Source organism: Campylobacter taeniopygiae (genome assembly GCF_005406225.1).
Lineage (GTDB): Bacteria > Campylobacterota > Campylobacteria > Campylobacterales > Campylobacteraceae > Campylobacter_D > Campylobacter_D taeniopygiae.
The window spans coordinates 1-94,907 of the sequence record NZ_NXLY01000008.1; the positions used below are offsets into that span (position 1 = coordinate 1).

Genomic DNA, 94,907 nt, shown 5'->3' on the forward strand with positions numbered 1-94,907 from the left:
TTTTTGTGCGAGCAAGGTATTTACAAAAAGTTCTTTTATACCAAGTCTTTCGATCTCATCTGCTTTTTTATTTTCTCTTTTATCTACTAAAGCATCAAGTCCATGTGCTAAGTATTCTTTTTGCCAAGCAAAGAGTTTGTTTTGTGTGAGTTTAAACTCATAAATTTTCTTAGCATTGATATAGCTTATAAAATCATTAGCACTTATCTTGCCTTTAGCATGAAGCCACTCTTTAACCACAGCAGCTTTTTGCAAAGCTAAATTTTGCTTTTTAGAACTTGCTTTTGCAAATTCGCTTAAGCTATCTTTGTTTATTTGTATTTGATTTTCACTAAGTTTAATCTCGTTAGTATTTTGTACTTGTAAAGCATTAGAATTTTTAAGCAAAGCATCATCATTTAATGGCTTGCTTAAAACTTCTTTGCTTAGCTTTGTGTTATTTTCTACAATTGTTTTATTTAAAGAATAGTGCGTTAAATCCTTGTTAGAACTTTTATTGTTTAAAAACTCATGGCTTATATCTTCTATATTAAAACCTTGTTCTACTAGCTGTGCTTCTTCTTTGCTTAAAGGCTTAGACCAGATTTGGAGGGTTTTACCACCACGTCCTTTGCCTTGAGTGTATCTATACGAAAATATTTTCGTATCAATGTGCAAAATTTTTTCATTATTTTCAATAGCTTTTTTTGATTTCTTTTGTAGATTTCTTAAACCAATAGAATAATAATTTTCGCAAAATATATTAGCATTTACCCACATTCAAGCCACCTTAAACCCATCTTTTTCTAGCATAATTCTAAGCTCTTTAGCTCTACCTCTTATACCCTTAATCCTACCATTAGACAAATCATAAAGTATAACCATATCTTTATGATTTAGACCCTTAGCCTTAGCCCAAGTCATAAGCTTTACGCCTTTAGCACTCATAGTTTTTATAAGTTTATTTTTCATTTTCTTCCTTGTATGTTATAATTAATAAAAAGGTTGTTTATGAGAAAAGCCATCATATATAGTTTAAAAATAAAAGATACTATTAAAAATATTTTAAAAAGCTTCCAAGAAGAAGATTTAGAGGCTATAGATAATCTTTTTGAGACCCTTTTAAAACAAGAATACGATTTAACCTTTAAACATAGCTCTTTACAGCAAGCACGAGCTTTCATAAAAAAAACACATAAACAAAGATGTGAGTTTTTATCACAACTATCTTCCGAAGAAAAAACTAAATTAGCCTTTGTTGTATTATTCACTTTAACACACTCCTATATAGTATATCACAATAGTTCTGACTTGTTATTTTCTAATGCTTCTGTCCCATATACAAGGTTTGTCTGCGAGGTATTTGATAACCTTTATATGGTTCAAGAGTATGAGATTTTAAAGCACTCTTATAAGTTTTTTTTCTCAGTATCGTGTTTTAGGAAACATTTACTAACATTTTCAGCTATTTCTTTACTTTTTTGATTTGCCAAAAATCCTTCTAGCTTCTCAAGAGAAAGCTTAATAAGTTCATCTTTACCACTAAAATTTTCACTCTCAAATAGATGTTTTACACCATTTAAAAGATTGCTTGCTTGCTTAAAATTCATTTTACGCCTTTTAATTTTATTTTTGCTTTTTTGTGTTACCATTACCAAAAAAGTTATGTAATTATACGAAATTATTTTCGTATTGTCAAGGATATTTTATGGAAATTGGAAAAAAAATTCGTATAGCAAGAGAAGAGCAAGGGTATTCGCAAGAGCAATTAGCCAACAAGTTGGGCATCACAGCAAGAACTTTACAAAACTATGAGTATGGCAAGAGTGATGTTGGTGTTATTTTAATTACTAGAATAGCTAATATCTTGAAAATCAATAGTGACTATTTTTTTAAAGATAATAGTTCGTTAGTTGTTCGTAAGTCATCAAATGAAAATGTTCGTAAGTCGTTCGTAAGTGATGAAAAAGTATTCGTTAATCAAACAAACCTTAAAGAAACAGAGGAAGAGAGTTTTTATTATATCCCTAAGCTTAATATTAGTGCTTCTGCTGGAGGTGGGAATGAATTAGAAGGATTAGAATGTTATGAGAGCGGAGAGCTTATGGCTATAGACAAAGCCTTTTTCAAAACAATTCCAAGTGCTAGTATAAAAGCTATTCGCGTGGATGGGTATTCTATGACACCTATGCTTTTTCCTGATAGTTGGGTGATTTTTGAAGAAAGTGCCGACTTTAAAGGCGATGGATTGTATGTATTAAATTATAATGGTCAGCTTATGGTAAAGCTTTTGCAATTAAATCCTTTTGAAAATATCCTAGAAATAATCAGCGTAAATAAAGAATATAAAAGCTACAGCATAAAACTAGATGAATCACAAACTCCTCTTTTTATAAAAGGTAAAGTTTTAAGGTCTGTAATATGATTTTAAAAGCTTTGTAAAGTATTTGTAAAAAGAATGTAAAAAATATGTAAAGCTTTTGTAAAAATATGTAAAGTGCTATGTAAAAATTTGTAAAGAATAAATCCTCACTTTGATTTCTAAAAAAATCTAATCAAAATACTATAAAATAATACTTTAATTAGATTTTATCTCACTTTACTTTTTTACATAACTTTATAAGATGCCTATGAGTTAATGAGTTTAAAAGCTTCAAAGGTAGCAGTGGGTAGCGAAGGACTTTTAGCTTTACCTTTTTTTACTGGAGAAAGGGCACCTCATTGGAATAGTGAATTAAAGGGTATGTTTTTTGGTTTAGGTTTAAATCATAGTAGATCTCATATGATAAGAGCTGTTATGGAAGGAATTTGCTATGGGCTAAAAAGTATTTATAACCCTCTTTCAAGCTTTAAAGAGCCTACTAGCATAAAAGTGAGTGGAAGTTTTACTAAATCTAGCGTTTGGATTCAAATTTTAGCAGATATTTTAAATAGAGATATAATACTACCTAAAAATAGCGAAGGTGCTGCTTATGGAGCAGCTATTTTAGGTTTTATATCATTAGGTTTGATAGATAATTTAGATGATTTAGAAGAATTAGAAGGTGAGAGAATTTTTCACGCACAGAGTGAAAATTTTGATCTTTATAACAGAATTTTTAAAATTTATGAAAATTTATATTCAAAATTACAAGATGAATTTGCACAGATTTACGAAATAGGAGAAAATAAAATATGAATTTAATTTTTATAGATTTGCTAATACTTATAATCGGAATAATATTTTTATTTTTAGTTATAGTAAAATTTAAACTTAATAGTTTTTTATCTCTACTTCTAATTTCAATTTTTATAGGCTTAGCTCTAGGCATGGATATACAAAAGATATCAGATACTATTACAAAAGGTCTAGGGGAGACTTTAGGTGGACTTGCTATTATACTTAGCATAGGATCTATGCTTGGAAAATTAATGGCTGATAGCGGTGCAGCTAGAAAAATAGCAATAAGTGTTATAAATAGTTTTGGAGCACAAAATATAAGATGGAGTGTTTGTATAGCTAGTTTTTTAGTAGGTTTCGCACTTTTTTATGAGGTAGGTTTTATACTTTTAATACCTATTGTTTTTACTATAGCAAATGAACTTAAAATAAATCCTTTGGAAGCCGGAATACCTATGGTTGCAGCTTTATCTGTAACACACGGCTTTTTACCTCCTCATCCAGGACCTGTTATGATAGCGGATACTTTAAAGGCTGATTTGGGATTAACCTTGTTTTATGGTTGCATTGTGGCAACTCCTGTTTTTATAGTTGCAGGACCTATTTTTTATAGTTTTGTAAGAAATATAAAAGGGAGAGAGGTAACTTCTTTTGAGAATCAAGATTTAGACAATTTACCTTCATTTTTTACCAGTGTTATAAGTGCATTAATACCAGTTATTTTAATGCTTTTGGCTACTTTTTTAAAGTTTTTTTCGAATGAATCATTTCATCAAAATTCTATTTATAAAGTGATTGAATTTCTTGGTAGCCCTAATATAGCTCTTTTGTTAGCTATTTTAGTAGCTATTTATATATTGGGTTTAAAAAGAGGAAGGACTATGTCTCAAATTGGTAAGAGTTTAGAAGGAGGAGTAAAAAGCATAGCTATGATTTTGCTTGTCATTGCAGGAGGAGGTGTTTTGAAGCAAATTCTAATAGATAGCGGTTTAAGTTCCCATATATCAGATTTTATCAATAAATCTAGTTTCTCTCCTCTAATAGCTGCTTGGCTGATAGCATCATTACTTAGGATAGCTTTAGGTTCAGCTTCGGTTGCAGCGATAACAACAGCAAGTATAGTTCTTCCGCTTACCACGGTAAGTGGAGTTAATCTGGAGTTAATGGTTTTATCTATAGGTGCTGGCAGTGTTATTTTATCGTTACCGAATGACCCAGGTTTTTGGATGTTTAAGGAATTTTTTAATTTGAGTATAAAACAAACCTTGCTAACTTGGAGCTTGCTTGAGACAATCATAGCTGTTTTTGGACTTATAATGGTGCTTATTTTAAATTTATTTGTTTAGTTATTATTTGATTATGAGAATGGGTGGAGAACCAGCTATTGCAGAACCTGTTCTCTTAGGTGTTACAAGAGCTGCGATTGGAAGTGATAGTGTGATTTCTGCAGCATCTTTCCAAGAAACAACTAAAGTCTTAACCGAAGCTAGTATAGCAGGTAAATTTGATTATCTAGAAGACTTAAAAGAAAATGTTATTTTAGGTAGAATGATTCCTGTAGGAACTGGTCTTTATAGCGAAGAAAAATTTAAATTAAAAGAAAATTAATTAAAATAGCCTTTTTTGGCTATTTTAATAGATGCTCTCCAAATCTGAAAAAAATAAATTAATTTCTTTTTCTATTTTGTTTTTCTCTTCGATTAATATTTTTTTATTTTTTTCTCTAAATTCTTTATTTGAATAAAAAATAGGATAAGATATACTTATTGCAGCAATGATTTTATGATTGTGTTCTATATTTATAGCCATGCATTCAATTTGAGGATTCATTTCCCCACTTTCCAACGCCACTTTTTCTTTTTTAATTTTTTTTATTTGTTCATATAATTCATCTATATTTTTTAAGGTATTTTGAGTTATTTTTTCAAAATTTTTAGGATAAAGCATTGTTAATTCATTTTTTGTTTTATTTGATAATAAAGCTTTACCTAGAGAAGTTGCATAAGCGGGATATGAAGTTCCTATAAAAGATTTTAGTTGTATTTGATCATTAGCATCTAACTTTTCTAAGTAAAGAACGTTATTTTCCTTTAAAATACCCATTTGACAAGTTAAATTTGTTAAATCTCTAATATTTTTCATATGTTTTTTAATAAGTTCAAAGATGCTATTTTTATATTTCATATTACAGCTTAACTCTAAAATTTTAAAATCTAAAGAATAACTTTTATTGCTTAAATTGCATTTTATATATTTTTGTTTTTGTAAAGTTTGCAAAATAGGCGAGAGTGTTCCCGCTGGAATATTTAATTTTTTAGCTATTAGACTTAATGTAAGCTGTTCTTTTGAGTTGGCAATTAATTCTAAAATTTTTATAACTCTAAGAGTAGGTTGATGCATAAAATTATCCTTTTAACGATTGCATTTTATTTATAAATTTTATCACATTTTTTACTTTTGGTAACACAAAACATTTTTTTTGATTTATTTTACAATTTGTATTTCCAAGACAAAAGCCTATTTTAAGAGATAAATATAAAATAATTATGTTTTTTATCCCTTGATTTTTTTTAAATAATTTTGTTATATTTTTTGTATATAAATAAATTTTTGTATATACAAAAAATATAAGGAGATAAAATGGGAATTTTAAAAGGGACATTACCAGCTTTGCTTACGCCTTATTCTAGTGATGGAATGATTAATGAAAAAGAATTTATTCGCTATTGTGAATTTGGGATTGATAAAGGTTTAGATGGATTATTTTGTAATGGTAGTGCAGGTGACTCTCAAGCCTTAAGTATTGAGGCACAGGTTCAATTAATGAAACTTAGCAAAGATGCTTCTAAGGGTAGAGTACCTATTATTACGGGTATTACTTCAAGTGTTTATAAAAATACCATTGTTTTATCAGAGGAAGCTTATAGGTTAGGACTTGATGCGCTTTTGCTCGCTATGCCTTATTATTACAAATTTGATGAAGAGACTCTTTTTGAATATATCAAAGATTTAGCCTTAAAAGTCAAACTTCCTTTGTATATTTATAATATTCCGCTTTTTGCACCCGCTTTAAGTTTAAACCTTATAGAAAAAATTTCAAAACTTAACAATATAGCAGGTATTAAAGATAGTAGTGGAGATGCTTTGCTTTTAAATCACATTCTGGATATGGTGCCCAAAAATTTCGATGTTTTTGTAGGAAGAGAAGAAATTTATGCAGAAGCCTTATTTTTAGGAGCTAAAGGTTCTATGACAAGTATCGGAGGAATTTTTCCAGAACTTATGAGTGAAATTTATAAAACAATGAATGACAAAAAATATGAAAGAGCATTGTTAATACAAAAGAGTCTTTTAAAGGTTATAAGATTTGGGATGAGTATCTCTTTTCCTATGGGATTTGCTTTATTGTTAAAGGCTAGAGGATTTGAATTTTCAAATGCAACCATACACCCTTTATCATCTTCAACTAAAGAAAAATTAGATATGTGTTTTGATAAAGCTAAAGAATTGATTAAAACTTTGGAAAAAGAAACAGATATAAGGCTATAAAAGGTTTGATATGAAAATAAAAAGTTTTCTTGAAAAAACACCAGGTGGAATGATGCTTATACCTATGCTTATTGGTGCTATTATTCATACTTTTTGGCCAGATACTTTAGCTTATTTTGGTCCTTTTACTAATGCTTTAGGAACTGGATCTACGGTAATTATAGCAGTTTGGTTTGTTGGTATTGGAGCGAGTATAAAATTAAAAGCTACTCCAAAAGTACTTAAAAAATCTGGAGTTTTATTGGCAACTAAAATGTTTGCAGCGTATATAGCTTGTATGATTGTTCAAAGATTAATCCCACAAGGTATGATCACTGAAGGTTTATTTATAGGTTTTAGTGCTTTAGCTGTTGTGGCAGCTATGGATATGACTAATGCAGGATTATATACGGCTTTAACTAAACAATACGGAACAACAGAAGAAGCTGGTGCAAGTTTGCTTTTGATGATAGAAAGTGGTCCTTTATTTACTATGGTAGTTTTAGGTACAACAGGGCTTGCTAGCTTTCCTATACAAAATTTTATAGGCTTGGTTTTACCATTTTTATTAGGGTTTATTTTAGGAAATTTGGATGAAGATTTTAGGGTATTTTTGACTAAATTAAATGAGCCTATGATCATATTTTTAGGCTTTTCTTTAGGAAGTACCATTAACCTTCATTCTATTTATGAAGCTGGAATAGCTGGGATTATTTTAGCTTTTTCTGTCATTATTTTTACGGGTTTTTTTCTGATTTTATCAGACATATTTTTAGCTAAAGGAAATGGAACAGCCGGAATTGCTGCATCTAGTACAGCAGGTGCAGCAGGTGCAACTCCTATGCTTATAGCACAACTTTATCCCGAACTTAAAGAACAAGCAAAATACGCAACAGTGCTTGTGAGCACTTGTGTAGTAATCACTGCTTTTATAGTGCCAATTTTAACTTCATATTATGCTAAATGGGCCAAAACACATATAAGGAGATAAATTTATGAAAAGCTTTATTATAGTGAGTGAAAAAGATAATGTAGCCACTGCTTTACGCAATTTTAAAAAAGGAGAAGAGGTGGCAAATGTAAGACTTAAGAATGATATTGCTAGTGGGCACAAATTTGCACTTAAAGATATCAAAGCTAATGAAGCGGTTGTTAAGTATGCAGAGATTATTGCAAGTGCAAATTGTGATATTAAGGCTGGAGAATGGGTGCATATTCATAATATATCTGGTATCCGAGGACGTGGCGATAAGGAGTAAAGCAATGAAAATTATGGGTTATAGAAGAGAAGATGGTAAATTAGGATTGAGGAATAAAGTTATGATTATACCTAGTGTGCATTGTGCTAATAAAGTGTGTGAAAATATAGCTAAACAATGTCAAGGATCAGTTTATATTAATCATCAGCATGGTTGTTCTCAGCTTGAATTTGATGCTTTGCAAACTAGAGACGTTTTAATAGGTCATGGTACAAATGCTAATGTTTTTGGAGTTTTAATTGTTGGACTTGGTTGTGAAGTGATACAAGCTAAAGTAGTGGCTGAAAAAATTAAACAAACAACTCCTTATAAAAAGGTTGAATATTTAGTAATACAAGAATGTGGCGGTAGTAAAAATACGATAGACAAAGGTGTAAAAATAGTTAATGATATGCTTAAAGCTGCTTTAAATTTACAAAAAAGTGAAGGCGATTTTAGTGATTTAATTTTGGGAACAGAATGTGGAGGAAGCGATAGTTATAGCGGGCTTAGTGCTAATCCTGCTTTAGGTAGTTTAAGCGATTTTATCATTGATCAAGGTGGTGCTGTAATTTTAGCCGAGACAACCGAGCTTATAGGATGTGAAGCTATATTGGCAAAAAGAGCTAAAAATGATGAAATAGCAAAAAAAGTATATGAGAAAATCTTGGGTTATGAAAATTTAGTTAAATCTTTTCATGCTGATATTCGTGGAGCAAATCCAAGTCCAGGAAATATAGCAGGTGGGCTAAGCACTATAGAAGAAAAATCTTTAGGTTGTGTTTATAAAGCAGGAACTCGAACTTTAATGGATGTGATTGATTATGCAAAACCTGTAGTTTCTAAGGGGCTTACTTTTATGAATACTCCTGGAAATGATATTGAGCAATTAAGCGCTATGGTAGCTGGAGGAGCAAATATTTGTGTATTTACTACGGGTCGTGGAACACCTACAGGTTCTGCTATTACTCCTACGATCAAAATGAGTTCAAATACTTTTTGCTATAACAATATGAATGACGCTATTGATATTAATGCAGGGGATATTATAGATGGTAAAAAAACTAAAGAAGAGGTGCGAGATGAATTGATAAATTTAATCATACGGATTTCAAATGGAGAATTAGTAAAGGCAGAAATTAATGAACAAAATGATTTTTCTGTTTGGAGACTTGCTACAACTTGCTAATAAATATTATTTTGGCATGGTTTTTGATTAATAATAAGGAGAAGAAAATGGATTTAAAAATTAAAAATAAAGTTTGCATTATAACAGGGGGTGCTAAAGGCATCGGTTATGCAATTGCTAAATTATGGGCCAAAGAGGGTGGAATTTCTGTCGTTTTTTCAAGATCTATGCCAAAAGAACACGATGAGGAATTAAAAAATTTATGTAAAAGTTATGAATTTTTTGAAATTGACTTAAAAAATTATGATCAAATTCAAGAGCTTGTAAAGAAGGTTGCTGCAAAATATAATGGAATTTACGCTCTTGTAAATAACGCAGGAGCAAATGATAACTTACATATTGAGAATACAAGTGTTCAAGATTTAATCAAATCTTATGAAAACAATCTTTTTCACTATTATGCAATGGCTAAAGAGTGTTTGCCTTATATTAAAAAAGAGCAAGGAAGTATTTTAAATATAGTTAGTAAAACAGGTATTACGGGTCAAGGTAGAACTAGTGCTTATGCATCAGCTAAGGCTGCACAAATTGGATTCACTAGAGAATGGGCTTGTGCCTTTGCTAAGGATAATGTTAGAGTAAATGCTATTGCTCCTGCTGAAGTGATGACTCCACTTTATGAAAAATGGTTACAAAATTTCCCTAATCCCGAAGCACAATATAAAAAAATTGCAAAAGCTATTCCCTTAGGACACCGTTTCACTACCGTAGAAGAAATTGCAAATACAGCTGTTTTTACCCTAAGTCCATTAGCTTCACATACTACGGGACAGATTTTAATTCCAGATGGAGGTTATATTCATTTAGATAGAGCTTTAAATTGGGATGAAGACTAAGAGATAAGGATATCAAATGACTGATTCAAAAAATATTAAAATCGCAATCATTTTGGTAACTTCACTTTTCTTTTTATGGGGTGTAAGTTATGGACTTATAGATGTGATGAATAAAAATTTTCAAAATCACCTTCATATCACTCAGCATGAGAGTGGGTTTTTACAATTGGCTTATTTTGGAGCTTATTTTATTATCGCTTTACCTGCAGGCTATATAGCTAATAAATATTCTTACAAGGTAGGAATTATGTTTGGTTTGGCATTGTATGCTATAGGATCTTTGATGATTATACCTGCGACTAATTTAGCTTCTTTCCATTTGTTTTTATTTGCATTTTTTATCTTAGCTTGCGGTATAGGATCTTTAGAAGCTAGTGCAAATCCCTATATGGTAAAACTTGGAGATGAAAAAAATGCAAGTTTTAGAATCAATGCTGCTCAAAGTTTTAATGGTTTTGGACAATTTTTAGGACCTATTATCGGTGGAGCTTTATTTTTATCTATCACTAAGCAAGGACAAAGTGCCAGCAAAGAACAAATTGAAACCGCATTAGTGGAAAATATGGGAAATGTTCAGCTTGTGTATGTTGGAATTGCTGCTATTGTGATTTTAATCTTAATCGCTTTTGCCTTAAATAAAATTCCTGAAGGTTCGGCTGTAAATAGTGATTATAAACAAAAAGATTATTCTAAATCTATAGAGGTTTTTAAACATAGACATTTTAATTTAGGGCTTTTAGCACAATTTTTATATATAGCAAATCAAGTTGCTGCTGGAGCATTTTTTATCAATTATGTAGTTGAACATAATGAAAATTTAAAGGATGAGCAAGGTGCTTATTATTTTTCTATAGCCTTAGTGGCATTTATGGTAGGACGTATCGTCTCTACACCTTTAATGAAAAAAATTAAAGGAGAAAATATTTTAGGTATATATTCTTTAATAAATACCATTTTATGTATAGGACTTTATTTTGTCCATGGCTTTTTAAGTATAGTTTTACTTATAGCTGTATTTTTTTTCATGTCTATTTCTTTTCCAACGATTTTTGCTATAGCGACAAAAAATTTACCTTTTAATCAAGTAAAATTAGGCGGATCTTTGCTTGTAATGAGTGTAGTTGGAGGAGCGATTATGCCTAGCATTGTGGGTTTAATTAATGATCATTATAATACAAGTATGGGATATTTGGCAATGGCGCCTTTATTTTTATATGTTGCTTGGTACGGATTTTTTGGTTCTAAAATAAAGGTTTAAAATGCAAAAGATTTTTGATACTCATTTACATCTTTGGAATTTGCAAGAATGTCCTATTTCTTGGGTTAATTCATACAAAGAATTGAATCAAAATTTTGATTTTAATCAAGCAATAAAAGAATATAAAGATTTTGAGTTTCTCGGTGCTATGTATGTTGAGACAAATAGTGATAATAAGGATAAAGAAGCTTTATTTGCTTTAAAATTAAAAAAGCTTTATGGGTTAAAACTTTGCTTAGCAGATTTGAAACATAAAGAAGAAATTTGTGCTTTTAGAGAGGTTATGCACACGAGTTTTAAAGGTGCTAAAAGATTATTTGAAGCTGATTTTAAAGAGTTTATGAAAATTTTAGAAAAAGCACAAATAGTTTTTGAAGCTTGTTTAAAAAATAGCGAATTAACATTTTTAGAGAAATTTTTAAGTGAAAATTCGAATTTAAAAGTGGTTTTAGATCATATGGGGAGTCCTGATATTAATTGTTTTGATGGTTATAAAAAAGATTTACAAAGATTAAAAAAATTTTCAAATTTCTATATCAAGCTTTCATCGCCAGATCATTTTTCGATGCAAACTTCTCAAGAATTTATTTTTGAGCTTTTCTCATTTTTGAAAGAAAATTTTAGTGAAGATAGATTTTTATTTGGCAGCAACTACCCAGTATCAAAATTAAGTCCAAATAAATGGGCAAATTTGATTTTAAAAAGTGAAGTTTTTGAAAATTTAGATGCAATTTTTTATCAAAATGCTTTAAAAATTTATAAAGGAGGTTAAATGCAAAGGTATGGTCAAATCATAAAAATTAAAAAGGAGAAAATTCAAGAATATAAAGATCTCCATAAAAATCCTTACAAAGGAGTTTGTGAAATGATTAAGGAGTGCAATATACAAAATTATTCCATTTATCTTTTTGGAGAGTATTTGTTTGCATATTTTGAGTATATAGGAGCTGATTTTGAAGCGGATATGGCTAAAATGGCAAGGGATGAAAATACACAAAAATGGTGGAAAGTAACAGATCCTTGCCAAATATCTTTAGGCTATGCGGGACAAAAATGGCTTAACATGGAAGAAGTGTTTCATTTGGATTAAAAAGGAGAGATAATGACAACTTATTATAATTTTATTAACGGGGAATTTATTCCTCATGAGGGTGAATTTTTTGAAGTTTTAAATCCAGCAACTAAAGAAGTAATTTCAAAAGTTGCTAGTGCAAGTTTAGAAGATACTCAAAGAGCGATTGAAGAAGCTAAAAAAGCTCAAAAGTCTTGGGAGGCGAAACCAGCTATACAAAGAGCAAATCATTTAAAAGAATTGGCGAATTTGATACGAAAAAATGCCGATTTTTTAACCCATATCTTAATGCAAGAACAGGGAAAAACTAAAGATTTGGCTAGTATAGAAATTCATTTCACAGCCGATTATATAGATTATACAGCTGAATGGGCTAGAAGATATGAAGGTGAAATCATACAAAGCGATAGAGCTAATGAACATATATATCTGTACAAAAGTGCTATTGGGGTTGTTGGTGGAATTTTACCTTGGAATTTCCCATTTTTTCTAATAGCGAGAAAAATGGCTCCAGCCTTATTAACGGGAAATACTATTGTTATAAAACCAAGCAGTGAAACTCCAAACAATGCTTTTGAATTTGCAAAGCTTGTTTCACAAAGTTCTTTACCTAAAGGAGTGTTTAATTTGGTGGCTGGAAAGGGTGGTATAGTAGGACACGAATTATCAAGCAATAAAGATATAGGTATGGTAAGTCTTACAGGAAGCGTTGAGGCTGGAGTTAGGGTTATGGAAGCGGCGGCAAAAAATATTATAAAAGTTTCTTTAGAGCTTGGAGGAAAAGCACCTGCTATAGTATGCAAGGATGCAGATATTGATTTGGCTGTAGAGGCAATAAAAGCAAGTAGAATTTGTAACAATGGTCAAGTTTGCAATTGTGCTGAAAGAGCCTATATCCATAAAGATGTATATGATGAATTTGTAGATAAATTTGTAAAAGCTATGAGTAAGGTGAGTGTAGGAAATACACTCAAAGGAAATTTTGATATGGGTCCACTTGTCAATCAAGCGGGCGTGGATAATGCATTGGGAATGCTTGAACGTGCAAAAGCTAAAGGTGCCACCTTAGAGTGTGGTGGAAAAATAACTGATACAAGTGGATATTATTTTCCAGCTACTGTACTTACAAATGTTAAGCACAAGGATGAGATTATGCAAAAAGAAATTTTTGCTCCTATTTTACCTATTGCAAAATTTGACACATTGGATGAAGCGATTGATATGGCAAATGATTGTGAATATGGGCTTACAAGTTCTATTTATACCCAAAATTTAGATATAGCAATGAGGGCAAGCAGAGAAATTAAATTCGGAGAAACTTATATCAATCGTGAAAATTTTGAAGCAATGCAGGGTTTTCATGCAGGATTTAGAAAAAGTGGAATAGGAGGGGCTGATGGCAAGCATGGTCTTGAAGAGTATTTAGCTACTCATGTAGTTTATTTACAATATAATACAGAAAAACAATAATTTATTTTTTTTACCTTAATCTAATTGTATATTTTTGGATTAAGGTTTTTTGAAATTGACAAATTTTGATTTATAGCTACAACTTTATTTTATTTGACACTAAAACAGAGAAAATACCTTAACAAACAAAATAAAAGATAATTTTAATAAAAACTAAGCAAATTTTAGATACTATTCAAGGTTTATTACATTATTTAAAGAAAGGAATTATTGTGCCAACCATAAATCAATTGGTTAGAAAAGAGCGTAAAAAAGTTTTAGAAAAATCTAAATCTCCAGCGCTTAAAAATTGTCCACAAAGAAGGGGAGTTTGCACTAGGGTTTATACAACAACTCCTAAAAAGCCAAACTCAGCGTTAAGAAAAGTTGCCAAAGTAAGACTTACTAGTGGCTTTGAAGTGATTAGCTATATCGGCGGTGAAGGTCACAATCTTCAAGAACATAGTATTGTTTTAGTGCGTGGTGGTAGGGTTAAAGACTTACCAGGTGTGAAATATCACATTGTACGTGGTGCGCTTGATACAGCAGGTGTTGCAAAAAGAACAGTTTCTCGTTCTAAATATGGTGCTAAGCGTCCTAAAGCAGGTGCTGCTAAGTAAAATTAAAGACAGACAAATCCGTTTGATTTGATTTTGTTTGAGTAAAATTAAAAATTTGAAGGAATAATAATGAGAAGAAGAAAAGCTCCGGTAAGAGAAGTTTTACCTGATCCGATTTATGGTAATAAAGTAATCACAAAATTTATTAATTCTTTAATGTATGATGGAAAAAAGAGTGTTGCAACAACTATAATGTATGGTGCTTTAGAAGCTATTGATAAAAAAGGTGGCGAAAAGAAAGGAATCGATATTTTTAATGAAGCTATTGAAAATATCAAACCTCTTTTAGAAGTTAAATCTCGTCGCGTAGGTGGTGCTACTTATCAAGTTCCAGTTGAAGTAAGACCTGCTAGACAGCAAGCTTTAGCTATTCGTTGGATCATTTCTTTTGCAAGAAAAAGAAGTGAAAGAACAATGATAGAAAAACTTGCAGGAGAGCTTTTAGATGCTGCTAACAGCAAAGGCGCTTCCTTTAAGAAAAAAGAAGATACTTATAAAATGGCTGAAGCAAATAAAGCATTTGCTCACTATCGTTGGTAAGAAAGGAATAAGATGTCAAGAACTACTCCTTTAAAAAAAGTTAGAAATATAGGGATTGCAGCACATATCGATGCTGGAAAAACAACAACAAGTGAAAGAATTCTTTTCTTCACTGGGATGAGTCATAAAATCGGCGAAGTGCATGATGGTGCTGCGACTATGGACTGGATGGAGCAAGAGAAAGAAAGAGGTATTACAATTACTTCTGCTGCGACAACTTGTTTTTGGAAAGATCATCAAATCAATCTTATTGACACTCCAGGCCACGTGGATTTTACCATTGAAGTTGAAAGATCGATGCGTGTTTTAGATGGCGCTGTAGCTGTTTTTTGTTCAGTTGGCGGGGTTCAACCTCAATCAGAAACTGTGTGGAGACAAGCAAATAAGTATGGGGTTCCAAGAATTGTTTTTGTTAATAAAATGGACAGAATCGGTGCTAATTTCTACAATGTAGAAGATCAAATTCGCAACCGTTTAAAAGCAAATCCAGTTCCACTTCAAATTCCAATTGGTGCTGAAGATAATTTTAAAGGTGTTATCGACCTTGTAACAATGAAAGCTTTGGTTTGGGAAGATGACACAAAACCAACAGATTATGTTGAAAAAGAAATTCCAGCAGAATTAAAAGAAAAAGCTGAAGAATATCGCACTAAGATGATAGAGGCAGTTTCTGAAACTTCTGATGAATTGATGGAAAAATATCTTGGCGGAGAAGAATTAACTCTTGAAGAAATCAAATCAGGAATTAAAGCTGGATGTTTAAGTCTTGCCATCGTTCCTATGCTTTGCGGAACGGCTTTTAAAAACAAAGGTGTTCAGCCTTTACTTGATGCGGTTGTAGCTTATTTACCAGCTCCTGATGAGGTAGCAAATATCAGAGGTGAATATGAAGATGGTACAGAAGTTTCTGTAAAATCAACTGATGATGGTGAATTTGCAGGACTTGCTTTTAAAATTATGACCGATCCATTTGTAGGACAACTTACTTTCGTGCGTGTTTATCGTGGTAGCTTAGAAAGTGGTTCTTATGCTTATAACTCTACAAAAGATAAAAAAGAAAGAATCGGTCGTTTATTAAAGATGCACTCAAATAAAAGAGAAGAAATTAAAGTTCTTTACGCAGGAGAGATTGGTGCTGTTGTAGGACTTAAAGACACTTTAACAGGCGATACTTTAGCTAGCGAAAAAGATAAAGTTATTCTAGAGAGAATGGATTTTCCAGATCCTGTTATTTCTGTTGCCGTTGAGCCAAAAACCAAAGCAGATCAAGAAAAAATGTCTATAGCTTTAAATAAACTTGCACAAGAAGATCCAAGCTTTAGAGTTTCTACTGACGAAGAAAGTGGTCAAACTATTATTTCAGGTATGGGTGAGCTTCACTTAGAAATTATCGTTGATCGTATGCTTCGTGAATTTAAAGTTGAAGCTGAAGTAGGCCAACCTCAAGTTGCTTATAGGGAGACAATTAGAAAAACAGTTGAACAAGAATATAAATACGCTAAACAATCAGGTGGTCGTGGTCAATATGGACATGTATTTTTACGTCTTGAACCACTTGAGCCAGGAAGTGGATATGAATTTGTTAATGATATCAAAGGCGGGGTGATTCCTAAAGAATATATTCCAGCTGTAGATAAAGGTATTCAAGAAGCTTTACAAAATGGTGTTTTAGCGGGATATCCTGTTGAGGATGTAAAAGTGACTGTTTATGATGGAAGTTACCACGAAGTGGATTCATCTGAAATGGCATTTAAACTTGCTGCTTCTATGGGTTTTAAAGAAGGAGCTAGAAAAGCAGGAGCTGTTATTTTAGAACCTATGATGAAGGTTGAAGTTGAAACTCCAGAAGAATATATGGGTGATGTAATAGGCGATTTAAATAAGCGTCGTGGTCAAGTAAATTCTATGGATGAAAGAGGCGGAAATAAAATCATCACAGCATTTTGTCCTTTAGCTGAAATGTTTGGCTACTCAACAGATCTTAGAAGTCAGACTCAAGGTCGTGCAACTTATTCTATGGAATTTGATCATTATGATGAAGTTCCAAAAAATGTTTCTGAAGAAATTATCAAAAAGAGAAATGGTTAAAAATTAAAGCGGAAGTTTTTCTTCCGCTTTTTTGTCCTCGTAGCTCAGCTGGATAGAGCGCAAAATTCCTAATTTTGAGGCCGTGAGTTCGAATCTCGCCGTGGACACCATTTTAAATAAATCTATTATTTTCTTTCTTTAGCTTTTAATCAAATTTTTAGTAGAAGTTTTAATTAGGTATGATTGGTTGCGAAGGGGAGATTTGAACTCCCGACCTTCGGGTTATGAGCCCGACGAGCTAACCACTGCTCTACTTCGCGATAAGATATTTTTGGATGGGGTAAAGGGATTCGAACCCCTGAAATGACAGGACCAAAACCTGTTGCCTTACCGCTTGGCGATACCCCAATTTAAATAAGTATTTTGTGTAATATTTTTAAGAGAGGAAATTATATTAAAATTTAATTTATTTGTCAAGCAAATAAAGCTATAATTTTTATAAAATTATAAAAATTGAGGAATAATAAATGAAATTTGTAAGCATTGAGCAAGCTATTGAGGACTTAAAACAAGGCAAAATGCTTGTAATGGTTGATGCAGAAGATAGAGAAAATGAAGGAGATTTGATTTTTCCTGCCCAATTTAGCACAAAAGAAAAGGTTAATTTTATGATCAAAGAGGCTAGGGGTGTTGTTTGTGTAGCACTTGGAGAGAAAATCGCTAAAAAATTTAACCTTCCTTTAATGGTGCCACAAAATACCTCCAATCACGAAACTGCTTTTACAATTACAGTGGATGCTAAAGAGGCTAAAACGGGTGTAAGTGCTTATGAACGTGATATGACTATAAAAATTTTTGCAGATGATGAGGCAAAAGCAGAAGATTTTGTTCGACCTGGTCATATTAATCCTTTAATTGCTAAAAGTGGAGGAGTGTTAGAAAGGACAGGGCATACAGAAGGGACTGTGGATCTTTGTCGTTTAGCGGGATTAAAAGAAGCTTGTGTGATTTGTGAAATTGTTAAAGATGATGGAGATATGGCTCGCAGAGAAGATTTAGAAAAATTTTGCGAAAAACATAATCTTAATATGATTGCGGTTTCTGATATTATAGAATACAGATTAAAACATGAAAGCCTTATTACCTTAAAAGAAAAAAGTGATAGCTTTTTAGCGGGTTTTAAAGCTGAAAAATTTGTTTTTACTGATCATAATCATATGCAACATATTGTATTTTCTTTTGGAGAAATTCAAAAATGCACCAATGTGAAATTTCATATCAGCGGAAGCGATTTTGAGCTTTTAACGTCGGATAAATTTTCAAAACTTTTAGAACAGATTAAATTTTTACATGAAAATAGTGGAGTGATTGTTTTCATGCAAGGAGAAAAATCAAGTGCAACTCAATTTAAAAATTATGGTATAGGGGCGCAAATTTTAAGATATTTTAAAATAGAAGAGATTAAGCTTTTATCTCAAAGTTGCGATAAGGACTATATAGGCTTAGAGGGTTTTGGGCTAAATCTTAAAGTCTGTAATTTTAATTAGAAAGGATAAAAATGACACTCAAAGAGCAAATTTTAAATGATATTAAAGAAGCGATGAAGCAAAAAAATGATTTCAAACGTGATGTTTTAAGGACTTTAAATGCGGCTTTAAAGCAATTTGAGATCGATCAAAGAATCACTCTTGATGATGAAAAAATATTTAAGATCATAATTGGCGAGATAAAAAAGAGAAAAGATGCGGTAGAACTTTATATTAAGGGCGGAAGAGAAGATTTGGCTCAAAAAGAAAATGATGAAATTGCCATTCTTGAAATTTATCTACCAAAACAATTAAGCGATGAAGAATTAAAATCAGCATTAAAAAAAATAATAGAAAAATTAGGGGTAAGTTCTTTAAAGGAGCAAGGGCTTGTTATGAAAGAAGCTAAGGAAGAATTTGGGGCAAGGGTTGATGGAAAAAGATTAAATGAAGTATTAAGAGAAATTTTAAATTAATTTTTTTTAAGATTGTGTAAAAAGTTAGTATTTAGAAAGATTATCGTGCTATGATTGTAACAAATATTTTTTTAGATGATTGTATTTTTTAGAGGAATAAAATGAAATTAAAAGAAATAGCGGAATTTTTAAGTTTGGAATATTATGATGAAGATATTGAAATCACTGCTTTAAATTCTCTATTAAGGGCAAATTTTACAGAGCTAACGTATTGCGATGGAGAAAAAAATGCTAAAGATATTCCTAATACTGGAGCTGCTGCGATATTGGTAACTAAAGAATATGAAAATTTGGTTCCAAAAGATACGAAAGTATTGATCACTCAAAACCCACATTTAAGTTTCGCTTTTTTAAGTAAGCTTTTTGCAAAACCTTTGTTTGAGCAAGTTAAAGAAAAAAAGCAAAATATTGCCAAGAGTGCTAAAATTATGCCTAATGTTTATATAGGTAATAATGTTGATATTGGAGAAAATGTAGTCATTATGGCTGGTGCTTATATCGGGGATAATGTCAGCATAGGAGATGAGAGTATCATCCATCCTAATGTAGTGATTTATAATGATACTAAAATTGGAAAAAAATGTCATCTTTTAGCAAATTGCGTTATAGGAAGTGATGGCTTTGGTTATGCGCACAATAAAAATGGAGAGCATTATAAAATTTATCATAATGGTAATGTTGTTTTGGAAGATTTTGTAGAAATTGGAGCTTGTACGACAATTGATAGAGCTGTATTTGATAGTACAATTATTAAAGCAGGAACTAAAGTAGATAATCTTGTTCAAATAGGGCATAATTGTGATATTGGACAAAATTGTATCATTGTGGCACAAACAGGTATTTCAGGTTCAAGTCAATTAGGAAGAAATGTGATTATGGGTGGTCAAAGTGCTACAAGTGGGCATTTAAAAATAGGAGATTTTAGTACAATAGCCGCACGAGGTGGAGTAAGCAAAAACCTTGAAGGAGGTAGAGTTTATGGAGGTTTCCCTATCATGCTTCAAAAAGATTGGCTTAAGCTTCAAGCTAAAATTGCTATAAAATTTAAAGAATGATTATAAAATAAGCATAGCATCGCCATAAGAGTAAAATCGATATTTTTCTTTTATGGCTAACTCATAAAGTTTTAAGCATTGTTCTCTGCCTATAAAAGATGAAACAAGCATAATAAGAGTTGATTTAGGCAAGTGAAAATTAGTTAAAAGATAATTTTGTCTTATAGGCGGATTATTTGGGTGCAAAAATAAATCACAAAATCCATTTTCTTTATGCGTTCTTGCGTAATATTCTATACTTCTTGTTACCGTGGTTCCAATACCTAAAATAGGTTTTTTTGAGTCAATAATTTTGCAAGCTTGTTTTGGGATACTAAAAAATTCGCTATGCATTTTATGTTCTTGTATGTTTTCGCATTCTACATTTTTAAAAGTGCCTGCGCCTACATGCAAAGTCAGATGATAAATTTCATGCTTTTTATTTAGATCATTAATCATATCTTCGCTAAAATGCAAACTTGCCGTAGGAGCAGCCACCGCACCTAAATTTTTAGCAAATATGCTTTGATAATCCTTAATATCATCGACATTATCTGCTCTTTTGATATAAGGAGGTAAGGGAATATGTCCTATTTTATCAAGAAGTTCATAAAGTTCATTTGTGTTTAAGATTTTATCATTTTGATAAAAACAAACTTTACGCATTCCATCTTCTAGAATTTCAATAACTTCTGCTGTTAAGTTTTTTTCAAAATGCAAAATTTCATTGATTTTTACACGTCCTTTAATTTGAACTATAAAGCTTGGTTTTTTTGAATTTAAAAAAGGTTGATGTAAAAAAAGTTCTATTTTGCCACCGCTTGATTTTTTTCCATAAATTCTTGCTTTAATAACCTTTGTATCGTTAAAAAATATCGCACAATCGGGTAAAATATCTTTTAGATTAGCAAAAGTGGTATGGAAAATTTTTTGATTTTTTCTTTCATAAACCAAAAGTTTAGCATTTTCTTTAGGGATTATTGGATAATTTGCTATAAGCTCTTGTGGTAAATGATAATCATAAGATGAGAGAAATAAATCTTGATCGATCACTCTGCATCTTCTTTAGAGGCTGGATTGACTTTTTGAACAATTAAAATAGAGAGTCCATAAAGTCCGCAAAGAGGCCCTGCCATTAAAAATTGAGATAAGAAATCAGGTGGTGTCATGAAAGCAGAAAAAATAAAAATAACTAAAACAGCGATGCGAAAATGACGCTTCAAAAAAGAATCATCAATTAAACCTATTTTTGCAAAGAAAAATGCAATAACAGGCATTTCAAAAGCCAAACCAAAAGCTATAATAACCTTAATGAAAAAATCGACATAAGTTCCTAAAGTAATGACAGGATTAAAACCTTCATTAACACTAAAATTGATTAAAAATTTAAAAGCCAAAGGCACAACAATAAAATAACAAAAACAAGCTCCTAAGGCAAACATAACGCTTGCAAAACTTACAAAAGGGATTACAAGACGTTTTTCATTGTCGTAAAGTCCTGGAGAGACAAATTTCCAAAATTGCCAAAAAATAATAGGGATGCCAAAAACAAAGGCAGCAAAAAAACTTACTTTAATGGTGGTAAAGAGTCCTTCTTGCATTTCAATAACATTGATGTGTTTTGAAAATTCAGGTAAAACTTCTACAAGAGGAGCTTTTAAAATTTCTAAAATATAATTACGAAAGCCAAAGCATATTAAGAATAATACAATAACAGCAACAACACTGATAAAAAGACGCTTTCTAAGTTCGATTAAATGGGGTCTTAATTCTTCAAACATCTTGTTTTTCCACTTTTTCATCTAATGAGGTAAGTTTAGGTTTTTCATTTGGAGTTAAATTTTGTCCGCTAAGGTTTTGAGATGTATTGTTTTCTCTGCTATCAAAAGTTAAATCCACTTTAGTTTTTTCTAAAATATCTTTTTTAAGATCATCAAATTCTTCAAAGCTGAGTTTTTTTCTTATATTTTGATTGGTTGAAGAAAATTCATCTTTGTATTTTTTAGCTTCTTCTTTAAGTTCATTGATACGAATTTCTTTTTCTATGCTTGATTTTGCATCATCTATATTTTTCTTTAAAGCCTTTAAAATTTTAGCTACTTGTACAATAGCTTCTGGAAGTTTATCAGGCCCTAAAACTAAAATCGCTACCACTAAAATAATTATAATTTCACCAAAACTCATTTATAACTTCTTTGATTTTAAGGAATAAAGAATAATTTTACATTAATTTTAATTACTTTAAAATTAATTGTGTTAAAATATTTTAGAAATTAATAAAGGACTATTTGTTGTGATTATTTTAAGACCTTTTGAGCTTAAAGATTTATATTATCTGCATGATTTATTAAGCAATGAAAAAGTTAATAAATATCTACCTTGGTTTGTTTTTCAGACTGTAGAACAAACTCGTAATCATTTAGAGCAATTTTATCTTAAAGCAAGTGATCAGAAATCAAAATATCGTTTCGCAATATGTTCTCAAGAAAATGACGAAATGTTAGGCTATATTCATTTAAATCTTGAAAACAAAGCAAATGATTTAGGTTATGCTTTGAGAGAAAAATTTCATAATCAAGGTATTATAACCTCTGCGTGTAAAATGTTTTTAGAATATCTAAAAAAAGAGGGTGAAATTGACTACATAACGGCAACACATGATGTAAATAATATTGCTAGTGGTAGAGTAATGCAAAAAATAGGCATGACTTACCAATATAGCTATTATGAGTTTTGGACTCCTAAAAACATAGAAGTGGTTTTTAGAATGTATCAATTTAATTTTAAAGAAGGACAAAAAATTTACGAGGTTTATAAAGAGAAACATAAACATTTCTATGAAAATTTAAAAGTATAAAGCAAGTTCGTCGCTGATTAAAAAATTAAGATTGTAATAAATCCCTTTTTTCAATTCAAGTTTTTTTTCTTTTACGAGCAAATTAGCTTTTTCTTTTTGTTTTAAATTTAATTTTTTTTCTTGGATGCCTACTATGCTTCTAAGTCCTAAAAATAGATGTTCTAAATTTAAATCTTGCGGACTTAGTTTTTCTATATTTCTAAAAGTAGGATCTTTTATATAGGATTTTAAATTTTTAGCCGTATAAAAACGTTGATTTTTATAAAATCCTACTGCACTTAAGCCACATCCTATATAATCTTTACCTTTCCAATATCCAAGATTGTGTTTGCATATTGAGTTTTTATTTTTGGAGAAATTACTGATTTCATATTGAAAAAAGCCAAGTTTTGTTATTTCTTGGATAAAAAATTTCATTAGATTAGGAGCATTTTTTTTAAAATTTTCTTTTTTAGCAAAAGCAGTTTTTGATTCTATAGTTAGATTATAAGCACTTAAATGAGTGATTAAGGGTTTGATTTTTTCTAAATTTAAAAGTTCAAATTCAAGCATTTTTTTATTATCCATTTTAGTATCATAAATCAAATCTAAATTGATATTAGCAAATCCTACTTTATGTGAGTTCTCTAAAGCTTTAAAAATCATTTCTTGATTGTGAATTCTTCCAAGAAATTTTAATTTTTCAGAATGAAAACTTTGTGCTCCAAAAGAAATGCGATTAATCCCTATATTTTTCATAGCTTTAAGCCAATTTAAAGTCGCTGAATTTGGATTAGCCTCGCATGAAATTTCCGCATTTTTAGCTAAATAAGGATGTAAAATTTCAAAGATATATTCATAATTGTTTGCATCAATACAACTTGGCGTTCCACCACCTATAAAAAGCGTTTTTATTTGATTGCGATGGATGTTAAATTTTTTAAGATGAAAATCAATGTCATTGCTTAGAGCTTTAAAATAAGATTTTTCATAATTTTCTTTTTTTAAACTCGTAAAAGCACAGTAATGACATTTGCTTTCGCAAAAAGGAATATGAATATAAAAATGCATAAATAACCCAAATAATTTTAATTAAAATTTGCTAATTTTAATCAAATTTTGATTTGATTTAAGTTAAAATAATTTCTTAAGATGGTTAAGGAAGAAAAGTGGAAAAAGAAAAAAAATATAGACCAAATGTCGCGGCTATTGTTTTATCAAGTTCCTATCCTTTGGAATGTAAAATTTTTATAGCCAAAAGAAGCGATATGGATAATGTTTGGCAATTTCCACAGGGTGGTATTGATGAGGGCGAAGAAATAAAAAATGCTTTATTAAGAGAGCTTAAAGAGGAAATTGGCACTGATGAGGTTGAAATCATCGCTGAATACCCAGAATGGCTAAGCTATGATTTTCCCGAAAGAGTTGCCCAAAAAATGTATCCTTATGATGGACAAATTCAAAAATATTTTTTGGTGCGCCTAAAGGATAATTCCAAGATCAATATACAAACAAAACATCCCGAATTTAGTGCTTATCAATTTGTTGAGGTGAAACAAGTTTTTGAGATAATTCATCATTTTAAAAAAAATATTTATGTCAAGGTGATAAAGTATTTTGAAGAGAAAGGTTATATCTGATGCTTATAGTTCAAAAATATGGTGGAACGAGTGTTGGTAGCTTAGAACGTATTGAAGCGGTTGCAAATCGTGTTATAGAGAGTGCAAAACAAGGACATCAAATAGTCGTTGTGGTTTCTGCTATGAGTGGAGTTACTAATACTCTCATAGAGCAAGCACAATATTTTAGTCCAAATCCTAATGGTAAAGATATGGATATGCTTTTAAGTAGCGGAGAGCGTGTTACGAGTGCTTTACTTTCTATCGCTTTAAATGAAAAAGGATTTAATGCTATTTCTTTTTCAGGAAGAAAAGCAGGTATTATCACAGATAGTGTTTTTACGAAAGCTAGGATTTCTTATATTGATTCTAGAGCTATAAAAGAAGCCTTAAATGAAGGAAAAATTGTCGTTATTGCTGGATTTCAAGGTGTAGATGAAGAAGGCAATGTGACGACTTTAGGACGTGGTGGAAGTGATTTGAGTGCTGTTGCTGTGGCGGGAGCTTTAAATGCGGATTTGTGTGAAATTTATACCGATGTTGATGGAGTATATACAACTGATCCACGTATAGAACCCAAGGCTAAAAAGCTTGATAAAATTTCTTATGAAGAAATGCTTGAGCTTGCAAGTTTAGGGGCTAAAGTGTTGCAAAATCGTTCAGTTGAGCTTGCTAAAAAATTAAATGTAAATTTAGTCACAAGAAGTAGTTTTAATAATAATCAAGGAACAAATATAACAAAAGAGGATGGAATGGAAAAAGCTTTAGTTAGTGGTATTGCTTTGGATAAAAATCAAGCAAGAGTAACTTTAAGAAATGTAGAAGATAAGCCAGGAATTGCGGCTGAAATTTTTTCCGTTTTAGCGGATGAAAATATCAATGTGGATATGATTATTCAAAATGTGGGAGTAGATGGAGCGACTAATTTAGGTTTTACTGTGCCTCAAAATGAATTAGAATTAGCCAAAAATGCTATGAAGAAAATTTTACATGCAGATACTATAGTAGAAAGTGATAGTGCTGTGGTAAAAGTGTCTATAGTGGGTGTTGGGATGAAGTCTCATTCTGGTGTGGCAAGTCGAGCTTTTAAAGCTTTGGCAGATGAAAATATCAATATAGGTATGATTTCTACCAGTGAAATAAAAATTTCTATGATAGTGCATGAAAAATACGGAGAACTTGCTGTAAGGGCACTTCATGAATGTTATGAGCTTGATAAATGAGTGATTTTTTAAGTTTCACGCTTGAAAATATACGCAATGGCGGAACTTTTATGGCGTGGATGGAGTCTCGTCGTTTAGAATGGGCGCCTTTGATGCAAGTTAAGCTTAAATATTTGCTTGAAGGGCGTACTTTTGTATTGATGTGTGATGAGCAAAGATCTTGGTATGAGGAATATTTTTTAAAAAATATCAATGCAAAAGCAAATCGTCCTATGCTACCTTTTGTTTCTTTAAATTCTTTATGCAAAAAAAAGATACAAAAAGTAGAAGAAATTGCCTTGCTTAATGATTTACTTGATATCACTTTTCCTAATGGTTATGTGTATTTTTATATAGGTTCTACTATGGATGAAAAAGCTTTAATCGCTAAATCTAAAAATGATAGTTTATTATGGCTTTTTGATGAACAATTGCAAAATAGCTTTTTTCTTAACTCTAAAGATAAAGATCTTGATGTTAAGCTTATCAGTCTTTATAAACTTTTGGATTTAAGTTTAGATGCGATTTTGTTTTCTAAAGTTAGTTTGGGATAATTTTTTGTGTTTGCGAGTAAGATTTTAATCAGTGAAGATTTTGAGCGTATCAAAGAAGAAATGATTGAAAAATATGGATATAATCGTTTAAGATTTATTCCTAAAACTCCTGCAAATGATTTTTTACTTGATGATGCAAGATTGGTTGAAAAAGAAAGTTATATAGCAGAAGTTGATGAAAAAATTATTGTTCTAATGGCACATAATTTTAGAATAGAAGCACAAAATTTTTTATTAAAGCTCCTTGAGGAGCCTCCTAAAAATATTAAATTTCTTATAGTTGTCCCTTCTAAAAATTTACTTTTGCCCACGATAAAATCGCGTCTTATATGTGAAAAGCGTGATGTAAAAAAAACAAAGAATCATTTAAATTTAGATTTGGATAAAATGGATTTGAAAATAATGTTTGAATTTTTACAAGAAAATGAAAATTTAGACAAAAATGAACTTATGGAAAAAATCACTCTTTTAGCAGAACAAATGGTCAAAATAAAAGATTTTAATGCACAAGAACTTGAATTTTTTTATGAAGCTTATGAGTTAGCAAAGCTTAATGCTAAAAGTTCTTTGATTTTAACCACTCTTTTGCTTAATTTTTATACAAAGAAATAAAATGAAATTTTATAAAATCAATCCTGATACAGATTTTAAGATAATTTGTTCTTTTATTAACCCTCATCAATTTGGGCAAAAAATCATGAGTCAAAAGACACAAATTCATTTTGTTTTGATTAAAAATTTAAACACGGCAGCTGCAAATATTTTAAAACAAGATGCTTTAAGAGTAGGAGCTGAATTAATAACCCACAAAGAGGTTATTACAGCAAAAATAACTTATTCTAATGCCCTTTTAATGGCCACAAAAGAACAAATTCAAAAATTAATATCAAAAGAAAAACTGCAAGATTTCGGACTTAAAAAATTAGCTCTTTTTTTGGAAAAAGACTTTTTAAAGCCTAAAAAAGTAGAACTCATGGCGGTTATGAATATCAATGAAGATAGCTTTCATGCTAATAGTCGCGTCAGTGAAGATGAATTTGAAAAAAAACTCAATGAAATTTTAGCTTTAAGTCCTGATTATATAGATATTGGTGCGGTGAGTTCAAGACCTGGGAGTTATTATTGTGGCAAAGAGGAAGAATTTAAAAGGCTTAAAAATATTCTTGATTTAATTCATGCAAAAAAATATTATGAAAAAAGTATTTTTAGCTTGGATAGCTTTGATGAGTATTGTTTAAAATATGCTTTAGATAGAGGTTTTAAATTGATCAATGATATCACGGGCTTAAAAAATGAAAATTTAGCCAAGCTTGCAAGTGAATATAAGGCAAAATATTGTTTGATGCATATACAAAAAGATCCAAGTATTATGCAGGATAATCCTTATTATGAAGATGTGCTTGATGAAATCAGTTTGTTTTTTGAGGAAAAACTTGAAATTTTGGATAAATACGGAGTAAAAGAAAGTATTTTGGATGTAGGTATTTGTTTTGGAAAAAGTGCGGAGCATAATATGATTTTGATCAAGCATTTGGAGCATTTTTTGCAATTTAAAAAGCCTTTGCTTATAGGGGCAAGTCGAAAAAGTATGATAAATGCTTATTTTCCAAGTGAGATTAAGGATCGTTTGGCAGGGACTTTGTATTTACATTTAAAAGCTTTTGAAAATGGAGCAAGTATTATAAGAGTACATGATCTGTATGAACACCAACAGCTTTTTGCCTTGGCAAATGCTATGAGAAATATAGGAGTTTAAGATGACTAAAGAAGAATATTTAAGAAAAGTAGCCTTGGCTAATGAGTGGATGAGGGCATATTATGAAAAAGATGAGCCTTTGGCAAGTGATGAGGAATACGATGCTTTGATTAGAGAATTAAGAGCCTTTGAAAGTCAAAATGAAAATGACATTTCACCTAATTCACCAACGCAAAAAATAGCTCCTACTATACAGAGTGAGTTTAAAAAAATCACTCATTTAAGTCGCATGTGGTCTATGGAAGATGTTTTTGATGAGGAGGAATTAAGAGCTTGGGCAAAACGTGCAAAGTGTGAAAATAATTTTTTTATAGAGCCAAAATTTGATGGAGCGAGTTTAAATTTGCTTTATGAAAATGGTAAATTAATCAGTGGTGCTACAAGAGGTGATGGCGAGGTAGGCGAGGATATTACATTAAATGTTTTTGAGATTGATAATATTCCAAAAACCATTTCTTATAAAGAAAAAATCGAGATCCGTGGCGAAGTTGTGATTTTAAAAGATGATTTTGAAAAAATCAATGAAAAAAGAGCGCAGTTAAATCAAAGTTTATTTGCTAATCCAAGAAATGCAGCCAGCGGAAGCCTAAGACAACTTGATACAAGAATTACTAAAGAAAGGAATTTAAAATTTTATCCTTGGGGAGTTGGAGAAAATTCTTTAAATTTTAAAAAACATAGTGAAGTAATGAATTTTATCAGAGAGCTCGGTTTTTTAAAAGATGATTTTGTAAAACTTTGTAAAGACTTAGATGAGGTTTTATTATCCTATAAGGAGCTTTTATCTTTAAGAGATCAAAAACCTATGATGATGGATGGTATGGTAGTTAGAGTTGATGATCTAGCACTTTGTAAAGAGCTTGGTTATACGGTTAAATTTCCAAAATTCATGGCGGCTTTTAAATTTCCAGCGCTTGAAAAAACAACGCGTTTAATTGGGGTGAATTTACAAGTGGGAAGAAGTGGAGTGATCACTCCTGTTGCTGTTTTAGAACCTGTAAATTTAGATGGGGTTGTGGTAAAATCTGCTACTTTGCATAATTTTGATGAAATTGAAAGATTGGATGTAAAAATCAATGATTTTGTTAGTGTTATAAGAAGTGGAGATGTGATACCTAAAATCACTAAAGTGTTTAAGGAAAGACGCGATGGTTTAGAATTTGATATCTTGCGTCCTAAGTTTTGTCCTACCTGTCAAGGTGAGCTTTTAGATGAAGGAACACTTATAAAATGTCAAAATATAGATTGCACCGATAGGCTTTTAAATTCGATCATACATTTTGTTTCTAAAAAGTGTTTAAATATAGATGGGCTTGGTGAAAATATAGTTGAGCTTTTATATAAAAATAAAAAAATTAATACAATTGAGAGTATTTTTTCTTTAAAATATGAAGATTTTAAAGGTTTAGAAGGCTTTAAGGAAAAGAAAATCAATAATATTTTAAATGCTATAGAAAATGCAAGAGAGTGTGAATTATTTCGTTTCATCACAGCTTTAGGAATTGAGCATATTGGAGAGGTAGCAGCTAAAAAGCTAAGTTCGAGTTTTGGTCTAGATTGGTATAAGCAAAATTTTGAATCTTATGCGAATTTAGAGGGTTTTGGTGAGCAAATGGCGGCTAGTTTATGTGAATTTACTCGTGTGAATGAAAGCCGAATTTGTGAGTTTTATCATATTTTAAAATTAAAAGTGGAGCGTTTAGAGATTAAAAGTGAGAGTTCTATTTTAGGAAAAACTTTTGTAATTACTGGAACACTTTCTAGGCCAAGAGATCATTTTAAGACCTTAATAGAAAAATTAGGTGGAAAGGTCAGTGGTTCAGTTTCTAAAAAAACAGATTTTGTGCTTTTTGGAGAAGAAGCAGGTTCTAAACTAAACAAAGCAAAAGAACTTGGTGTTAAATGTATCAATGAAAGTGATTTTCAAGAGTTGATAAAATGATCGCTTTATTGGCTTTATTTGCTTTTATTTTAACATGGCAGTTTTTTAGCTATGCTTTTATTTTTTTAATTTTTATTTTTTATGCCTTTTTAAAGGAATTTTTTGGTTTTTTAAATTTTAGAAAAAGCATCATAAAAGAGGCAGTATTGATTAAAAATAGTTTAGCTTATAAAATCACTTCTAGAAATTTATACATTTATATTGTGAGTTTTTTTGTAGCTTTATTTGCTATTTTTTCTTTATCTTTAAATTTATTAGCCTCTCAAAGACAAGATTATATTTTTTTATTTATAATCTTACCTTTATTGTTGGTTTTTTTCAAAAAAAAACTTTATTTTCAGCTAGTCAATAATGCTTATACTGATTTTATTATCATCCTTATGTCGAGTTTTTTTACGGCACTTTTTTATAGCATTTTTGATCTTTTTTTTAATGTTAAAACTATATTTAATTTATATGATTTTCATCAAAATATAGTTTATTATAAAAATTCAAGTTCCTTATTTTTTGACTTAATTTCTCAATTTTTAGCAATTATAAATGCTTTGAAAGAATACTTTTTATCCTATTTTGGAATTTTTTGGTTTAGAATTTTTAACTTTGTTTTTAATTTTTTTAATTTTTTTGTATTTTCTTTTTTTGTTGCTTATCTTTATAATTTTGCTTTTAAAAGAAACAAAATTTATATTTTTGCCAGTTCTTTTATAATTTTAATTGCTTTATTTCTTTCCAAAGAAAGTAAAAACCAAAACATAAAACCTTACCATAAAGAAATTTTAACGATGATGGATAATTTTTCTTTACTAAGGGAACAAAATTTAAGTACTTTAAAAGAAGATAAAATCAAATGGGATAAAAATTTAAAACAAATCAGGGAAATTTTAAATAAAAATGCTTTTGAAATTGGCATATGGTGGTTTTCCAAAGAAAAAGAAGATTTGCAAAAATCTCTCAATGAAAGCTTAAAATGAGATACGATCTTTTTGTAGCAAAGCGATTAAATATCAGTAGAAATAAAGCTTTAGAGCTTATAGAAAATGAAGAAATTTTGCTCAATTTTAAAAAATTTAAACCCTCTTTTGATGTTAAAAATTTACTTAATCAAGAATTAACTCAAGAAGAAATTTTATTTTCCAAAGAATTGAAATTAGAACTTTTAAATAAAACTTATGTTTCAAGGGCTGCTTTTAAATTAAAGAGTTTTTTAGAGGATAAAGATATAAATATATCAAATAAAATTTGTTTAGATGTAGGTTCTAGCACGGGTGGATTTGTGCAAATTTTATTAGAAAAACAAGCTTTAAAAATCGTTGCTTTGGATGTGGGAGATAATCAACTTCATCCAAGTTTGCGAGATAATGCTAAAATAAAAATCGTTGAAAATACGGATCTAAGAGTATTTAAAAGTGAAGAAAAATTTGAAATTATCACTTGTGATGTGAGTTTTATTTCTTTACATCACTTGATATTTTATATTGATCAGTTAGCCTTAAAGGATATAATCTTACTTTTTAAGCCCCAGTTTGAGGTTGGAAAAAATGCAAAAAGAAATAAAAAAGGTGTTGTTAAAGATGAAAAAGAAATTCAAAAAGCAAGAAAAGAATTTGAAAAAGCTTGTATTCGTTTGGGGTGGATTTTAAAAATTTGTGAAGAGTCTAAGATAAAAGGAAAAGAGGGCAATGTTGAATATTTTTACCACTATAGCAAAAAATAAAATCAAATCTTTAGCCATCGGTTCTTTTGATGGTTTGCACTTAGGACATCAAAAGCTTATTAATTTATTGGACGACTTTGGTGCGATTTTAATCGTGGATAAATTTCAAGGTAGAAAACTTTGCACCCATAAAGAAAAGCAAATTCTATCAAATAAACAAATCATAGAACTTGATTTTGAAAGTATTAAAAATTTAGACGGAAAAGAATTTTTAGATTTTTTAAAAAAAGAATTTGTTTCTTTAAAATGCATTATTGTCGGTTATGATTTTTGTTTCGGTAAAAATAAAGCTTATAAAGCCAAAGATATAGAAAATCTAAGTGGGATAAAAACGATCATAGTGGATGAGTTTTGTATCAATGGAATGAGTGTGCATACAAGCTTGATTAAGGAATTTTTAGCCAAAGGTGAAATTGAAAAAGCAAATCTTCTTTTAGGAAGAAATTATTCTATAAAAGGCAAACATGTTAAAGGGCAGGGGCTTGGATCAAAAGAGCTTTATGCAACTTTAAATTTACAATGCGATGATTATGTTTTACCCAAAGAAGGTGTTTATGCCACTTTAACCCAAATAAAAGATGCAATTTATAAAAGTGTGAGTTTTTTAGGATTGCGTTCTAGTGATGGAAAATTTGCCATAGAAAGCCATATTTTAGAAAAATTTGATCAAGATATAAATTGCAAAGATATGATAGAAATTCAATTTATATCTTTTTTAAGAGAAAATCACAAATTTGAAGATTTGACACAATTAAAAAAGCAAATTTCTCAAGATATACAATTAGCTCAAGATCGTTTAAAGGATTTGAAATGAAAGATGAAATTTTTAAAGAAAGCCCAAAAAAACAGTTTGAATTTGATAAAAATGTAGCCAGTGTTTTTGATGATATGATTAATCGTTCTGTGCCTTTTTATAAAGAAAATTTAGAACTTTGTGCTAAGTTGATCGCTAAGATTGCAAATGATGGTGCTAAAGTTTGCGATTTGGGTTGTTCTAGTGCTAATTTTTTGATTTTTTTAGCTAGTTTAAGAAAGGATTTTAGCTTTTTTGGAGTGGATAATTCTTTACCTATGCTTGAAATAGCAAAATCAAAAGCCAATGCATACGGCTTAAATATAGAATTTATTGAAGGTAATTTATGCGAATTTGATTTTTTTAGTAGCGATGTTTTTATTGCAAATTATACTTTACAATTTATAAGACCTCCAAAGAGGCAAGAGCTTGTAAATCAAATTCATAAAAACCTAAATGAAAATGGTATTTTTATTATGAGTGAAAAAATACTTTTTGAGGATGCATTCTTGTCTAAAAATGTGATTGAAATTTATGCTGATTATAAGCAAAGTCAAGGATATTCTAAATTTGAGATAGCTGCTAAAAGAGAAGCTTTAGAGAATGTTTTAATCCCTTATAGCGAAAAAGAAAATATTTCTATGCTTAAAAATGCCGGATTTAAAAAAATAGAAAGTATTTTTAAATGGGCAAATTTTGAAAGCTTTATAGCTTTTAAATAAAATTTAATTTTTCAAGCTTTCATTATCCTCCCAATCTTCTTTAGGAATAGCCACACTAAAAGCATTGACACAATCTTGACTGATGATGGATTTAAGCCTACATTCATCACTTCTTTCTTTGGCTTCTTGCGGATGAGTTTTATAGTATTCCACACTTTTTGTTTGCTCACAAGCGATAAATATCATACCTATAGTTAATAAAAACAGCATTTGAGTAAAAAATTTCATTAAATTATCCTTTTTAATTATTATAACAATAAAATTTTAACTATATTTAATGATTAATTTCTTTTTCATTATAGGAAAATACAGGCAAAGCCCATCGATATTTAATGGCTAAAAGTCTTAGAATAACTCCTATAAATAAAGTAACTAAAGTGCAAAGAAGAGTGTGAATTTGTAGCCACATTGTCAAAAGATAGTAAAGCGCACCCGTTATAATAGCAATGCCAGCATAAATTTCTTTTTGAAACACAAGTGGAATTCTCATACAAAAAATATCTCTTAAAATTCCACCAAAGACACCTGTAATTGCAGCTGCTACAATTGCAATAATAAAACCATAGTTTAATTTCATGGCAATTTGTGCTCCAAGAATGCTAAAAACAACAAGTCCTATGGCATCGAGTGTTAAAAATAAAGCTTCCAATCTTGTTACTATGCTAGGAATTCTAGTTGCAGCAAGAGCAAAAAAACAAACTAAGAGTATATATTCTGGATGTTTTACCCAAGTGAGTGGATAATGCCCTAAAAGAACATCGCGTATGCTTCCGCCACCTATAGCAGTAACCAAGGCTATAAACATAACCCCAAAAAGATCCATTTTGTGTTTTCCTGCTGCTAGGGCTCCTGTCATTCCTTCTGCTGAAATTCCTATAATATAAAGCACAGTTATGGTTAATTCACTCAGATCCATCTTTATCCTTTAAAATTGATCACAAGAGACTTTATAATGATTGATTTTTTCATCATCCACTTCATGATTTGGCACTTGGTAGCATTCTTTGAATTTTGGAGTTCGGATGATTTTAATATAAAAACTAGGTATTGCAATATTGTTTTTTATGCGTTTTGGATTTTTGTTATAAAGAACAAGATTTAAAACCTCCACGCTTTGAAATTTTAAAGCTAACTTTCTTTCTCTTTGCTCAATTTCGTTCCAAACCTTAGCATTGATTTGCTCATTTTGCGGAGTCATATTGCTCATTAAAAAAACGGAATTTTGAGCAGCTTTACTAAAACGAAATGAAGCATTTGAAGCTGTATGCCCACGAGTATATCCACTGTGTTTATAATCACTCCAAGTGGTGCGATATTTTTTAGGAATATTGGTATCATCTTCAAAACGTGGTCGTTTTTTAATTTGTTTCATTTTTAAATTGGAGGCTTCAACTTTGTAAGCAACTGCCTTTGTGCCCTTTAAAGAGTAATCATAGCAATTGATATAAAAAAATTTATTTAAAACTTGAGAACAATTAAAAGAATTAAAATAGGAAGAAAACTCTTTGTTTGGCATGTAAGATTCAAGGGCAAATGCGTTAAGAAAGCATAAAAATATTAAAATGAGTTTTTTCATTAAATTTCCTTATCTTTACTTGTGCAAAGATGATTTAAAAAGCATTCTTTGCATAGAGGTTTTTTTGCTTTACAGGTGTATCTTCCAAAAAGCACCATGGCTTGATGAAGATAATTAAGATTGTCTTTGAAAATACGCGTTAAATCTTCTTCTGTGGCCTCTGGAGTTTTTGCCTTACTAAGATTTAGGCGATGAGAAACTCTAAAAACGTGAGTATCTACAGCCATAAAATTAGCTCCGCACCATTCGATTAAAACAACGTGGGCAGTTTTTTGTCCCACTCCTGCTAAAGATTTTAAATCTTTTTCGTTTAAAGGAATTTCTCCGTCAAAATTTTCACAAACAGCCTTTGCCATTTTAATAAGATTTTGCGCCTTATTATTAAAAAAAGAACAGCTTTGGATATAACTTTTTAAACTTGCTAGATTGGCATTTGCTAAACTTTGGATATCCGGATAAGCTTTAAAAAGATCCGGAGTGATTAAATTCACTCTTTTATCGGTGCATTGAGCAGAAAGCATCACGCAAACTATAAGTTCATAAAGGTTTTTAAATTTCAATTCTGTTACAGGTTTGTCAAAATTTTTTAAAAAAAGTTCTTTGATTTGTAAATTTCTTTTCATTTTTTTATTTTAGTTAATTTGCTTTAAACCAAGTTGAGATATAATAGATTTATCTTATATTTTATATTAAAAAGGAAACTCGATGAAAAAAATTTCTCTAGTCGCGGCAACTTTGATTTTTGGTGTAGCTTTAAGTGCAAATGCAGCTACAGTAGCTACTGTAAATGGTAAAAATATTAGCGATACTGAGGTAAATGATTTTTTTGCTCCTATGCTTAGAGGTCAAGATTTTAAAACTTTACCAGAAAATCAAAAAAAGGCACTTACGCAACAATATATCATTCAAGATTTAGTTTTGCAAGATGCTAAAAAACAAAATTTAGAAAAAGATCCACTCTATACAAAAGAGCTTGATCGTGCAAAAGAAAGTATCTTAGTTAATGTATATCAAGAAAAAATTTTAAATTCTATTAAAGTAGATCCAGCTAAGGCTAAAGCTTTTTATGATCAAAATAAAGATAAATATGTAAAACCTGCTTCAGTTCAGGCAAGACATATTTTAGTTTCTAGCGAAAAAGAAGCTAAAGAAATTATCAATGAGCTTAAAAAATTAAAAGGTAAAGCTTTAGAAGATAAATTCAGTCAAATTGCTAAAGAAAAATCTATAGATCCAGGTTCAAAAAATCAAGGTGGAGAGCTTGGCTGGTTTGATCAATCAACTATGGTAAAACCTTTTACAGATGCAGCTTTTGCACTTAAAAATGGTACAATTACAACCACTCCAGTAAAAACAAATTTTGGATATCATATTATCTTAAAAGAAAATTCACATCCAAGAGAGCAAATCAAATTTGAAGATGTAAAACAAGGTATTGAAAACGGGCTTAAATTTGAAGAATTTAAGAAGGTAATGAATCAAAAAGGTCAAGAACTTTTAAATAACGCTAAAGTTGAGTATAAATAAAATGGGTGTTTTAGATATTGTTAAACCAGGGGTTATAAGCGGTAACGAGCTTAATAAAGTTTATGAGTATGCTAAAGCAGAGGGATTTGCAATCCCTGCTGTGAATGTTGTTGGAACAAATTCTATTAATGCGGTTTTAGAAGTTGCTAAAAAAGTCAATTCTCCCGTAATTATTCAGTTTTCCAACGGGGGTGCCAAATTTTACGCCGGCAAAAATTGTTCTAATGGGGATGTTTTGGGTGCTGTTAGTGGGGCTCAACATGTTCATTTGCTTTCTAAGGCTTATGGAATTCCAGTTATTTTACATACCGATCATGCCGCTAGAAAGCTTTTGCCTTGGATAGATGGCTTGATCGCAGCAAATGAAGAATTTAAGAAAAATCACGGACAAGCGTTATTTAGTTCTCATATGCTTGATCTTAGCGAAGAAAGTTTAGAAGAGAATTTAAAAACTTGTGAAGAGTATTTGAAAAAACTTGATACTTTGGGGATTTGTCTTGAATTAGAACTTGGTTGCACAGGTGGTGAAGAAGATGGCGTTGATAATACGGGTATTGACAATGCTAGACTCTATACTCAGCCTGAAGATGTAGCTCTTGCTTATGAAAGACTTGGAAAAATCAGTGATAAATTTTCAATCGCAGCAAGTTTTGGCAATGTGCATGGAGTCTATAAACCTGGCAATGTAAGCTTACAGCCTGAAATTCTCAAAAATTCTCAAAAATTCATAAAAGAAAAATTTGGACTAAGTAGTGATAAGCCAATTAATTTTGTTTTCCATGGTGGAAGCGGAAGTGAATTAAAAGATATTAAAGATGCGGTAAGCTATGGTGTGATTAAAATGAATATCGACACAGATACTCAGTGGGCTTTTTGGGATGGAGTTCGCGAGTATGAAGCTAAAAATCATGCTTATTTACAAGGCCAAATTGGAAATCCAGAAGGCGATGATAAACCAAATAAAAAATACTACGATCCACGCGTATGGTTAAGATCGGGCGAGGAAAGTATGATTAAGCGTTTAGAAATTGCTTTTGAGAATTTAAATTGTATTAATAAAAACTAAGCTTCGTGCTTAGTTTTTATTTTAGTTTAAAGATTGTTTTTTAAATAATTTTTAAAGTAAAATTTTATTATTGATTAGGGATTGTTTATATGGAAGTAAAATCGGATGAAATTGCGGAACTTATTTTGCCTGAAAGTAAAGAAAGAAAAGGATATTTTGTTTATTTAAAGATTATTTTTATTCCTGCTTTGCTTTATTTTTTGATTTTGCTGGGTTATTTTCATGTTATAAATTTTGAAGTTGAATTACATACAGTTGTTATGACAGGGATTATTTTCTTTGTAGCGCTTATTTTTGCACGTCATAATTCTGAATACGCCTATAGTATTTTTGAACAACAAAAAGATGAATTTAAACAAGCTTTAAAACGACATATTATGAAACATTTTCTTGCCATAGGAAAAGACACAAAATCAAATGCTAATTTTGATGATTTTGCTTATAGTTATATTAGAGAAACTAGAAATGAAAACTTTGCAAGTATAGGTTCAGCAATTTTTCCTATGATGGGAATTTTAGGAACTTTTATCAGTATTGCAATTTCCATGCCAGATTTTAGTTCTAGCAATACAGCGGCTTTAGAGCAAGAAATTGCAAATTTATTAAGCGGAGTAGGAACTGCTTTTTATGTTTCAATTTATGGTATTTTTTTAGCTCTTTGGTGGATTTTTTTTGAAAAATTTGGCAAGAGCAAAATCGAGCGTTTGTTAAATCGTCAAAAAAATTCTACAAGTGGATTTTTTTGGACTAAAGAGGAACTTGATCAAAGATATTTGAGTGAAAGTTTGCAGCATTTTGAAAAGATCGGTGCTATTTTTAAACAAGTGAGTAATCAGGATTTTTTTGCAGAGCTTGATCATGCTATCGATAGAAAATTTAAAATTTTTCAAGATATGATCAATGTTGAAGAAAAAGCCATAAGATTAAGTGGTGAACATATTAAACAGACTATGGGAGAATTAAGTAGAGCACAAAGAGATCAAAGAGATCTCGGTAAATTATATAGTGAAATGCTTAATGGTATTGGCATACTTAATCAAAATCTTAAAGAAGTTAATATGCGTATGTCAGAACAATATAATCGTTTATTGGATATTAGCAATGAAAAAATTCAACATTTTGATAAAACTTTAGGTGTTTTTACAGAGGAAGTAGAGCGTTTCAGTCATAATTTTAAACTTTATGAGCAAGAAATGCTTCAAAGTCAAGAGAAGATTTTTGAAGGATTTAAAACAAGTCTTTTTGAGGGAATGCATAAATTTAAAGAAGTGTATGAAGAAGAAAAAAATATTGATGAAAAAATTAAAATGATGGGAGAATTTAAGAAAGAAATTCAAGATCTCAATGAAGAAACCAATGAAGTGATGAAAAAAATTGGTAAAGAAGTAGAAGAAAAAGAAGTTAATATTGAAGAAAATAAAAATACAGAGCAATTAGATCTTGCTAAAGAAGATGAGCAAGAAAAAGAATCGGATCTAGAAAAAACAAGTGAAGAAAAAAATCATGAAAAATGATTTTAAAGAAGATAATAATTTTTGGATAGCCTATGCTGATTTAATGGCAGGCTTACTTTTTGTTTTTATTTTGCTAATAGGTGCTATTGTGGTTAAATATGTTTTAACTCAAAGTGATCTAAGAGAGATTAAAGATAGTCTGACCAAACAAGAAGCACGGTTGGAGGAAAATAAACAAGAATTAAAAAATAAAGAAGCAATTGTTTTTAAATTGAGTTCTGATTTAAACAATGCTTCAAGTGCTTTAGATCTTGCAAATTTACAAAAAGCAGAACTTGAAGCAAATATAACTAACTATAAACAATTAAGTCAAGACTTAAATTCAACTCTTGACAATAAAGACAAGCAAATTCTTATTTTGCTTGGACAGCTTGAAAAAAAAGATGAAGAATTATCCAATTTGCAAGAAGAATTTAAACAAGCTAAGGAAAAAATTCAAAATTTAGGACTTATGCGTGAGAATTTGAGCAAAGAATTGCAAAAAAAGCTTGATAGTAATATTACGATCAATGATAAAACAGGAGCAATTTCTTTACCTGCTGAGGTTTTGTTTGATAAGGATTCTTATGTTTTAAAAAATGAAGCAAAGGCAAGATTGAGAAAAATTTTAAGTGAATATTTTGATGCGATTATGAATGATCCAAAAATTTTATCTAATATTGAAAATATTATTATCGAAGGGCATACAGATAGTGATGGTTCTTATATTTATAATTTAGATTTATCTCAAAAACGAGCTTATGAAGTGATGAATTTTATTTATAGTTTCTATAAAGATCCAAGATTGCAAAAACTTTTGATGGCAAGTGGGCGTTCTTTTTCTGATCCTATTATGATCAATGGAGTAGAAGATAAAGACAAAAGTCGCCGTATAGAAATCAAATTTAGTATTAAAAATGATAATGCCTTAAAAGATGTAGAAAATTTTTTTGAATTCCATTAAAATTTCATGAGATGCTAAAATCTACCATTGATAAAATTTGTTTTAAAGGTTTTGAATTTTATGTAAAGCGTGATGATTTATTAGGTGAAATCAATGGTAATAAGGCTAGAAAACTTGCTTTTTATTCTTCTAAAACCTATACCAAACATCAGCGTTTTATTAGTTATGGTGGCATTCAGAGTAATGCAATGGCTGCACTTAGTTTTTTTTGTTTTCAAAGAAATATAAAATTTATTTTTATCTGTAAAAAAATTCCATCCTATCTTAAAGAAAATCCATGCGGCAACTATGCTTTAGCTTTAAAAAATAAGACTGAAATCATAGAAACTGATGATAATCTAAAAGAATATGCCCTATCTTTGTGTAATAAAGATGATATTTTTATAGAACAAGGTGTGGCTAATTTAAATGCAGAACAAGGCTATAAAGAATTAGCAAGTGAAATTAAAGAACAAAGTTTGGAATTGAATTTAGAATTTGATATTTTTTTACCATCTGGCACAGGAACTTCTGCCGCTTTTTTGGCCAAACATTCTCAATTTAAAGTTTTTACTTGTGCATGTGTTGGTGATGAGGATTATTTAAAAAAACAAATTTTAGAGCTAATGCAAGATTATGATTTTAAAAATTTACAAATTTTGCAAAAAAATCAAAAATACCATTTTGGAAAACCTTATAAAGAAATTTACCAACTTTATAAAGAATTAAAACAAGAATGTTCTATAGAATTTGACTTGCTTTATGATATGATAGGCTTAAGCGTTGCGTTAAAAAGAAAATGGGAAAAGCCTTTGCTTTATATACATCAAGGAGGCATTTTGGGCAATGCTTCCATGCTGCAAAGATATGCTTTTAAGGGTTTTAAATAGTTTTTATTTTCTTAGATATACTAAGAGGTTTTTACAAGCTAGAGAAATGATTTTATATGTTTCATCAAAATTTCCACTATACCAGGGATCAGGAACTTCATCATAACCCAAATCAGAAGCAAAATCAGTCATTTTTAAAAGTTTATTTTGAGTATTATTAAATTTTTTTAAAACATTGTTAAAATTAGAATTATCCATAGTGATTAAAAAATCACTTTCGTCACAGAGTTTTTGCGTGAGTTTTTTACTCTTGAAATTTGGATGCTCGATATTAAGACTTTGAAGTTTGGTTTTTGTACCAAAATGCATCCCTTCACCATCGTGTTCTCCTGAAGTGCCTGCACTGGTAATGAAAAAAAGTTCTTCTAAGTTATTTTTTTTGATTAAATCTTTCATGACAAATTCAGCCATAGGAGAGCGACATATATTTCCTAAACATATAAAGGTTATTTTTTTCACATTTTTTCCTTGTGTTTTAATCAAAAATTATAAAAAGTATCATACAATAAAACTATGGAAAAATTCAATAAAACTTTGTGGATATGTTGGTTTGGAGTTTTTACTACAAGCATGGGGCTAAGTCAAATTGCTCCTATTTTGCCTTTATATATAAAAGAATTAGGGCATATTAATCCCAATGATATTGCATTTTATTCAGGACTTGCTTTTGGCGTAACTCCGCTTGGAATGGCTATTTTTTCACCTCTTTGGACTTTTTTAGGTGCAAAATATGGTTATAAAAATATGTTGCTTCGTGCGAGTTTAGGGATGTCAATTTTAACCTTATGGCTTAGCTTTGCTCATAGTGCTACAGAAGTAGTTTTAATACGTGCTTTAACAGGAATTGTTTCTGGTTTTACATCCGCATGTGTTGTTTTTATAGCAGTGATTGCACCTAAAGAAAAAGTAGCTTACGCTTTAGGCACTCTTTCTACTGCTTCGGTTAGCGGTAGTTTGATAGGACCTTTGTTTGGTGGGTTTGTCGCTGAGTTTTTAAGCATCAGCACTGTTTTTGATCTGATAGCATTTTTGATCGCTTGTTCTTTTGTGACAATTTATTTTTTCATCCATGAGGATAAGAAAAACAAAGAAATTCAGCAATACACTCATAAGAAAAAAGAAAATAAAACTCTTATTGTTATCCTTTTTATCACAACTTTTATCATTCAGTTTGGAACTTTTGGGGTTATGCCTATTTTAAGTATTTTTGTAGAAAAAATTCACCAAGGGGGTAATTTAGCTCTTTGGGCTGGAATTGTTGTGGCTTCAAGTGGTGTGAGTAATTTGTTTTTTGCACCGAGAATTGGTAGTTTTGCAGATAAAATAAATCCGGTTAAGATAATTTTTTCTTCTTTGATATTTTGTGGAATTTGTTTTTATTTGCAGTCTTTAGCCACAAATGTTTATATGTTGATTTTTATAAGATTATTAATAGGGGTAGCACTTGGCGGTCTTTTGCCTTGTGTGAATGCTCTGCTTAAAAAAAGCGTGAGTGCAAAAAATTTGAGTGTTATTTTCGGCCTTAATCAAACATTTCAATTTTTAGGCAATTTTTGCGGAGCCTTTGGAGGGGGAGTAATAACAGCTTATTTTAAAATAGAAATGGTTTTTATTCTCATGTGTTTTATTTTTATACTCAATGCTTTAATTTTTTTATTGTTTAGAAAGCATATTTAATTTTTTAAAATTTCTTTGATTTTTTCATATTCAGCTATAAGCTGTTCAAGGGAAAAATTTAAATTTGCAGGGGAAGTGGATGGTAAAGCAATAGCATCTAATTTGGGATAGAATTTTTTAAAAAAATGATAAGCACTTTTTCCTGTAGTAAAGATGTGTTCTATTTGGGCATGATTAAAAATAATATTTAAATCATTAGCCTTAGCATAACTTATGGTTTTATCATCAGAATTTTTTATTTTACAACTTTGAAGTATATCCCAAAGGGCTATTTTATGATTTTTTAAAAATATTTTTTGTTCTTTTATGCTTGATAATTTTACCGAGAATAAAATTTCAAAAATAGGCCAAAATCTATTTCTTGGATGTTGATAGTAAAAGCCATCTTTTCTAGATTGGATTGAAGGAAAGGATCCTAGGATTAAAATTTTAGAATTTTTATCAAAAAAAGGTTTTAAAGGATGAGTGAGAAAATCACTCATTCGCATAAATCCACAGAAATTTTGCCATTTTTAATTTCACTTACTTTTACTTTTAAAATATCTTGTTCTTTGATATTTAAATGTTTTATTTTAGAATGATGAAGCAAACCATCTATATCGTCTTTAAGTTCTACAAAGGCTCCAAATTGAGTGATTTTTTTAACCATTCCTTCAAATTCTTGGCCGATTTCAAATTCTGATATTTTCTTTTCTTTTAGTGATTTTTTATGAGTTTTATGAGACGTTGTGATATTTAGAATATAATTTTTAGCAGCCATAATTTGTTCATTATCACAGCCTGAAATTTTTACCTCACCTTTATCTCGGTCAAGATCAATGGATACATTAAATTTCTCTATAATTTCTTTGATGGTTTTGCCACCTTGACCTATAATATCTACAATTTTAGATGGCTCAATATTAAACAGTTCTATTTTTGGTAAAATTTCTTCATTAACAACAATTTCTTTTGCCGCTTTTTCCATAATATCTAAAATATGGAGTCTTCCTTCTTTGGCTTGATAAAGAGCAATTTTTAATTTTTCTTGATCTATTCCACCAAGCTTAATATCCATTTGTAAAGCAGTGATACCATTTTTATTTCCAGCAACTTTAAAATCCATATCCCCATCGTGATCTTCAAGCCCCATGATATCGGTTAAAACTGCAAATTGATCGTTTTCAAAAATCAAGCCCATTGCAACTCCAGCAATCAGATCTAAGCTAGGAACTCCTGCAGCACGCAAGGCTAAAGAACCTCCACAGACTGTAGCCATAGAGCTTGATCCATTGCTTTCTAAAATTTCACTGACTAAGCGGATAACATAAGGATAATCTTGTGGCACACTTGGATATAGAGCTCTTTTTCCTAAATTTCCATGTCCTAATTCTCTTCTGCTTGGTGCTTTAATAGGACTAGCTTCGCCCACTGAAAAACCTGGAAAATTATAATTTACCATAAAACGTTCGCTTACAGGATTTTTTTCATTGAGTAAATCTATCATTTGGGCGTCATTATCTCCGCCTAAAGTTGCTACAACTAAAGCTTGAGTTTGACCCCGTGTAAAAAGACAAGATCCATGGGCGTTAGGGAGTATATTTGTTTCTATACTAATAGGTCTTACTTCTTTTAAGCCTCTGCCATCAGCTCTTTTTCCCTCATTTAGAATTTGAGAGCGTATGATATTGCGTTTGACTTTATTTAAAGTACTAAGCACGCTTTCTTCGTCCCAATCTTTGGCGATATCTAATTTCATAATTTCTTTAGCAATTTTATTTAATTCGCTGGCTCTTTCACTTTTCGCCATTTGATTGATAGCTTGTTTGATATCATTATAAAAATTATTTTCTAAAAAGGTGAAAATTTCTGGATATTCGATTTCATCTTTTAATTCTATAGGATTATTTTTTTTGTGTTTCATGAAAGTTTTTTCATAAATACTTGATCCTTCTAAGATGGCTTTTTGAGCCAAATTTAAAGCTTCTAAAGTTTCATCTTCACTTAGCTCATTCATAACTTGAGTATTTTCTGGTACAATTTGAATAGGTGGTTGATTATCTGGAAATTTGATTTCTATCATTGCAAATTCATCACTTGGTAAAGCTCTCATTTCTATCATTAAAAGTTCATCTTTTACTCCAGAAACATAAAGATCTAAAGTACTTTTTTTTAGTTCTTCATGGTTAGGATTTAAGATAAAGTTACCATCTATGCGTCCTATACGAACCCCACAAACTGGAGCTTTTATAGGAATATCACTCAAATAAAGTGCCGCACTAGCAGCATTTAAACTCATTATTTGTAAGTCTGTTTGGGGATCTACTGAAAGAACCATAACAACAATTTGAGTCGGATAGGCATATCCTTTTGGAAAAAGTGGGCGCAAAGATCTGTCTATGATTCTAGCTGTAAGAGTTTCAGCATCAGTTGGCTTAGTTTCTCTTTTGACATAACCTCCTGGAATTTTACCTGCGGCATAAGCTTTTTCTATATATTGAACGGTTAAGGGTAAAAAATCCTCTTCAACTAGTTTTTCTTCTCTTGCAACTGTTGCTAATATAACACTTTTTCCTTGTCTCATTAAAACAGCACCGGAGGCTTGTTTTGCCACTTTATCTATATCAAAGATTTCTATATTTTTATTCACTTGAATTTCGTATTGCATTGTTTGTCCTTTTTTTCCAGATAATAAATGGGTTAAATTTTTAAAAATATTCAGCAAGTATCTTTCCTTTAAATTTTATTTTCAGTTTCAGCTAGTGAAAAATCATATTTAATTCCACCTATTGGGTAAAAATTAAATACAAAATAAACTCCGCTTTGATTTTTTGCAGTAATTCCAGCACTTGTAAGCTGTGGATCAATTCTTTCTCTATACATCAAAGAATAATTCCAACATTTTCTTTGGAAAGTATATCCAAATTCCCACATATTTGCATGTGCTCTTTGAGTGTCAAGCCAAATTCCTCCAAATAAATTGTAATTTGGTGTTATGATATAATTTGCGTGAGTTCCTATGAAATTATATTTACCATATTCGTTATTTTGATAAGCATGAGAAAAATTCCAATTAAAATCAAAATTGGTGCTAAATTCGATTTGATTGATCACATTGGTAAATCTTTGCTCTTTATAAGAATAAAATGTTTCATTGCTTAAATTGATATAATCATTATAGTAATAAGTTATTAAATTTTTTAATTGATCAAAGTGGTGTTGTTTGCTTAAGTATTCGAGATTGAATTTATGTTTTAATTTTTTTTGACCCAAATCATTGTAGAAATATTGAACTGTATAAAAATTGATTTGATCGTCTTTTTGAGTGGTGGATTCTTCAAGATAATTTTCGCTAATATTTCCAGATTTTGCTCCAAGCAGTGAATATTCTAAGCCAAAATTTAAAGTATGAAAAAAATATCCATAATTTTTTGAAAGATCTGTATAAAAATTAAAGCTATGGGTATTTTGAAAATAGTGTTCATGATCTTTTCTAGGATCATGGGTGTAATTAACAAAAGAGGCAAAAAGATGCTCTGTAAAAGTGAAATGAAGTAAGTCATTAAAAAAAGCATTATGGTATGAAATTGGCAATTCTAAATTAATTTGATTAGCATAAGGACCTACTTGGCGATAAAAATTATGAAAGCTTGCGTCAAAAGAATAACGCAAACGCTCATCAAATAAATTATTTAAAAATCGGTGATACTGAAAGCTTGGATATTCTTGCAAGGTTGATTTATTGTTTAATTTAGAGGTATCAATATAGTATTTTCCATAAGCTCCATAATAATTGTTTTCATCAGCTAAAAAATAATTGATCCTAGAGGTGACTAATGAATTAAGATCGTAAGTATCTTTTGAGCTAAGATTAAAATAATCTATATCATTAATATAAATTCCATCAATCCATAGCCCTTCTTGAAAATTATCCCCCAATAAAGATTTAACTAAATCATCCCTAGTATATTTTAGTTCAATACCAGCATGAGTTTTATTTTTTAAATTTTCTTTGTGATAATAAGAAGATTTTTCTCTAAAACCTCCAAAATTAAGTTCTCCCATGGAATAAGGCGAATCTACAAATCTTAAAGTAGAGTAAAGTCCAAAACCTCTATTGGTTCTAATTTGAGGGTTAAATTGTAAGTCCCAATTTTCATCTGTTGCTATATAAATAGGTTGTTCATAGTATAAACCCTCGCCTCTTTTTAGAACAATTTTAGGGATTAAAAGTCCGCTTTGTCTATGTGTATCAGCACTAAATCCAAAATAAGGTAAATAAAATATAGGTATATCTTTAACGTATAATCTTGCATTATATAGATGAACAAAATTATTTTTTCTATTTAACCAGCCTTTGGAAAATCGAATTTCCCAATCTGGATCTTCAACATTACAACTAGAAACTGAAGAAATTTTGCTTTCAAAAACTTTATCATTTAAATAACTTTGTTTGCTTTGAAACCAAACTTCTAAATTGTTATTGGAAAAGAAAAAATTGTCAAAATGTGCTTCATTGGAGTTTAAATTTATTTTTGCATAATTTGAATGCGATCGTTCATTTTGTCCTCTTAAAATATTAACATCACCAAAAAGCTCTATATCTCCACTTTTTTCGTTATATATTGCTTTATTTGCAGTGATGAAATAAAAATCTGAAAAGATAACTACATCATTTTTTGCTGTGAGTATATCTCCTTCTTTCTTTGCATTTAGCGCATAAATATCAACTTGTGCTGCATTTAAAGCAATATTTGTAAAACATAAAAATAAAAATTTACGCCACATTGACCACTACTGTTTTTGCTGCATAATCTTCCCATGTTTTACGCAAATCATTGCCTAAAGCCCATGCAAATCCTAAAAAAAATGCACTATTGCTAAGCTCGCTAACACTAGCTCTTATGCAACTTTGAATTAAGTTGGGTTTATCTAAAAGATCTTCATCCAAAATGATTATTTTACATATCATTTTTCCTAAACTTGCACCGTATAAATAGGTAAAAATGATTTGATATATCAAGTGAATTAAAATAAAGCTAAAGCTGAAATTACGTGATACTTCAATCATTTCCATTAAATCTTTTGCTTGAGATAAAGGAGTATAAAAGATGATATAAATAATAAAAGAAAGGATAAAATTATCTATAAAATAAGCTAAAACTCTTTTTTTAAAACTAGCAATACTTAAATTTTCACGTTCTAAACGAGTGGCTAAATCTTCTTTCATTGGATAACCTGATAAGCAATATCTTTTCTAAATTGTTTTCCTTTAAATTCAACATTTTCACAAAGCTCATAAGCCTTTTTTTGTGCTTCTTTTATATCTTTTCCTACACCAACGCAGACTAAAACACGCCCTCCATCGGCCATTAATTTATCATTATCTAAGCTAACTCCGGCATAAGAAATATGGGTATTTTCTGGAATATTTTTTATAGAGATTTCTGTTTTTTCGGAACTTTTGTATGGGTAATTTTCACTAGCACAAACAACTCCGACGGCGTATTCTTTTTTTATATTGATTTTTGTATTTTTTAAACGTTTTTGGGTTGTAGCTAAAATTAATTCCAAAGGATTTTCAATTAAAGGCATTAAAACTTCGCATTCTGGATCGCCAAAACGCACATTAAATTCTAAAACATAAGGTTCTTGATTGACAACCATAATTCCTATAAATAAAACCCCACTAAATTCACTACCTTCTTTTTTCATTCCAGCTAAAGTAGGAATAATGATATCTTTTTTGATTTTTTCAAGCAAATCTTCACTGGCTAAAGAACTAGGTGCATAAGCTCCCATTCCACCGGTGTTTGGACCTTTATCTTGATCAAGAAGTTTTTTATGATCTTGAGCTGCAGGTAATAAAACAAAATCATCCCCATCACAGACTGCAAAAATACTAAGTTCAAATCCATCTAAAAATTCTTCTATTACTATGAATTTTCCAGCATCTCCAAAACTTTCCCCACTAAGCATTTTAGAAGCTGAGTCAATAGCTTCTTCATGAGTTTGTGCGATAATCACTCCTTTTCCAGCACACAACCCATCTGCTTTTACAACTATAGGTGGTGTTAAGGTTGAAATAAATTCTTTGGCTTTTTCTAAATTATTGGTGTTTAAAAATTTAGCCGTTTTAATTTGATATTTTTGAAGAAAATTTTTCATAAAGGATTTTGATGTTTCAAGCATAGCAGCAGCTTTGCTTGGTCCAAATATAGCAAGATTATGTTGTTTAAAAATATCTACAATCCCTTGGGCTAAAAAATTTTCACTTCCTACTATACAAAGATCAATTTCATTTTCTTTTGCGTAATTTGCTAATTCTAAAGGTTTTTCAAGATTGATATTTGTGCCAAGACTTTTGGTTGCACCATTTCCAGGGGAGAAGAAAAAATCTAAATTTTGATCTATATTTTTTAAAGCTAAAGCGATAGAATATTCTCTAGCACCGCTGCCTAAAATCATTATTTTCATTTATTCTCCTTTAATAAAACCCAAACAGCCGCTATTAAAGTTGACCCCAAAAAGTCAAAAGAAAACCGTTAGGCGATTTTTAAAGGCTGCAACTTCTCACTTCTTTCGAAATTCAAACGACGCCACAGACACGGTAAACCGCACACTCACAGTAATTAAAAATGTGTTGGATCACTAAAAATTCGCGTACCGTTTAGGCACGAAATTATAGCTTAATTTAGCTTAAACTTACGTTTTAAATAAGCTTAAATTTGGTTTTTCCTGTTTTATCAAAATGTTTTCCTTGTAATATAATATCTGCCACACTTTCCCAAACGTGCTTTTCGTCAATATAAACAATATCAAAAGTATTATCACGCATTAAGGATTGATAATTAACTTTTTTAGGAGCATATTTTACGATATAATAAGGATTTTGAGCAAAATTTTCAATTTTTAATTTGCAAAGCAAATCCAAATCTGAAGTGACAACTAAAAATTTTCTCCTTTGTTCCTTTGCGATTTTTTGAATATAAATTAAAAGTTTTTGATCGAATGGATTAAGAGCTGATTTATTTAACCTGCTTAAATAATGTTCTGCAAAAGAAAGAGAACAAAAAGAATTTTCTATATTAGTCATTGAAAAATAAGAATTTTTTACCCCTGAAGATTTTATTGATAAATGCCAAATTTTAATATCCATAATCGTAGCACATAGATTAAGCCCTGTAACTATTTTTTTAAAAAGTTTTTCACGAGAAAGTTTAAAAGCATTTTCAAAAATATTATAATTTTTTTTATAAAAGTCTTCCTGAAGAGCTTGTAATCTTTTAAGTGAGGTTTTATAGCCTTCTGATTCTTTTTGCAGGTTTTCTAATCTTTCTTGACGTGCTTTAATTTTTTCTTGATCAGGATTGGCTGCTTTGGATTTAAGATTAATTTCAGATTGTAAGGTTTTCATTTGAGCTTCAATGGATGCGAGTCTATTTTTTTTAGTGTCTATAGTTGCTATAAGAGCTTGATAATGACACTGTAAAGATAAAAAAGTTTCGTTAAAAATTTTAGTTATATTAGGCTTACGATCTGTAGCCATTTGTTTATAAGAATTTTCTAGGTGCATCATAATGCTTTTTAAGGCATTAAATTGAGTTTGATCAATAGAGTTGTCCATAAAAATAAGGGTATCATAAGCCTTAAATAAAAATCTTTTAATGATTACATAATCTAAAATACACGGAATATCTTTTTCATCTTCTAAATTTGCTTGTAAAGTTTCTACGGATAAAATTTCGTGAGCAAAATATTTTTGTATAGCTTGAGGAATGGTAAAAGATAAAGGAATTTTCTCAATAGAATCAAAATCTATGGTTCTATAAAGTTCTGTAATATAAGCACTTCTTCTTGAATTTTGCAAATCTTCCAATTCATCATCATCATTTGTTTTCCAAAAATCATTTTCTGTAATAAAATCTCCTTCTTTAAATTCTTGAAATTTAGAAGGTCTTATACTTGTAATTGTTTTATTAACAGGAGCAGGTGCTCCATTTGCATTTTTATTTTCAGCTGAAAGAGTTCTAAACTCCACAAACATTCCAACTGTAGGCATACTTTTCTTATCATTCCAAATTTGACGATTAAAATCAAAAAAGGTATTTGCTGAATTTGTAACAGTCCCTCGTCCTGTAGAGTCCATATAGATAGCTATCTTTCCGTGCATATTTCATCCTTGAAATGTTTTAAAAGGATATTTTAACTTTATTTTTATAAAATTTTAATAATAGATTTAAGATTTTTATTATTAAAATTCACATTAATTTCACATATTTTTTTATAATTATTATTTTTTTTAGGATATTTTATTTTTTTAAAGGATAATTATGTTTTTTTATTATTATTTAAAAAATCCTAAACAAGTGGGAGCTTTGTGTCCTAGTTCTAAAAAATTAAGAAAAGCAATCACTCAAAATATAGGTTTAGAAAGTGTTAAAAATATAGTTGAAATAGGACCAGGAACAGGAGCATTTACAGAAGCCATACTTCAAAGAAAACATAAGGATGCTAAATTTTTTGCGATAGAAATTAATGATCAAATGGCACAAAAACTTTCTAAAAAATATGAAAATTTAGATTTGCAAATTGGAAATGCCGAGAATTTAGAGTATTTTTTATATCAAAGATCTATGTCAAATGTAGATGTTGTAGTTTCTGGAATTCCTTGGGCTTTGTTAAAAAATCATGAACAAGAAAAGCTTTTAAACGCAATTTATAAAAATTTATCCAAAGGTGGATATTTTACCACTTTTGCTTATATAATTCCAAGCCCTTCGAGTAGGGCTTTTCGTTTAAAAATATTTGAACTTTTTAGTGAAGTTAAAATTTCAAAAATAGTGTGGCAAAATATCCCACCGGCCATAGTGTATTATTGTAAGAAATAATTACTCCCATTCTATTGTTGCGGGTGGCTTGCTTGATATATCATAAACTACGCGATTGATTCCTTTTACTTCATTGATAATACGACGACTGATATTTTCTAAAATTTCATAAGGTAGATGTGAAAAAGTTGCGGTCATTCCATCACTTGCATCTACAATACGCACACAAATAGTATTGTCATAAGTGCGATTATCTCCCATAACGCCGACACTTTTTACATTTAAGAGCACACAAAATGCTTGCCATGTTTTATCATACCAACCAGTACTTTTTAATTCTTCAAGTAAAATAACATCTGCTTGTCTAAGTAGATTTAAACTAGGGCGATTAACTTCACCCATAATGCGTATGGCAAGGCCAGGTCCAGGAAAAGGATGACGATAGACAACTTCTTTACTTAAACCTAGTTCCAAACCTAAGGTTCTTACTTCATCTTTAAAAATTTCTTTCAAAGGTTCGATAAGTTTTAGATTCATTTTTTCAGGTAAGCCTCCGACGTTGTGATGACTTTTAATAGTCTTGCTAGCGCCGATGACTGAACTTTCAATGATATCGGTATAAAGAGTGCCTTGAGCGAGATATTTAACATCGCTATGTTTTTTTGCTTCTTGTTCAAAAACTTCTATAAAGGTGTTTCCTATGATTTTTCTTTTTTGTTCAGGATCGATTACTCCGGCTAAACGACTTAGAAAAATTTCACTCGCATCAATGCTTATAAGATCTGTTTTTAGTGTGTTTTTAAACATAAATTCTACTTGTTCACGTTCGTTAGCACGCAATAAGCCATTATCTACAAAAACAACGATGACTTGTTTTTTAATCGCACTTGATAAAAGTGCTGCCACAACACTACTATCAACCCCACCACTTACAGCACATAAAACTTTATCATTTCCAACTTCTTCGCGAATTTTTTCTGTTTGAGTTTTAGCAAAAGAGCCCATATTCCAAACACTTTCGCAATTACAAGCGTATTTGGCAAAATTTTTCAAAATGTTTTTACCAAATTCGCTGTGCTGAACTTCTGGGTGAAATTGTAAAGCAAAGAATTTCTTTTCTTCATTAGCAAAGACGCAAAAAGGACTATTTTCACTCGTTGCTAAAACTTCAAAGCCTTGAGGTAAATTTTCTACTTTATCAGAATGACTCATCCATACGGTTTGTTTTTTAGGTAAATTTTTAAATAATGCACTATCTTTTTGAATTTCTATGGTTGCTTTTCCATATTCTTTGTGTCCTGCTGGAGCAACACTAGCGCTAAAATGATGTGCCATTAGTTGCATACCATAACAAATTCCAAGAATAGGTAAGCCCAAATCAAAAACACCTTTGTCGCAAAAATAAGCATCGGTTGCATAAACACTTGCTGGACCACCGCTTAATATAATGCCTTTAGGTTCTTTTGCTTTAATATCAGCTAAGCTTACATTAAAGGGTAAAATTTCCGCATAAACCCCTTGTTCTCTTAATCTTCTAGCGATTAATTGTGTGTATTGAGAGCCAAAATCTAAAACTAAAATATCTGCTTTTTTCATTATATCACCACCTATTGAGTTGTTCATATTTTTTAATGCTTTTTATAGAGCCATTTTGTTCATAAGTCGTGTATTGTGGATCGCCTTTATATCCACAAGAGCACAAAAAAATTAAGAAAAAAAATGATAAAATTATTTTATGGTAAAAATTCAAAATCAAAAAACGATTAGAAATGTTAGTGCTATTGTTAATGATTTGATGAGTAAATCTCATTATAAACCTTTAAAAACCTTGTTTTTTTGTAAAGATTTTTTAAATTCTTTACCACCCGCAAAGCAACGTTTAATAGCTAGGATTTATATAAAAAATGATATTTTAAATATCATTACTTCGCATCCTGCAGGCTTTCAAGAATTAAATCATGATAATAGCAAAATTTATATTAAAATTCTCATAAAAAAATACGCCCAAGTGTATCCTTTAAGTGGTTTTTCAAACATAAAAGATATCAGAGTGATGACGCAAAAATATAGCTTTAGTGTTAAAAATGAAGAAAATATCAAAAAAAATCCATACATAGAATTAAGTTTGGGCTGTTTTAAAAATACTTTAGAAAATAAAGTGTTAGCAAATAAATTTGAAGAATTAAGGCAAATTATAAAAAATGCTTGAAAAATCATCTAAAAATATTTTAGAAAAAGAATTGCAAACCTTACCTCAAAAACCAGGTGTTTATCAGTATTTTGATCAAAATGGAAAACTTTTGTATGTGGGCAAGGCGAAGAATTTAAAAAATAGGGTTAGGAGTTATTTTACCTTTCGTCCTAAATTGTGTGCAAATAGTAAAAATTCTTTAAGAATACAAAAAATGATAGAAGAGGCAGTTCATTTAGAATTTATCACAACCAATTCAGAAGCTGATGCTTTAATTTTGGAAAATTCTTTTATCAAGCAATTGCATCCAAAATACAATATACTTTTAAGAGATGATAAAACTTACCCTTATATCTATGTTGATTTTAATGAAGATTTTCCACGTTTTCAAAGCACAAGAAAACTTATAAAAAAAACTAAAATTAGATATTTTGGACCCTTTTTTAAAGGAGTTAAAGAGCTTTTAAACGCCCTTTATTTGTATTATCCTTTGAAACAAAAAGCAAATTGTAAAAATCCTTGTATTTTTTATCAAATTCATCGTTGTTTAGCACCTTGTGATAATGGAGTTACTCAAGAAGAATATAAAAAAATCCTAGATAACGCTATTAATGCGCTTTTAAATCCTAGTATTTTAATTAAAAATTTAGAAAAACAAATGCTTAGTCTAGCTCAAAATGAAAATTATGAAGAAGCAGCTAAGGTAAGAGATCAAATCACTACTATTAAAGATTTGGAGGTAAAAATTCAAATTGATATTGCTAAATTGGAGGATTTTGAGATTTTTGCGGTTGCTTTTAGAGATTCTATGCTTTCAACGATTCGTTTTGTGGTGCAAAATGGAAAGATTATCAGTGTAAATTCTAAAACAACCCTTTTAAAAAATGCTTTAAGTTTTGAAAAAAATGAAATTTATAAACAACTTATTTTAGAGAATTTTAATACCGATACGCCTTTAATAGCTAATACTATTTATACTTATGAAGAATTTGATGATAGAGAGCTTTTAGAGGAAATTTTAAGCAAACGCTTTGAGAAAAAAATCAGTATCAAGATGCCAAAAATAGGGGAAAAAAGAAAAATTTGTGATCTTGCTTTTGAAAATGCACTTTTAAATATAGAAAAAGAACAAAAAAATAGCAATTTTAAAATACAAAAAGAGATTCAAGAGTATTTTGAACTTGAAAATTTTCCAAATCATATTGAAATTTTTGATAATTCTCATTTACAAGGGATTGCAAATGTTGGAGCTATGGTGGTTTATAAATTTGGATCATGGGATAAAAACTCATATAGAAAATTTCATCTTGAATATCAAAATGATTATGAGCAGATGCGAGAAGTTTTAACACGTAGGGCTTTGGATTTTCAAAACAACACCCCACCTGATTTATGGCTTATAGATGGTGGAAAAGCTTTATTGGAACTAGCAAAAGATATTGTTTTAAGTAGTGGTGCTAATATAGATATTTTAGCCATTTCTAAAGAAAAAATTGATGCAAAAGCGCATAGAGCTAAAGGAGGCGCTAAAGATAAAATTCATTCTTTTAGTGGCGAGTTTTCTTTGAGTGTGGATGATAAAAAATTGCAATTTTTGCAAAAATTAAGAGATGAGGCACATCGTTTTGCTATAAGTTTTCATCAAAAAACAAAGAAAAAACAAGATTTAGAAAGTTCCAAATTGGTTAAATTGGGCTTAAACGTAGGAGTAATACATAAACTTTTAGCTTATTATGGGAATTTTGAATCTATCTATAAAGCAAATTTTGATGAACTTTGCACTCTTATAGGTAAAAAGGCGGCGCAAAAATTAAAAGATATAAAATGAAATCAAGCTTTGTAAAATCGGACACCTGCAAGATCAATGATTTTTACTTCATTTTTTTGGATTAATTCTTGCAAAAGAATTTTAGAACTTTCATTAAAAGTGTGTTCTACATCGATTTGACTTTGTGCTCTTAAATGAAGAAATTTTAGCAATTCTTCTTTGTTTAAATCAAGTTTTTGTTCTTTATAATTTCTTTTTGCTAAAAAAACCGGTGCGCAGGTGATTAATTTTGAAAGCTCATAAAGTTTTTCTTCATCAATTGATTTGACTGGATAAGATGGAGGCCGATCAATAGTGCTTAGATCAATTCTTGTTGGTGATATTGTAGCTAAAGCGTTATTAAGAGCTATAAATTCTTCTTCATTGTCATTTAGATCTTTAACCACTAAAATTTCCATTACAAGATCGCCTTGAAATTTTGTTTTAAATTCTGCCATTTTTTGTATCATTAATTCTAAATTGATATTTTTTAAAGCTCTATCTATACGATAAAAAGTTTTGGAAATGGCACTATCTAGACTGAATTTAACCACATCAAGTTTCAATAAACTTTGAAATTTATTTTGATCAAGTACGGCTGTGCCGTTGCTTAAAATAAGAAGTTTTTTATTTTTAACGATTTGACGCAAAGAATTAATCAATTCATCTAAATGAGGATAAAGACTTGGTTCACCATTAGCAGTTAGTGTAAGAAAGTCAAATTCGATACCTTTATCCATAGTCATTTGAACTTCTGAAATGATTTGTGCAACTTCTACAATTTCATCTTGTTTTTCTTGCGCTTTTTTAGCTTCAAGTTCGCAATAGACGCAATCAAAATTACACTGTTTTTTACTCGGGCTTAAATCAATTCCTAAAGATCGCCCAAAGCGTCTAGAACTTACAGGCCCAAAAACAACTTTCATTTAGCCGAGCTTTCTTGAACGAGCTTGATAAAATATTTAGCATTTTCAACAGGGATATCCGGTAAAATTCCATGTCCTAAATTGAAAATATGGGCTTTATTTTTCATAATTTGCAGAATTTGTCCCACGCTTTCTTTAATGGAGTTTTTATTGTATAATCTGCAAGGTTCCATATTGCCTTGAAGAGTATATTTGTGTGATAATTTATCTCGTGCTAATTCTAAAGGAGTGCTCCAATCAACCCCAAAAACATCAAAATTTCCATCGATTTTATCTAAATAGCCACTGATTCCTTTAGGGAATAAAATAACAGGTATATTAGGATATTTATTTTTAATAAAATTAGAAATTTCAAGCATATATTTAAAAGAGAAATTAAAAAATTCACTATATTCTAAAGCACTTGCCCAACTATCAAAAATTTGCACAGCATTAGCTCCTGCTTTGATTTGTTCTTCTAAATATAGTTTTAAAACTTCTGTAAGATTTGATAAAATCAAATGCAAAAGTTCGGGGTTTTGATAAAGCATTTTTTTACATTTTGCGTAGTTTTTGCTTCCGCCACCTTCTATCATATAAGTGGCTATAGTCCAAGGACTTCCACAAAATCCTATAAGTGCTTTATCTTTTGGAAGTTTTTCTCGAGTAAGTTTTAAGGCATCATAAACATAATTTAATTTTTGATGAGCTTTTTGAGTATCTAGTTTTTTTAAATCTTCTATGCTAGAAATTGGATCATCAAATACAGGTCCCTCTCCTTTTTCAAAACGCAAATTCATTCCCATTTCAAGAGGAACGACTAAAATATCTGAAAAAATAATCGCCGCATCCACTTCTAAAATTTCTACAGGTTGCAAACTCACTTCAGATGCTTTTTTGTAATCTTTACATAAAGAAAGAAAATCTCCTGCTTGCTCACGGACTTGCATATATTCAGGTAAATAGCGTCCTGCTTGACGCATCATCCAAATAGGAGTATAGGGCGTTGGTTTTTTAAAACAAGCATCAATGAAAATCATAATTTTCCTTTATTTTTGTAAAATTATAACAAAAATTATTGAAAATTGAATCACTAATTTTTATATCTACTTTATACAGAAGATCCTACAGGAGCTGAAAAAGTATTGAATAAATTTTTATTATTCTCTTCTTGTTTTTTACTAAATACGGTGGGACTATTTTTTGCATGATATTTTTCTTGAGCTTGTATTTGCATATAGCTTATATTTTCTTTGGTTTTAAGATTTAGATTATTATTTATTGAGGCTTGTTTTTCTAGATTGGAATTAAGCTTTTGCTCCATCTTTTCATTTATTTGAGTGCTTATTTTTTCTTTAGTTTGTTCTTCAAGTTTTAATCTTAAATGTTCTTTATATGCTTCTTCATCTAGAACTTTTTTCTTTTCATATTCTCCAGTTTTTTTATTTAGGACAAGCTCTTCTTTATATTTTTTCATTTTAGACTCAACAAATTCCTCTACTTCTTTAAGTAAAGTTTTAAACGAAACATCCCATAAAGAATTTTCATCTTGCTTAGTAGTTTTGGAATTTTGACGAGAATTATTGAAATTCTCGTTTATATAATTTGAATTTATTTTCACACTTAAATCTTTTTACTTACAGCATTTCCTGCGTCTATGGTTGCAAAAAGTTTATTGAGTAGGGTTTCTTCATTTTTTTTATATTGATCCTCTCTCATTTTTTGCCACGCATAGGATCTAAAATCTTCTCTAATAGCTCCAAGATCTAGGTCTTTATTGCTGAATTCATTAGAAGTTGTTTTTTCTTTATCTTCTTTATTTTTGACTTCATTTAAATTAGCTTGAAATTCATCTGCTGAAGAAGTTTTTTCTTTAATTTTAGTTGTGCTAAAAACAGCGTTGGACATTTGTTTGGTATTGTCTATGGTCATTGCTTTCCTTTAATTTTTATACATTATAAATACAAGCAAATTCTATTCCACTTTTCTTTTAAAGTGATTATAGTTAATTTTATCTTTTGCAAATGCTGATGCAAAAATCAAAGCAGGTAAGACAAAAATTGATGCAAAAAGTGCGTTAAATTCGATACCTATATTTGTTAAAACAAGACCTCCTATAAAACTTGCTAAGGCTATACCTACATTAAAAGCTGCTTCATTCACACTGATGGTGCTATCCATTATTTTATGTGTGTGTCGTTTAGCTTTTGCAATGCTTAACATTTTTAAAGCCGGTATGGTTGAAAAAGAAAAAAATCCCATCAAAGCGATATTTAAAATAACTAAAATTGGAATATAAATCGTCCATAAAAAGTTTAAAAATACAAAAATTTGTATGCTTAAAATTAGTCTCAAAGAAAAAATAGCACCTTTTTTATCTACCATTTTTCCACCCCATAAATTTCCAAAAATAGCACATATTCCATATAGGAGTAGGATATAGGTTGTATTTTGTTCTTTAAATCCACTTATATCTACGAGCAGTTTTTGCAAATAGGTATAAAGAATAAATTGCGCACCGCAACTACAAAGGGTGATAGTGTAAGTTTTAAGTAAATTACGATGCGAAAAAGCTGGTGCAAGGTTTTTTAAATTAGTAGGATTAGGATATAAATTTTTAGGCATCATATGCCAAACTCCTAAGGAGGCAAAAACTGTAATGATAAAGATCAATAAGAAAATAAGTTTAAAGCCAAAATGATATCCTATGAAGGTTCCTAAAGGGACACCTGTAACAAGTGCAACTGTAAGCCCTGTCACCATAATAGCTAAGGCACTAGATTTTTTTTCATTTGGAGTTATGCTTGAAATAGCAAGTGTAGCAATAACAAAAAATACACCGTGTTGAGTTCCAGCAATAAAACGAGCAAAAGCTGTTAAATAAAAATTATTACTAAAAAAGATTGTTAAATTGGCTAAAGCAAAAATTCCAAGATTAATCAAAAGTTGTATATGTCTATAAAAATGGCTTAAAGCAATACTTACAATAGGAGCTCCTATAACAACTCCTATAGCGTATAAGGTTGTAAGATAACCAGCAGTTTTTGCATTGATTTTGAAATAATGTTGTACATCAATTAAAACTCCAGCCATAACAAATTCAGTTACTCCCATACAAAAAGCACTTAAGGCTAAAGCAAATAAAGCTTTTTTATAGTTTTGCATTTTTAGACTCTTTATCAAGTTTAATTTGGTGGTATCGTATGCTAAATTTAGCAGCTTCAAAGTAGCTTTGAGTGTTAATTTTCATATTTTTATAGGCTTTATCAAATGCGGTTCCATGATCAACACTAACACGAACGATAGGTAAATTCAAACTTACATTGATACTTTTTTCAAAATATAAAGCTTTTAAAGGAGCTAAGGCAAGATCGTGATACATGGCAATTAAACGATTGCATTTTTTTAAACTTGATCGAGTAAAAGCGGTATCAGCAACTAAAGGATAAGGTAGGTAGATTTCTTTTCCTTTAAAATTTTGAGTCAATTCTTTTTGTAAATTTTCGTCTTTTAAAGCTTGATAAAAAAATTTCTCATCTCGTTTTGAGTGCAAATAAGCATTGATAAAACTGATGGCTTTGATCATAATTTCTTCTTCTTTTCCACCTATAACTCCATAGTCTCCAGCGTGAGGGTTAAAACCTAAAATTCCTATTTTCTTAAAATGAGTTTGTTTATAAAAATTCTTTAAAAAGATACTTAATTTTTTAAAAGTGATTTTTTGACTCACCTTTGCTAGTGGAATATGCTCAGTAAATAATCCCACAAAGAGTTTATCACAACCCAACATCATAATAGCATCTTTTTTGAAAAAAGATCTTAAAGCGTCTGTGTGTCCTTTATAGCTTATATTTGCTAATTCCCAAGCTTTTTTATGTATGGGCAGGGTTAATAGGGCATGTGCATATTTTTTAAAAGTGAAATAACTTGCAGCTTTAAAACTTAAGAAAGAATAAAGTCCGCTTTTATCATCAATCTTTCCAGGCTTTATTGTAAAATTTTCATTGACTTGAAAATTTAAGGGCAAAGAAAAGCAATAAATTTTTAATCCATTTTGACTTTTAACTAACTCAAAACTAAATTCTTGACTCTCTTTAAAATAAACAATATTGGCATTTGAAATATTTAAATTGAGCAACTTTAAAGCTTGATATAATAATTTTTCATGGATAAAATAATAAGGTTCGCAAATTTCACATAAGCTTTCATGAGAGCGTATTAAAATTTCAGGACCTATTCCATTAAGATCGCCAATACTAATTGCAATTTTTGTTTTCATCAATAAGAGCTTTCATTTCTAAAATAGCTTTTTTAAGTCCCACAAATACAGATCTTGCTATGATGCTTTGGCCTATATTTAATTCACAAATTTCATTAATCTTTACGATTTCTTTTACATTTTTATAGTTAAGTCCATGTCCAGCAGCAACTTTTAAGCCAAGTTCTGCTCCTTTTTTAGCGCAAAGTTTTAATTCTTTTAATTCTTCTTCTAAATGATTTTGAAGCTTTTTTCTATCCATTTGCAATTCTTTAAGCGCAAAAGCTGTATGTGAGATATTGGTAAAAAGAGCATTGTGTAAATTCGCATAAAGTCCGGTATGAAATTCTACAAAATCAGCATTTAATTCATAAGATTTTTCAATATCATTTAATTTTGGATTGATAAAAAGAGAAACTTCTATATTTTCATTTTTGAGTCTTTGGATGCTTTTTTTTAGATCGGGATGGTTTAAATTTAGGCCTCCTTCTGTGGTAAGTTCTTCTCTTTTTTCCGGCACCAAAGTAACGCGTGAGGGTTTTAGAGTAAGGGCTAAATTTAAAATTTCTTCATTAATGGCACATTCTAGATTAATAGGGCTTTTGCAAAAATGGATAAGATTTTTCAAATCAAAATCTTGAGTATGGCGACGATCTTCTCTTACATGTAAAGTGATTTGATCTCCAAATTTTGCTACGATAAATGCTGCTTCTAAAAGATCAGGATCATTAACCATTCTTGCTTGTCTTAAAACAGCAATATGATCGATATTTACACCCAAAAGCATAATGATTCCTTTAATAAGTTTTTGTTATTATACTCCAAAATTTAAAAGGAAGAGTAATGTTAGGTATTGATTTGGGATCAAATACTTTAAGAGCAGTTGAAATGGATGAAAATTTTAAAAAAATAAAAGAGTATGAATTTATCATAGGTGCAGCAAAAAATTTATCTAAAAGTGGGCAAATTTCAGCCGAGGCTATAGAAAAAATCAAACAAGCTTTAAATGTTTTATCCAAGGAGCAAAATTTATGCAAAGCAAAAGCTGTTGCAACAGCAGCTTTTAGAAAGGCAAGCAATACGGATGAAATTTTTAAAGATTTAAAAGAGCAATTTGGGATCAATTTTAAGGTTATTGATGCTAAAACAGAAGCTAAAATCAGCGTTTTAGGAATGAAAAATGCTCTTGCTAATTTGGGCATGAAAGGGCGTTTTGCTTATTGTGATTTAGGGGGTGCTTCTTGCGAGTTATCTTTTGATGAACATTTTCAAAGTTTTGATTTTGGGATTATAAGTTTTTATGAAAAATGTAATTTTAAAGATGATTTTTCTACTTTTTCTTTTAAAAAAATATTGAAAAAATATCCTAATTTCTTTCATAAAATCAAAGATAAAAAATTAAAAATTCACCTATTAATTCAAGATAGAAATTTAAAAAATATAGCGTTTAAAGCTTTTGATGAGGTTAAAGAGCTTAAAAAAGTTTTTAAAAAAAGTAAAATAAAAAAAGTGGTTTTAAATTCAGGTGTTCCTACAACCTTGGCTGCTTTAAAATGCGGTTTAGATTATGAAAGATATGACGCTAAAAAAATTAATGGCCAAATTTTACACACTCAAGATTTTTTCAAATATGCATTAAAAATTTGGAACATGAGTGAAAAAGAGGCTAATTTTTATCTTGGAAAAACGCGTAAAAAATATTTAGTCGCAGGTTGTTTTTTATTTTTTGCTATTTTTAATAAAGAAGAATTTATAGTTATCGATGAGGGTTTAAGAGAGGGGCTTTGCATAGCAAATTTATAATTTTGCAAATTCAAAAAAATGGAATTTTTCATCAAAATTAAAAAATAAAATTTTGCTTTGAGAGAGCAAATTTTCATAACTTTTTATATTTTTATTTTTAGTATATTCTAACAATTCTTCAAAACCAAAATCGATTAAAGCTTGACTTTGTTTTTTTAAATGTAAAAGTTTGAAATTTAAATTTTCAATAGTAGTTTTTAGATGATTAAAATTCACATTGTAAGTTATATCGCTTTTGCCAAAAAAATCTTTTAAAGAAATTTCAAAAGGATCAAAAACTTCGTGTTTTTGATAAATTCTTATACTGAAACGATCATTATCGAAAGTTCCATAATCAAAACCCGCAAAGATAAATTTTTCACTGATTTGATCGAGTTTTTTAAGAAAATTTTCAAGCTCTAAGCTTAATTCTCCTTTTTTTAATCCAAGTTTTTGACATCTTTGCCGTAAGCTTTCATCTATGGGCTTAAAAATGATTTGATAATCTTTTACATAAGCCATTGTATCATTGTCTATAAGCTCACAAGCAAAGCTATCAAAAAGTTCATTGCAAAAAAAGAAAGCGTTTTTAAAATGACATTCTTCTAAATTATTTTTATGGATAAAATCTATGCCATCTAAGGTTTTCTTTTGTAAAATTTGTAATTTTTCATGAGGCTCTATAATAAAAAAAGAAATTTGAGAAAAAATTTCAGGTCTAAATTCAACTAAAGCGGATAAAAAATCACGACTCAAATAGCCTTCATTGGCTCCAATTTCAACGATTTCTAAAGGAAGTTTTAATACACCTTCATCAATGAGTTTTAAAAAATGTTTTGCCAGTAAGGTTCCAAAGAGATTTCCCACGCTTACTGCGGTGAAAAAATCCCCATTTTTACCTATTTTGCTAACATTTTTATAGTAATTTTCATGAAGCCAGATATTAAAAAATTGACTAAATTTCATTAAACAGTGCATTAAATTTTTTTATAAAATCCAAAGGATCTACTTGTTTTTGTGCGACAAGTATTCCAAAATGTAAATGCGGTCCACTCACCCTTCCAGTAGCCCCACTTAGCCCAATAAGCTCTCCTTTTTTAACCTTTTGTCCCTTTTTTACATTGATCTTTGAAAGATGATAATATTGAGAATAAATTCCCAAACCATGATCAATAACCACAGAATTTCCCGCATAATATCTATTTTTAGCGATTTTTACTATGCCCGAATTTGCAGCATAAATTGGAGTTCCACTTAGGGCTCTAAAATCTGTCCCACTATGGTAACTTGCGACTTTATGATTAAAAATTCTAGCTTTACCAAAATCACTTGTAATAAAACTTGCAAGAGGTATCGCAAAAGTCCCATCGTATAAAGGTTTTGGAGTGTAGGAAGTATAGATTTCATTCGCTTCTTGAAATTCTTTTTTAATGCGTTCTTGAACATTTTTAGGTGGAAAAATTTTATTTTTTGCTACTTGTATTTGTTCGCTTTTGTAATTTCCTTCTAGTGCATTGATGATAAATTCTTGCTGTTTATTTTTATAAATAGCGATTAATTTTGTGCTTTTTGGAGGATTTTTATAGGGTAGGGCAAAAATGGCAAGGATTTTATTTTTATTTTTTGGATGATTAAAGGTTGGAATTGTTTTATTTTGGTTTTTTAATTCTATAAAATTATTTTTATCAAGCTCTAAAAATATAGCTTGCCCTTTGATAAGTTTTATTTCTTGGGCTCCAAAGACACAAGTAAAGAAACAAAAAAGTAAAGTCAATATTTTTTTCATAAGCTAAGTTCCTTAATGTCTGCAATTTTAAGAAATTCTTGATAGATGCTAAATACTAAGGCTTGGCGATTGTTCTTAAGTTTTTCATCTTTATCATTAATCATAACAGCTTCAAAAAAGGCATCAATTTCAGGTTTTAAAGCAAATAATTTGTTAAGTTTTTCTTCAATCGTAAGAGCTTTTAAACTTTCTTTAAATGCTATATAAAGTTTTTTTTCTGCTTCTACAAATAAACTTTCATCGATGGTATTTGTAGTTTTTTGAGCGATATTAGCAAGGCGTTTAAAGGTGCTAAAATAATCACCAAAATTGCTTTTTTGACTGATTTTTGCCAAAGCTTTAATGCTTTCATCAATGGAAATAATATCAGAATTTTTTGAAACAAGAACAGCTTTGATAAAGCTAGGATTTAAATCATAAAATGTATAAATTCTTTCAAAAATAAAATCTTTTAAAATTTGCAAATTAAAATTTTGATAATTTTTTAAAGCTTTTTCTAAAAACGCATTGATATCGAAATTTTTATTTAATTTTAAAAATATTTTTAAAATTCCATTAGCAGCACGTCTTAATGCATAAGGATCTTTTGTCCCGCTTGGAATTTTACCTATGCTAAAAAGTCCTAAAAGAGTATCAAATTTATTAGCTAAAGCAACTATGCTTGAAAATTCTGTGCTAGGAAGATCTGATTTTTCAGAATTTGGCAAGTATTGCTCTTTTATAGCTAAGCAAATTTCTTGTTCAAGTCCCATTTTGGCAGCATAATAACCCCCGATAATTCCTTGTAAATCTGTGAATTCATAAACCATTTGAGTGGTTAAATCAGCTTTGGCATAGTAAATAGCTTTAGAAATTTTTTCAAAATCATTATTTTTTAAAAATTCACATAAAATTTTTGCCAGCTCAATTTCTCTTGAGCTTTTATCACTCATTGTTCCTAGATTTTCAAGATAAACGATTTTTTTAAGCTTTTTAGGTTCTAAGCCTTTTTGTAAATCATTTTGATAAAAAAACATTGCATCGCTTAATCTTGCTCTTAAAACTCTTTCATTACCATGTATGATTTTAGAATAATCCTCACAAACCGCATTACTAACAACTATAAAATGATTGCTTAATTCATTGTTGTTAAAAACAGCGAAATAGCGTTGATTTTCTCTCATTGAAGTGATGATGACTTCATTAGGAATTTCTAAAAAGGCTTTATCAAAACTTCCAAAAAGAGCTTTTGGATATTCTGTAATGGCTACAACTTCAGCTAAGAGTTCTTTATCTTCACTAATAGTGATATTGTATTTTGTTTCGAGTTCTTTAAATTCATTTAAAATTTTTTCTTCGCGTTTTTTTGGATCAAGAATGATAAAGTTATTTTCTAAAATTTGGAAATATTCTTTGATATTTTGAAAAGGAAAGAAATTATAACTTACGCTTCTATGAACAAAGGTTTTTTTAGAACTTTTAACTCCAAAAATTTCAAATTCAACCAATTGATCGCCTAAAACACAAGCAATATTTCTAATAGCGCGTATGAATTCAAAAGAATGATCCCCCCAACGCATACTTTTTCCAAAATTTAAGCTTTTGAGGAATTTATTGATCATTTCTCCTAAAATTTCAATACTATTTTTTCCTGTCAAGGTTTTTTGATAGTATAAAACCTCTTTTCCTTTGATTTCTTTGAATTCAAGTTCATTTTCTTTAATACCTGCTTTTTCTAAAAATGCTTCACCCGCGGGAGTTAATTTGCCTTCTTTAAAAGCTATGTTTTTAGGTGCTCCTATAAATTCAGCTGTGGTATCTTCTTGCTTTTGATGAAAATTTTTATGAAAAAATACTAAACGACGTGGAGTGTAATAAAATTCAAATTCGCTCATTAAATGATATTCATCTAAAATATTTTGCCATTTTTTTTCTATATTTGGAAGTTCTTTTAATAAAGGTATAGCCGGTAATTCTTCTGTGCCAATTTCGATTAATAATTCACTCATATTTTACTTTCTTTATATTATTGAATTTGCGTTATTTTAGCTATATTTTTTTAAAAAACTCATAAATATTTTAATAAGTATTCTTTTAAAGTTTGCGCATCGCCAAATTCATTTTCTTGTAAATTTTTTTGATACCATCTAGCGTGATAATACGGAATTTTTGCATTTTTAGCACATTCTTTGTCTTTTTGACTATCGCCTATAAAAATGCTAGTTTGATAAGGGGCTTCATCCATAAGAAGTTGAAGCATTTGTGGGCTTGGCTTAGGTTCTATGCCTATGCTTACACCTAAAATTTTATCAAAATATGGAATGATTTCATGCTTTTTAAGAATGCTTGTAAGCGAGCTTTGAGGCGCATTTGTTGCGATGGCTAAAAAGCAATTTTTACTTTTTAAAAATTTTAAAAGATCTATAACTCCTTCAAAGAGTATCACGCTTTGTTCATAGTGTTTGATAAAATATTTTTCAAAACCATCTTTAAAGCTAGAATGATGGAAATTGTCTATATTATAAAGTTCTTTACCCCAATCTATATTTGGAGTATTAATGATCTTAATTATTTCTTCTTTTTTTAGGGCGCTTAGATTGAGATTTGCACGAATTTCATTAACGGCGCAAGAAATTGCATTTGCACTATCAATTAAGGTTCCATCCATATCAAAAAATACATTAATCATTATAATCCTTTAAATAGTTTTTGTGTTTTTCTTTATGATTTTGATTTTTTAGCTTATCTAAAGCATTTGCAAGGCTTAAGAGTTCTTCTTTTTTTAGTGAAAAATCAAGACAAGCATTAACAAAATTTTCCAAAGCTTTACCATAGGTTGAATTTAAAATCGCTGCTTGACATTTTTCTAAGTTTTTTTTGTTTTTTTGCATTCTTTCTTGAAATTTTTCTAAATCAAAATCCTCTCTTTTTAGACAAGATTTTGCTGTATTAGCAAATTTTTCTAATAATCTTAGATATTTTACTCTTAATGTTTTTTCATTGATTTTTGTCAAAATAATCCTTAGGTGTTTTTATGAATTCTACATTCTAATGCTTCTTGAACTAAATTTCGAGCTAGAATTTTTTCTGATCTTACAATGCGAATATTATCATCAATGCTTGAAAAAAGCATTTTTTTAAGATTTCCATTAACATGGATAATAGTATCTATAGGTTTTGGATAAGATGATAAAAGTTGGCAGAGCATTTCAAGTTTTGCTTCGTTAGTGATGGTGATAATTGCGACTGCACATTCTTCAATATTGGCAATTTTTAGAGTTTCTTCTTGGGCTGCATTTGCAAAAATCACATTTTCTCCGCGACTAATTCCTAATTCAACTAGATTTAAATCACTTTCTAAAACCAAATAAGGCACCCCAGTATTTTTGATTCTTTGCACCATTTCTTGACCTAAACGACCGTATCCAAAAATGACAAGATGATTTTTTAGATTGCTTTGATGGGTGCTTTGGATTGTGTTTGTATTTAGAGTAATATCTTCAACTACATTGGTAATTTTTCGTATATTGTTGAGTATAAAAGGTGTAATAATCATCGTGATTATGGAAACTACAATTAAAATTTGTGAAGTTTTAACATCGAGCATATTTTTAGCTTGCAAAAGAGAAAAAATCGCTAAAGCAAATTCTCCAATTTGTGCAATAGAAAAGGCGGTTTTTAGAGCAACTCTTTTTTTGGTATAAAGAAATAAAAATCCAAAGATTATGCCAAATTTCATAAGCATAACAATTAGGGTCAAGATGCAAATTAAAAACCAATTTTCCGCTATAACATTGAGTTGAATTTGCATACCTACTGTCATAAAAAAAAGCCCCAAAAGCAAATCCCTAAAAGGAATCAAATCCGCTTCAATTTTATGTTTATATTTTGTTTCTGCGATCAATGCTCCGGCTATAAAAGCACCCAAAGAATAGGAAAATCCAAAATAATTTGCTAAAAAACTTGCTCCAATAACCATAAATAAAATGGTACCTATGAAAATTTCTTGAGAAGAAGTTCTAATAATAAGTCTAAAAATTCGATCGACTAAATATTTTCCTATGAGAAAAAGTAAAGCGATTAAAAGGATAGCAGAAACAAGCGATGTGAGTAAAACTTGTTCTATATTTTGATTATTCGATGAAAGTATATCAACAAGCAAAAGCAAAGGGATAACGGCTATATCTTGAAAAAGTAAAATTCCTAAAGCTTTTCTTCCGTATTGTTCATTGATATCCCCATTGTCATTTAAAATTTTTAAAACTACAGCTGTGGAAGAGAGTGCTAAGGCAAAACCTACTACTGTTGCACTTTTATCTTCAAGGGAAAAAATTCCCATAACAATTAAAGTAAATACAAATCCACAAGTAAGCATTTGCAAAGATCCATTTAGAAAAACTTCTTGTTTCATAGCCATCAAATGCTTAAAAGAGAATTCAAGTCCAATAGTAAACATCAAAAAAACAATACCAAATTCAGCAATATGAGTTATTTCACCTTTGCCGCTTAAATGATAAATTTCAGAAATAATTTCTCCTGCTGCTATATAGCCAATAATAGTAGGAATTTCAAATTTTTTTAAAATGACATTTAAGACGATAGCTATTGCTGCTGCAATCAGAAAAATTTCTAGAAAATTATCCATATTTTTTTATTTTTTTTCATAAAAAATTAAATCAAAACTATTTTTATGTTTAACGACAGCCTTTGAGGCAGCACCTGGATTTTTTTGTTTGCTAAGTTCTAAACGCAATTCATCAATTAAATTTTCAAATTCATGGATTTGATTTTTTAATTTTAATATAACATCAACTCCTGCTAAATTAACTCCCATATCGCGAGTTAAACGCAAAATCAATTTAATACGATCAATATCTCTTTGAGAATAGAGTCTTATTTTGCCATCAGTCCGGCTTGGTTCTACTAATCCTTCTCTTTCGTATTGTCTTAAGGTTTGTGGATGTATGCTTAAAACCTTAGCAACAACGCTTATTAAATATACAGGTTCGTCATAATGGTGATCCATCATTTTCTCCTTATTCTGGAAGTTTTTCTTTTAAAAGTTCGATAAATTTTTCATCCAATGTTTCTGTATTGGGTAAAATAACATTTAAAATTAAATACAAATCCCCGTAAATATTATTTTTTCTATTTTGTACCCCATATCCTTTTAGGCGTATTTTTTGTCCATTTTTTGAATTTGGAGCTATGGTAATTTTTGCTTCTTTTTTATCTTCTTTAAATGTTTTAATTGTGATTTTTCCACCAAATAAAGCGGTTTTAAGTGGAATATCTATTTTTTGATATAAATCATCATCTTCTCTTTGATATATCTTACTTTCCTCAAGTTTAACGATGATGATAAGATCTCCACGCGCCTTATTGTAAGCACTTTTTCCCTTGCCGCGAATTCTAAGTTTTTCACCTTCTTTGATTCCATGAGGAATTTTAAATTTGATATTTTCTCCTTGAAAGTTAAAATGATATTCCCCACCTGTGATAGCCTTTTCAAAAGGAATGGTTAATTCTATAGTTGTATCCAAATTTTCTTCTTCAAAATTTCCAAATCCTCCAAAGCCTTTAGAAGAAAATCCACCGAAACGACTTCCGTGAGAAGATCCTCCAAATCCTCCTCCAAATAAATCTTTTAAAATATCATCTAAATTGATGCCACCCGTATTTCTTGAAAAATCATGAAAACTTTGCCCACCAAAGATAGAATCTCCGTACTGATCATATTGAGCACGTTTTTTTTCATCGCTTAAAATTTCATAAGCGGCATTAATTTCTTTAAATTTTTCTTCAGCTCCTTTTTCTTTATTGATATCTGGATGATATTGTCTTGCTAAGCGACGATAGGCTTTTTTTATTTCATCAGAACTTGCATTTTTAGATACTCCAAGAGTTTCATATAAACTATTCATTTTTTATCTTCCTTTGGTTGTTTAGTTAATAAAATAATTTATTTTTAGGATTAAAAATTATATCAAAAACTTTAGTCTAAGTCAATCAAGTTTTATCAATTTTTATCACTCAAGTTTTTTATTTACAATTTTGTAAATTTTTGATTTTATACTATAACTTATGTAAAAATATTTTTACAAATAAAATCATAATTAGAACATGTAAATTTTCTAATATAGAAAGGAAGAATTATGAAAAAGATTTTTTTATCAATAGGTTTAGCAAGTGCTTTATTTGCAACAAGTATCAATTTTAATGAATCAACTTCATCAGCTAATCGTGTTAATCCAGCAGATGGTGGGGTTATATTGAGTTATCATGATTCTATTAAGGATGCTAAAAAATCAGTTGTTAATATTTCAACCTCAAAAACCATAACAAGAACAAATAATTTTAGTCCTTTGGATGATTTTTTTGATGATCCTTATTTTAAACAATTTTTCGATATCCCTCAAAGAAAAAACAAAAGTGATAAAGAGGTGATTAGTTCTTTAGGTTCTGGAGTGATCATTTCAAAGGATGGTTATATAGTAACTAATAATCACGTTGTAGAAGATGCGGATACAATCACTGTAAATTTACCAGGAAGTGATACAGAATATAAAGCTAAATTAATAGGAAAAGATCCAAAAACAGACTTAGCGGTGATTAAGATAGAAGCTAAAAATCTTTCAGCTATTACTTTTGCTAATTCAGATAATTTAATGGAGGGTGATGTTGTTTTTGCTTTGGGAAATCCTTTTGGGGTTGGCTTTAGCGTTACAAGTGGAATTATTTCAGCATTAAATAAAGATAATATTGGCCTTAATCAGTATGAAAATTTCATACAAACAGATGCGTCTATTAATCCAGGAAATTCAGGTGGTGCTTTAGTTGATAGTCGTGGATTTTTAGTAGGGATTAACTCTGCTATACTTTCTCGTGGAGGTGGCAATAATGGTATAGGATTTGCTATTCCTTCCAATATGGTTGAAGATATAGCGAAAAAACTCATTGAAAAAGGTAAAATTGAAAGAGGATTTTTAGGGGTAACCATTTCAGCCTTGCAAGGAGAAACTAAAAAAGCTTACAAAAATCAAGAAGGTGCTTTAATCACAGATGTTCAAAAAGGATCTAGTGCTGATGAAGCTGGATTGAAACGAGGAGATTTGGTGATCAAGGTAAATGGTAAGGTTATTAAAAGTCCAATTGATTTAAAAAATTACATAGGAACTCTTGAGATTGGAGAAAAAGTAGTAATTGATTATGAAAGAGATGGAAGCAATAAGCAAACAAGCTTTACTCTTAAGGGAGAAAAAGAAAATAAAGGGGTGCAGAATAATTTAATCGAAGGATTGAGTTTAAGGAATTTAGATCCTAGATTAAAAGATCGTTTGCAACTTCCAAGAGATATTAACGGAGTTTTGGTAGAGAAGGTTAAGAGTAAAAGTAAAGCAGAAGAGGTTGGATTTAAAGAAGGAGATGTGATTATAGGTATAGGGCAAGATGAAATTAAAAATTTAAAAGATTTAGATCAAGCTTTAAAGCAAGTCAATAAAAAAGAATTTATGAAAATTTGGGTGTATAGAAACGGCTTTACTACTTTATTGGTGCTAAGATAATTTTTACGAAAGGATTTTCCTTTCGTTATAAATTTTAGTTTAAAATTATATTTTAAGATTAATTAAAAGGAATATAATGACAAATATTCTTATGATAGAAGATGATTTAGAATTAGCTGAAATTACTGCTGAATACTTAGAAAAATTTGATATGAAAGTCGATATAGCTCATGAGCCTTATATAGGACTTTCAAAACTTGCTTTAAAAGAATATCAATTGATTATTTTAGATCTTTCTTTGCCAGGACTTGACGGACTTGAAGTGTGCGAGGAAATTCGTAAAAAGTATGATACTCCTATTATCATCTCAAGTGCTAGACATGATATTACAGATAAAGTCAATGCTTTAGAGCTTGGCGCGGATGATTATTTGCCAAAGCCTTATAATCCTAAAGAACTTCAAGCACGCATTAAAAGTCATTTAAGAAGGATTTCAAATACAAAAAGCACTCTTGCTAAAAGCGTTAAAGATCTTGTTTATGATCAATATAAACACACAATTTCAATGAAGGGACAAGAACTCATTTTAACCAATGCTGAATTTGATATTTTAAGTTATTTGATCAAAAAAGAAGGCGGGGTTGTAAGTAGGGAAGAGCTTGTGTATAATTGTTCTTCTATCAGTGAAGATTCTAGTAATAAAAGTATAGATGTTATCATCAGCCGAATTCGTCAAAAAATGGGAGATGATCCAAAAACGCCAAAATATATACATTCTATCAGAGGGATAGGTTATAAATTAACTCAATGAATAAATCTTCGATTTTTTATACCATCACTTTTATTTTTATTTTTGCTGGAGTGAGTGTTGTTTTAGGGTTTTTATGGCTAATTGAATACGATCAGCAAAATTATACAAGAGAATTAAATACAAAATATTCTTTAATTGCTAACGCTAGACTTTTGTATTTTGCTGGAGTTATCAATGAAAAAGAATTTGAAGAGCAAACAAAAAATTATAATAAAATGCAGCAAATTGTAAATCCAAAGCAAATTCGTAAAATTCTTTTTAGTGGAGATGTTCTTGCTCGAGTTGAAGTTAATAATGGCCTAATAGAGATTATTTCTTATGACAATCAAGTTTATTTAAATATTATTTATGATGGAAAGATTAATCTTTATAAAGATCAAGATTATCAAACTTATAGATATTTTATTATAAAAGCGATTGCAGTAGCTGTTATTTGCATACTTATTTTGCTTTATATTTTTATTTTTAAAAAATTAAAACCTTTAAAAGCTTTGAAAAAACAAATTGATAAATTTGCAGAAGGAAGACTTAGTGATATTGAGGATGTTAGCACGGGAGCAGATGAAATTTCTCAAGTGAGTGAAGCTTTTTATCAAGCTATTTTGCAAATTCGAAAACTCAATCAATCACGCCAATTTTTTTTAAGAAATATTATGCATGAATTAAAAACTCCAATTACAAAAGGACTTATTACTCTTGAAATGCTAGAGGATAATAAATATAAGGAAAGATTAGACGGCATATTTAATCGACTTGAAATTTTAATCAATGAATTTGCCGCGATAGAGCAGGTAACTTCAGGAGCCGCCTTCATCAATAGAAAAAAATACAATATTTTAGATGTTTTAGATGAGGCTAAAGAAATAGCGATGCGTGATGATAATAATATTCGTATTTTTATGGGTGAAAGCTTTTTTGTTAATGTGGATTTTAAACTTTTTACAACAGCGATTAAAAATATGATCGATAATGGCATCAAACATTCTCAAGATGGTTTTGTGGAAATTTGCATTAAAGATAATTATATATGTTTTAAAAATTGTGGCCCTGAACTTAATAATACCTTAGAATATTACACTCAAGCTTTTACTCAAGGCACAAAGCAAAAATCAAGTTTTGGACTAGGGCTTTATATAGTTAATACGATTTTAGAAGCCCATGATATGAAACTTGATTATGATTATAAAGATGGAGTGAATCATTTTTATTTTATCGGTTTGGATAATATTATAGTAAAAGAATAATTTTTTAAAAAAATTTGCAAAAAATCTTGACAAAGGTATTAATTTTAAATATAATTACATTTTTAAAACTTTGATGTTCCGGATTAGCTCAGCGGTAGAGTAGTCGGCTGTTAACCGATTGGTCGTAGGTTCGAATCCTACATCCGGAGCCACTTTTTACTTCAAAATATCTTTTTATTTCATTTTTACTTTCAAATTAATAATCATTTTTTGTATAATTGTCAGAAAATAAAAGGGATTAAAATTATGGCAACAAAAATTTTGCTTTTAGAAGACGATTTAAGCTTAAGCGAAATTATAGAAGAATTTTTAAGCGATGAAGGATATGAAGTTAGTGTTTGCGCTGATGCCCAAGAAGCTTTAAATTTAGCCTATGAAAAGTATTTTGATTTGTGGATTTTAGATGTAAAAGTTCCATTAGGAGATGGTTTTTCCTTGCTTAAAGATTTACGCAGTTGCGGAAAAGAAACACCCGCTATTTTTATGACTTCCTTAAATACAGTAGATGATTTAAAAGAAGGCTTTAGTTCAGGTTGTGATGATTATATAAAAAAGCCTTTTGAATTAGCCGAACTTGCTATACGTATAAAAGCCTTGTTGAAAAGATCTTTTTCTCATAAGAATGAAGATTTTGAAGATTTGGGCAATGGTTTTAAATTTAATTTTACATCTCAAATTCTTTTTCATTTTGATAAACCCTTATCTTTGCCAAGTAAAGAGATTAAACTTTTATCTTTATTGTTAAAAAATAAAAATATTTTTTTAAGTGCAGAAAAGATTTTTGAAGAACTTTGGGATTACAATGAAGAGCCAAGCGAACTTAGTTTAAGAGCTTATATTAAAAATTTAAGAAAATTATTAGGCAAAGAAAAAATTATCAATCAAAGAGGCCGAGGTTATCGTTATGAGTAAAAAAGTTATCAGGCAAATTTTACTCATTTATCTTACAACAACAGGTTTTTTCTTAGCTTTCTTTTTTGTCATTTGGTATCAAAAATTGTATGAAGAATTGGTGATTTTAAGGAGTGGTTCTTTAAGAGAAATTCATAGAAATATCGTGATTAATATTATCAATTCTCGCTTTACCCCGATCGCTACAAGTGCTAAAAATATAGCAGAAAGTTCAGGATTGAATTTTGCAATTTTTGACAATAATCATACGATTTTTAATAATCTAAATTTTGATTTTAGAAAAGCAAAAATTGAATTTAAAGGAAGGGGAATTTATGATGGAAAGGTATTTTTTATTTTTCCTATGAGTACGGATTTGTATTATTTGCAATACTCAAGAAATGAGGATTTAACCCAAGAAAATGGCTTAAAGGTTTTAATTCAAGGAGAAGATGTTAGCAAGGAACTTTTTTGGATTAGAGTTAAGGTTTTTAGTTTTTCTTTTTTAGCTTTTTTTGTTTTAGGACTCATTGCTTATATATTAGTTAAAATTGCTTTAAGGCCTTTAGAGGATAAAATTACTGTTTTAAATCGATTTATCAAAGATTCTACACACGAATTAAATACGCCATTAAGTGTTATTTTAATGAGTATAGAGCAACTCGAACGGCAAAATTTAGATAACAATAAATTTAAACGTATAAAAATTGCAGCAAAAAGTTTATCTCAAGTATATTCTGATTTGGTTTTTTATAATTTTCCTAATACTTTAGAAAGTGAAAAAGAAGAATTTAATCTCAAAAATTTACTTGAAGAAAGGATAGAATATTTTAAATTATTTTTTGAGCAAAAAAAGATCAATTTAGATCTTAAATTGGATAATGAAGTTATGATTTTTGCTACTAAAAATCAAATTTCAAAACTTTTGGATAATCTTTTAAGCAATGCCATTAAATACAATAAAAAAAATGGAACTATTTTTATAAAACTAAAAGATAATTTTTTAAGTATCGCTGATACAGGTTGTGGCATTTCAAAAGAGAATTTGAAATTTATTTTCGATCGTTATGCAAGATTTAACAAAGATCAAGGAGGTTTTGGTATAGGCTTATCGTTAGTAAAAAAGATTTGTCATGATAATAATATAAAGATTGTTTGTGAATCTATAGAGAATGAAGGAAGTGTTTTTAAATTAAGTTGGTGAAAATCAAGTCAGAAAGCTGACTTGATTTTAGCTTAGGTGGAAATTACATCATTCCACCCATGCCTCCCATTCCACCCATGCCACTCATATCAGGCATAGCAGGTTTGTCTTCTTTAATTTCGCTGATGGTTGCTTCAGTCGTTAAAAGCATACTTGCTACAGATACTGCATTAAGTAAAGCAACTCTTTCTACTTTAACAGGATCGATAATACCAGAAGCAAACATATCTACATATTCGCCTTTAGCAGCATCAAAACCTGTATTTTCGTCTTTTGTATTTTCTACAGTATTAACAACAACACCTGCATCAAAACCAGCATTTTCAGCAATTTGTCTTAAAGGTGCTCTTAAAGCTCTTTCTACTATTGCTGCTCCAATAGCTTCATCGCCTTTAAGATCTAGTTTGATTTTTGATTTTGCTTTAATAAGTGCAGCGCCACCACCAATTACTATACCTTCTTCAACAGCAGCTTTTGTTGCGCTTAAAGCATCATCAACGCGGTCTTTTTTCTCTTTCATTTCAGTTTCAGTTGCAGCTCCAACTTTGATTAAAGCTACGCCACCGCTTAATTTTGCAAGTCTTTCTTGTAATTTTTCTTTATCATAATCACTTGTTGTTTCAGCGATTTGAGCTTTGATTTGATTGATTCTTGCATCAATATTTGCTTTTTCACCTACACCATTTACGATAGTTGTATTATCTTTATCGATGATCACGCTTGAAGCTTGTCCTAGATCTTCTAAAGTTGCACTTTCTAAAGTTCTTCCAAGCTCTTCAGAAATCACTTCTCCGCCTGTTAAAATAGCAATATCTTCAAGCATAGCTTTTCTTCTATCGCCAAAACCAGGTGCTTTTACAGCTGAAATATTTAAAACACCTCTTAATTTATTTACAACTAAAGTTGCAAGTGCTTCACCTTCAATATCTTCAGCGACGATTAAAAGAGGTTTGCCTGTTTTTTGAATTTGCTCTAAAATTGGCAATAAATCTTTTAAGCTTGATATTTTTTTATCATAAAGTAAAATGTAAGGATTTGAAAGTTCTACCAACATTTTATCTGCATTTGTGATAAAATAAGGGCTTAAATATCCTCTATCAAATTGCATACCTTCAACAACATTTAATTCATCATTAATTGACTTAGCTTCTTCAACAGTTATTACACCATCTTTGCCTACTTTTTCCATAGCATCAGCGATTAAATTTCCGATTTTTTCATCAGAATTTGCTGAAATAGTAGCAACTTGAGCTATTTCTTTTTTATCTTTAACTTCACGAGAAAGTTTTTTAAGTTCAGCTACGATAGCTTCACAAGCTTTATCCATACCGCGTTTAACTTCAATAGGATTAGCTCCTGCTGTGATATTTCTTAAGCCTTCTTTGAAAATAGCATGAGCTAAAACAGTTGCCGTTGTTGTTCCATCACCTGCTTGATCAGCTGTTTTGCTCGCAACTTCTCTTACTAAAGAAGCACCCATATTTTCTAAAGAATCTTTTAATTCAACTTCTTTAGCAACACTAACACCGTCTTTTGTGATTGTTGGAGCACCAAAGCTTTTTTGGATTAAAACATTGCGACCTCTTGGCCCCATAGTTACTTTTACAGCGTCATTTAATTTTTTAACGCCCTCATAAAGTTTATTTCTTGCTTCATCTGAAAAAATAATTTCTTTTGCCATCGTTAATCCTTTTTTAAATTATTTTAAAATTCCTAAAATATCATCTATATTTAGTACTAGATACTCATCATTGTCAAGTTTAATTTCAGTTCCACCGTATTTGGAAAACATAATTTTATCACCACTTGATATATCACTTATTTCTTTACTTACTGCAATTACCTCTCCCATTAGTGGTTTTTCTTTAGCATTATCTGGTATAATTATACCTGAAGATGTTGTTTTAGTTTCTTCTACGCGTTTGATTAAAACACGTTTTCCTAAAGGTTGAAAATTCATTTTGTCCATCCTTATATAATATTGATTTCTAGCACTCTTTAATTTAGAGTGATAAAATCATACTATAAAAAATGAATTTTGTCAATACTTTTAGTAAAAATATTTATATAACTTTAGTTAAATTGACTAAAGTTTTTTTATAAATTAACTTATAAGGATAAAAAAATGAAAAAAATTTTCTATACAATACTTGCTTTAATTGCGGTGCTTATAATAGCTTCTTATGTAATATTATTTACAGGCTTTGGTAATGGTATCGTTGCCAATATAGCTCAAAATAAGATCAAAGAAAGTTCTGGACTTGATGTAAATATTACGCGTTTTAAACTTCGTTTTTCTAGTGTTGATCTTCAGCTTAGTTTGGCCAATATGGTTAATCTTGATTTGTATGGAAAATTAAATCTTTTTAAATTAGGTTTTGATCTTGATTATATCGTTAAATTAAATAAAAATTATGCTCAAAATTTAGGTTTAAATTTAAAAGAAAATTTAGCTTTTGGAGGGAAAATTCAAGGAAAAGCAAGTGATTTTACTGCTAATGGTAAGGGTTATTTGTTTGGATCTGATGTTTTATTAAATGCACGCATTTATGATTATTCTCCTATTGCTTTAAATTTAAGTGCTCAAGATATGCAAATTTCAGAATTGTTAGGGCTTTTTGGTCGAGCAAATTTAGCAAAAGGAACTTTAGATATAGCAAGTAAAATCAGTGCAAAAGATTTAAAACCTGATGGGAATATTATAATAAAACTTGATAATAGTTATATAAACTATGCCATGATTAAAAAAGAATTCGGATTAGACTTACCTGAAAATTCAAATTTAAAAGCTCAAATTTTGGCAAATATAAAAGACGATAAAATTTATGCTATAAGTAAGGTTTATAATGATTATTTAAATTTGCAAACTCAAAAAACTTTATATAATTTATCTAATAATACCCTTTTTACTGATTTTGATTTAAAAATTCCTAGTCTGGCTAAACTTGAAAAACTGACAAAAACAAAATTAAATGGTAATTTACAAACCATAGGAGACTTAAGTTTGGAGAACAATTCCTTACAAACTTTGAATGCCAATGTTATAGGATTGGGCGGTGAAATTAAGGCCGGTTTTAAAAACAATCAATTACTCGCTCAAATTGATAATGCAGATTTAGGAAAAATTTTAGCCATTGCTGGGTATGGCAGCTTGATTAATGGTAGTTTGAATGCTAATTTAAGCAGCATAGGGCTTGATTTTGCAAATTTTAACGCTGAAGCAAAAGTCAATAATGCAAAAATAAACACCGAAGAGCTTAAAAAAATCGCCCATATAGAACTTCCAAATACAAGTTTTAGTTTTAATGCAAAAGCGGTTGGTAAAAATAGCAATATTGCTTACAATGCGATTTTGGCTTCTAATTTATTAAATATCAAAAAATTATCTGGAACTTATAATCTAAAAAATAAAGAACTCAATACAGATTTAAATTCTTTTATCGATGATTTATCCCAATTTAGTGCTATTGCAGGACAAAAACTACAAGGTAATGCAGAGTTAAACGCAAAAGCTCATCTTATAGGATCTAAGATAAAAAATTTAAGCGCGGATGCAAATATTGCTAATGGAATTATAAAAGCAAATTCTAATGGTGAAAAATTGGATTTAAATATTAATAAACTTGATCTTTCAAAGCTTTTGGTGATTGTAGGCATGCCAAATTATGCAAGTGGAGATATTAATGCAAAAGCACATTTGGATAATGTTGATTTTAAAAATTTAAATGGTAATTTGAATTTAAAAGTCAAGGGTATTTTAAATTCTGTAATTTTAAGTAAAATTTTAAATAAAAAATTTCCAAATAATGTAAATTATGATCTAAATTCAAATATAGTTTTAAAAAATAATATCGCTCAATTTGACAATGCTTTAAATTCTACCTTAGCTAATCTTACACATTTAAAAGGCAGTTTTGATATCAATAAAATAAATTTAAAATCCAATTTTGTTTTAGACGTTAATGATTTTTCTAAATTAGGATTTTTGCTAGATAGAAAACTTAAAGGTTCTGCGAGTTTTAATGGTGATGTTAGCTATGATAAAACTTTAAATTTTAATATCATGAGCAAAAATTTATTCAACGGAGCTTTAAACGCAATTTTAAAAGATAATATTATTAATGCTGATTTAAACAATGTAGATTTGGATACTTTAGCCCAAGGAATAGGTGTTATGGATGTTTATCAAGGTAAGGCTAATGTAAAAGCAAATTATGATATATCAAATGAAAAAGGTGAGGTCAATTTAGATATCAAAGAAGGAAAGCTTAAGTCAAACGCTATTACAACGGCGTTAAAAGTTTTAACTTTTAAAGATTTTACTCAAAAAGTTTTTCATACGGCAAACGCAAAAGCATTAATCAATAAAGAAAATATAAAGCTGAATTTAAATATGCAAGCTGATAATGCTAGTATTCTTATAAATTCAGGAGAGCTTAATTCAAAAAGTGGTTCTTTAAATCTTCCTTTTAATGCTAAAATCGATAAGGTTGATTTTAAAGGAAATATTACAGGAACGACTGATAATCCTAAAATAAAATTAGATGCAAGCAGTGTTGTTGATTCTGTAAAAAATATATTTGGTGTAAAAAACAATGATGTTACGGATAAAAATAAAAAAGTGGATAAAGCAATTAATAAGATAATAAACAAGATATTTTAAGGAAATTTAATGTTTAACGGTCTTATAAGAGAAATTGCACAGGTTGCATCTTATCAGAATAATATTTTAAGATTAAAAGCGCATTATAAACCGAATTTAGGAGATAGTATAGCCGTTAATGGGGCTTGTTTAAGTGTAACAAAAATTCATCATGATGGTTTTGAGGTTGAGCTTTCTCATGAAAGTCGTTTGCATATAGCGGTACAAAATTTAAAAGAAAATGTCCATATAGAGCCGGCTTTAAGGTTTGGAGATAGAATCGATGGACATTTAATGCAAGGACATATTGATTTTATAGGAACACTAGAAAAAATTCATCAAGATGAAAATGGGGTGGATTTTTTTATTTCCTTACCTAAAGATGCGATGAAATTTGTTGCCTCTAAGGGTAGTATAGGGATTGATGGGGTGAGTTTGACTGTGAATGAGGTTTTTGAAAATCAGATCAGATTGACTATTATTCCTATTACTTTTAGAGAAACTCTTTTTAAAGGATATAAGGTAGGTAGAAAAATCAATATCGAAACTGATTTACTTGCTAGATATATACACGCACAACTAAAAAACGCTAAGGAAATATCATGGAAAGAAATAGACAAAATTTCTTATCTTTATTAGACAATGAAAAAGTAAGTGTTTTTTGTGCTTATGATCAAGATTATAATATTTTTAGAGCTAACTCTTTTAAGCAAAATTTATTTTCCCATCTGGGTTTTGAGGGTATTTTAGAATGTGTTTTTATGGATCAAATTCATTCTGATTTAGTGCAAAATTATGATACAAATTTAAAAGATCTAACCTGTGATGGTTTAATCACTAAGAAAATAAATACCGCACTTTGTGTTTTAAGTGCTGATTGCTTACCTTTGTTATTGTATCATGAAGATGGCATTATAGCGGCTTTACATTCTGGTAGAAAAGGAAGTTTTGAAAATATTTTAAAAAAATGTGTAGATAAGATTATTTTAGAAAATCCAAATTTAGATAAAACTAAATTTCATCTTTTTATTATGCCAAGTATTTGTTGGAAAAATTATGAAATTAGTGGAGATATTTTAAATTTTGCAAAGCAAAATTTTAAAGATTTTTTATTAGATAATCGGTTAGATTTGAAATCTTTAGTCAAATTTCAAGCTAAAAATTTAAATATAAATCATATTTTAGACTCTGAAATTTGTAGCTTTGAAAACAAAGATTTTTTTTCTTATCGTAGAAATAAAACACAAAAACGTTTTGTGAGTGTGATTTATTTAAAGGATTGATTTAATGTATGAAAAAAAAGATTTAAGGGTTTTAAAGATCATTCAAAAGGCTAGAGAATTTGGTGATTTGGATCTATGTAATGAAATTTTAGTTCATCAACTTGTTAATTCAGTTTTTAATGAAATAGAGTCTAAAGAAAAAGAAGAGCTGATCGCTCTTTTAAATTCTTTAATAGAAGCTAAAGACAAGGCTTTGCTTAGCAATTAATTTAATTCTATATAATTTTCAAAATCTTCTTCTTTTGGAGGATTTGGTTGATGATTGTTTAAAGCCTCTTGAACAGTTTTTTCATATTGGGCTATAGTGTTTTCAAATTCCTCTTTTTGTTTTCCTTTTAATTCGGACTTGGCAATTTTTACAACTGATGCTGGATTAATGGCTTTGTTATTAAGATATACTCCAAAATGTAAATGAGGGCCTGTACTCATTCCCGTTGATCCTACATAGGCAATGATTTGTCCTTGATTGACTCTTTGACCTGTTTTTATTTTAGCAAAACGACTTAAATGTGCATATAAAGTTGTATATCCTCCTTCATGTTTTACCTGCACTACGTTTCCATATCCTCCTTTTGTTCCAACAAAAATAATCGTTCCTTTGCCAGCGCTTTTAACAGGTGTGCCAGTAGGTGCAGCATAATCTATACCAAGATGTGCGCGGTAACGTTTAAGTATAGGATGATATCTGGCAGTACTAAAAGGAGAAGAAATTCTTATATAATTAACAGGTTTTGTCAGTAAAAAATTATCTAATTCTCTACCTTGTCGATCATAAAAAGTATCATTGTAGGAGAAAACTTCTTGGATATTTTTATTAATTTCCACCGTGGCCATTTTAATTGTAATATCCCCCCATAGTTTTCCCATACGTCTTTTTTGCTCATAATAAAGCGTTATTTCATCTCCTTTTTGGATATTTCTAAAATTAATCCCTTTAAAAGCTCGAACCATTGCACGAGCTAAAGTGCTACTTCCACTTTCTTCATAAACATCTTGATAGGCTGAATTTTTAATGGTTAGATGTAAAATTCTATTGTCAATTTGATAAATAATTGGAGTAAAGGTTAGTACATATTGATTATTTTCATTTTTATAAATATGAATTTGCAAATCATCGCTTATCGGGATTAAAACTTGCTCTATATTGTTATTATCGTCTTTTAAAATTTGATATCTTGTTTTATAAAGTATATCAGAAGCAAGTTCTTGATCTTCTTTATCAAGTCCATAATAAAGCGACATCGGAATAGAATTTCGTTGTAAAAATTTAAGTAAAGTATCTCCATTATCCCAAGTTAATTCTTCAACGCTTAAGGCGGCAAAACTTTGAATAACAAATATAAATAAAAGTAAAATTTTTCTCATAAAAAACCTTGATTTTTATAGATTTGAAAATTTAAAATCTATATTTTACTTTATTTTTCTTACAATTGCTTAACAAAAAAGGAATATAATAATACAAAATTATTTTTACAAGGAGTAAAGTTTGCTTAGATTTATAGCACTTTTTCTAACATTAAACCTCACTTTATTTGCTGCAAATTTCGACTTAAAACCTTTTAAAACCGAGCTTTTAAAAGTGGATGATATCTATGGCTATATTAAAGATAGTCCAGAAATTCAAATCAATTCTAGTGGCGTTGTATTACAGCAATTTAAAAATTCTAAAAGCATTATTGCTAGAGCAAGTGTGATCGCTAAAGAAAATGGTCTTGCAAAATTAGAATTTAGTGTTTTTTCAGATTTGAAACAAGAAGCTTTACCATTACCAAATGTTTTACCTAAAAGTGGCGATGAGGTGGTTTTAAATTTTCTTTATGATAGAGGGGTGATTGTTGCTCCAGATGAAAAAACTTATAATGATTTGGTGTCAGATTTTCCTCAAATTTATTTTACCCATATAGATATCTTTGGAGCACAATTGATTAGAAGTTCTACCGTTGCACCAAAGCGTAGTGATTTTAGAAAATTTTGTGCGGATAATGCGGTGGGTATTTTAATTTTTGCCTTAGAAGATAAAGCTAAAATCATTGATTGTCAAAATTTCAATGAACTTTATGAATTTCCTATTGAAAAAGCATCTAGTGTGCAAATTCCTTTTTATTCTCGCGTGAGTGGATATAGGACTAATTTTTTTGATTTTAATGCGCAAGAGATGAGTGATTATTACCGTTATTATAATGCTTTGATTGATTTTTCTAAGGTTTTAGCGGATTAATGAAAGAAGAGTTTAAGCAATATTTTATCAAGCTTTTAGGCAAAGAAAATGCCTATTTTGATCAAATGCACAAAATTGCTTATAGTTATGATGCAACTAAAAATCATTATCTACCCGATGGTGTGCTTTTTCCAAGAAATGAAGAAGATATTTCCGATATTTTAAAATTTTGCAATAATAGAGATATCATCGTAGTCCCACGCGGTGCTGGAACCGGTATGAGTGGGGGTTCTTTGGCTGTTAATGGTGGTTTAATTTTAGCCTTTGAAAAGCATATGAATAAAATTTTAGAAATCGATTTGGATAATTTAGTTGCCGTTGTTCAACCAGGCGTTATAAATATGCATTTACAAAAAGAAATTGCTAAATACGGACTTTTTTATCCGCCTGATCCTGCTAGTATGGAGCATTCAAGTTTAGGTGGCAATGTCAGTGAAAATGCCGGTGGAATGCGTGCAACAAAATATGGAATTACAAAAGATTATGTTTTAGCTTTAAGAGCGGTTTTGCCTAATGGGGAGATAATTTCTGCAGGCAAGCGGACTATAAAAGATGTTGCAGGTTATAATTTAGCTGGAATTTTAATCGCTAGTGAGGGTTCTTTGGCGGTGTTTAGTGAGCTGACATTAAAATTGGCCGCTTTGCCTAAATTTAAAAAAACAGCCATGGGAATTTTTCCAAATGTAAAAAGTGCTATGAATGCTGTTTTTAAAACTCTAGCAAGTGGAGTTACTCCTGCTTCAATGGAATTTTTAGATAATCTTAGCATTTGTGCAGTGGAGACTAAATTTAATATAGGATTGCCTATAAAAGCTGGAGCGATTTTGGTTGTTGAGGTGGATGGCAATATTGAGGCGTCTATCGATGAGGATTTGAAAATAATAAAGCATTATTTTTTAGAAGAAAATGCAAGTGAATTTAAGATCGCTAGAGATGAAAAAGAGGCTAAAGATATATGGTTTGCTAGAAAAAATTGCTCTCAAAGTATTGCCATGTATGGAAAATTAAAACTAAATGAAGATATCACCGTTCCGCGATCAAAACTTCCTGATTTGTTAGAAGGCATTGCTGAAATTTCAAAAAAATATGGTTTTAAAATTCCTTGTTTCGGTCACGCAGGTGATGGCAATGTGCATACTAATATTATGGTTGAAGATAAAAACGATCAAGAGCAGGTTAAAAAAGGATATTTGGCTGTAGAAGAGCTTTTTAAACTCACGATCAAACTCGGTGGGACTTTAAGCGGGGAACATGGCATAGGAATTTCAAAGGCGTCTTTTATGAATTTGGCATTTTCTAATGCTGAAATGAATTTAATGAGAAATATAAAAAAAGCCTTTGATCCAAATAACATACTTAACCCTTTTAAAATGGGACTTTAAAGGAATGAAAATTTGAAAAGAATTTTTAATATTTTATTGAGTATTCGCGATAAAGAAATTTTAAATTATGCTGCTGCGCTTAGTTTTTATACTATATTATCTTTAATTCCGATTTTATTTATATGTTTTTCTGTTTTTACTCAAATTTCAAGTTTTAAAATGTATTATGAAAAAGCTAAGCGTGTTATTTTTGCTTTTTTAATTCCTGCTCAACAAGATATAGTGGCTACTTATTTAGATACTTTTTTAAAAAATAGTGTTAATTTAGGTATAGTGGGTCTTATAGCGATGACTTTTACTTCCTTAGCGTTTTTTTCTGGTTATGATTTTGTTATCAATCGTATCACTAAAAGCGAACCTAAAGGAATTTGGCAAAGCATTAGTTCTTATTGGACTTTATTGACTCTCGTTCCTTTGGGACTCGGGCTTAGTTTTTATATTTCTGGTTTTATTCAGCAAACTTTGGATGATTATAAAATAGGATTTAATTTTTTTGAAATTCTACCCTTTGTGATTGTTTGGGGTTTGTTTTTTATATCTTATTCAAGTTCTGTGCATAAAAGTTCTTTAAAAAGTTTATTTCTTGTGTCCTTTAGTGCAAGTGCTATTTGGTATATCGGAAAGAATTTATTTGTTTATTATGTAGTTTATAATAAAACCTATGCAAGTGTTTATGGATCTTTTTCCACTATACTTTTTTTCTTTATTTGGATTTATATTTCTTGGATAATTTACCTTTTTGGACTTAAGGTTTATTTTTTTCTAAATCACAATGATAATGAAGGGAAGAAGGTTAGAAAAAATACAAAAAAGAGCTAATAATTTAAAACGAATCGACAAAAGCGAAGCTCCAAGATAACTGATAAAAATCCAAAACGGAATTTGAACATTGTTTGCATAAATTTTAAAATCAAAAAATTCTTTCAATGCAAAATCAAATAGATCTCCAATTCCAATAAAATGTAAAATCAAACTTAAGGGATAAAATATTACAAAGATAGCGCTTAAAAATATGGATAAAATTTGTTGATAACTAATCAATGGAAAGAAATAAATAACGGGTAAAGTCATAGCAAAAAAAGTCCATATATTTAAAAAAAGTACATTGAAAAAAGCGTTAAAAGATTTTGAAAAATGATGTAAATATAAAAAAATATAAAAAACTCCCATGATGGAAAATAAAAATCCCACGCTAAATAAAAGCTTAGGATACCAACAAATACAAATAAAAACACTGGCAAAAAGTGTGAAAAAATTAAGCACTTTGATATTTTTACAAATAAGATAAAATCCAAAAATAGCCATAGTTAAAGAACGCACATAAGAAGGAACAAAGCCTATAAGATAGGTATAAGAAAAAAGCAAAATAAAAATTAAAATACTTAAATCAAAACGCAGATTTCTATAAGGAAAATATTTTTTTTGAAAAAAGCTATAAATTGGAGTTAGGATAAAAAATATCAAACTAAAAATAAGACCGATATGATATCCGCTAATGGCGATTAAATGAGCAATTCCATAATAATTAACATCATTTCTTAAATCTTTAGATATAGGCAATGCAAAAAATAAAGCCCCGTAAAATTCACGAATTTTTTCATTTGTATGTTGATTTAAAAAATAAGAAATAATAGCATTTTGTTCTTTTATTTTTAGCTTTTCAAGATCATAACTAGGCACATAAAAAATTTGACTAAGATAATCTTTAAAAGTGACATTTTCAGTAATGATTTTTAAATTTAAAAGTTGATTATTGCTTAAATTTAGATCTTTAAAACTTGTCGTGTAAAAAGTAAAATCTTTTGTTTGTATTTTTAAAATCCAATATTTTTTATTTTTTTTATTGTATTTTGTATAGTTTTGCATTAAAGTGGCATTTTCTACTAGATAATGTTTATTTTTTTAAATGATAAAAAATCATAATATTTTAAAGATAGATTAAAAATGAAAATTATTATTCCAAACAAAAATACATAGCGAAATTCTTTTAAACTATTAAAAAAAGAATTCCACCAAAACATTATTTTTTAGAAAATTTAGCCAAATAAAACCAAATAATTCCAGCTAATGCTAATAAAAAAAGAGGAGCGATATAAGGATATTTTCCTAATTGAGTAAAGATTTCTTCTATAATATGACCAAAAATATATGCTGCTAAACCTAAGATGATTGACCAAATCAAACTTGCAAAAGCGTTAATGAATGCAAATTTTGTAAAATTATATTTTGCTATTCCAGCCGCTATAGGTATGAAAGTTTTTAATCCATAAATAAATTTTTGCACGATAAGTAAAATCGTGCCGTATTGTTTGATTTTCATTGTTGCTAGTGCAAGTTTGCGTCGATGGTTTTTAAAATAGGGCATGATGTCTTTTTTGTAATATTTTCCAAGTATAAATAATAAAGTAGAACCTAAGGTATTTCCTAAAAAAGCTAGAAAAATACATAGGCCAATTTCCATTTTTCCTTGAGAGCAAAGTATTCCAGCGGCTAAAATTCCAACCATACCGCCACCTAAAGAATAAAAAAACAGGACTATATAGCCATATTGGATCAAGGTATCAACCATATCTTGCATTATAAGTCCTTATTTGGCGTATTCTATAGATCTTAATTCCCGTATGACATTAACTTTAATTTCTCCAGGATATTGCATTTTTTCTTGAATTTCATTAGCAATTTCTTTAGCCAGTAAAGCACTTTCATCATCATTGATCAATCTTGCATTAGCAATGACGCGAATTTCTCTACCTGCATTGATAGCATAAGCATTTTTAATCCCATCTTTACTTTTAGCGATATCTTCTAGTTCTGTGACTCTTTTTAAGAAGGCTTCTAAGACTTCTCGTCTTGCACCAGGTCTTGCTGCGCTTAAGGTGTCAGCCGCACACACAGCAGCTGCTTCGATGCTTGTTGCTTCTTCATGTCCGTGATGAGCATAAATCGCATTGATCACCACAGGATGTTCTTGATAACGCTTACAAAGCTCTCCACCTAAATCAACGTGTGAGCCTTCATAATCATGCGTTAAAGCTTTTCCAATATCGTGTAAAATTCCAGCCCTTCTAGCTAAATTTTCATCACCCCCGCATTCAGCCGCAATAATTCCTGCTAAATGAGCGACTTCTAAAGAATGTGCCAAAGCATTTTGTCCATAACTTGCACGATATTTAAGTTTTCCAATCAATTTAACAATCTCTGGATGAACTTTACTTAATCCTAAATCCATAACGATGGTTTGACCTTCTTCTAAAATAGCACTGTCAAATTCTTGACACACTTTATCATGAACTTCTTCTATGCGTGCAGGTTGAATTCTTCCATCTTGAACAAGCAATTCTATCACCTTTGTAGCAATAGCACGACGATAAAGATTAAAGCAGCTTACTATGATGGCTCCAGGTGTATCATCGATAATAATATCAACCCCTAAAACCATTTCTAAAGTTTTTACATTACGTCCTTCTTTGCCTATGATGCGTCCTTTTAACTCATCACTTTTGATATTGATCACATTGATAAGTCTTTCAGCGGCAAATTCTCCTGCAAAACGCGAAGTCGCTTGAGCTAGGATATAATTAGCTCTTCTTTTGGCTTCATTTTTGGCTTCTTCTTCATATTTTCTTACTACGTGTGCGATTTGGCTACGTGAAGTTTCTTCAACTTTTTTAAGGATAATTTCACGTGCTTCATCTTGAGTTAGTCCTGCAGAACATTCTAAAATATTAAGCAAATCATGAAGTTTTGACTCATATTGAGTTTTTACTTTTTCAGCATCTAGGTGCAAATCTTGAATTTGTCTTTTAGTATGCGTGAGTTTTTCTTCATTTTCTTTTATTTTTTCTTCTTGAATTTGAAGTTTTTGTTCTTTTTTGGATAACTCATCAAATTTTTGATTATAGTCTCTTTGAATTTTATGAATTTTATCTTCATATTTTTTCTTTGCTTCAAGTTCTGCATTGAGTATAGAATTTTTAGCATCTTTAAGAGTAAGTTCAGCTTCGTGCTCTATAGCTCTTGCTCTTGCTTTAGCTTGCTCAACAAAAATTTCATATTTAGCATCGTTAATTTTTTTAACAATTAGGTATCCGATTGCGATGCCTATTATAGCGGATACAAATGCGATTATCGACTCTATCATTTTTTCTTTCTTTCCTATAATATTTTCTATAAGGATTGATATAAAATTCACCCATAATATCATGTTCTTGAGTGATTTCTTTCTCACTCAAAGCATGGATACTTTGAGTAAAAATTATATTAGGCTTATAATGTAAATTTGAGAAAAATCTATCATAAAAACCTTGCCCATGTCCTATTCTTTTTAAATTTTTATCTATCCCAATAACAGGGACAATAGCTAGATCAATTTTAGCTTCTAAAAAAGAATTCATAGGCTCTAATATTCCAAACCTTTTTTTAACAAAAGGTAGCCTTAATTTTACAATTTTTAAACTTTTATCTTGCATAAATGGAACAAAAAGTATGCATTTTTTGCTAAGCAAATGACGAAATTTAACCAAATTTGGCTCATAAGCTAAAGGAATAAAAATAAGAATTCTTTTTGCCTTTAATTTTTTAATGATATGAAAGCATTCTTGAAATATTTGAAAATCTTGTTTAAAATATAAATTTGGATGGCGTTTTAATTTAGTTTTTTGCAAAGCTCTAAAATGGATTTTTTGCATCATATGCCTTTTTAAAAACTTATTATCTTAGTTGTGTTATAATTTTACCATTTTTTAAATGAGAATAAGGAAATAAAAGATTATGAAAAAAATATTTTTATTGACTTTGATGATTTGTTTTTTTGTAGGCTGTAGCAACGATAAACAAAAAGATAAGGATGAAAATACAAGTGTAAATATAGAAGCAAATTTGGAACAAGGTGAAGATGTGAATTTCGATATTCATTTGATTGATGGAAATTCGATTTCGGTTCAAAAAAGCAATGAAAAAATCACTTTTGATACTGATAAGGCAACTTTATTTGTGTTTTTTACTACATGGTGCACCCCTTGTGTCGCAGAAATTCCTTATTTGAATAATCTTCAAAATAAATACAAAGATCAAATCAATATAGTAGGTGTTTTACTCGAAGATAAAAGCGATGAAGATATCAAGGCATTTAAAGATAAAAATAAGATTGTATATGAAATAGCTAATGGAGAAAATAATTATCTTTTAGCAAAATCATTAGGCGGTGTTAATGGCATTCCTACCATGTTTTTATATGATAAATATTCTAAATTAATCAATGAATATTTAGGTCTTATTCCTCAAGAAATGTTGGAAATTGATATTCAAAAGGCTGTATTTTAATGTTTGATTTTATAAAAAAAGGACTTTCAAAAACCCTTGAAGGAATTATTGGTATTAAGGGTGATAATAAAAAAATAACTAAAGATTTACTTGAGGAAATTTTATTAGAATCTGATGTAAGTTATGAAATCGTTGAAGAAATTATTTATTATTTACCGCCTAGCAATGAGGTTAAAAAAGAAGATTTAAAACGAGTGATGAGTTCTTATTTTCTTTATGATAAACCTGAAATTGTAAATTCTAAGCCTTTTGTGGAATTGATTTTAGGGGTTAATGGGGCAGGAAAAACAACAACTATTGCTAAACTTGCTTATCTTTATAAAAATAGACAACAAAAAGTGATACTAGGTGCTTGTGATACTTTTAGAGCGGGTGCGATCGAACAATTACGCCTTTGGTCTGAAAAAATTGGAGTGGATATCGTGCTTACTAGCCAAGGACACGATCCTTCAGCCGTTGCATTTGATACGATCAGTAAAGCCAAAGCTAAAAATTTTGATCAAGTTATCATAGATACGGCAGGTCGTTTGCAAAATCAAAAAAATTTAGCTAATGAGCTTGAAAAAATTGTAAGAATTTCAAACAAAGCTTTAGAAGGGGCTCCTCATAGAAAAATTTTAGTTCTTGATGGTACTCAAGGAAATGCGGGAATTTTACAAGCTAAAGCTTTTAATGAAATTGTTAAACTTGATGGGGTTATCATTACCAAACTAGATGGCACAGCTAAAGGTGGAGCACTTTTGGGTATAGCAAGAGAGCTTGAACTTCCTATTTTATATATAGGAGTGGGCGAAAAAATGGAAGATTTGATCGAATTTAATCCGGATAATTTTTTAGATATTTTATTAGAGGGCGTTTTTGAGTAAATGGCCAAAAATAAAATTCTTTTTGAATGCCAAGCTTGTGGAAATCAACAAAGTAAATGGTTGGGAAAATGTCCAGAATGCGGAGCTTGGGATAGCTTTGTAGAGTTAAAAACTGAACAAATTCAAGTCTTAAAAGAAATTGCTAAAGCAAGTTCAAAAGCTAGTGAAGCTGTATGTATTGAAGATGTAGAGCTTGAGCATTTTTCAAGATCAAGTACAGGAGATGATGAGCTTGATTTAGTTTTAGGCGGAGGATTGGTTGAGGGATCTTTGATTCTTATTGGTGGAAGTCCTGGTGTTGGCAAATCAACACTTTTGTTAAAAATTGCTTCAAATTTAGCCAAAAAAGGTAAAAAAGTTCTTTATGTAAGTGGTGAAGAAAGCAAAGCACAGATTAAACTAAGGGCAGATAGACTTGAGGCAAATGCTTCAAATTTATTTTTATTGACTGAATTATGCCTTGAAAATATCTTAGAAGAATTACATAAAAAAGATTATGAAATTTTAATCATTGATTCCATACAAACTTTATATTCTAATAAAATTTCTTCCGCAGCAGGAAGCATTACTCAGGTGCGTGAGATCACTTTTGAACTTATGAGAGTGAGCAAGGCTTTTAATATAAGTACTTTTATTATAGGGCATATTACCAAAGAGGGATCTATAGCAGGTCCTAGAGTTTTAGAACATATGGTGGATGTGGTGCTTTATTTTGAAGGCGATGCAACAAAAGAAATCAGGCTTTTAAGAGGCTTTAAAAATCGTTTTGGTGGGACAAGCGAAGTGGGAATTTTTGAAATGACTTCTAAGGGTTTAGTGAGTGCAAAAGATCTCGCAAATCGTTTTTTTACTCGCGGAAGAGCTATTTCAGGAAGTGCATTAGGTGTAGTGATGGAAGGATCTCGTGCCTTAGTTTTGGAAGTGCAAGCTCTAGTTTGTGAAAGTGCTTATCCAAAACGCAGTGCTACAGGCTATGAAAAAAATCGTCTCGATATGCTTTTGGCTTTACTTGAAAGAAAGCTTGAAATTCCATTAGGGCATTATGATGTGTTTGTAAATATCAGCGGTGGCGTTAGGGTAAGTGAAACTGCAGCTGATTTGGCTGTGGTTGCGGCTATAATTTCGAGTTTTAAAAATCGTCCTTTAAGTAAAGATAGCGTTTTTATCGGAGAGCTTAGTTTAAATGGTGAAATTAGAGAAGTATTTAGCCTTGATACTCGTTTAAAAGAAGCAAAAATGCAAAAATTTAAAAATGCTATTATTCCTTCAAAACCTATTGAAGATGTGGGTTTAAAATGTTTTGTGGCTAAGGAACTTAGTCAAGTATTAGAATGGATGTGAAATAAAATATTATCAATTTTTAATGTTTTATCATTCTCTAAAAAAACTATAATTAAAATAAAATAGTGTGATTAAAGTATTTTATAAAGAATCAAAATGAAATATTATAAAATTAATATACAATGATAAATATGAAATATACAAAAAAAGGAAAACAAATGACTAAAGAAAAAATCATCTCTTATGAAGAAGTTCAAGCAAATCCTATGCTTCAATGGTTTTTTGATACAGAAATCAAGCATAGTATTAAAGATAAATATTATAAGGAATGGCAAGAATATGTTAAAAAAACAGATTTAAATACAATGTATATTATAGAAAATCCAAAAGGTAAAGATGTTTATGACTTATATCCATACCAAAGACCTAGTATGGCTTCTCACTTATTTGGTGGTCACGAATTATATGATCATGAATTTTTTGAATTTATTTTGCAATTCATAAAAGATCAAAAATGGTTGAATTTTTTATTGACTCTTATTAGTTTTACAATAGAAGATGAAGATCATCACATAGTTTTAGAAAAAACAAAAAAAGTTATTAAGCTTTTAGTAGATAAGGGAGCTAATATCAATGCTTATTTTTATGATATGGATGGACAATACAAACCTTTGATCTTTAAAACCAGTGGTCTTCTTGATGCCACTAAAATAGAAAGGGCTAATAAATTAGAACTTTTGCATTTTTTACTAGAACTAGGAGCAGATCCTAATCTTAAAAATTCAGAGGGTGAAAATTTACTACACAAACTTCTTATGTATGAAGAGCAAAAATTTGCTAATGCCTTAATCGATAGTGGTAAAATGAAAGATATCAATGAAATCATAGAATATGACAAAGGATCAATTTGTTATGGAGAAAATGCTTTAATATTGGCTGTAGAGGGGTGTTATTCTAGCACGGTTAAAAAACTCATTGAAGCAGGAGCTAATGTGAATGTTTTTGATCAATTTGGAGATTCTGCTCTTGATAATATAGGCAATAAAAGTGAAACCATAAAAAAATACCTTCTTAAAGCAGGAGCTAAAAGTTCTTTAGAGCTTTTAGGCAGTGAAGAAAAACATATAGAGCTTATGAATGAAATGCGAAAAAAAAGAGAAATACAAGATAAAATAAGAAAAGAACACGAAAAGCAACTTAAGGAAAATTATCTTGCTATCTTAGAAAAAACTCCTTTGACTTTTTGTGAAATAGAAGTTATTTAGCTTTTATCTAAAAAGACTTTTAGTAATAAAAACGCAAAAACTAAAAACTTAATCGAAAGGATAGAAAATGCTAAGGGATACTAGTAAAGATGAAGCGTATTTTACTGAAGAAATAATAAAATGTGAAAAAGAGATTGAAGAGGATGAAAAAGAACTTTTAGAACTTCCTTTAGGAGATGCAAGAAGAGAGCGTTATCTTTTTTGTATAGAAGATCAGAAATTTCATAACGCTATGGATAAATATGCTCGTGGTGATGATATAAAATTAGTTAAAAAAGATTTAGAAGAAGTTATATCAATAATACAAAAAAAACGTTTAGAATTTGGATTTGATATTAGTTGGCTTAAGGGAAAGGTTATTGAACTTTGTCTTAGAGTGTTATTAGATATGGACACAACTTGTGTATTAAAATTAGTAGAAGAAGATGAAAGAAAAAGAAGAGATATACTTAATAGGGATTGGTTTTTACATTTTGTGGGATCTATGGGTAAAAACTTAAATTTAGAACGCAAGTGTATCCGTAAAGAACATGAACTTATTAAAGAATTTGTAGCTACTAAAGATATTGAGTTTTTACATAAATATATGAAAAAACATACAAGATTAAGAGATCCTATTAATACTTGGGATCTTGAAGGTGCTGTTATTGTAAAGATAATGAATTTAAATAAAGAAGAATTTAAACATTATAAATACTTTCCTTATGATTTAATTTAGGAGTTTCTTATTTATATTTAATATTAAAAAGCAGCCTTTAAAAGATCCTAAAAGTCATATCTTTAGGGTAAAAGATAATAAAATAGCTATTTTTGTATCTAGTGAATTTAGAAAGAATACAATTTATTAGGATTTAGTTTTTGTGAGGTTTTGGTGTATTAAATAGATCTTATTATTGAAAAATAAGATTTAAGTTAAATTCTATATGTAAATCGCACGAGTAGAAAATGTATTACTATTTTAGATAATTTAGTTTAACACTCTTAATTCTCAAAAAAATAACACTAAAATAAATTTCATACTATTACCAAAAATGCAATTATTTAAAATTAATATTATAAAAAATAAAGATATAATAGATTTTATTAATCTTGAAAATATCATAGAGGAATAGCTATGAAAAAAATAATATGTCTTTTAGTGATGATTTTTTGCACACTTAATGCAGAGATGATTAATTTTCATTATTTGGGTAAAAAGACTATTGGAGTAGATTCGGACTATCTTGATAATG

General features: G+C 29.7%; 96 protein-coding genes, 4 tRNA genes and 3 pseudogenes. 59 read left to right on the top strand and 44 right to left on the bottom strand.

Translation table 11 applies throughout. The annotated features are described in order from the left end of the window. From CQA75_RS04845 to CQA75_RS04855, 3 genes and pseudogenes are all read right to left on the bottom strand, one after another. A pseudogene (locus tag CQA75_RS04845) lies at positions 1–759 on the bottom strand (Mu transposase C-terminal domain-containing protein); the annotation flags it as partial. Further along, a complete protein-coding gene (locus CQA75_RS04850; RefSeq protein WP_137623913.1) occupies positions 760–951 on the bottom strand; it encodes a helix-turn-helix domain-containing protein in 192 nt (63 codons plus the stop codon). It abuts the pseudogene before it with no gap. Between the two features lie 437 nt (positions 952–1,388). Continuing rightward, positions 1,389–1,589 carry a hypothetical protein gene (locus CQA75_RS04855; protein ID WP_246023755.1) on the bottom strand — a complete coding sequence of 67 codons (201 nt, stop codon included), beginning with the start codon at positions 1,587–1,589 and terminating at the stop codon, positions 1,389–1,391. A 98-nt stretch (positions 1,590–1,687) separates the two neighbouring features. Here CQA75_RS04855 and CQA75_RS04860 point away from each other — a divergent pair, with 98 nt between their 5' ends. The 4 genes and pseudogenes from CQA75_RS04860 to CQA75_RS04875 all read left to right on the top strand — a co-directional run. Beyond that, a complete protein-coding gene (locus tag CQA75_RS04860) occupies positions 1,688–2,404 on the top strand; it encodes an XRE family transcriptional regulator (RefSeq protein WP_137623914.1) in 717 nt (238 codons plus the stop codon). Between the two features lie 213 nt (positions 2,405–2,617). Further along, entirely contained in the window at positions 2,618–3,157 is a 540-nt protein-coding gene (locus CQA75_RS04865; RefSeq protein WP_137623915.1) for an FGGY-family carbohydrate kinase, read from the top strand. Further along, positions 3,154–4,485: a gluconate:H+ symporter gene (locus tag CQA75_RS04870; RefSeq protein ID WP_212741796.1), complete on the top strand. Its 1,332-nt coding sequence runs from the start codon at positions 3,154–3,156 to the stop codon at positions 4,483–4,485. The genes CQA75_RS04865 and CQA75_RS04870 overlap by 4 nt, the downstream gene beginning before the upstream one ends. 10 nt (positions 4,486–4,495) lie before the next feature. Further along, positions 4,496–4,747, top strand: a pseudogene (locus tag CQA75_RS04875) (hypothetical protein); the annotation flags it as partial. 24 nt (positions 4,748–4,771) lie between these two features. Here the strand turns inward: CQA75_RS04875 and CQA75_RS04880 are convergent. Beyond that, complete coding sequence (locus CQA75_RS04880) at positions 4,772–5,539, bottom strand: IclR family transcriptional regulator (RefSeq protein ID WP_137623916.1); 768 nt, start codon at positions 5,537–5,539, stop codon at positions 4,772–4,774. A gap of 240 nt (positions 5,540–5,779) precedes the next feature. Here CQA75_RS04880 and CQA75_RS04885 point away from each other — a divergent pair, with 240 nt between their 5' ends. The 13 genes from CQA75_RS04885 (at position 5,780) to CQA75_RS04945 (ending at position 17,067) form a co-directional block, all read left to right on the top strand. Next, on the top strand, positions 5,780–6,688 hold the full coding sequence (locus tag CQA75_RS04885) for a dihydrodipicolinate synthase family protein (protein ID WP_137623917.1): 909 nt from the start codon (positions 5,780–5,782) through the stop codon (positions 6,686–6,688). A 10-nt stretch (positions 6,689–6,698) separates the two neighbouring features. Continuing rightward, on the top strand, positions 6,699–7,658 hold the full coding sequence (locus CQA75_RS04890) for a 2-keto-3-deoxygluconate permease (protein ID WP_137623918.1): 960 nt from the start codon (positions 6,699–6,701) through the stop codon (positions 7,656–7,658). Between the two features lie 4 nt (positions 7,659–7,662). Next, positions 7,663–7,926: a UxaA family hydrolase gene (locus CQA75_RS04895; protein WP_137623919.1), complete on the top strand. Its 264-nt coding sequence runs from the start codon at positions 7,663–7,665 to the stop codon at positions 7,924–7,926. A gap of 4 nt (positions 7,927–7,930) precedes the next feature. Further along, on the top strand, positions 7,931–9,094 hold the full coding sequence (locus CQA75_RS04900; RefSeq protein WP_137623920.1) for a UxaA family hydrolase: 1,164 nt from the start codon (positions 7,931–7,933) through the stop codon (positions 9,092–9,094). Positions 9,095–9,141: 47 nt separating this feature from the next. Further along, positions 9,142–9,930, top strand: a complete 789-nt coding sequence (locus CQA75_RS04905) for an SDR family oxidoreductase (protein ID WP_137623921.1) — start codon at positions 9,142–9,144, stop codon at positions 9,928–9,930. A 16-nt stretch (positions 9,931–9,946) separates the two neighbouring features. After that, on the top strand, positions 9,947–11,188 hold the full coding sequence (gene fucP, locus CQA75_RS04910) for an L-fucose:H+ symporter permease (RefSeq protein WP_137623922.1): 1,242 nt from the start codon (positions 9,947–9,949) through the stop codon (positions 11,186–11,188). Between the two features lies 1 nt (position 11,189). Beyond that, entirely contained in the window at positions 11,190–11,960 is a 771-nt protein-coding gene (locus CQA75_RS04915; RefSeq protein ID WP_137623923.1) for an amidohydrolase family protein, read from the top strand. After that, positions 11,961–12,278, top strand: coding sequence for an L-rhamnose mutarotase (locus CQA75_RS04920; RefSeq protein WP_137622512.1), 318 nt, complete (start codon positions 11,961–11,963; stop codon positions 12,276–12,278). It abuts the gene before it with no gap. A gap of 12 nt (positions 12,279–12,290) precedes the next feature. After that, positions 12,291–13,730, top strand: coding sequence for an aldehyde dehydrogenase (gene aldA, locus CQA75_RS04925; protein WP_137623924.1), 1,440 nt, complete (start codon positions 12,291–12,293; stop codon positions 13,728–13,730). Positions 13,731–13,942: 212 nt separating this feature from the next. Further along, positions 13,943–14,329, top strand: coding sequence for a 30S ribosomal protein S12 (rpsL, locus tag CQA75_RS04930; RefSeq protein WP_002782934.1), 387 nt, complete (start codon positions 13,943–13,945; stop codon positions 14,327–14,329). 69 nt (positions 14,330–14,398) lie between these two features. Continuing rightward, positions 14,399–14,869, top strand: a complete 471-nt coding sequence (gene rpsG, locus CQA75_RS04935) for a 30S ribosomal protein S7 (RefSeq protein ID WP_137623925.1) — start codon at positions 14,399–14,401, stop codon at positions 14,867–14,869. 12 nt (positions 14,870–14,881) lie between these two features. Further along, positions 14,882–16,957 (top strand): elongation factor G, encoded by a 2,076-nt coding sequence (gene fusA, locus CQA75_RS04940; RefSeq protein WP_137623926.1) that lies wholly within the window; start codon positions 14,882–14,884, stop codon positions 16,955–16,957. 33 nt (positions 16,958–16,990) lie between these two features. After that, positions 16,991–17,067, top strand: a tRNA-Arg gene (locus CQA75_RS04945). Positions 17,068–17,141: 74 nt separating this feature from the next. Here the strand turns inward: CQA75_RS04945 and CQA75_RS04950 are convergent. Continuing rightward, positions 17,142–17,217 (bottom strand) — tRNA-Met (locus tag CQA75_RS04950). 12 nt (positions 17,218–17,229) lie between these two features. Then, a tRNA-Gln gene (locus tag CQA75_RS04955) sits at positions 17,230–17,305 on the bottom strand. A 119-nt stretch (positions 17,306–17,424) separates the two neighbouring features. On the opposite strand from CQA75_RS04955, the gene CQA75_RS04960 reads away from it, so the two are divergent. From CQA75_RS04960 to lpxD, 3 genes are all read left to right on the top strand, one after another. Further along, on the top strand, positions 17,425–18,444 hold the full coding sequence (locus CQA75_RS04960) for a bifunctional 3,4-dihydroxy-2-butanone 4-phosphate synthase/GTP cyclohydrolase II (RefSeq protein ID WP_137623927.1): 1,020 nt from the start codon (positions 17,425–17,427) through the stop codon (positions 18,442–18,444). Between the two features lie 11 nt (positions 18,445–18,455). Continuing rightward, complete coding sequence (locus tag CQA75_RS04965) at positions 18,456–18,899, top strand: GatB/YqeY domain-containing protein (protein ID WP_137623928.1); 444 nt, start codon at positions 18,456–18,458, stop codon at positions 18,897–18,899. Between the two features lie 101 nt (positions 18,900–19,000). Next, the gene (gene lpxD, locus CQA75_RS04970) at positions 19,001–19,954 is read left to right on the top strand and encodes a UDP-3-O-(3-hydroxymyristoyl)glucosamine N-acyltransferase (protein WP_137623929.1); all 954 of its coding nucleotides are present in this window, start codon (positions 19,001–19,003) and stop codon (positions 19,952–19,954) included. On the opposite strand, the gene queA is transcribed toward lpxD, so the two are convergent. From queA to tatB, 3 genes are read right to left on the bottom strand one after another with little or no spacing between them, the layout of a single operon-like run. Next, entirely contained in the window at positions 19,955–20,983 is a 1,029-nt protein-coding gene (gene queA, locus CQA75_RS04975) for a tRNA preQ1(34) S-adenosylmethionine ribosyltransferase-isomerase QueA (protein ID WP_137624004.1), read from the bottom strand. Continuing rightward, positions 20,983–21,714 carry a twin-arginine translocase subunit TatC gene (gene tatC, locus CQA75_RS04980; RefSeq protein WP_137623930.1) on the bottom strand — a complete coding sequence of 244 codons (732 nt, stop codon included), beginning with the start codon at positions 21,712–21,714 and terminating at the stop codon, positions 20,983–20,985. The genes queA and tatC overlap by 1 nt, the downstream gene beginning before the upstream one ends. Continuing rightward, positions 21,707–22,117: a Sec-independent protein translocase protein TatB gene (tatB, locus tag CQA75_RS04985; protein ID WP_137623931.1), complete on the bottom strand. Its 411-nt coding sequence runs from the start codon at positions 22,115–22,117 to the stop codon at positions 21,707–21,709. The genes tatC and tatB overlap by 8 nt, the downstream gene beginning before the upstream one ends. A gap of 109 nt (positions 22,118–22,226) precedes the next feature. On the opposite strand from tatB, the gene CQA75_RS04990 reads away from it, so the two are divergent. Further along, positions 22,227–22,790: a GNAT family N-acetyltransferase gene (locus CQA75_RS04990; protein WP_137623932.1), complete on the top strand. Its 564-nt coding sequence runs from the start codon at positions 22,227–22,229 to the stop codon at positions 22,788–22,790. On the opposite strand, the gene hemW is transcribed toward CQA75_RS04990, so the two are convergent. Then, complete coding sequence (gene hemW, locus CQA75_RS04995) at positions 22,779–23,840, bottom strand: radical SAM family heme chaperone HemW (RefSeq protein ID WP_137623933.1); 1,062 nt, start codon at positions 23,838–23,840, stop codon at positions 22,779–22,781. The two genes, CQA75_RS04990 and hemW, sit on opposite strands and share 12 nt — an antisense overlap. A gap of 98 nt (positions 23,841–23,938) precedes the next feature. Here hemW and CQA75_RS05000 point away from each other — a divergent pair, with 98 nt between their 5' ends. Genes CQA75_RS05000 through cmoA form a run of 10 tightly spaced genes read left to right on the top strand, consistent with a single transcriptional unit; the run spans position 23,939 to position 33,071 of the window. Beyond that, positions 23,939–24,409 carry an RNA pyrophosphohydrolase gene (locus tag CQA75_RS05000; RefSeq protein WP_137623934.1) on the top strand — a complete coding sequence of 157 codons (471 nt, stop codon included), beginning with the start codon at positions 23,939–23,941 and terminating at the stop codon, positions 24,407–24,409. Beyond that, positions 24,409–25,611: an aspartate kinase gene (locus tag CQA75_RS05005; RefSeq protein WP_137623935.1), complete on the top strand. Its 1,203-nt coding sequence runs from the start codon at positions 24,409–24,411 to the stop codon at positions 25,609–25,611. Before CQA75_RS05000 ends, CQA75_RS05005 begins: the two co-directional genes overlap by 1 nt. After that, on the top strand, positions 25,608–26,144 hold the full coding sequence (locus tag CQA75_RS05010; RefSeq protein ID WP_137623936.1) for a HobA family DNA replication regulator: 537 nt from the start codon (positions 25,608–25,610) through the stop codon (positions 26,142–26,144). The genes CQA75_RS05005 and CQA75_RS05010 overlap by 4 nt, the downstream gene beginning before the upstream one ends. A 6-nt stretch (positions 26,145–26,150) precedes the next feature. Beyond that, complete coding sequence (locus CQA75_RS05015) at positions 26,151–26,756, top strand: DNA polymerase III subunit delta' (RefSeq protein ID WP_137623937.1); 606 nt, start codon at positions 26,151–26,153, stop codon at positions 26,754–26,756. Position 26,757: 1 nt separating this feature from the next. Beyond that, a complete protein-coding gene (folP, locus tag CQA75_RS05020) occupies positions 26,758–27,900 on the top strand; it encodes a dihydropteroate synthase (protein ID WP_137623938.1) in 1,143 nt (380 codons plus the stop codon). Between the two features lies 1 nt (position 27,901). Further along, on the top strand, positions 27,902–29,842 hold the full coding sequence (gene ligA / locus CQA75_RS05025) for an NAD-dependent DNA ligase LigA (protein ID WP_137623939.1): 1,941 nt from the start codon (positions 27,902–27,904) through the stop codon (positions 29,840–29,842). Further along, positions 29,839–30,813 carry a hypothetical protein gene (locus CQA75_RS05030; RefSeq protein WP_137623940.1) on the top strand — a complete coding sequence of 325 codons (975 nt, stop codon included), beginning with the start codon at positions 29,839–29,841 and terminating at the stop codon, positions 30,811–30,813. Before ligA ends, CQA75_RS05030 begins: the two co-directional genes overlap by 4 nt. Then, positions 30,810–31,556 carry a 23S rRNA (cytidine-2'-O)-methyltransferase TlyA gene (gene tlyA / locus CQA75_RS05035; RefSeq protein ID WP_137623941.1) on the top strand — a complete coding sequence of 249 codons (747 nt, stop codon included), beginning with the start codon at positions 30,810–30,812 and terminating at the stop codon, positions 31,554–31,556. The genes CQA75_RS05030 and tlyA overlap by 4 nt, the downstream gene beginning before the upstream one ends. Continuing rightward, positions 31,522–32,370, top strand: coding sequence for a bifunctional riboflavin kinase/FAD synthetase (locus CQA75_RS05040; protein ID WP_137623942.1), 849 nt, complete (start codon positions 31,522–31,524; stop codon positions 32,368–32,370). The genes tlyA and CQA75_RS05040 overlap by 35 nt, the downstream gene beginning before the upstream one ends. Beyond that, positions 32,367–33,071 carry a carboxy-S-adenosyl-L-methionine synthase CmoA gene (gene cmoA, locus CQA75_RS05045; RefSeq protein ID WP_137623943.1) on the top strand — a complete coding sequence of 235 codons (705 nt, stop codon included), beginning with the start codon at positions 32,367–32,369 and terminating at the stop codon, positions 33,069–33,071. Before CQA75_RS05040 ends, cmoA begins: the two co-directional genes overlap by 4 nt. Before the next feature lie 3 nt (positions 33,072–33,074). Here cmoA and CQA75_RS05050 read toward each other — a convergent pair whose 3' ends face one another. From CQA75_RS05050 to nth, 4 genes are all read right to left on the bottom strand, one after another. Beyond that, entirely contained in the window at positions 33,075–33,281 is a 207-nt protein-coding gene (locus CQA75_RS05050) for an EexN family lipoprotein (RefSeq protein ID WP_137624005.1), read from the bottom strand. Positions 33,282–33,345: 64 nt separating this feature from the next. Beyond that, positions 33,346–33,987 carry a trimeric intracellular cation channel family protein gene (locus CQA75_RS05055; RefSeq protein WP_137623944.1) on the bottom strand — a complete coding sequence of 214 codons (642 nt, stop codon included), beginning with the start codon at positions 33,985–33,987 and terminating at the stop codon, positions 33,346–33,348. 9 nt (positions 33,988–33,996) lie between these two features. Next, positions 33,997–34,647, bottom strand: a complete 651-nt coding sequence (locus CQA75_RS05060) for a DNA/RNA non-specific endonuclease (RefSeq protein ID WP_137623945.1) — start codon at positions 34,645–34,647, stop codon at positions 33,997–33,999. Further along, entirely contained in the window at positions 34,647–35,270 is a 624-nt protein-coding gene (gene nth, locus CQA75_RS05065) for an endonuclease III (protein WP_137623946.1), read from the bottom strand. Before nth ends, CQA75_RS05060 begins: the two co-directional genes overlap by 1 nt. A gap of 82 nt (positions 35,271–35,352) precedes the next feature. Here nth and CQA75_RS05070 point away from each other — a divergent pair, with 82 nt between their 5' ends. From CQA75_RS05070 to CQA75_RS05090, 5 genes are all read left to right on the top strand, one after another. Then, on the top strand, positions 35,353–36,174 hold the full coding sequence (locus CQA75_RS05070) for a peptidylprolyl isomerase (RefSeq protein WP_137623947.1): 822 nt from the start codon (positions 35,353–35,355) through the stop codon (positions 36,172–36,174). A 1-nt stretch (position 36,175) separates the two neighbouring features. Next, entirely contained in the window at positions 36,176–37,240 is a 1,065-nt protein-coding gene (gene fbaA / locus CQA75_RS05075) for a class II fructose-bisphosphate aldolase (RefSeq protein ID WP_137623948.1), read from the top strand. A gap of 89 nt (positions 37,241–37,329) precedes the next feature. Further along, positions 37,330–38,754, top strand: a complete 1,425-nt coding sequence (locus CQA75_RS05080) for a MotA/TolQ/ExbB proton channel family protein (RefSeq protein ID WP_137623949.1) — start codon at positions 37,330–37,332, stop codon at positions 38,752–38,754. Then, positions 38,744–39,697: an OmpA family protein gene (locus CQA75_RS05085; RefSeq protein WP_137623950.1), complete on the top strand. Its 954-nt coding sequence runs from the start codon at positions 38,744–38,746 to the stop codon at positions 39,695–39,697. Before CQA75_RS05080 ends, CQA75_RS05085 begins: the two co-directional genes overlap by 11 nt. Before the next feature lie 11 nt (positions 39,698–39,708). Then, positions 39,709–40,566 carry a 1-aminocyclopropane-1-carboxylate deaminase/D-cysteine desulfhydrase gene (locus CQA75_RS05090; protein ID WP_137623951.1) on the top strand — a complete coding sequence of 286 codons (858 nt, stop codon included), beginning with the start codon at positions 39,709–39,711 and terminating at the stop codon, positions 40,564–40,566. A gap of 3 nt (positions 40,567–40,569) precedes the next feature. Here the strand turns inward: CQA75_RS05090 and CQA75_RS05095 are convergent, their stop codons facing one another. Further along, positions 40,570–41,025: a low molecular weight protein-tyrosine-phosphatase gene (locus CQA75_RS05095; RefSeq protein ID WP_137623952.1), complete on the bottom strand. Its 456-nt coding sequence runs from the start codon at positions 41,023–41,025 to the stop codon at positions 40,570–40,572. A gap of 54 nt (positions 41,026–41,079) precedes the next feature. Here CQA75_RS05095 and CQA75_RS05100 point away from each other — a divergent pair, with 54 nt between their 5' ends. Next, positions 41,080–42,243: an MFS transporter gene (locus CQA75_RS05100; protein WP_137623953.1), complete on the top strand. Its 1,164-nt coding sequence runs from the start codon at positions 41,080–41,082 to the stop codon at positions 42,241–42,243. Here CQA75_RS05100 and CQA75_RS05105 read toward each other — a convergent pair. From CQA75_RS05105 to CQA75_RS05130, 6 genes are all read right to left on the bottom strand, one after another. Further along, complete coding sequence (locus tag CQA75_RS05105) at positions 42,240–42,725, bottom strand: DNA-deoxyinosine glycosylase (RefSeq protein WP_137623954.1); 486 nt, start codon at positions 42,723–42,725, stop codon at positions 42,240–42,242. The two genes, CQA75_RS05100 and CQA75_RS05105, sit on opposite strands and share 4 nt — an antisense overlap. Beyond that, a complete protein-coding gene (locus CQA75_RS05110; protein ID WP_137623955.1) occupies positions 42,722–44,890 on the bottom strand; it encodes a polyribonucleotide nucleotidyltransferase in 2,169 nt (722 codons plus the stop codon). The genes CQA75_RS05105 and CQA75_RS05110 overlap by 4 nt, the downstream gene beginning before the upstream one ends. 68 nt (positions 44,891–44,958) lie before the next feature. Then, on the bottom strand, positions 44,959–47,010 hold the full coding sequence (locus tag CQA75_RS05115) for an LPS-assembly protein LptD (protein ID WP_137623956.1): 2,052 nt from the start codon (positions 47,008–47,010) through the stop codon (positions 44,959–44,961). Continuing rightward, complete coding sequence (locus CQA75_RS05120; protein WP_137623957.1) at positions 47,000–47,452, bottom strand: RDD family protein; 453 nt, start codon at positions 47,450–47,452, stop codon at positions 47,000–47,002. The genes CQA75_RS05115 and CQA75_RS05120 overlap by 11 nt, the downstream gene beginning before the upstream one ends. Further along, positions 47,449–48,699: a phosphoribosylamine--glycine ligase gene (purD, locus tag CQA75_RS05125; RefSeq protein ID WP_137623958.1), complete on the bottom strand. Its 1,251-nt coding sequence runs from the start codon at positions 48,697–48,699 to the stop codon at positions 47,449–47,451. Before purD ends, CQA75_RS05120 begins: the two co-directional genes overlap by 4 nt. 235 nt (positions 48,700–48,934) lie before the next feature. Next, positions 48,935–50,395 carry a nucleotide exchange factor GrpE gene (locus CQA75_RS05130; RefSeq protein ID WP_137623959.1) on the bottom strand — a complete coding sequence of 487 codons (1,461 nt, stop codon included), beginning with the start codon at positions 50,393–50,395 and terminating at the stop codon, positions 48,935–48,937. 160 nt (positions 50,396–50,555) lie between these two features. Between CQA75_RS05130 and CQA75_RS05135 the strand changes: the two genes are divergently transcribed. Further along, positions 50,556–51,113: a class I SAM-dependent methyltransferase gene (locus tag CQA75_RS05135; RefSeq protein ID WP_137623960.1), complete on the top strand. Its 558-nt coding sequence runs from the start codon at positions 50,556–50,558 to the stop codon at positions 51,111–51,113. Here CQA75_RS05135 and guaA read toward each other — a convergent pair whose 3' ends face one another. Continuing rightward, positions 51,114–52,649 (bottom strand): glutamine-hydrolyzing GMP synthase, encoded by a 1,536-nt coding sequence (gene guaA / locus CQA75_RS05140; protein ID WP_137623961.1) that lies wholly within the window; start codon positions 52,647–52,649, stop codon positions 51,114–51,116. Between the two features lie 139 nt (positions 52,650–52,788). Between guaA and CQA75_RS05145 the strand changes: the two genes are divergently transcribed. Further along, positions 52,789–53,262, top strand: coding sequence for a hypothetical protein (locus CQA75_RS05145; RefSeq protein ID WP_137623962.1), 474 nt, complete (start codon positions 52,789–52,791; stop codon positions 53,260–53,262). Next, complete coding sequence (gene uvrC, locus CQA75_RS05150; protein ID WP_137623963.1) at positions 53,255–55,072, top strand: excinuclease ABC subunit UvrC; 1,818 nt, start codon at positions 53,255–53,257, stop codon at positions 55,070–55,072. Before CQA75_RS05145 ends, uvrC begins: the two co-directional genes overlap by 8 nt. A gap of 2 nt (positions 55,073–55,074) precedes the next feature. On the opposite strand, the gene CQA75_RS05155 is transcribed toward uvrC, so the two are convergent. From CQA75_RS05155 to CQA75_RS05185, 7 genes are all read right to left on the bottom strand, one after another. Next, positions 55,075–55,977, bottom strand: a complete 903-nt coding sequence (locus tag CQA75_RS05155; protein ID WP_137623964.1) for a radical SAM protein — start codon at positions 55,975–55,977, stop codon at positions 55,075–55,077. Beyond that, positions 55,974–56,996 (bottom strand): uroporphyrinogen decarboxylase, encoded by a 1,023-nt coding sequence (hemE, locus tag CQA75_RS05160; RefSeq protein WP_137623965.1) that lies wholly within the window; start codon positions 56,994–56,996, stop codon positions 55,974–55,976. The genes CQA75_RS05155 and hemE overlap by 4 nt, the downstream gene beginning before the upstream one ends. Before the next feature lie 71 nt (positions 56,997–57,067). Then, positions 57,068–57,577, bottom strand: a complete 510-nt coding sequence (locus CQA75_RS05165) for a hypothetical protein (protein ID WP_137623966.1) — start codon at positions 57,575–57,577, stop codon at positions 57,068–57,070. A 2-nt stretch (positions 57,578–57,579) separates the two neighbouring features. After that, positions 57,580–57,888: an invasion antigen CiaC gene (gene ciaC / locus CQA75_RS05170; RefSeq protein WP_137623967.1), complete on the bottom strand. Its 309-nt coding sequence runs from the start codon at positions 57,886–57,888 to the stop codon at positions 57,580–57,582. Between the two features lie 42 nt (positions 57,889–57,930). Then, complete coding sequence (locus tag CQA75_RS05175; RefSeq protein ID WP_137623968.1) at positions 57,931–59,121, bottom strand: MFS transporter; 1,191 nt, start codon at positions 59,119–59,121, stop codon at positions 57,931–57,933. Further along, positions 59,108–60,235 carry a 4-hydroxythreonine-4-phosphate dehydrogenase gene (gene pdxA / locus CQA75_RS05180; protein WP_137623969.1) on the bottom strand — a complete coding sequence of 376 codons (1,128 nt, stop codon included), beginning with the start codon at positions 60,233–60,235 and terminating at the stop codon, positions 59,108–59,110. Before pdxA ends, CQA75_RS05175 begins: the two co-directional genes overlap by 14 nt. After that, entirely contained in the window at positions 60,213–61,001 is a 789-nt protein-coding gene (locus CQA75_RS05185; protein ID WP_137623970.1) for a pyridoxine 5'-phosphate synthase, read from the bottom strand. Before CQA75_RS05185 ends, pdxA begins: the two co-directional genes overlap by 23 nt. A 56-nt stretch (positions 61,002–61,057) precedes the next feature. Between CQA75_RS05185 and CQA75_RS05190 the strand changes: the two genes are divergently transcribed. Continuing rightward, positions 61,058–62,017, top strand: coding sequence for a Ppx/GppA phosphatase family protein (locus CQA75_RS05190; protein WP_137623971.1), 960 nt, complete (start codon positions 61,058–61,060; stop codon positions 62,015–62,017). Here the strand turns inward: CQA75_RS05190 and CQA75_RS05195 are convergent. Genes CQA75_RS05195 through CQA75_RS05230 form a run of 8 tightly spaced genes read right to left on the bottom strand, consistent with a single transcriptional unit; the run spans position 62,012 to position 69,685 of the window. Beyond that, complete coding sequence (locus CQA75_RS05195) at positions 62,012–62,962, bottom strand: SAM-dependent methyltransferase (protein ID WP_137623972.1); 951 nt, start codon at positions 62,960–62,962, stop codon at positions 62,012–62,014. The genes CQA75_RS05190 and CQA75_RS05195 overlap by 6 nt on opposite strands. After that, positions 62,952–63,782, bottom strand: coding sequence for a peptidoglycan metallopeptidase Pgp3 (gene pgp3, locus CQA75_RS05200; RefSeq protein ID WP_137623973.1), 831 nt, complete (start codon positions 63,780–63,782; stop codon positions 62,952–62,954). The genes CQA75_RS05195 and pgp3 overlap by 11 nt, the downstream gene beginning before the upstream one ends. Continuing rightward, entirely contained in the window at positions 63,779–65,770 is a 1,992-nt protein-coding gene (gene glyS / locus CQA75_RS05205) for a glycine--tRNA ligase subunit beta (protein ID WP_137623974.1), read from the bottom strand. The genes pgp3 and glyS overlap by 4 nt, the downstream gene beginning before the upstream one ends. Positions 65,771–65,829: 59 nt before the next feature. Further along, positions 65,830–66,450, bottom strand: coding sequence for an HAD family hydrolase (locus tag CQA75_RS05210; protein ID WP_137623975.1), 621 nt, complete (start codon positions 66,448–66,450; stop codon positions 65,830–65,832). Further along, positions 66,443–66,775, bottom strand: a complete 333-nt coding sequence (locus CQA75_RS05215) for a hypothetical protein (protein WP_137623976.1) — start codon at positions 66,773–66,775, stop codon at positions 66,443–66,445. Before CQA75_RS05215 ends, CQA75_RS05210 begins: the two co-directional genes overlap by 8 nt. 8 nt (positions 66,776–66,783) lie before the next feature. Next, positions 66,784–68,406 carry a cation:proton antiporter domain-containing protein gene (locus CQA75_RS05220; RefSeq protein WP_137623977.1) on the bottom strand — a complete coding sequence of 541 codons (1,623 nt, stop codon included), beginning with the start codon at positions 68,404–68,406 and terminating at the stop codon, positions 66,784–66,786. A gap of 6 nt (positions 68,407–68,412) precedes the next feature. Next, positions 68,413–68,787, bottom strand: a complete 375-nt coding sequence (locus CQA75_RS05225; protein WP_137623978.1) for a heat shock protein transcriptional repressor HspR — start codon at positions 68,785–68,787, stop codon at positions 68,413–68,415. A 10-nt stretch (positions 68,788–68,797) separates the two neighbouring features. Continuing rightward, positions 68,798–69,685 (bottom strand): DnaJ C-terminal domain-containing protein, encoded by an 888-nt coding sequence (locus tag CQA75_RS05230; protein ID WP_137623979.1) that lies wholly within the window; start codon positions 69,683–69,685, stop codon positions 68,798–68,800. Between the two features lie 231 nt (positions 69,686–69,916). Here CQA75_RS05230 and htrA point away from each other — a divergent pair, with 231 nt between their 5' ends. From htrA to dccS, 6 genes are all read left to right on the top strand, one after another. After that, positions 69,917–71,326 carry a serine protease HtrA gene (gene htrA / locus CQA75_RS05235; RefSeq protein WP_137623980.1) on the top strand — a complete coding sequence of 470 codons (1,410 nt, stop codon included), beginning with the start codon at positions 69,917–69,919 and terminating at the stop codon, positions 71,324–71,326. A gap of 76 nt (positions 71,327–71,402) precedes the next feature. Then, positions 71,403–72,077 (top strand): response regulator transcription factor, encoded by a 675-nt coding sequence (locus CQA75_RS05240; RefSeq protein ID WP_137623981.1) that lies wholly within the window; start codon positions 71,403–71,405, stop codon positions 72,075–72,077. Beyond that, on the top strand, positions 72,074–73,321 hold the full coding sequence (locus CQA75_RS05245; protein WP_137623982.1) for an ArsS family sensor histidine kinase: 1,248 nt from the start codon (positions 72,074–72,076) through the stop codon (positions 73,319–73,321). The genes CQA75_RS05240 and CQA75_RS05245 overlap by 4 nt, the downstream gene beginning before the upstream one ends. Positions 73,322–73,398: 77 nt before the next feature. After that, a tRNA-Asn gene (locus CQA75_RS05250) sits at positions 73,399–73,473 on the top strand. Between the two features lie 94 nt (positions 73,474–73,567). Beyond that, complete coding sequence (dccR, locus tag CQA75_RS05255) at positions 73,568–74,233, top strand: two-component system response regulator DccR (RefSeq protein WP_137623983.1); 666 nt, start codon at positions 73,568–73,570, stop codon at positions 74,231–74,233. Continuing rightward, positions 74,226–75,416, top strand: a complete 1,191-nt coding sequence (dccS, locus tag CQA75_RS05260) for a two-component system sensor histidine kinase DccS (RefSeq protein WP_137623984.1) — start codon at positions 74,226–74,228, stop codon at positions 75,414–75,416. The genes dccR and dccS overlap by 8 nt, the downstream gene beginning before the upstream one ends. Before the next feature lie 43 nt (positions 75,417–75,459). Here the strand turns inward: dccS and groL are convergent, their stop codons facing one another. Continuing rightward, positions 75,460–77,097, bottom strand: coding sequence for a chaperonin GroEL (groL, locus tag CQA75_RS05265; protein WP_137623985.1), 1,638 nt, complete (start codon positions 77,095–77,097; stop codon positions 75,460–75,462). Between the two features lie 18 nt (positions 77,098–77,115). Beyond that, positions 77,116–77,376 (bottom strand): co-chaperone GroES, encoded by a 261-nt coding sequence (groES, locus tag CQA75_RS05270; RefSeq protein WP_137623986.1) that lies wholly within the window; start codon positions 77,374–77,376, stop codon positions 77,116–77,118. 165 nt (positions 77,377–77,541) lie between these two features. On the opposite strand from groES, the gene CQA75_RS05275 reads away from it, so the two are divergent. From CQA75_RS05275 to CQA75_RS05290, 4 genes are read left to right on the top strand one after another with little or no spacing between them, the layout of a single operon-like run. After that, complete coding sequence (locus tag CQA75_RS05275) at positions 77,542–80,079, top strand: hypothetical protein (RefSeq protein ID WP_137623987.1); 2,538 nt, start codon at positions 77,542–77,544, stop codon at positions 80,077–80,079. Between the two features lie 9 nt (positions 80,080–80,088). Further along, a complete protein-coding gene (ribE, locus tag CQA75_RS05280; RefSeq protein WP_137623988.1) occupies positions 80,089–80,697 on the top strand; it encodes a riboflavin synthase in 609 nt (202 codons plus the stop codon). Continuing rightward, a complete protein-coding gene (locus CQA75_RS05285) occupies positions 80,661–81,341 on the top strand; it encodes a polyphenol oxidase family protein (RefSeq protein ID WP_137623989.1) in 681 nt (226 codons plus the stop codon). Before ribE ends, CQA75_RS05285 begins: the two co-directional genes overlap by 37 nt. 4 nt (positions 81,342–81,345) lie before the next feature. Next, a complete protein-coding gene (locus CQA75_RS05290) occupies positions 81,346–81,549 on the top strand; it encodes a hypothetical protein (RefSeq protein WP_137623990.1) in 204 nt (67 codons plus the stop codon). Here the strand turns inward: CQA75_RS05290 and pgp5 are convergent. Continuing rightward, entirely contained in the window at positions 81,546–82,706 is a 1,161-nt protein-coding gene (gene pgp5, locus CQA75_RS05295) for a peptidoglycan metallopeptidase Pgp5 (RefSeq protein WP_137623991.1), read from the bottom strand. The two genes, CQA75_RS05290 and pgp5, sit on opposite strands and share 4 nt — an antisense overlap. Before the next feature lie 121 nt (positions 82,707–82,827). Here pgp5 and CQA75_RS05300 point away from each other — a divergent pair, with 121 nt between their 5' ends. Genes CQA75_RS05300 through CQA75_RS05310 form a run of 3 tightly spaced genes read left to right on the top strand, consistent with a single transcriptional unit; the run spans position 82,828 to position 85,760 of the window. Then, positions 82,828–83,559 (top strand): plasminogen-binding N-terminal domain-containing protein, encoded by a 732-nt coding sequence (locus tag CQA75_RS05300; protein WP_137623992.1) that lies wholly within the window; start codon positions 82,828–82,830, stop codon positions 83,557–83,559. After that, positions 83,559–84,941, top strand: coding sequence for an FAD-linked oxidase C-terminal domain-containing protein (locus CQA75_RS05305; protein ID WP_137623993.1), 1,383 nt, complete (start codon positions 83,559–83,561; stop codon positions 84,939–84,941). The genes CQA75_RS05300 and CQA75_RS05305 overlap by 1 nt, the downstream gene beginning before the upstream one ends. Before the next feature lie 12 nt (positions 84,942–84,953). Beyond that, entirely contained in the window at positions 84,954–85,760 is an 807-nt protein-coding gene (locus CQA75_RS05310; protein WP_137623994.1) for a YihY/virulence factor BrkB family protein, read from the top strand. Here the strand turns inward: CQA75_RS05310 and CQA75_RS05315 are convergent. The 4 genes and pseudogenes from CQA75_RS05315 to CQA75_RS05330 form a co-directional block, all read right to left on the bottom strand. Further along, positions 85,704–86,962 (bottom strand): annotated as a pseudogene (locus CQA75_RS05315) (ComEC/Rec2 family competence protein). The gene CQA75_RS05310 and the pseudogene CQA75_RS05315 sit on opposite strands and share 57 nt — an antisense overlap. Next, positions 86,962–87,519 carry a DedA family protein gene (locus tag CQA75_RS05320; RefSeq protein ID WP_137623995.1) on the bottom strand — a complete coding sequence of 186 codons (558 nt, stop codon included), beginning with the start codon at positions 87,517–87,519 and terminating at the stop codon, positions 86,962–86,964. Before CQA75_RS05320 ends, CQA75_RS05315 begins: the two are co-directional and overlap by 1 nt. Before the next feature lie 9 nt (positions 87,520–87,528). Beyond that, positions 87,529–89,082 carry a ribonuclease Y gene (gene rny, locus CQA75_RS05325; RefSeq protein ID WP_137623996.1) on the bottom strand — a complete coding sequence of 518 codons (1,554 nt, stop codon included), beginning with the start codon at positions 89,080–89,082 and terminating at the stop codon, positions 87,529–87,531. Then, complete coding sequence (locus tag CQA75_RS05330) at positions 89,015–89,629, bottom strand: 5-formyltetrahydrofolate cyclo-ligase (RefSeq protein ID WP_137623997.1); 615 nt, start codon at positions 89,627–89,629, stop codon at positions 89,015–89,017. Before CQA75_RS05330 ends, rny begins: the two co-directional genes overlap by 68 nt. An 82-nt stretch (positions 89,630–89,711) precedes the next feature. Between CQA75_RS05330 and CQA75_RS05335 the strand changes: the two genes are divergently transcribed. From CQA75_RS05335 to CQA75_RS05355, 5 genes are all read left to right on the top strand, one after another. After that, a complete protein-coding gene (locus CQA75_RS05335; protein ID WP_137623998.1) occupies positions 89,712–90,263 on the top strand; it encodes a TlpA family protein disulfide reductase in 552 nt (183 codons plus the stop codon). Continuing rightward, entirely contained in the window at positions 90,263–91,129 is an 867-nt protein-coding gene (ftsY, locus tag CQA75_RS05340) for a signal recognition particle-docking protein FtsY (protein WP_137623999.1), read from the top strand. The genes CQA75_RS05335 and ftsY overlap by 1 nt, the downstream gene beginning before the upstream one ends. After that, on the top strand, positions 91,130–92,470 hold the full coding sequence (gene radA / locus CQA75_RS05345) for a DNA repair protein RadA (RefSeq protein WP_137624000.1): 1,341 nt from the start codon (positions 91,130–91,132) through the stop codon (positions 92,468–92,470). It abuts the gene before it with no gap. Between the two features lie 158 nt (positions 92,471–92,628). Continuing rightward, positions 92,629–93,675, top strand: coding sequence for an ankyrin repeat domain-containing protein (locus CQA75_RS05350; protein ID WP_137624001.1), 1,047 nt, complete (start codon positions 92,629–92,631; stop codon positions 93,673–93,675). A 67-nt stretch (positions 93,676–93,742) separates the two neighbouring features. Then, complete coding sequence (locus CQA75_RS05355) at positions 93,743–94,393, top strand: PoNe immunity protein domain-containing protein (protein ID WP_137624002.1); 651 nt, start codon at positions 93,743–93,745, stop codon at positions 94,391–94,393. The last annotated feature ends 514 nt before the right edge of the window (positions 94,394–94,907 follow it).

Bases quoted from the DNA above. Each gene is read 5' to 3' on its own strand.
- CQA75_RS05120 (WP_137623957.1), bottom strand. From the start codon at position 47,452: ATGAAAGAAGATTTAGCCACTCGTTTAGAACGTGAAAATTTAAGTATT.
- nth (WP_137623946.1), bottom strand. From the start codon at position 35,270: ATGAAAAGAAATTTACAAATCAAAGAACTTTTTTTAAAAAATTTTGAC.
- CQA75_RS05335 (WP_137623998.1), top strand. From the start codon at position 89,712: ATGAAAAAAATATTTTTATTGACTTTGATGATTTGTTTTTTTGTAGGC.
- ftsY (WP_137623999.1), top strand. From the start codon at position 90,263: ATGTTTGATTTTATAAAAAAAGGACTTTCAAAAACCCTTGAAGGAATT.
- CQA75_RS04905 (WP_137623921.1), top strand. From the start codon at position 9,142: ATGGATTTAAAAATTAAAAATAAAGTTTGCATTATAACAGGGGGTGCT.
- CQA75_RS05135 (WP_137623960.1), top strand. From the start codon at position 50,556: ATGTTTTTTTATTATTATTTAAAAAATCCTAAACAAGTGGGAGCTTTG.
- purD (WP_137623958.1), bottom strand. From the start codon at position 48,699: ATGAAAATAATGATTTTAGGCAGCGGTGCTAGAGAATATTCTATCGCT.
- CQA75_RS05275 (WP_137623987.1), top strand. From the start codon at position 77,542: ATGAAAAAAATTTTCTATACAATACTTGCTTTAATTGCGGTGCTTATA.
- CQA75_RS05240 (WP_137623981.1), top strand. From the start codon at position 71,403: ATGACAAATATTCTTATGATAGAAGATGATTTAGAATTAGCTGAAATT.
- CQA75_RS05195 (WP_137623972.1), bottom strand. From the start codon at position 62,962: ATGAAATTTAGTCAATTTTTTAATATCTGGCTTCATGAAAATTACTAT.
- CQA75_RS05210 (WP_137623975.1), bottom strand. From the start codon at position 66,450: ATGATTAATGTATTTTTTGATATGGATGGAACCTTAATTGATAGTGCA.
- CQA75_RS05220 (WP_137623977.1), bottom strand. From the start codon at position 68,406: ATGGATAATTTTCTAGAAATTTTTCTGATTGCAGCAGCAATAGCTATC.
- CQA75_RS05355 (WP_137624002.1), top strand. From the start codon at position 93,743: ATGCTAAGGGATACTAGTAAAGATGAAGCGTATTTTACTGAAGAAATA.
- CQA75_RS04900 (WP_137623920.1), top strand. From the start codon at position 7,931: ATGAAAATTATGGGTTATAGAAGAGAAGATGGTAAATTAGGATTGAGG.
- CQA75_RS04860 (WP_137623914.1), top strand. From the start codon at position 1,688: ATGGAAATTGGAAAAAAAATTCGTATAGCAAGAGAAGAGCAAGGGTAT.
- lpxD (WP_137623929.1), top strand. From the start codon at position 19,001: ATGAAATTAAAAGAAATAGCGGAATTTTTAAGTTTGGAATATTATGAT.
- CQA75_RS04865 (WP_137623915.1), top strand. From the start codon at position 2,618: ATGAGTTTAAAAGCTTCAAAGGTAGCAGTGGGTAGCGAAGGACTTTTA.
- CQA75_RS05085 (WP_137623950.1), top strand. From the start codon at position 38,744: ATGAAAAATGATTTTAAAGAAGATAATAATTTTTGGATAGCCTATGCT.
- CQA75_RS05060 (WP_137623945.1), bottom strand. From the start codon at position 34,647: ATGAAAAAACTCATTTTAATATTTTTATGCTTTCTTAACGCATTTGCC.
- hemE (WP_137623965.1), bottom strand. From the start codon at position 56,996: ATGATTTTCATTGATGCTTGTTTTAAAAAACCAACGCCCTATACTCCT.
- CQA75_RS05185 (WP_137623970.1), bottom strand. From the start codon at position 61,001: ATGCTTTTGGGTGTAAATATCGATCATATTGCTGTTTTAAGACAAGCA.
- CQA75_RS05175 (WP_137623968.1), bottom strand. From the start codon at position 59,121: ATGCAAAACTATAAAAAAGCTTTATTTGCTTTAGCCTTAAGTGCTTTT.
- tlyA (WP_137623941.1), top strand. From the start codon at position 30,810: ATGAGATACGATCTTTTTGTAGCAAAGCGATTAAATATCAGTAGAAAT.
- tatC (WP_137623930.1), bottom strand. From the start codon at position 21,714: ATGTTTGAAGAATTAAGACCCCATTTAATCGAACTTAGAAAGCGTCTT.
- folP (WP_137623938.1), top strand. From the start codon at position 26,758: ATGAAATTTTATAAAATCAATCCTGATACAGATTTTAAGATAATTTGT.
- CQA75_RS04965 (WP_137623928.1), top strand. From the start codon at position 18,456: ATGACACTCAAAGAGCAAATTTTAAATGATATTAAAGAAGCGATGAAG.
- groL (WP_137623985.1), bottom strand. From the start codon at position 77,097: ATGGCAAAAGAAATTATTTTTTCAGATGAAGCAAGAAATAAACTTTAT.
- ligA (WP_137623939.1), top strand. From the start codon at position 27,902: ATGACTAAAGAAGAATATTTAAGAAAAGTAGCCTTGGCTAATGAGTGG.
- aldA (WP_137623924.1), top strand. From the start codon at position 12,291: ATGACAACTTATTATAATTTTATTAACGGGGAATTTATTCCTCATGAG.
- CQA75_RS04890 (WP_137623918.1), top strand. From the start codon at position 6,699: ATGAAAATAAAAAGTTTTCTTGAAAAAACACCAGGTGGAATGATGCTT.
- CQA75_RS05330 (WP_137623997.1), bottom strand. From the start codon at position 89,629: ATGCAAAAAATCCATTTTAGAGCTTTGCAAAAAACTAAATTAAAACGC.
- dccS (WP_137623984.1), top strand. From the start codon at position 74,226: ATGAGTAAAAAAGTTATCAGGCAAATTTTACTCATTTATCTTACAACA.
- rpsG (WP_137623925.1), top strand. From the start codon at position 14,399: ATGAGAAGAAGAAAAGCTCCGGTAAGAGAAGTTTTACCTGATCCGATT.
- tatB (WP_137623931.1), bottom strand. From the start codon at position 22,117: ATGAGTTTTGGTGAAATTATAATTATTTTAGTGGTAGCGATTTTAGTT.
- htrA (WP_137623980.1), top strand. From the start codon at position 69,917: ATGAAAAAGATTTTTTTATCAATAGGTTTAGCAAGTGCTTTATTTGCA.
- hemW (WP_137623933.1), bottom strand. From the start codon at position 23,840: ATGCATTTTTATATTCATATTCCTTTTTGCGAAAGCAAATGTCATTAC.
- CQA75_RS04895 (WP_137623919.1), top strand. From the start codon at position 7,663: ATGAAAAGCTTTATTATAGTGAGTGAAAAAGATAATGTAGCCACTGCT.
- CQA75_RS05155 (WP_137623964.1), bottom strand. From the start codon at position 55,977: ATGAAAGTTGTTTTTGGGCCTGTAAGTTCTAGACGCTTTGGGCGATCT.
- glyS (WP_137623974.1), bottom strand. From the start codon at position 65,770: ATGAGTGAATTATTAATCGAAATTGGCACAGAAGAATTACCGGCTATA.
- CQA75_RS05290 (WP_137623990.1), top strand. From the start codon at position 81,346: ATGTATGAAAAAAAAGATTTAAGGGTTTTAAAGATCATTCAAAAGGCT.
- CQA75_RS04850 (WP_137623913.1), bottom strand. From the start codon at position 951: ATGAAAAATAAACTTATAAAAACTATGAGTGCTAAAGGCGTAAAGCTT.
- ribE (WP_137623988.1), top strand. From the start codon at position 80,089: ATGTTTAACGGTCTTATAAGAGAAATTGCACAGGTTGCATCTTATCAG.
- CQA75_RS05110 (WP_137623955.1), bottom strand. From the start codon at position 44,890: ATGCAATACGAAATTCAAGTGAATAAAAATATAGAAATCTTTGATATA.
- CQA75_RS04960 (WP_137623927.1), top strand. From the start codon at position 17,425: ATGAAATTTGTAAGCATTGAGCAAGCTATTGAGGACTTAAAACAAGGC.
- CQA75_RS05145 (WP_137623962.1), top strand. From the start codon at position 52,789: ATGGTAAAAATTCAAAATCAAAAAACGATTAGAAATGTTAGTGCTATT.
- CQA75_RS04880 (WP_137623916.1), bottom strand. From the start codon at position 5,539: ATGCATCAACCTACTCTTAGAGTTATAAAAATTTTAGAATTAATTGCC.
- CQA75_RS05350 (WP_137624001.1), top strand. From the start codon at position 92,629: ATGACTAAAGAAAAAATCATCTCTTATGAAGAAGTTCAAGCAAATCCT.
- cmoA (WP_137623943.1), top strand. From the start codon at position 32,367: ATGAAAGATGAAATTTTTAAAGAAAGCCCAAAAAAACAGTTTGAATTT.
- groES (WP_137623986.1), bottom strand. From the start codon at position 77,376: ATGAATTTTCAACCTTTAGGAAAACGTGTTTTAATCAAACGCGTAGAA.
- CQA75_RS05010 (WP_137623936.1), top strand. From the start codon at position 25,608: ATGAGTGATTTTTTAAGTTTCACGCTTGAAAATATACGCAATGGCGGA.
- dccR (WP_137623983.1), top strand. From the start codon at position 73,568: ATGGCAACAAAAATTTTGCTTTTAGAAGACGATTTAAGCTTAAGCGAA.
- CQA75_RS05080 (WP_137623949.1), top strand. From the start codon at position 37,330: ATGGAAGTAAAATCGGATGAAATTGCGGAACTTATTTTGCCTGAAAGT.
- CQA75_RS05055 (WP_137623944.1), bottom strand. From the start codon at position 33,987: ATGGATCTGAGTGAATTAACCATAACTGTGCTTTATATTATAGGAATT.
- CQA75_RS05285 (WP_137623989.1), top strand. From the start codon at position 80,661: ATGGAAAGAAATAGACAAAATTTCTTATCTTTATTAGACAATGAAAAA.
- CQA75_RS04855 (WP_246023755.1), bottom strand. From the start codon at position 1,589: ATGAATTTTAAGCAAGCAAGCAATCTTTTAAATGGTGTAAAACATCTA.
- radA (WP_137624000.1), top strand. From the start codon at position 91,130: ATGGCCAAAAATAAAATTCTTTTTGAATGCCAAGCTTGTGGAAATCAA.
- pgp5 (WP_137623991.1), bottom strand. From the start codon at position 82,706: ATGAGAAAAATTTTACTTTTATTTATATTTGTTATTCAAAGTTTTGCC.
- ciaC (WP_137623967.1), bottom strand. From the start codon at position 57,888: ATGACCATAGACAATACCAAACAAATGTCCAACGCTGTTTTTAGCACA.
- CQA75_RS05090 (WP_137623951.1), top strand. From the start codon at position 39,709: ATGCTAAAATCTACCATTGATAAAATTTGTTTTAAAGGTTTTGAATTT.
- pdxA (WP_137623969.1), bottom strand. From the start codon at position 60,235: ATGAAAACAAAAATTGCAATTAGTATTGGCGATCTTAATGGAATAGGT.
- CQA75_RS05105 (WP_137623954.1), bottom strand. From the start codon at position 42,725: ATGAGTGATTTTCTCACTCATCCTTTAAAACCTTTTTTTGATAAAAAT.
- rny (WP_137623996.1), bottom strand. From the start codon at position 89,082: ATGATAGAGTCGATAATCGCATTTGTATCCGCTATAATAGGCATCGCA.
- CQA75_RS05100 (WP_137623953.1), top strand. From the start codon at position 41,080: ATGGAAAAATTCAATAAAACTTTGTGGATATGTTGGTTTGGAGTTTTT.
- uvrC (WP_137623963.1), top strand. From the start codon at position 53,255: ATGCTTGAAAAATCATCTAAAAATATTTTAGAAAAAGAATTGCAAACC.
- guaA (WP_137623961.1), bottom strand. From the start codon at position 52,649: ATGAAAAAAGCAGATATTTTAGTTTTAGATTTTGGCTCTCAATACACA.
- fucP (WP_137623922.1), top strand. From the start codon at position 9,947: ATGACTGATTCAAAAAATATTAAAATCGCAATCATTTTGGTAACTTCA.
- CQA75_RS04870 (WP_212741796.1), top strand. From the start codon at position 3,154: ATGAATTTAATTTTTATAGATTTGCTAATACTTATAATCGGAATAATA.
- fbaA (WP_137623948.1), top strand. From the start codon at position 36,176: ATGGGTGTTTTAGATATTGTTAAACCAGGGGTTATAAGCGGTAACGAG.
- CQA75_RS05305 (WP_137623993.1), top strand. From the start codon at position 83,559: ATGAAAGAAGAGTTTAAGCAATATTTTATCAAGCTTTTAGGCAAAGAA.
- CQA75_RS05245 (WP_137623982.1), top strand. From the start codon at position 72,074: ATGAATAAATCTTCGATTTTTTATACCATCACTTTTATTTTTATTTTT.
- CQA75_RS05005 (WP_137623935.1), top strand. From the start codon at position 24,409: ATGCTTATAGTTCAAAAATATGGTGGAACGAGTGTTGGTAGCTTAGAA.
- CQA75_RS05070 (WP_137623947.1), top strand. From the start codon at position 35,353: ATGAAAAAAATTTCTCTAGTCGCGGCAACTTTGATTTTTGGTGTAGCT.
- CQA75_RS05040 (WP_137623942.1), top strand. From the start codon at position 31,522: ATGTTGAATATTTTTACCACTATAGCAAAAAATAAAATCAAATCTTTA.
- CQA75_RS05130 (WP_137623959.1), bottom strand. From the start codon at position 50,395: ATGCACGGAAAGATAGCTATCTATATGGACTCTACAGGACGAGGGACT.
- CQA75_RS05190 (WP_137623971.1), top strand. From the start codon at position 61,058: ATGTTAGGTATTGATTTGGGATCAAATACTTTAAGAGCAGTTGAAATG.
- CQA75_RS04920 (WP_137622512.1), top strand. From the start codon at position 11,961: ATGCAAAGGTATGGTCAAATCATAAAAATTAAAAAGGAGAAAATTCAA.
- CQA75_RS05230 (WP_137623979.1), bottom strand. From the start codon at position 69,685: ATGAATAGTTTATATGAAACTCTTGGAGTATCTAAAAATGCAAGTTCT.
- pgp3 (WP_137623973.1), bottom strand. From the start codon at position 63,782: ATGAAAAAAATATTGACTTTACTTTTTTGTTTCTTTACTTGTGTCTTT.
- CQA75_RS05115 (WP_137623956.1), bottom strand. From the start codon at position 47,010: ATGTGGCGTAAATTTTTATTTTTATGTTTTACAAATATTGCTTTAAAT.
- CQA75_RS04885 (WP_137623917.1), top strand. From the start codon at position 5,780: ATGGGAATTTTAAAAGGGACATTACCAGCTTTGCTTACGCCTTATTCT.
- fusA (WP_137623926.1), top strand. From the start codon at position 14,882: ATGTCAAGAACTACTCCTTTAAAAAAAGTTAGAAATATAGGGATTGCA.
- CQA75_RS04915 (WP_137623923.1), top strand. From the start codon at position 11,190: ATGCAAAAGATTTTTGATACTCATTTACATCTTTGGAATTTGCAAGAA.
- CQA75_RS05050 (WP_137624005.1), bottom strand. From the start codon at position 33,281: ATGCTGTTTTTATTAACTATAGGTATGATATTTATCGCTTGTGAGCAA.
- CQA75_RS05320 (WP_137623995.1), bottom strand. From the start codon at position 87,519: ATGCAAGATATGGTTGATACCTTGATCCAATATGGCTATATAGTCCTG.
- CQA75_RS05030 (WP_137623940.1), top strand. From the start codon at position 29,839: ATGATCGCTTTATTGGCTTTATTTGCTTTTATTTTAACATGGCAGTTT.
- CQA75_RS05225 (WP_137623978.1), bottom strand. From the start codon at position 68,787: ATGGATCACCATTATGACGAACCTGTATATTTAATAAGCGTTGTTGCT.